The sequence below is a fragment of the Fictibacillus sp. UD genome, assembly GCF_043558025.1.
Taxonomy (GTDB): Bacteria; Bacillota; Bacilli; order Bacillales; family Fictibacillaceae; genus Fictibacillus.
In genome coordinates, this window is sequence record NZ_JARUHH010000001.1 from 57672 (window position 1) to 173014 (window position 115343).

General features: G+C 38.7%; 115 protein-coding genes, 1 pseudogene and 1 other annotated feature (2 of these 117 cut by a window edge). Of the genes and pseudogenes, 85 read left to right on the forward strand and 31 right to left on the reverse strand.

Annotation, left to right across the window (positions count from 1 at the left end):
* From P8610_RS00310 to P8610_RS00320, 3 genes are all read left to right on the forward strand, one after another.
* Window positions 1–1291 carry the 3' portion of a putative bifunctional diguanylate cyclase/phosphodiesterase gene (locus P8610_RS00310; protein WP_394602689.1) on the forward strand. The gene continues 629 nt to the left of window position 1, outside the view, so the window shows 1291 of its 1920 coding nt (coding positions 630–1920); its start codon lies beyond the left edge, outside the window; the stop codon is at window positions 1289–1291.
* Window positions 1292–1531: 240 nt separating this feature from the next.
* Window positions 1532–2167, forward strand: a complete 636-nt coding sequence (locus tag P8610_RS00315; protein ID WP_394602690.1) for an SDR family oxidoreductase — start codon at window positions 1532–1534, stop codon at window positions 2165–2167.
* Between the two features lie 89 nt (window positions 2168–2256).
* Window positions 2257–2445: a sporulation protein Cse60 gene (locus tag P8610_RS00320; protein ID WP_289494770.1), complete on the forward strand. Its 189-nt coding sequence runs from the start codon at window positions 2257–2259 to the stop codon at window positions 2443–2445.
* On the opposite strand, the gene P8610_RS00325 is transcribed toward P8610_RS00320, so the two are convergent.
* Window positions 2433–2606, reverse strand: coding sequence for a hypothetical protein (locus tag P8610_RS00325; RefSeq protein ID WP_394602691.1), 174 nt, complete (start codon window positions 2604–2606; stop codon window positions 2433–2435). The genes P8610_RS00320 and P8610_RS00325 overlap by 13 nt on opposite strands.
* Window positions 2607–2840: 234 nt before the next feature.
* Complete coding sequence (locus P8610_RS00330; RefSeq protein WP_394602692.1) at window positions 2841–4106, reverse strand: NAD(P)/FAD-dependent oxidoreductase; 1266 nt, start codon at window positions 4104–4106, stop codon at window positions 2841–2843.
* Between the two features lie 261 nt (window positions 4107–4367).
* Between P8610_RS00330 and P8610_RS00335 the strand changes: the two genes are divergently transcribed.
* The gene (locus tag P8610_RS00335) at window positions 4368–5972 is read left to right on the forward strand and encodes a putative polysaccharide biosynthesis protein (protein ID WP_394602693.1); all 1605 of its coding nucleotides are present in this window, start codon (window positions 4368–4370) and stop codon (window positions 5970–5972) included.
* Between the two features lie 53 nt (window positions 5973–6025).
* On the opposite strand, the gene P8610_RS00340 is transcribed toward P8610_RS00335, so the two are convergent.
* Window positions 6026–6460 (reverse strand): DUF6884 domain-containing protein, encoded by a 435-nt coding sequence (locus tag P8610_RS00340; RefSeq protein ID WP_289494774.1) that lies wholly within the window; start codon window positions 6458–6460, stop codon window positions 6026–6028.
* Between the two features lie 103 nt (window positions 6461–6563).
* On the opposite strand from P8610_RS00340, the gene P8610_RS00345 reads away from it, so the two are divergent.
* On the forward strand, window positions 6564–7292 hold the full coding sequence (locus P8610_RS00345) for a pseudouridine synthase (RefSeq protein WP_289494775.1): 729 nt from the start codon (window positions 6564–6566) through the stop codon (window positions 7290–7292).
* A gap of 41 nt (window positions 7293–7333) precedes the next feature.
* Window positions 7334–7972: a PRC-barrel domain-containing protein gene (locus P8610_RS00350; RefSeq protein ID WP_289494776.1), complete on the forward strand. Its 639-nt coding sequence runs from the start codon at window positions 7334–7336 to the stop codon at window positions 7970–7972.
* A 111-nt stretch (window positions 7973–8083) separates the two neighbouring features.
* Here P8610_RS00350 and P8610_RS00355 read toward each other — a convergent pair whose 3' ends face one another.
* On the reverse strand, window positions 8084–8302 hold the full coding sequence (locus P8610_RS00355; RefSeq protein WP_066243921.1) for a DeoR family transcriptional regulator: 219 nt from the start codon (window positions 8300–8302) through the stop codon (window positions 8084–8086).
* A 458-nt stretch (window positions 8303–8760) separates the two neighbouring features.
* Here P8610_RS00355 and P8610_RS00360 point away from each other — a divergent pair, with 458 nt between their 5' ends.
* Genes P8610_RS00360 through P8610_RS00370 form a run of 3 tightly spaced genes read left to right on the forward strand, consistent with a single transcriptional unit; the run spans window position 8761 to window position 12401 of the window.
* Window positions 8761–9768 (forward strand): potassium channel family protein, encoded by a 1008-nt coding sequence (locus P8610_RS00360; protein WP_394602694.1) that lies wholly within the window; start codon window positions 8761–8763, stop codon window positions 9766–9768.
* A gap of 24 nt (window positions 9769–9792) precedes the next feature.
* On the forward strand, window positions 9793–11199 hold the full coding sequence (gene pepV / locus P8610_RS00365) for a dipeptidase PepV (RefSeq protein ID WP_394602695.1): 1407 nt from the start codon (window positions 9793–9795) through the stop codon (window positions 11197–11199).
* Window positions 11200–11219: 20 nt separating this feature from the next.
* Window positions 11220–12401 carry an MFS transporter gene (locus tag P8610_RS00370; protein ID WP_394602696.1) on the forward strand — a complete coding sequence of 394 codons (1182 nt, stop codon included), beginning with the start codon at window positions 11220–11222 and terminating at the stop codon, window positions 12399–12401.
* 40 nt (window positions 12402–12441) lie between these two features.
* On the opposite strand, the gene cysK is transcribed toward P8610_RS00370, so the two are convergent.
* Window positions 12442–13374, reverse strand: a complete 933-nt coding sequence (cysK, locus tag P8610_RS00375; RefSeq protein ID WP_394602697.1) for a cysteine synthase A — start codon at window positions 13372–13374, stop codon at window positions 12442–12444.
* Window positions 13375–13486: 112 nt separating this feature from the next.
* On the opposite strand from cysK, the gene thpR reads away from it, so the two are divergent.
* Genes thpR through P8610_RS00390 form a run of 3 tightly spaced genes read left to right on the forward strand, consistent with a single transcriptional unit; the run spans window position 13487 to window position 15831 of the window.
* Window positions 13487–14047: an RNA 2',3'-cyclic phosphodiesterase gene (gene thpR, locus P8610_RS00380; protein ID WP_394602698.1), complete on the forward strand. Its 561-nt coding sequence runs from the start codon at window positions 13487–13489 to the stop codon at window positions 14045–14047.
* Window positions 14048–14067: 20 nt separating this feature from the next.
* Window positions 14068–14859 (forward strand): hypothetical protein, encoded by a 792-nt coding sequence (locus tag P8610_RS00385; RefSeq protein ID WP_394602699.1) that lies wholly within the window; start codon window positions 14068–14070, stop codon window positions 14857–14859.
* Between the two features lie 48 nt (window positions 14860–14907).
* Entirely contained in the window at window positions 14908–15831 is a 924-nt protein-coding gene (locus P8610_RS00390) for a diacylglycerol/lipid kinase family protein (protein ID WP_394602700.1), read from the forward strand.
* Window positions 15832–15838: 7 nt separating this feature from the next.
* Here the strand turns inward: P8610_RS00390 and P8610_RS00395 are convergent, their stop codons facing one another.
* A complete protein-coding gene (locus P8610_RS00395; protein WP_394602701.1) occupies window positions 15839–15976 on the reverse strand; it encodes a hypothetical protein in 138 nt (45 codons plus the stop codon).
* A 94-nt stretch (window positions 15977–16070) separates the two neighbouring features.
* On the opposite strand from P8610_RS00395, the gene P8610_RS00400 reads away from it, so the two are divergent.
* From P8610_RS00400 to P8610_RS00410, 3 genes are all read left to right on the forward strand, one after another.
* The gene (locus P8610_RS00400; RefSeq protein WP_394602702.1) at window positions 16071–16274 is read left to right on the forward strand and encodes a hypothetical protein; all 204 of its coding nucleotides are present in this window, start codon (window positions 16071–16073) and stop codon (window positions 16272–16274) included.
* A gap of 96 nt (window positions 16275–16370) precedes the next feature.
* Window positions 16371–18509 carry a type I pullulanase gene (pulA, locus tag P8610_RS00405; RefSeq protein WP_394602703.1) on the forward strand — a complete coding sequence of 713 codons (2139 nt, stop codon included), beginning with the start codon at window positions 16371–16373 and terminating at the stop codon, window positions 18507–18509.
* A 153-nt stretch (window positions 18510–18662) separates the two neighbouring features.
* Window positions 18663–19445, forward strand: a complete 783-nt coding sequence (locus P8610_RS00410; RefSeq protein WP_394602704.1) for a phosphotransferase — start codon at window positions 18663–18665, stop codon at window positions 19443–19445.
* Window positions 19446–19496: 51 nt separating this feature from the next.
* Here P8610_RS00410 and P8610_RS00415 read toward each other — a convergent pair whose 3' ends face one another.
* Complete coding sequence (locus P8610_RS00415) at window positions 19497–19781, reverse strand: YtzH-like family protein (protein WP_394602705.1); 285 nt, start codon at window positions 19779–19781, stop codon at window positions 19497–19499.
* 129 nt (window positions 19782–19910) lie between these two features.
* On the opposite strand from P8610_RS00415, the gene trmB reads away from it, so the two are divergent.
* The 3 genes from trmB (at window position 19911) to P8610_RS00430 (ending at window position 22156) form a co-directional block, all read left to right on the forward strand.
* The gene (trmB, locus tag P8610_RS00420; protein WP_289494789.1) at window positions 19911–20552 is read left to right on the forward strand and encodes a tRNA (guanosine(46)-N7)-methyltransferase TrmB; all 642 of its coding nucleotides are present in this window, start codon (window positions 19911–19913) and stop codon (window positions 20550–20552) included.
* A 95-nt stretch (window positions 20553–20647) separates the two neighbouring features.
* The gene (locus P8610_RS00425) at window positions 20648–21490 is read left to right on the forward strand and encodes a YtnP family quorum-quenching lactonase (protein ID WP_394602706.1); all 843 of its coding nucleotides are present in this window, start codon (window positions 20648–20650) and stop codon (window positions 21488–21490) included.
* A gap of 129 nt (window positions 21491–21619) precedes the next feature.
* On the forward strand, window positions 21620–22156 hold the full coding sequence (locus P8610_RS00430) for a hypothetical protein (RefSeq protein WP_394602707.1): 537 nt from the start codon (window positions 21620–21622) through the stop codon (window positions 22154–22156).
* Window positions 22157–22194: 38 nt separating this feature from the next.
* Here the strand turns inward: P8610_RS00430 and P8610_RS00435 are convergent, their stop codons facing one another.
* Window positions 22195–22503 (reverse strand): PepSY domain-containing protein, encoded by a 309-nt coding sequence (locus P8610_RS00435; RefSeq protein ID WP_289494792.1) that lies wholly within the window; start codon window positions 22501–22503, stop codon window positions 22195–22197.
* 230 nt (window positions 22504–22733) lie between these two features.
* Between P8610_RS00435 and queD the strand changes: the two genes are divergently transcribed.
* The 5 genes from queD (at window position 22734) to P8610_RS00460 (ending at window position 26285) form a co-directional block, all read left to right on the forward strand.
* On the forward strand, window positions 22734–23216 hold the full coding sequence (gene queD, locus P8610_RS00440; protein ID WP_289494793.1) for a 6-carboxytetrahydropterin synthase QueD: 483 nt from the start codon (window positions 22734–22736) through the stop codon (window positions 23214–23216).
* On the forward strand, window positions 23203–23931 hold the full coding sequence (locus tag P8610_RS00445; protein WP_394602708.1) for a 7-carboxy-7-deazaguanine synthase QueE: 729 nt from the start codon (window positions 23203–23205) through the stop codon (window positions 23929–23931). Before queD ends, P8610_RS00445 begins: the two co-directional genes overlap by 14 nt.
* A gap of 2 nt (window positions 23932–23933) precedes the next feature.
* Window positions 23934–24605: a 7-cyano-7-deazaguanine synthase QueC gene (gene queC / locus P8610_RS00450; RefSeq protein WP_394602709.1), complete on the forward strand. Its 672-nt coding sequence runs from the start codon at window positions 23934–23936 to the stop codon at window positions 24603–24605.
* Window positions 24606–24688: 83 nt separating this feature from the next.
* Window positions 24689–25759, forward strand: coding sequence for a M42 family metallopeptidase (locus P8610_RS00455; RefSeq protein WP_394602710.1), 1071 nt, complete (start codon window positions 24689–24691; stop codon window positions 25757–25759).
* A gap of 13 nt (window positions 25760–25772) precedes the next feature.
* Window positions 25773–26285, forward strand: a complete 513-nt coding sequence (locus tag P8610_RS00460; RefSeq protein WP_394602711.1) for a DUF84 family protein — start codon at window positions 25773–25775, stop codon at window positions 26283–26285.
* On the opposite strand, the gene P8610_RS00465 is transcribed toward P8610_RS00460, so the two are convergent.
* Entirely contained in the window at window positions 26275–26430 is a 156-nt protein-coding gene (locus P8610_RS00465) for a hypothetical protein (RefSeq protein WP_394602712.1), read from the reverse strand. The genes P8610_RS00460 and P8610_RS00465 overlap by 11 nt on opposite strands.
* Before the next feature lie 185 nt (window positions 26431–26615).
* On the opposite strand from P8610_RS00465, the gene P8610_RS00470 reads away from it, so the two are divergent.
* Both P8610_RS00470 and mltG read left to right on the forward strand, forming a co-directional pair.
* Complete coding sequence (locus P8610_RS00470; RefSeq protein WP_394602713.1) at window positions 26616–26882, forward strand: hypothetical protein; 267 nt, start codon at window positions 26616–26618, stop codon at window positions 26880–26882.
* 10 nt (window positions 26883–26892) lie between these two features.
* On the forward strand, window positions 26893–27639 hold the full coding sequence (gene mltG, locus P8610_RS00475) for an endolytic transglycosylase MltG (RefSeq protein WP_394603085.1): 747 nt from the start codon (window positions 26893–26895) through the stop codon (window positions 27637–27639).
* A gap of 35 nt (window positions 27640–27674) precedes the next feature.
* Here mltG and P8610_RS00480 read toward each other — a convergent pair whose 3' ends face one another.
* Window positions 27675–29843 (reverse strand): methyl-accepting chemotaxis protein, encoded by a 2169-nt coding sequence (locus tag P8610_RS00480; protein WP_394603086.1) that lies wholly within the window; start codon window positions 29841–29843, stop codon window positions 27675–27677.
* A 178-nt stretch (window positions 29844–30021) separates the two neighbouring features.
* Between P8610_RS00480 and P8610_RS00485 the strand changes: the two genes are divergently transcribed.
* The 7 genes from P8610_RS00485 to murC all read left to right on the forward strand — a co-directional run bounded on the left by P8610_RS00485 (window position 30022) and on the right by murC (window position 38744).
* Window positions 30022–31029 (forward strand): PTS transporter subunit IIC, encoded by a 1008-nt coding sequence (locus tag P8610_RS00485; RefSeq protein ID WP_394602714.1) that lies wholly within the window; start codon window positions 30022–30024, stop codon window positions 31027–31029.
* 13 nt (window positions 31030–31042) lie between these two features.
* A complete protein-coding gene (locus P8610_RS00490) occupies window positions 31043–31369 on the forward strand; it encodes a thioredoxin family protein (RefSeq protein WP_394602715.1) in 327 nt (108 codons plus the stop codon).
* A 323-nt stretch (window positions 31370–31692) separates the two neighbouring features.
* Complete coding sequence (gene queF / locus P8610_RS00495; protein ID WP_066243842.1) at window positions 31693–32118, forward strand: preQ(1) synthase; 426 nt, start codon at window positions 31693–31695, stop codon at window positions 32116–32118.
* Window positions 32119–32191: 73 nt separating this feature from the next.
* Window positions 32192–33004 (forward strand): DUF1444 family protein, encoded by an 813-nt coding sequence (locus P8610_RS00500; RefSeq protein WP_394602716.1) that lies wholly within the window; start codon window positions 32192–32194, stop codon window positions 33002–33004.
* A gap of 143 nt (window positions 33005–33147) precedes the next feature.
* Window positions 33148–35865, forward strand: a complete 2718-nt coding sequence (locus P8610_RS00505; RefSeq protein ID WP_394602717.1) for a DNA translocase FtsK — start codon at window positions 33148–33150, stop codon at window positions 35863–35865.
* Window positions 35866–36104: 239 nt separating this feature from the next.
* A complete protein-coding gene (locus P8610_RS00510) occupies window positions 36105–37202 on the forward strand; it encodes a nicotinate phosphoribosyltransferase (RefSeq protein ID WP_394602718.1) in 1098 nt (365 codons plus the stop codon).
* Window positions 37203–37436: 234 nt separating this feature from the next.
* Window positions 37437–38744 carry a UDP-N-acetylmuramate--L-alanine ligase gene (gene murC / locus P8610_RS00515; protein WP_289494806.1) on the forward strand — a complete coding sequence of 436 codons (1308 nt, stop codon included), beginning with the start codon at window positions 37437–37439 and terminating at the stop codon, window positions 38742–38744.
* Between the two features lie 363 nt (window positions 38745–39107).
* On the opposite strand, the gene P8610_RS00520 is transcribed toward murC, so the two are convergent.
* Window positions 39108–40220, reverse strand: coding sequence for an aminopeptidase (locus P8610_RS00520; RefSeq protein WP_394602719.1), 1113 nt, complete (start codon window positions 40218–40220; stop codon window positions 39108–39110).
* A gap of 177 nt (window positions 40221–40397) precedes the next feature.
* Here P8610_RS00520 and P8610_RS00525 point away from each other — a divergent pair, with 177 nt between their 5' ends.
* From P8610_RS00525 to ytxJ, 3 genes are all read left to right on the forward strand, one after another.
* Complete coding sequence (locus P8610_RS00525) at window positions 40398–40853, forward strand: DUF948 domain-containing protein (RefSeq protein WP_066243823.1); 456 nt, start codon at window positions 40398–40400, stop codon at window positions 40851–40853.
* Window positions 40854–41270 carry a YtxH domain-containing protein gene (locus P8610_RS00530; RefSeq protein WP_394602720.1) on the forward strand — a complete coding sequence of 139 codons (417 nt, stop codon included), beginning with the start codon at window positions 40854–40856 and terminating at the stop codon, window positions 41268–41270.
* A gap of 82 nt (window positions 41271–41352) precedes the next feature.
* Window positions 41353–41691 carry a bacillithiol system redox-active protein YtxJ gene (gene ytxJ, locus P8610_RS00535; RefSeq protein ID WP_289494809.1) on the forward strand — a complete coding sequence of 113 codons (339 nt, stop codon included), beginning with the start codon at window positions 41353–41355 and terminating at the stop codon, window positions 41689–41691.
* A 46-nt stretch (window positions 41692–41737) separates the two neighbouring features.
* On the opposite strand, the gene P8610_RS00540 is transcribed toward ytxJ, so the two are convergent.
* Window positions 41738–43894, reverse strand: a complete 2157-nt coding sequence (locus P8610_RS00540; RefSeq protein WP_394602721.1) for a cell division protein FtsA — start codon at window positions 43892–43894, stop codon at window positions 41738–41740.
* 125 nt (window positions 43895–44019) lie between these two features.
* Between P8610_RS00540 and P8610_RS00545 the strand changes: the two genes are divergently transcribed.
* The 4 genes from P8610_RS00545 to P8610_RS00560 all read left to right on the forward strand — a co-directional run bounded on the left by P8610_RS00545 (window position 44020) and on the right by P8610_RS00560 (window position 47328).
* The gene (locus P8610_RS00545; RefSeq protein WP_394602722.1) at window positions 44020–45108 is read left to right on the forward strand and encodes a bifunctional 3-deoxy-7-phosphoheptulonate synthase/chorismate mutase; all 1089 of its coding nucleotides are present in this window, start codon (window positions 44020–44022) and stop codon (window positions 45106–45108) included.
* An 88-nt stretch (window positions 45109–45196) separates the two neighbouring features.
* Window positions 45197–45319: a hypothetical protein gene (locus P8610_RS00550; protein ID WP_394602723.1), complete on the forward strand. Its 123-nt coding sequence runs from the start codon at window positions 45197–45199 to the stop codon at window positions 45317–45319.
* A 284-nt stretch (window positions 45320–45603) separates the two neighbouring features.
* A complete protein-coding gene (ccpA, locus tag P8610_RS00555; RefSeq protein WP_289494813.1) occupies window positions 45604–46605 on the forward strand; it encodes a catabolite control protein A in 1002 nt (333 codons plus the stop codon).
* 21 nt (window positions 46606–46626) lie between these two features.
* Window positions 46627–47328 (forward strand): 5'-methylthioadenosine/adenosylhomocysteine nucleosidase, encoded by a 702-nt coding sequence (locus P8610_RS00560; protein WP_394602724.1) that lies wholly within the window; start codon window positions 46627–46629, stop codon window positions 47326–47328.
* A gap of 245 nt (window positions 47329–47573) precedes the next feature.
* On the opposite strand, the gene P8610_RS00565 is transcribed toward P8610_RS00560, so the two are convergent.
* Genes P8610_RS00565 through P8610_RS00575 form a run of 3 tightly spaced genes read right to left on the reverse strand, consistent with a single transcriptional unit; the run spans window position 47574 to window position 50037 of the window.
* Window positions 47574–48728 (reverse strand): acetoin utilization protein AcuC, encoded by a 1155-nt coding sequence (locus tag P8610_RS00565; RefSeq protein ID WP_394602725.1) that lies wholly within the window; start codon window positions 48726–48728, stop codon window positions 47574–47576.
* Complete coding sequence (locus tag P8610_RS00570; RefSeq protein WP_394602726.1) at window positions 48718–49371, reverse strand: acetoin utilization AcuB family protein; 654 nt, start codon at window positions 49369–49371, stop codon at window positions 48718–48720. Before P8610_RS00570 ends, P8610_RS00565 begins: the two co-directional genes overlap by 11 nt.
* Window positions 49372–49404: 33 nt before the next feature.
* Complete coding sequence (locus P8610_RS00575) at window positions 49405–50037, reverse strand: GNAT family N-acetyltransferase (protein WP_394602727.1); 633 nt, start codon at window positions 50035–50037, stop codon at window positions 49405–49407.
* Between the two features lie 159 nt (window positions 50038–50196).
* Here P8610_RS00575 and acsA point away from each other — a divergent pair, with 159 nt between their 5' ends.
* Window positions 50197–51912 carry an acetate--CoA ligase gene (gene acsA, locus P8610_RS00580; RefSeq protein ID WP_394602728.1) on the forward strand — a complete coding sequence of 572 codons (1716 nt, stop codon included), beginning with the start codon at window positions 50197–50199 and terminating at the stop codon, window positions 51910–51912.
* 28 nt (window positions 51913–51940) lie between these two features.
* Here acsA and P8610_RS00585 read toward each other — a convergent pair whose 3' ends face one another.
* Window positions 51941–54790: a transglycosylase domain-containing protein gene (locus tag P8610_RS00585; protein ID WP_394603087.1), complete on the reverse strand. Its 2850-nt coding sequence runs from the start codon at window positions 54788–54790 to the stop codon at window positions 51941–51943.
* A gap of 126 nt (window positions 54791–54916) precedes the next feature.
* Window positions 54917–55135 (forward strand) — a binding site (T-box leader).
* Window positions 55136–55415: 280 nt separating this feature from the next.
* Between P8610_RS00585 and tyrS the strand changes: the two genes are divergently transcribed.
* From tyrS to P8610_RS00600, 3 genes are all read left to right on the forward strand, one after another.
* The gene (gene tyrS, locus P8610_RS00590) at window positions 55416–56675 is read left to right on the forward strand and encodes a tyrosine--tRNA ligase (protein ID WP_394602729.1); all 1260 of its coding nucleotides are present in this window, start codon (window positions 55416–55418) and stop codon (window positions 56673–56675) included.
* Window positions 56676–56740: 65 nt separating this feature from the next.
* Window positions 56741–57643 carry an aldo/keto reductase gene (locus tag P8610_RS00595; protein WP_394602730.1) on the forward strand — a complete coding sequence of 301 codons (903 nt, stop codon included), beginning with the start codon at window positions 56741–56743 and terminating at the stop codon, window positions 57641–57643.
* A gap of 404 nt (window positions 57644–58047) precedes the next feature.
* The gene (locus tag P8610_RS00600) at window positions 58048–58977 is read left to right on the forward strand and encodes a methyl-accepting chemotaxis protein (RefSeq protein WP_394602731.1); all 930 of its coding nucleotides are present in this window, start codon (window positions 58048–58050) and stop codon (window positions 58975–58977) included.
* A gap of 302 nt (window positions 58978–59279) precedes the next feature.
* Here the strand turns inward: P8610_RS00600 and P8610_RS00610 are convergent, their stop codons facing one another.
* The 4 genes from P8610_RS00610 to P8610_RS00625 all read right to left on the reverse strand — a co-directional run bounded on the left by P8610_RS00610 (window position 59280) and on the right by P8610_RS00625 (window position 61448).
* On the reverse strand, window positions 59280–59594 hold the full coding sequence (locus P8610_RS00610) for a hypothetical protein (RefSeq protein ID WP_394602733.1): 315 nt from the start codon (window positions 59592–59594) through the stop codon (window positions 59280–59282).
* 25 nt (window positions 59595–59619) lie between these two features.
* On the reverse strand, window positions 59620–60414 hold the full coding sequence (locus P8610_RS00615) for a hypothetical protein (protein WP_394602734.1): 795 nt from the start codon (window positions 60412–60414) through the stop codon (window positions 59620–59622).
* A 389-nt stretch (window positions 60415–60803) separates the two neighbouring features.
* On the reverse strand, window positions 60804–61043 hold the full coding sequence (locus tag P8610_RS00620; RefSeq protein ID WP_394602735.1) for a hypothetical protein: 240 nt from the start codon (window positions 61041–61043) through the stop codon (window positions 60804–60806).
* A gap of 147 nt (window positions 61044–61190) precedes the next feature.
* The gene (locus tag P8610_RS00625; protein WP_394602736.1) at window positions 61191–61448 is read right to left on the reverse strand and encodes a hypothetical protein; all 258 of its coding nucleotides are present in this window, start codon (window positions 61446–61448) and stop codon (window positions 61191–61193) included.
* A 621-nt stretch (window positions 61449–62069) separates the two neighbouring features.
* Between P8610_RS00625 and P8610_RS00630 the strand changes: the two genes are divergently transcribed.
* Complete coding sequence (locus P8610_RS00630) at window positions 62070–62582, forward strand: hypothetical protein (RefSeq protein WP_394602737.1); 513 nt, start codon at window positions 62070–62072, stop codon at window positions 62580–62582.
* A gap of 267 nt (window positions 62583–62849) precedes the next feature.
* Here P8610_RS00630 and rpsD read toward each other — a convergent pair whose 3' ends face one another.
* Window positions 62850–63452: a 30S ribosomal protein S4 gene (rpsD, locus tag P8610_RS00635; protein ID WP_394602738.1), complete on the reverse strand. Its 603-nt coding sequence runs from the start codon at window positions 63450–63452 to the stop codon at window positions 62850–62852.
* Between the two features lie 343 nt (window positions 63453–63795).
* On the opposite strand from rpsD, the gene megL reads away from it, so the two are divergent.
* Window positions 63796–64974 carry a methionine gamma-lyase gene (gene megL / locus P8610_RS00640; RefSeq protein ID WP_394602739.1) on the forward strand — a complete coding sequence of 393 codons (1179 nt, stop codon included), beginning with the start codon at window positions 63796–63798 and terminating at the stop codon, window positions 64972–64974.
* A gap of 53 nt (window positions 64975–65027) precedes the next feature.
* Here megL and P8610_RS00645 read toward each other — a convergent pair whose 3' ends face one another.
* On the reverse strand, window positions 65028–65513 hold the full coding sequence (locus tag P8610_RS00645; RefSeq protein ID WP_394602740.1) for a GAF domain-containing protein: 486 nt from the start codon (window positions 65511–65513) through the stop codon (window positions 65028–65030).
* Window positions 65514–65667: 154 nt separating this feature from the next.
* Between P8610_RS00645 and refZ the strand changes: the two genes are divergently transcribed.
* Window positions 65668–66354: a forespore capture DNA-binding protein RefZ gene (refZ, locus tag P8610_RS00650; RefSeq protein ID WP_394602741.1), complete on the forward strand. Its 687-nt coding sequence runs from the start codon at window positions 65668–65670 to the stop codon at window positions 66352–66354.
* On the opposite strand, the gene hisJ is transcribed toward refZ, so the two are convergent.
* Window positions 66319–67152 carry a histidinol-phosphatase HisJ gene (gene hisJ / locus P8610_RS00655; protein WP_394602742.1) on the reverse strand — a complete coding sequence of 278 codons (834 nt, stop codon included), beginning with the start codon at window positions 67150–67152 and terminating at the stop codon, window positions 66319–66321. The genes refZ and hisJ overlap by 36 nt on opposite strands.
* A 223-nt stretch (window positions 67153–67375) precedes the next feature.
* Between hisJ and ezrA the strand changes: the two genes are divergently transcribed.
* From ezrA to P8610_RS00685, 6 genes are all read left to right on the forward strand, one after another.
* The gene (gene ezrA, locus P8610_RS00660; RefSeq protein ID WP_394602743.1) at window positions 67376–69067 is read left to right on the forward strand and encodes a septation ring formation regulator EzrA; all 1692 of its coding nucleotides are present in this window, start codon (window positions 67376–67378) and stop codon (window positions 69065–69067) included.
* A 172-nt stretch (window positions 69068–69239) separates the two neighbouring features.
* Entirely contained in the window at window positions 69240–70382 is a 1143-nt protein-coding gene (locus tag P8610_RS00665) for a cysteine desulfurase family protein (protein WP_394602744.1), read from the forward strand.
* 5 nt (window positions 70383–70387) lie between these two features.
* Window positions 70388–71599 (forward strand): tRNA uracil 4-sulfurtransferase ThiI, encoded by a 1212-nt coding sequence (gene thiI, locus P8610_RS00670; RefSeq protein ID WP_394602745.1) that lies wholly within the window; start codon window positions 70388–70390, stop codon window positions 71597–71599.
* 646 nt (window positions 71600–72245) lie between these two features.
* Entirely contained in the window at window positions 72246–72431 is a 186-nt protein-coding gene (locus tag P8610_RS00675; protein WP_066243771.1) for an alpha/beta-type small acid-soluble spore protein, read from the forward strand.
* A gap of 136 nt (window positions 72432–72567) precedes the next feature.
* A complete protein-coding gene (gene mbcS / locus P8610_RS00680) occupies window positions 72568–74142 on the forward strand; it encodes an acyl-CoA synthetase MbcS (RefSeq protein WP_394602746.1) in 1575 nt (524 codons plus the stop codon).
* Between the two features lie 96 nt (window positions 74143–74238).
* Window positions 74239–75828 carry an amidohydrolase gene (locus P8610_RS00685; protein ID WP_394602747.1) on the forward strand — a complete coding sequence of 530 codons (1590 nt, stop codon included), beginning with the start codon at window positions 74239–74241 and terminating at the stop codon, window positions 75826–75828.
* Window positions 75829–76310: 482 nt separating this feature from the next.
* Here the strand turns inward: P8610_RS00685 and P8610_RS00690 are convergent, their stop codons facing one another.
* On the reverse strand, window positions 76311–77108 hold the full coding sequence (locus P8610_RS00690) for an NAD kinase (protein ID WP_394602748.1): 798 nt from the start codon (window positions 77106–77108) through the stop codon (window positions 76311–76313).
* Window positions 77109–77252: 144 nt separating this feature from the next.
* Between P8610_RS00690 and P8610_RS00695 the strand changes: the two genes are divergently transcribed.
* From P8610_RS00695 to P8610_RS00730, 8 genes are all read left to right on the forward strand, one after another.
* Window positions 77253–77924, forward strand: a complete 672-nt coding sequence (locus tag P8610_RS00695) for a DUF2953 domain-containing protein (protein ID WP_289494838.1) — start codon at window positions 77253–77255, stop codon at window positions 77922–77924.
* Window positions 77925–77926: 2 nt separating this feature from the next.
* Entirely contained in the window at window positions 77927–78379 is a 453-nt protein-coding gene (gene ytfJ, locus P8610_RS00700) for a GerW family sporulation protein (protein ID WP_289494840.1), read from the forward strand.
* 90 nt (window positions 78380–78469) lie between these two features.
* The gene (tpx, locus tag P8610_RS00705) at window positions 78470–78970 is read left to right on the forward strand and encodes a thiol peroxidase (protein ID WP_394603088.1); all 501 of its coding nucleotides are present in this window, start codon (window positions 78470–78472) and stop codon (window positions 78968–78970) included.
* Between the two features lie 195 nt (window positions 78971–79165).
* Window positions 79166–80164: a class I SAM-dependent methyltransferase gene (locus P8610_RS00710; RefSeq protein WP_394602749.1), complete on the forward strand. Its 999-nt coding sequence runs from the start codon at window positions 79166–79168 to the stop codon at window positions 80162–80164.
* A gap of 206 nt (window positions 80165–80370) precedes the next feature.
* A complete protein-coding gene (locus tag P8610_RS00715) occupies window positions 80371–81558 on the forward strand; it encodes an acetate kinase (RefSeq protein ID WP_394602750.1) in 1188 nt (395 codons plus the stop codon).
* Between the two features lie 147 nt (window positions 81559–81705).
* The gene (locus tag P8610_RS00720) at window positions 81706–82371 is read left to right on the forward strand and encodes a GNAT family N-acetyltransferase (protein WP_394602751.1); all 666 of its coding nucleotides are present in this window, start codon (window positions 81706–81708) and stop codon (window positions 82369–82371) included.
* A 73-nt stretch (window positions 82372–82444) separates the two neighbouring features.
* Window positions 82445–83275: an EcsC family protein gene (locus P8610_RS00725; RefSeq protein WP_394602752.1), complete on the forward strand. Its 831-nt coding sequence runs from the start codon at window positions 82445–82447 to the stop codon at window positions 83273–83275.
* Between the two features lie 18 nt (window positions 83276–83293).
* Complete coding sequence (locus P8610_RS00730; protein WP_394602753.1) at window positions 83294–83800, forward strand: MogA/MoaB family molybdenum cofactor biosynthesis protein; 507 nt, start codon at window positions 83294–83296, stop codon at window positions 83798–83800.
* A 25-nt stretch (window positions 83801–83825) separates the two neighbouring features.
* Here P8610_RS00730 and P8610_RS00735 read toward each other — a convergent pair whose 3' ends face one another.
* Complete coding sequence (locus tag P8610_RS00735; RefSeq protein ID WP_394602754.1) at window positions 83826–84140, reverse strand: hypothetical protein; 315 nt, start codon at window positions 84138–84140, stop codon at window positions 83826–83828.
* Window positions 84141–84353: 213 nt separating this feature from the next.
* Here P8610_RS00735 and P8610_RS00740 point away from each other — a divergent pair, with 213 nt between their 5' ends.
* The 7 genes from P8610_RS00740 to P8610_RS00770 all read left to right on the forward strand — a co-directional run bounded on the left by P8610_RS00740 (window position 84354) and on the right by P8610_RS00770 (window position 91400).
* The gene (locus tag P8610_RS00740) at window positions 84354–85556 is read left to right on the forward strand and encodes an argininosuccinate synthase (protein ID WP_289494849.1); all 1203 of its coding nucleotides are present in this window, start codon (window positions 84354–84356) and stop codon (window positions 85554–85556) included.
* Window positions 85553–86938, forward strand: a complete 1386-nt coding sequence (gene argH / locus P8610_RS00745; protein ID WP_289494850.1) for an argininosuccinate lyase — start codon at window positions 85553–85555, stop codon at window positions 86936–86938. The genes P8610_RS00740 and argH overlap by 4 nt, the downstream gene beginning before the upstream one ends.
* Window positions 86939–87006: 68 nt before the next feature.
* Window positions 87007–87168 carry a hypothetical protein gene (locus P8610_RS00750; RefSeq protein ID WP_289494851.1) on the forward strand — a complete coding sequence of 54 codons (162 nt, stop codon included), beginning with the start codon at window positions 87007–87009 and terminating at the stop codon, window positions 87166–87168.
* 605 nt (window positions 87169–87773) lie between these two features.
* Window positions 87774–88895 (forward strand): alanine dehydrogenase, encoded by a 1122-nt coding sequence (gene ald, locus P8610_RS00755; protein WP_394602755.1) that lies wholly within the window; start codon window positions 87774–87776, stop codon window positions 88893–88895.
* Window positions 88896–89020: 125 nt separating this feature from the next.
* Window positions 89021–89701: a metal-dependent hydrolase gene (locus P8610_RS00760; protein ID WP_394602756.1), complete on the forward strand. Its 681-nt coding sequence runs from the start codon at window positions 89021–89023 to the stop codon at window positions 89699–89701.
* Window positions 89702–89758: 57 nt separating this feature from the next.
* Window positions 89759–90001: a hypothetical protein gene (locus tag P8610_RS00765; RefSeq protein ID WP_394602757.1), complete on the forward strand. Its 243-nt coding sequence runs from the start codon at window positions 89759–89761 to the stop codon at window positions 89999–90001.
* Between the two features lie 82 nt (window positions 90002–90083).
* Window positions 90084–91400 (forward strand): DRTGG domain-containing protein, encoded by a 1317-nt coding sequence (locus tag P8610_RS00770; protein WP_394602758.1) that lies wholly within the window; start codon window positions 90084–90086, stop codon window positions 91398–91400.
* 266 nt (window positions 91401–91666) lie between these two features.
* Here the strand turns inward: P8610_RS00770 and P8610_RS00775 are convergent, their stop codons facing one another.
* Window positions 91667–91963, reverse strand: a complete 297-nt coding sequence (locus P8610_RS00775; protein ID WP_066243718.1) for a YtpI family protein — start codon at window positions 91961–91963, stop codon at window positions 91667–91669.
* Window positions 91964–92049: 86 nt separating this feature from the next.
* Here P8610_RS00775 and P8610_RS00780 point away from each other — a divergent pair, with 86 nt between their 5' ends.
* Window positions 92050–92997, forward strand: a complete 948-nt coding sequence (locus P8610_RS00780) for a DHH family phosphoesterase (RefSeq protein ID WP_394602759.1) — start codon at window positions 92050–92052, stop codon at window positions 92995–92997.
* 43 nt (window positions 92998–93040) lie between these two features.
* Here P8610_RS00780 and P8610_RS00785 read toward each other — a convergent pair whose 3' ends face one another.
* From P8610_RS00785 to P8610_RS00795, 3 genes are all read right to left on the reverse strand, one after another.
* Complete coding sequence (locus P8610_RS00785) at window positions 93041–93226, reverse strand: hypothetical protein (protein ID WP_066396796.1); 186 nt, start codon at window positions 93224–93226, stop codon at window positions 93041–93043.
* Between the two features lie 120 nt (window positions 93227–93346).
* Entirely contained in the window at window positions 93347–93859 is a 513-nt protein-coding gene (gene ytrI, locus P8610_RS00790; protein ID WP_289494858.1) for a sporulation membrane protein YtrI, read from the reverse strand.
* Window positions 93859–94407 (reverse strand): YtrH family sporulation protein, encoded by a 549-nt coding sequence (locus P8610_RS00795; RefSeq protein WP_394602760.1) that lies wholly within the window; start codon window positions 94405–94407, stop codon window positions 93859–93861. Before P8610_RS00795 ends, ytrI begins: the two co-directional genes overlap by 1 nt.
* Before the next feature lie 202 nt (window positions 94408–94609).
* On the opposite strand from P8610_RS00795, the gene dnaE reads away from it, so the two are divergent.
* The 9 genes and pseudogenes from dnaE (at window position 94610) to P8610_RS00840 (ending at window position 105735) form a co-directional block, all read left to right on the forward strand.
* Complete coding sequence (dnaE, locus tag P8610_RS00800; protein ID WP_394602761.1) at window positions 94610–97993, forward strand: DNA polymerase III subunit alpha; 3384 nt, start codon at window positions 94610–94612, stop codon at window positions 97991–97993.
* Between the two features lie 115 nt (window positions 97994–98108).
* The gene (locus P8610_RS00805) at window positions 98109–99350 is read left to right on the forward strand and encodes an NAD(P)-dependent malic enzyme (protein ID WP_289494862.1); all 1242 of its coding nucleotides are present in this window, start codon (window positions 98109–98111) and stop codon (window positions 99348–99350) included.
* A 20-nt stretch (window positions 99351–99370) separates the two neighbouring features.
* On the forward strand, window positions 99371–100021 hold the full coding sequence (locus tag P8610_RS00810; protein ID WP_394602762.1) for a FadR/GntR family transcriptional regulator: 651 nt from the start codon (window positions 99371–99373) through the stop codon (window positions 100019–100021).
* A gap of 16 nt (window positions 100022–100037) precedes the next feature.
* Window positions 100038–100911, forward strand: a pseudogene (gene accD, locus P8610_RS00815) (acetyl-CoA carboxylase, carboxyltransferase subunit beta).
* Window positions 100896–101873, forward strand: a complete 978-nt coding sequence (accA, locus tag P8610_RS00820; protein ID WP_394602763.1) for an acetyl-CoA carboxylase carboxyl transferase subunit alpha — start codon at window positions 100896–100898, stop codon at window positions 101871–101873. The pseudogene accD and the gene accA overlap by 16 nt, the downstream one beginning before the upstream one ends.
* 118 nt (window positions 101874–101991) lie before the next feature.
* Window positions 101992–102951, forward strand: coding sequence for a 6-phosphofructokinase (gene pfkA, locus P8610_RS00825; RefSeq protein WP_289494866.1), 960 nt, complete (start codon window positions 101992–101994; stop codon window positions 102949–102951).
* Between the two features lie 92 nt (window positions 102952–103043).
* The gene (pyk, locus tag P8610_RS00830; RefSeq protein ID WP_289497589.1) at window positions 103044–104798 is read left to right on the forward strand and encodes a pyruvate kinase; all 1755 of its coding nucleotides are present in this window, start codon (window positions 103044–103046) and stop codon (window positions 104796–104798) included.
* Between the two features lie 106 nt (window positions 104799–104904).
* Window positions 104905–105300 (forward strand): FxsA family protein, encoded by a 396-nt coding sequence (locus P8610_RS00835; protein WP_394602764.1) that lies wholly within the window; start codon window positions 104905–104907, stop codon window positions 105298–105300.
* 303 nt (window positions 105301–105603) lie between these two features.
* On the forward strand, window positions 105604–105735 hold the full coding sequence (locus P8610_RS00840) for a hypothetical protein (protein WP_394602765.1): 132 nt from the start codon (window positions 105604–105606) through the stop codon (window positions 105733–105735).
* Here P8610_RS00840 and ytvI read toward each other — a convergent pair.
* Complete coding sequence (gene ytvI, locus P8610_RS00845; RefSeq protein WP_394602766.1) at window positions 105722–106840, reverse strand: sporulation integral membrane protein YtvI; 1119 nt, start codon at window positions 106838–106840, stop codon at window positions 105722–105724. The genes P8610_RS00840 and ytvI overlap by 14 nt on opposite strands.
* A gap of 52 nt (window positions 106841–106892) precedes the next feature.
* On the opposite strand from ytvI, the gene P8610_RS00850 reads away from it, so the two are divergent.
* The 7 genes from P8610_RS00850 (at window position 106893) to pnpS (ending at window position 114589) form a co-directional block, all read left to right on the forward strand.
* The gene (locus P8610_RS00850) at window positions 106893–107354 is read left to right on the forward strand and encodes a DUF441 domain-containing protein (protein ID WP_394602767.1); all 462 of its coding nucleotides are present in this window, start codon (window positions 106893–106895) and stop codon (window positions 107352–107354) included.
* A gap of 249 nt (window positions 107355–107603) precedes the next feature.
* Window positions 107604–108719, forward strand: coding sequence for a citrate synthase (citZ, locus tag P8610_RS00855; protein ID WP_289494870.1), 1116 nt, complete (start codon window positions 107604–107606; stop codon window positions 108717–108719).
* Between the two features lie 114 nt (window positions 108720–108833).
* Complete coding sequence (gene icd / locus P8610_RS00860) at window positions 108834–110102, forward strand: NADP-dependent isocitrate dehydrogenase (protein WP_066396762.1); 1269 nt, start codon at window positions 108834–108836, stop codon at window positions 110100–110102.
* Window positions 110103–110174: 72 nt separating this feature from the next.
* Window positions 110175–111113, forward strand: coding sequence for a malate dehydrogenase (gene mdh, locus P8610_RS00865; RefSeq protein WP_394602768.1), 939 nt, complete (start codon window positions 110175–110177; stop codon window positions 111111–111113).
* 89 nt (window positions 111114–111202) lie between these two features.
* The gene (locus P8610_RS00870) at window positions 111203–111679 is read left to right on the forward strand and encodes a MaoC family dehydratase (protein WP_394602769.1); all 477 of its coding nucleotides are present in this window, start codon (window positions 111203–111205) and stop codon (window positions 111677–111679) included.
* Between the two features lie 469 nt (window positions 111680–112148).
* Window positions 112149–112859, forward strand: a complete 711-nt coding sequence (locus tag P8610_RS00875) for a winged helix-turn-helix domain-containing protein (protein WP_394602770.1) — start codon at window positions 112149–112151, stop codon at window positions 112857–112859.
* Window positions 112859–114589 (forward strand): two-component system histidine kinase PnpS, encoded by a 1731-nt coding sequence (gene pnpS, locus P8610_RS00880; RefSeq protein WP_394602771.1) that lies wholly within the window; start codon window positions 112859–112861, stop codon window positions 114587–114589. The genes P8610_RS00875 and pnpS overlap by 1 nt, the downstream gene beginning before the upstream one ends.
* Before the next feature lie 151 nt (window positions 114590–114740).
* Here the strand turns inward: pnpS and P8610_RS00885 are convergent, their stop codons facing one another.
* Window positions 114741–114863, reverse strand: a complete 123-nt coding sequence (locus P8610_RS00885) for a hypothetical protein (protein ID WP_394602772.1) — start codon at window positions 114861–114863, stop codon at window positions 114741–114743.
* Window positions 114864–115080: 217 nt separating this feature from the next.
* Here P8610_RS00885 and polA point away from each other — a divergent pair, with 217 nt between their 5' ends.
* A protein-coding gene (gene polA / locus P8610_RS00890) for a DNA polymerase I (protein WP_394602773.1) crosses the window boundary here: on the forward strand, window positions 115081–115343 show its start. 2380 nt of this gene lie beyond the right edge of the window; 263 of the gene's 2643 nt are visible here — the first part of the coding sequence; its start codon is at window positions 115081–115083; its stop codon lies beyond the right edge, outside the window.

Here is a 115343-nt window from a genome sequence, read left to right on the forward strand (position 1 = left end):
GGCCTATTATGATGAGTTAACCGGTCTTCCGAATCGCAATGGATTTATGCAAACCATTGAAGAACAAATGAAAGAAGCGGATTTGAAAAAAAACAACCTTGCTCTTTTATATTTAGATCTTGATCGTTTTAATGTTTTGAATGATACACTCGGACACAGCTTTGGCGATCTTTTGCTGCAAAAAGTGGCAGAGCTTCTAAAAACTACTGTGAATTCTAAAGGAAAAGTGTTTAGAAGAAGCGGAGACGAGTTTCTGATTCTAATCGAATTTAATGATGAATCTGAAATTAAAACGATAGCAGAAGAAATCATTCAAGCTTTTACAAAACCTTTTATGTTGAGTGGACAAGAGGTATTTACAACACCTAGTATCGGGATCAGCACATATCCTGGCAATGGTTCTGATAGTGATACACTCTTAAAACGAGCGGATTCGGCTCTTTACCAAGCAAAAGAACGCGGTCGTAACACGTATCAATTCTTTACCGAACAGCGTGACGAGAAGATGGAAAGAAGATTAAATCTTGAGCATGGCTTAAGAAAAGCATTAACCAATGACGAATTCTTTCTTGTGTATCAGCCTTTAGTGCAGATCGATACAAAAAAGATAGTAGGAGTAGAAGCATTGCTGCGCTGGAAAAAAGAAGATGAAGGCATTATTTCCCCTGCAGAATTTATCCCAATTACTGAAGAAACGGGAATGATCATACCGATTGGAGAATGGGTTTTAAAGAATGCTTGCCTGCAAGGCGTAAAGTGGCATCAGAATGGTTTTCAGGACCTCTTAATCTCAGTAAACATTTCAGTCAGGCAGCTGCTTGAGGAAACTTTTATAGAAAGAGTAGAGAGCATTCTTTCTGAAACAAGTTTTCCAGCGGCTTCGTTAGAACTAGAGATTACAGAAAGCACCACCATGCAAAACATGAACGAAGCTCTTCCTGTTCTAACCCGTTTAAGAGCAAAAGGGATTCGTATTTCAGTCGATGACTTTGGAACAGGGTATTCATCATTAACGTACTTAAGACAATTGCCTGTTGATACGTTAAAGATAGATAAGCTGTTTGTTGATGATATTTTGACAGATTTAAAGGCAGGCGCAATAGTTAAAACAATTATTGATATGGGGCATAACCTCGATTTTTGCGTCATTGCTGAAGGCATTGAGAGCTGTAAGCAGATTGAGTTCCTTTTAGAGCTTGGTTGTCTTTATGGCCAAGGGTATCACTTGTATAAGCCGCTTCATGCGAATGATTTAGAGATACATTTACAAAAAAATATGGTAATAAATTAAGATGAGGCTTAAAAAGCCGCGATGTCAGCGGTTTTTTAAGTTTTTTGTATTTGCAGTCAAATAGGGTTCTGTTGACGAAAAATTTTAGATAAAAACAAATCAGGCTAAACGGAGAATAAAAGTAGCCTCAGGAGTCAAAGGTAAGCATACATTTTACACTTACATCCACAACAAAATGTTTTACATTTCCTGTTTCGTGAAACACTACATAAGTAAACAAATAGAAGGAGTGGATAGGTCGTGAATGTTCTCGTAATTGGAGCAAACGGAAATATCGGTAAATTAACGTGCAATATACTTGCGGATCAAGGACACTCCGTGAAAGCGATGGTTAGAAAAGAAGAACAGCAAGAACATTTTAAGCATTCAAATATCGAGGCTGTCTTAGGGAACTTAGAGCAGGACTTCGACCATGTGTTTAAAGACATTGATGCTGTCATTTTCACAGCTGGATCCGGGGGGCATACAGGTCCTGAAAAAACGGACGCTGTAGACTATGAGGGTGCTGTAAAATCCATTAAACTTGCACAAAAACATCATGTGAACCAATTTATTATGGTAAGTTCAATTGGTGCAGATACTCCAGAAAAAGGTCCAGAAGGCTTGCAGCATTATTTAGAAGCTAAAAGAAAAGCAGATAACGTGCTTTTGGAAAGCTCATTAAATTATACGATCCTTCGTCCAGGCGCACTAACGGACGAAGATGGAATGGGCTTGATTCAAGCAAAGAAGAAGTTAGATGAGCGTGGTTCCATCCCACGTGCTGACGTTGCAAGGACTCTTGCTGCATGTCTCGGTAATGAAAAGGTTAGCCATCAAGTATTTGAATTGATTGAAGGCGAAATGCCCATTCAGACAGCGCTCGAAAATCTGTAAGACAAAACTAGTCAAATCACAACAAAGGAAAAGCATCCGCCAAAGCCGAAAGAAAGAACAAATCTCTAGGCTAAAGGGGGATGCTTTTTATGATTCAAGTGAAGATTTTTGATGAAGACCATGAGGATGATCTAGAGGAAAGTGTAAACGAGTTCTTGAGTGTGATTCCTACTGAAAACATAGTTGATATTAAGTATCAAATTGCGGTTTGTGATAACGTTCATTCCGAGGATGAGACCATGTTTTCGTTTTCTGCGATGATTATTTATAAAAAATAGCAAGTTGTTTTATAAAGCTGTTTTGGCGAGCTCTGGTGATTTTGTAAGTGGTTGATTTCCGTTTCAGATGCTCGCTTTCCGCGGGGCAGGCGGTGAGCCACATTCGGACGTCCCACTCTTAAGTGTCTCACCTGCCCGCCTGTCCCGCAGGAGTCTCGCATCTTACACTCCAATCAACTATTCAGTGAAGCTTTTTTAGGAAAGTTAGGCAAAGCAACAATTTTTTTAAAGTCAGCCATTTATTTAGTACGGAAACATTTGTAGCTCTGTGCTCTAGGATGTCATCAACTTCTTCACATCAAACTCACTTAACGTTGCCTTTGATTGCCTTATTTGCAAATTAAAAGAACGTAACCTCAAAATGGATCACGTCCTCTGTTTCATCAAAAAAACGATTATTTAGCTAATGCATGATAAGCTGCATTTGTTCCAGCTATGTTTCCGGTCACAAAGGCAACCGTGATATTGTAGCCGCCTGTGTAGCCATGCAGATCTAGTATTTCTCCGCAAAAGAATAGACCTTCTTGTTTCTTGGATGCCATCGTCTGGGGAGCAATTTCTTTTACAGAAACACCGCCGCCTGTAACGAAAGCTTTTTCGATCGATAATGTTCCGTTAACAGAAAAAGAAAAACTTTTCATTTGAGCAGCCAACTGCCGCAGTGCTTGCTTAGGAACTTGATCGGCTGTAGAGTCACCGTCAATCTCAGCTCGCTCAATTAAAAAATGAAGAAACTTTTCTGGGAGTAACCCTTTAAGCACGTTTTTAAAGGCCTTTTTCGGTTCTGCATCAATCTTTTGCTGTAAAACGGATAGAAGCGCTTCTTCATTTTCTTCAGGAAAAGAATCAATTCTCATCTCAATAGATGGAACATTAAACTTTTTTAGCGCTTTTACTACGTACTGGCTGCATCTTAATGCGGCGGGCCCTGAAACACCAAAATGGGTAAAAATCATATCCATTTGATGAGCTTTAATCAGCTTTCCTTTTGGGTTCCAAACAGAAAGGGCAACGTTTCGCAAGGAAATTCCCTGCAATGTTTTCTGCTTAATAAACGTTTCATTTGAAGTAATAGGTACTTCGGTTGGATATAGCTCAGTAATCGTATGCCCTGCTTTCTTTGCCCAAGCGTACCCGTCTCCAGTAGAGCCTGTATGCGGAACAGATTTACCACCAACCGCGATAACGATAGACTTTGTTTGGAGTGACTCACCGCTTTGAAGAATGATCTCATGAAGATCATCTCCATAATGTACTGTTTTTACAGGTGTGTTTGTCCGAATCTGAACACCAAGCTGTTTAATCCTTTGTAAAAGAGCAGCAACTACATCTGTAGCTTTGTTCGAGACAGGGAACATTCGGCCGTGATCTTCTTCTTTCAGCTGGATGCCAAGTCCCTCAAAAAAATCGATAATATCTTCATTATTAAAAACAGAAAATGCACTATATAAAAAACGGCCGTTCCCCGGTATGTGTTTAATGATTTCTTCAACAGGCAGGCGGTTCGTTACATTACAGCGTCCGCCACCTGAAATCGCCAGCTTGCGTCCCAGCTTTTCTCCCTTATCAATAAGAAGGACAGAAGCCCCATTTGAAGCGGCACCAACACTAGCCATAAGGCCTGAGGGACCTCCTCCGATCACAATACAATCATAAATCATACAATCCCAACTTTCTTAAACGTTCAAGTCTAAAATATTTTCTACAATAGCATAGCTTAATGAAAAAGACTATGCTTTTCATAATCCTTACTTTTTTGCAAAAAGTTAAATGAGGTTACATCCGCTTTTAATGTGATACAATATCAATAATGTTTTTGGCGATTTAAGTCAAAAAGAATTACAAGACTAGGTTTAAGCCTGACGGAAACATATAGAGTCAGGTCAATTTTATTTAGGATGATTAGTAGGAGCTGAAAATAGTTGTCTCGATTACTTCGTGGAACATTGATTTTATCCGCTGCAACCTTTTTTTCTAAATTCATCGGATTAATCTTTGTCATTCCATTTACAAATCTAGTAGGTGAACAAGGCATGGCTCTTTACGGCTATGCTTATATTCCATATACCATATTACTTAGTATTTCCACAATGGGAGTTCCGCTTGCTGTTTCTAAGTTCGTGTCTAAATATAATGCTTTAGGAGACTACGCAACAGGCAGAAAACTGTTGAAATCCGGTCTGCTCGTTATGACCTTAACCGGAACTCTGGCATTTATCATCCTGTACATGTTAGCACCTGTTCTAGCTCAACAGATTATTAGTGAAAAAGGCGGACAAGGAAATAGCATAGATGACATTACGCTCGTTATCCGGATGGTAAGTACAGCTTTAATTATTGTACCATCGATGAGTTTGATCCGCGGATACTTTCAAGGTTTTCAGTCGATGGGACCTACAGCTGTTTCACAAGTTGTAGAGCAGATCGTACGAATTGTGTTTATCCTTGTTGCTAGTTTTGTTGTGATGAATTTATTAGACGGTGATTTAACTACTGCAGTAGCACTATCTACCTTTGCTGCAACCCTTGGTGCTGTTGCAGGTCTGATCGTTCTGATCTGGTACTGGATAAAGCGAAAACCTCATCTGCAAAAGATGTATGACCAAAGCAAACCAGTTGCTGATATTTCTTTATCAGATATTTATAAAGAGACAATCAAATACGCCATCCCATTTGTAGCGGTCGGCCTGGCGATTCCTCTCTATCAGATGATTGACCAGTTCACGATCGTAAAAACGCTGAAAGGTATGGATTATTCTCAAGAGAAAGCTGAATCCGTATTTGCGATCATTACGCAGATTGCACATAAACTCGTTATGATCCCTGTTTCTCTAGCAACAGCTTTAGCGCTGACACTGATTCCAGTTATTACAAAATCATTTACACAAAATAACGATGATGTACTTCATAAACAGATCACACAGACCTTCCAAATGGTGTTGTTTCTGACCGCACCTGCGGCGATCGGTTTAACGGTTCTTGCTTATCCGGCATACGGAGCACTTTTTGGAATGTCTTCCATGGAAACAGGCGGTTATTATCTTCAATGGTACGCGCCGACTGCATTATGGTTTGCGATGTTTACTGTAACAGCAGCAATCCTGCAAGGGCTAAACCAGCAGCGGTATGCATTTATAAGTTTATCTGTTGGTTTTCTTGCAAAACTTCTTCTTAACAAGCCTTTGTTATTGCTGTTTGGCGGAACGGGTTCAGTAATTGCAACAGATATTGGTTATACTCTTTCTATCTTGTTTAACCTGTATATAATAAAAAAATACAGTGGCTTTTCATTTAAATGGGTCTATCGCAGAACAGTTCTGATTACTTTATTCTGCGCAGCAATGGCCGTAGCTGTTACGGTTGTATCTAATCTTTTAGGTGATTCAGAAACAAGACTTGATACTATAATTAAGCTGACCGCTGGTATTATTACAGGAGGAGCGGTCTATGGTTTCCTAAGCTACCGTTCAGGGTTATTAAATATTATTTTAGGAGACCGTATACCTTTCTTGAAACGCAGAAAATAGGGAAAAATAAAAAAGAAGGCTGATAGAAAGCCTTCTTTTTAATGTGGTGAGGGTTATTTTTTAACGTGATTTTGTTCGTCATACCATTTTAGCTGATTTCCAATGCTATAGCCTTCGAGTGGAACTTCAAATTGAAAACCTGCTCTTTCTAACTCTGGCTGCAAGAATTCACGATACACCCATCCGCCATGAATATAGATTTTACATTGAGAGGGCTTATTGTTTTTCTCTAGATCTTGAATAACTTTGTGAGCCCACTCCCGTTTTTTAGATGTAGAAAAATTTTTGATAGAAACATTATACGGTTCAATGTATTGGTCTTTCGTTAAAAGTCCTTCTTTTGCGCTAAAGAAGTAAAAATCATCATAATGTTGCTGTGCGTATTGAACAGACTTAACGAATAGAGGACTTATGTATAAATCTATTGCTGCCGAAGGGTTTGAAGCTTTTTTTCGTGCAGTTGCTAAAAGACCTATTTTCCTTTTCATTCCAATTCCTCCTATAGTACTAAATTACCCCGTTTTTTCAAAAATCAATCAATTTTTTACAATAATATAGGAAAAATAGATCATTAGTGGAGGTTGTTTATTTATGAGAATTGATAAATGGTTATCGAATACAGGCTATGGAAGCAGAAAAGAAGTTAAGCAATTATTAAAGTCTGGCGCAGTGAAGTTGAATGGTGACGTAATAAAAGATCCTAAAACACAAGCAGATCCTGAAAAAGACCATGTATTGGTTCACGGAGAAGAGGCAGTTTATAAAGAATTCATCTACTTGATGATGAATAAGCCTCAGGGGGTCATTTCTGCCACTGAAGATTCTAGGCATGAAACGGTTATAGACCTGCTTTACATGGAAGACCAAAACTTCGAACCATTTCCTGTAGGCAGGTTAGACATAGATACAGAAGGGTTATTAATTTTGACCAATGATGGACAGTTGGCACATACTTTGCTTTCTCCTAAAAAACATGTACCCAAAACATATTTTGCAAAAATAAACGGTTCTATTCCTGATGATACGTTAGAAATCTTTAAAGAGGGTGTCATTTTAGAGGATGGATATAAAACAAAGCCAGCTTATTTGAAAGTGCTTCAGAATAACATGGATGAATCAGAGATCGAACTTACGATTACAGAAGGTAAGTTTCACCAAGTAAAAAGAATGTTTGAAGCGATCGGAAGAAAAGTAGTATACCTGCAAAGAATTCAGATGGGTCAACTAAAACTGGATGAATCACTGGAACTAGGAACATATCGCGAATTGTCTGAAGAGGAACTTAACTTACTATCTTTAAAAGAGGATGTTTTTGAATAATTTATTAGGGGTATCTTCCAATAAAAAGGAGATGTCGCTCAATGAAATTATCTGTGGAAAAATTAATGGGTGCAAAAGCTGAGAACGATACAGCTGATGTAAATGAACAGACTGAACATAAAATAAACGATATCCTATTTAACATGTATGATCATCGTCTATGTTATTTCACGTATACAGTCGATCATTACAGCAATCAACGAGAAGAAATGCCGGCTGATAAGCATATGGAAACAGTGGTTGCTGCCACGTCAGGTATCGGTACACAGAACACCCCAATGACAGGGAGTGCTTATCCTGAAACCAACGAGAGCTACACAAAAGATACGTTCTTTATTCCATGGCACCAGGTAAAAGAATTTAATGAAGATAAGCTAGTGTTTGCTGGGATCGAACAGCAAAGAGACGAGCCTAAAGAATGCTATTCCTATAGGGCTATAAAAGATTGGTCGGTCATCGATCAAGATGGTGAAAAGGTCGGAAAGATCAAAGACCTTATAGTTGATGCAGATCGTCAGCAAGTAATAGGATTCTCTCTGTCAGAGGGATTCTGGAAAAACTTATTTGGCAACGACGATAAATTTATGCCTGTGTCTGGGAAACCAGATTGGAAAAACCAAGAATGGAAAATCGAAAGAACACCGGACTTGCTCTTAAAAAACAGTCCTGAAGAGATTTAACATTACAAAGAGTGGGCAATCTCCTTCCAAGAATACTGATCATAAAAAAATCCCCGCTATTTATAGCGGGGTTATTATTTATGCTTATCCGTATTATTTTACATATCTTTCTTAAGAAACTTTAACTTTCTTTCCTGTTGTTTCCCACATACCTCGGGCAGGACTTGTTACTAAATTGTTGTAAGAGAGCACATTCAGATCTCTTTGGATGGTTCGCTGTGTAGTTCCAAATTCTTCAACTAGTTCTCGTGTTGTTACAGTACCTTTCTTGCGAATAAACAAATACAGGGCTTTCACACGATTCAACATTCTGTCAGTTGAAGGACTCAAAAAACCACTCCTTGTTATTTAGATAGTTGTTAACACACTATATGATACCAGTCTAAAGTTAATGAAATATGAATGATGTATTACAATCCTTTTAATATTGTTTTAATAATTTTTTAATTAATTTCTAATTATTTTCATAAGACCCACCCTTTTTGTAAACAAAAAAGCGAAGAAGCCATATTGGTCCTCCGCTGCGTAAGCCATTAGATGTTCAAAACGTTCAAAAGATGTCTGTGCGGCTATGCAGCAAAAACTCATAACGAACATATGATCCCAAGACAAAGGAAAATTGTCAGTTAAGCAACACCACACCTCCCATTTACGCACCATTATACACGAAAGTCAATGCTTGTCAACACCTAATATATCCCAACTATTTGAAACTGTCTCACCATTTCTATAGGGAATAAGGTACAATATAAGGGTTAAAAAATTCATAAAAAGTTAGGAGCGATAAGGTGTACATTTTGCAAAAGGTTATGAATCGCCTGATCGTATTAAACAAACTTGGGATTTTCTCCTTTACTTTTTTTATCGTCATTTTTTCTTCAATTGTAATGCATGAATTAGAACCTAAAACATTTCCAAGGTGGTTTGACGCCCTATGGTATGTGATGACAACTGTAACCACAGTAGGGTATGGAGATTTTTATCCAGTTTCCGTTGCAGGCAGAATCTACGCGATATTTATTTTTTTAGTTGGAATTGGTATTGCAGGTCTAGCGATTGGAAAACTTGTTGAAGCACTGGGAGCTCATCGAAAACATAAGGAGGAAGGAAGGTTGAATTTTAGAGGGAAAAATCATTTCGTAATTATTGGCTGGTCTGAAAAAGCAAAATATGCTGTAAATGAGATCATTGAAACTCACCCTGAACTTGAAATCGTACTTATCGATCAACTAACCGTAACACCTATGACTCATCACAATCTTCATTATGTTCAAGGTGATCCTTCAATGGAAGCCACTTTAAACCAAGCAAATTTGAAAGAAGCAAAATCAGTGCTAGTCTTTTCGGATGACTCTATTCGCGACTCTGCATTAGCTGATGGTAAAACGCTCTTAATCGTAACTTCAGTAGAAAGATTATCTCCGCATATACATAGCACCGTTGAGATAAAAAAAGAAGAGCATATTAAAAACTTTAGGCATGCTAAAGTAGATGAGTTTGTTTTGAGCCATGAAACGGTATCACGTATGGCGGTGCGTTCAGCATTTTCGAAAGGAATTACAGACATATACACTCAGCTTCTTTCACATAAAGAAGGAGAGAATTTGTTTGAAGTACGGAAAAAGGCAGAATGGAAAACGTATAAAGATGCTTTTGACGGCTTACTTAGAGAAGGAGCAACATTAATCGCAGATGGAAATGACCTTGCCATAAACAAAAAATTAGACGATAGAATACGTGATGATGCACGGCTATATATCATTTGCAGCAAAGACGTTTACGAATCGTTGAAATAAATCGTATAGAAAGGATGCTTTACTATGGATCAAATAAATTGGAAAGAAGAAGTTGAAGTTCGAAAAGAAAAATTGATGGAGGATACAAAAGGTCTTTTGCGCATTCCAAGTGTTCTTGATGAGGAAAATGCTGAAGAAAGTGCGCCTTTTGGACCGGAAATTGAACGTGCATTAACATATATGCTAGACCTAGGTAAAGAAAGCGGTATGACCATTAAGAATGTGGATGGGTATGCAGGACACATTGAAATCGGAAGCGGAGAAGATATCGTAGGTGTTCTTTGTCATGTTGATGTTGTGCCTGCTGGTGAAGGCTGGTCAGTAGATCCTTTTGGGGCAGAAGTTAAGGATGGGAAAATCTTTGCAAGAGGTGCGATCGATGATAAAGGTCCGACTATGGCAGCCTTCTATGGAATGAAGATCATTCAGGAACTAAAACTGCCTTTAACGAAGAGAGTCAGAATGATCATCGGCTGTGATGAAGAAAGCAACTGGCAATGTGTAAGACATTACTTTACGAAAGAAGAAATGCCATCAATCGGATTTGCTCCTGATGCTGATTTTCCAATCATCTCCGCTGAAAAAGGAATATTCGATGTGGAATTTAGTATAAAAGGGAGTGACACAGCAGGAAGTGTAGGATTGCAGTTAACAACTTTCAAATCTGGTGAGCGTTTAAATATGGTACCAGATCAAGCAGAAGCTAAAATCCAAGGTATAGGATTAGAGGAACTGCAGCAAGCGTTCGAAAGCTTCGGAAAGACAAGGGGAATAGAATGTCACGCTTTAATAGAAAACGATGCACTCATCCTAAAGGTTAAAGGTAAATCAGCGCATGGAAGTACTCCCGAAATAGGAATGAATGCGGGTCTTTTACTTGGTGAATTTTTAAAGAACAGCCCTTTTACGGGACAAGCTAAGACGTTTCTAAACTTGCTGGAAGATGTGACTGGTGAACATACAGGAAATAAACTAGGTATCTCGGCAGAAGATGAAGCGAGCGGCAAATTAACGGTAAATGTAGGGGTCATGGCTTTTAACGAAGCAGAAGGCGGAAAAGTAGGGATGAATGTTCGCTATCCTGTTACACACGATAGTGATGTTATTGAGAGTTCATTAAAAGAACGAGCACAATCAGGTGATTGGTCAATGAGAATTATTGAAAACAATCCGCCTAACTATGTGGAAGAGAACCATCCATTAATTAAAACACTGCAAAAAGTGTATGAAGAACAAACAGGTAAAAAGGGTGAATTAATGGCAATTGGCGGAGGTACTTATGCACGTTCATTAGAAACGGGTGTCGCTTTCGGAGCATTGTTCCCTGGTAGGGAAGATGTTGCTCATCAGAAGGATGAGCATATGTTTGTAGAAGATTTGCTTCTTGCTGCAGCGATTTATGCACAAGCCATTTATGAACTGGCAAAATAGCTTGTAAGAGAGGGTACATCATGAAGAAAACGTTTGACCAAACCTCTATCAGTCTAAAAGGTTTTTATCTACTGAGTTTTTTTGGTCTAGGGAGCTTATTCCCGTTATTAGGTGTTTATTTTAAAGAAGAAGTGGGACTTAGCGGGACTGAAATTGGTACGTTAATGTCTATAAGTCCAGTTGTTATGATCTTTGCTCAGCCTTTATGGGGCATAGCAACGGATTATACGAGACGTCCACGATCAGTACTGGTTCTATCCCTATTGTTAACAGCTGTATTAGGTTATAGCATCTTTCTTTTGGAATCATATGTATGGCTTATTGCTCTACTCGTCGTGTTTTCCTTTATGCAAAGTGCCTTAGTGCCTGTGTCAGACAGCATCCTTTTAAATTACGTCCAAAAAGAAAACAAACAATATGGAAACTATAGACTGTTCGGTGCGGTTGGATTTGCAATAGCTGTTTATCTGGCTGGGAGACTCGCTGAAGTCTTTGGCATACACGTTATTTTCTATATGTTTACAACTGTTCTTATCATCTGTGTTTTATTTGTTGTAAGGATGCCGAAAGAAAGTCAATCGCTTAAGACAGACCTTAGAAAGGGAATTGATCAACTGGTTAAAATGCCTTCCTATCTCGTTTTTCTTTCGGCCACTTTTCTAGTGTTTGGCCCAATCTTTGCAAACAACTTTTATTTCGGTTTTTATATTCAGGAAACAGGCGGAACACTTGCAGGAGTGGGATTAGCCTTCTTAATTGCAGCTGGAAGCGAAGCGCCGTTTATGAAGTTTGCTGGACTGACGATTAAAAGGTGGGGCATGATGAACATTATGATATTTGCTGCGACCGTTTCTGCTGTCCGCTGGACGTTTTATTTTTTTGAACCGTCATATTCAGTAGTACTGATAACAACTGTTGTACAAGGATTTTCGGTAGGTTTGTTTATTCCTGCCGCGATGGAATATGTACGGACCTACACACCCATAGAGGTGAGAGCTACAGCAGTATCGTTATACTCAGCTGTCGGCAATGGATTAGGTTCCTGGTTTTGTACGTTTGTAGGCGGTGTTATTTTTGATAAGTTCAACATCTTCTACACGTATTTATTCTTTGGCGTACTGTCTTTTGCCGGGCTATTTATGGTTTTTATTCTCTCCAGAATGGAAGTGCAAGGACGCATACTACTTCACAGGTCCATATAAAAATAAGGCATCCCGCGTTGATGATTGGGATGCCTTGTTTTTATTCAAACTGAAATAAATCGCTTGATAAATAGCGTTCTCCAGAGTCACATGTAATACAGATGACAACGTCGCCTTTTTTTCGCTTTTCCGCAATTTTTAAAGCGGCATAAACGGCAGCCCCTGATGATGGACCGACTAATATTCCTTCTTCTGAAGCTAGTCGTCTTGTAATCGTATAAGCATCTTCATCATTGACCTGTACGATTTCGTCATAGACTTTTTGGTTTAAGATCGGTGGTATAAATCCAGGGCTTGTCCCGACAAGTTTATGCTTTCCTGGCTTTCCGCCTGACAAAACAGGTGATCCTTTTGGTTCCACCACATGAACAGTCAGATCGGGAAAGAATGACTTCAGCGTTTCGCCAGTGCCTGTAATCGTACCGCCAGTTCCTGCAGGTGCGATAAAAGCAGTAAAGTGCTGATTCAGTTCTTCGATTGCTTCTTTAATTTCTACGGCAGTACTGCCACGGTGGGCATCTGGGTTTGAAGGGTTCTCAAATTGCATCGGCATATAGCTGTTTGGAATTTCATCAGCAAGTTCCCGTGCTTTTTTTATTGCACCGGGCATTTTTTCATCACCAGGTGTGAGAACCACTTTTGCACCATAAGCTTTTAATAAATTAATTCTTTCTTCTGTCATCGTATCAGGCATAACAATAATGGACTTATATCCTCTAGCGGCTGCATTCATAGCTAGGCCGATTCCAGTGTTACCTGAAGTAGGTTCGATAATCGTAGATCCTTCTTTAAGGAAGCCCTTTTTTTCTGCTTCAACAATCATGTTAAAAGCAGCTCGGTCTTTAAGACTTCGGCTAGGGTTGTAATATTCTAATTTAACATATACATCGGCTCCATCTTTATGAGGAAGACGATTTAACTTCACAATAGGTGTATCTCCAATTAAATCAGCGATGTTTGAAACGACTCTCATCATTTGCACTCCTTTTCGTTGCTTTTACAAGTATAACAAATAAGTGTTGTGGTAAAAAAGCAGATAGACACATTAATAAATTTGATAAAATAAAACAAGGTGGTGTGATTTTATGCAAAGGCATTATTTTATAGCTGTGAAGCTTCCTGCAGAAGTGAAAACAAAACTTGCGGAATTCTGCAAGCATATCAAAAAAGATCATCATTTTAAAACATGGGTACATTTAGAAGATCTTCATATTACGTTAGCCTTTTTAGGATCTGCATCAACTCGGCAGCTGGAAACACTTCATTCGTTATTAAAAGAAGAAGTAACAAATCATGATGAGTTCTCCTTAAAGGTTGACCATTTTGGATTTTTCGGAAACAAACAAAACCCTCGAATTTTTTGGGCAGGTATAAAAAAGCAACACAGTTTATATCGTCTGCAAAAACAAGTGTCTTATGTATGTGCGAAAGCTGGCTTTACATTAGAGAACAGACCATATGCTCCTCATATTACACTTGCACGGAAACATATTGATTCTGAAGACCGTTCAATAAACGCCGCGGATTGGTGGAAACAATATGGTGAGGAAATACCGTTCAATGTTGAGAAAATCGTGATTTACGAAACGCATACAGAAAAGCAGCCTAAATATGAAATTGTACAATCCTTTTCATTACAAAATTAAAAGGAGAGGAGAAGAGAAGAATGTCACAGCTTGTAAAATTACAAGATTATGTTTCACGTTATGAAAATAACCTGTACCATTATCAGTCGTTATTTACGAGAATTAAAGAGAATCGCCGGAAAGCTTTCAAGCAAAACAAAGTAAATCAAAATCAAAATCAAAATGCAATGCATAAAGAATTCCGAAATAAATTATTTACTCATCAAATGAACTGGGCTACATCTACGGTGAAAGAAATTTCAAATTGTGACAAGCGGTTTGTTCAGGATAGAACGCTGCAATTTTTGATTCAAGAAATCCCTGATAATTATTTATTGTTTTATGAACCTGTGCTGCAAGTGAAAAATGCTGGAGTTGAATTAGATGTTATTTTAGCAGGACCGACAGACGTCTGGCTGATCGTGTGGATGAACGGTGAAGGGATATGGCAAGAAGCACAAGATAACAAGCGATTTTGGAAGAATGTTCATTCAGATCAAAAAGAAACGGTTTTAAGTCCAATCATCCGTCTCGAACGAATGAATTCGTTGGTAAGAGAATTTTGGGAGCCTTATGAGAATCAGCTATCCATAAAACCGTGCATTGTTGCTCCCCATGCTTTTATTGACTTCTCAAATGATTGGAGAAAGATTTCATATATAGACAAGCGGAACTTTCAAGAGTGGCACACGCAGCTGCAGCAGAATCCAGCACCTATTAAAAGTCAGCAATTAAAATTTGTATCTGACTTGCTAAGGATAGGTGTAACAAACTCTCTTTTCAGAAAAGATCCATTGTCCAATGAGTCTGAGTTTCATTTTGAAGGTATTTAAAGAATTTTGTCGAAAGTCTTTAAAAACCGTAAATCGAGGGCTCGCTGAATGAAAAAGTACTTTTTTATTATTAACTCAAACAATGCAAAAGCTGTAAAAACATTTAAATCTTTAAAAAAGGCGATGGATCAGGAAGGAATTCCCTATCGAACGTTTTATACAGAACATAGTGGTCATGCCGTTGAAATTGCTAAAAAGATTACATACATGAACAAAGATTTAATAAAGGCCGTTATAGCTGTAGGCGGTGATGGTACGATCCATGAAGTATTTAATGGGATTAAAGATCATGAAAGTATTCCGCTAGGATTCATTTCTGGTGGCTCAGGGAACGATATCGTTCGTGTGCTTACTAAAGAAGTAAGAGGTGTTAAAAGGCAAATCTCTTATCTAAAGCGTAATCGGATGATTAAAACCGACTCAGGGAAAATGCAATTAACAGGAAGAAGCAAGAAACGCCAAGCATTCATTAGTGCCATCGGTATTGGTCTAGACGGAGAAGTAGCAAAGTACACAAATGAGGCAATATACAAAAAGTACTTACATAAGTTAAAATTAGGAACGCTTGCATATGTAGTCACATTGTTTAAAGTCCTGAGGTTCTATAGGCCAGGTACAATGGAAATAAAATTAGATGGAAGAGAGTATGTTTTTCACAACGTCTGGCTTGTAGCTGTTGGAAACATGCCCTATTATGGAGGGGGCATGAAAATTTGTCCCGAAGCGAAATACAACGACGGAATTTTAGATGTTTGTGTTGTACATAATCTATCAATCCTTAAGCTTTTGCTGCTTTTTATATCGGTATTTTGGGGCGGACATGTGAAAGTGCAAGGTGTTTCTCAATTGAAAGGGAAAGAAATTGCAGTTGCCACGAAACATCCAGTGGCTATTCATGCTGATGGTGAATACAAGGGAACAACACCGATTGAAGTTGTTATCCAACCCGCATCGGTTTCTGTGAAAATATAAGTCTCTTTTAGTGACTTTTGATGCCCTTGAAAGAGTTGATTTCCGTTCCAGGTGCTCGCTTTCCGCGGGGCAGGCGGTGAGCCACATTTGTTCGTTTCACTCTTAAGTGTCTCACCTGCCCGCCTGTCCCGCAGGAGTCTCCCACCTTGCACTCCAATCAACTGTCACAGAAGAAAATAGAAACAAGGCTGGAAAGCATAAACATCCAAAACATATAAAATAATGAGTGGGGAATAAAAATGAAATGGACAGATCTATTTAATATCGCACTTTTTGCAGTTCTCTGGGTTGCATTGATTCAAAAGAAATCCGGAATTAAAGAATGGCTATTAAATATTACGAATGACCAGCTGTTGATCGGGATTATTGTTCCAGTGATCATTTATGCTGCCCTTGTTATCACAGGCAGAATCGTAAAGAACAAATATTTAAACGCTGATTGAGAGGGAGGATTCCCTCTCTCTTTTTTTCATGTAAAGGAATAACAAAATCAAATTAAGTTCAATATGATGTAATAGCGATTTAAAGGGGTGTGACTGATGAGTATAGATAGTATTTCGTTGGTGGCTTATATAGATGATTTTTCAATGATAACAATTGTAGCGAATAAGCCCTTTTCGATCATCCCTTCACTTTCACTGGTAGATGACAAAGGGACCGCTCAGCCATTAACTATTGATAAGCAAGAACATTATCATGAACAGATTATATATAAATGCAAAACATCAACACCATTCGATTTGTTTAAGGAATATTGGATTACCTATAACGACAGAAGAATCCCCTTGATGGTAGGAAGTATCGTTAGAACAGAAAAGTTTGATACCCTTTTTTACGATGATAGCGTCCTTGGCGCGACTTTCACACCTGAGTTCACTACGTTTAAGGTGTGGTCACCAGTTGCTTATGAGATCAGACTCAAGTACAAACCAGCTCATTCAAACTCTTATTTTGAGCAAAAGATGGATCGAAATGAAAAAGGATTGTGGCAAACTACCTTAGAAGGTAATCATCATTTAACAGAGTATACTTATTTGGCAAAAGTGAATCATGAATGGGTTGAAACGACTGATCCATATTCACGGTCAGTTACAATAAACGGTGAAAAATCAGTTGTTGTTCATCTTCCTGAAACAGATCCTGCAGACTGGAATCGGTCTGAAAAAAAGATAAACCTCCGTTCAAAAACAAACAGCGTTATTTATGAAGTTCATGTGCGGGATTTTACGATTCATTCTGACAGCGGTATCAAAAATAAAGGCAAGTATTTAGGATTAACTGAATTGCAAACGACAACATCAAAAGGCTATCCTACGGGATTGGATTATCTTAAGAGTCTAGGTATTAGTCATGTGCAGTTAATGCCTGTCGCTGACTTTGGAAGTGTTGATGAAACGAATCCGGAAAAAGAGTATAACTGGGGATATGATCCTGTCCACTTTTTGGCACCTGAAGGATCATACTCTACGAATCCACACGACCCTGTATGCAGAATTACAGAACTTAAGATGCTGATTCAAAGCCTTCAAAATAATGGATTTTCTGTGATTCTAGATGTGGTTTTTAACCATGTGTATAAACTGGAAGAGTCATCATTTGAAAAGCTCGTTCCTGGATATTATTTTCGTTATGATGATGGCGGTAAGCCTGTGAACGGAACAGGGGTTGGAAATGACACAGCTTCAGAAAGAAAAATGATGCGAAAGTTTATACTAGATGCTCTCACTTACTGGATGAACGAATATAAAGTTGATGGATTTCGCTTCGATCTTATGGGAATACACGATGTAGAAACAATGAATATAGCTGCGAAAAAGTTAAAATCGTTGAATCCAGGAGTATTTTTGTTAGGAGAAGGCTGGGACTTAAATACTTATTTAGAACCTGAGAAAAAAGCCTCCCTCTCATCAGCGAAAAAGATGCCTGACTACTCTTTCTTTAATGATGCATTTCGTGATCATGTTAAAGGAAGTATCTTTGTAGAAGGTCACAGAGGTTTTATAAATGGAAATCAAGAGGATCGAATTAAACACCAAATGGCACATGTTATGAGAGGGTATGCTGGAAATCACGATAAATTTTTAAACGCTGAACAAAGCATTAACTATACAGAATGTCATGATAATCATACATTATACGACCTGCTGGCTATTCGGCATCCACACGAAAGTGAGAGCATCCGAAGAAAACGTCAGCAGCTTGCGTTAGCTTTCACGATCTTTGCACGCGGTGTCCCTTTTATACATGCCGGGCAAGAGTTTTTCAGAACGAAACACGGAGCAGAAAACAGCTACAATCTTCCTGATAAGATTAATGCAATCAATTGGAACAGATGTGAGTTATATCATAATGACGTTGCTTACTTTAGACAACTAATTAAAATTAGAAAAGAGCAAGCTGTTTTTAGTGATAACAGAAGTGAACTCATTGAATGGAAACTTCCAGATGGCGCAATAGGATTTAAATTACAACTTCCTTTGACCGATAAAATAAGTAAGGATTCTCATTGGAATAAAGTAGTACTGCTTTTTAATCAAACATTACAGCCAATAAGTATCCCTCTTAATCAAGATAGCTGGAGCGTAGTGATTGAAGATGAAGTGCACAATGAAAGAGTATTAAGCTCTAATTGGTACACATTACATCCATTGTCTTTTTCGATGTTATATAGTATATAGGTTTGTAAAGTATGAAGAATCGAGTGCTTTTCTTGTTTTTTTGTGTTAAAATAATGACTTCGCAGTAATTTATTTAGATACGGAAATGGTATACTTTGTTGAATGAACATTTAATAAAAACGGATTCTTTAACTAGACAAGAAGGTGAACAATTTGGAACAGATTTTGGGAGAAGATTGGCAGGTTTCCCCTGCTGGTGGAGCAACAGGAGAAGCATATATAGCTGAATATGGGAACCAAAAACTGTTTTTAAAGCGCAATTCCTCTCCGTTTTTAGCTGTTCTTTCAGCTGAGGGAATCGTCCCTAAACTTTTATGGACGAAAAGACTTGGCAATGGGGATGTAATCACAGCTCAACAATGGCTGAACGGGCGGGAATTGAAAGCAGCCGATATGAAAAGTGAAAATGTAGCTAAACTTTTAGCGAAAATTCATCGATCGCAGGAGCTTCTGGGTATGATGAATCGACTTGAAAAGAAAAGATTAACACCGGTTGATCTTTTAAATGATATTCAATTACAAATGCGCAAAGAAAAAGACTATCTTGAAATCATCAATGATTCGTTTGCCTATCTTATGGAAACCGCATCTGAAGTCGAAGTTGATGATTTAGTCGTGTGTCATTGTGATGTAAACCATAATAATTGGCTGCTAAGTGATTCTAACGAACTGTTCCTAATTGATTGGGACGGCGCGATGATAGCTGATCCTGCACTTGATTTAGGGATGCTGCTGTACAGCTACATCCCTTATGAAAATTGGGAAGAATGGCTTGGCATCTATGGTCAGACATTAGATGATCATTTAGAGAGAAGAATGCATTGGTATGTTTTGGCACAAACGATAAGCTCTTTTTTCTGGTATAAAGAAAAAGGACAGTCAAAAGAGACTGCCCAATTTGCAGAAAATATTAAAAAACTTGCAGGTTCGATTTAAAAGCTGACAATATAGAAGTTAATCTGACACTATTTCCTAGGGAATAGTGTCTTAATATGGGTGATGTGTCTGAATTGTATTAATCCATGTTTCTAAGTGTGGGCGATGGCTTGTTATATGCTCTTCCAAATGCTGATGAGTAAAGCCTGTATGACTATATTCGTTAATGTTGGTCAAAATGTTCCTTACTTCTTCATGGACTTCACCATTCTGCATTAAATGTGCAGCAAGACGTTCTAGCTGTGCACATTCTGATGGTGAACCAGCACAATCGGTATAATGGTCTTGAAGAAGATCTCTGATGATATGCAATTGATCATTATGATTTAATGGCATTTTGCTGCACATCCTTTCATTGCATAGCTTATGGATTTCAGAAAAAAATATCCTTAAAAGCAAGATGATTTACGGGATGAAAATTAATTCGTAATAAGATTATTTTAGTTAGTAAAGTGGGGAGAAAATATGCGTCAAAGATTTAAGCCATGGGCGAAAGATAAATTGATGGACAATCCAGAGTTTGTTTCCATTGAACCTGAATCCATGAAGGGAAAATGGCATTCCTTTTTCGGTAATGATAACCCGATTCATATTGAAGTCGGAACAGGTAAAGGGCAATTTATAAACGGAATGGGGAAGCAGAATCCTTCGATTAACTATTTAGGGATGGAGCTTTATGATAGCATTATAATCACTGCTCTCGATCGTATTCTCGAGGATAAAAAGCCGAATGTTAAACTGATTCGAGCAGATGCAACACATTTACTCGATTATTTCGAGCCAGGAGAAATTGATCGTGTTTATTTAAACTTCTCAGATCCTTGGCCAAAGAAAAAGCACGCTAAAAGAAGACTGACTCATGAAAGTTTCCTTAAACGATACGAAACAGTATTAAAGAAACCTGGGGAAATTCATTTTAAGACTGATAACCAAGGTTTATTTGAATACTCGCTTCACAGTATGTCAACGTACGGAATGTTTTTTAATGACGTAAGTCTTGATCTCCATAAAAGTCATATGGAAGATAACGTCATGACAGAGTATGAAGAAAAATTCTCTGAAAAAGGGGACCGTATTTACAGAATGGAAGCACAATTTCGTTCCTAAAACTCAAGCCTCTGCTTGAGTTTTTTCTTTTCTTTTCTTCATTGTTTCTTATGATACACTTGTAGGGAATAAAAAAGGTGAAGGGAGAAGGAGCTATGGATCAGTGGAAAGTCGGAACTAAAACGCTTACATGGTTAGATGGTGGGGTAACACATATGGATGGCGGGGCTATGTTTGGAGTCGTTCCTAAACCATTGTGGGAAACAAAATACCCCGTTAACGAAAGAAATCAGATCGAGTTAAGAACGGAACCTATTCTCGTTCAAGGATTTGAAGGGAAAAACATTTTGATTGAATCAGGTATAGGTGCCGGGAAATTAACAGAAAAACAAAGAAGGAACTATGGAGTCACCGAGGAATCTCAAATTGAAAAAAGTCTTGAAAAAGAGGGATTAACGACTGCTGATATTGATATCGTACTTATGACTCATATGCATTTTGATCATGCCTGCGGACTTTCTCGATGGAAAGATGACAAGCTGGTTCCTGTTTTTGAAAACGCTATTATTTACACTTCAGAAACAGAGTGGAACGAACTGCAAAATCCGAATATTAGGTCGCAAAATACATATTGGAAAGAAAATTGGGAGCCCATTCAAAACCAAGTAAAAACGTTCAAAGAAGAAATTGAAATTTTAAATGGGATTAGGATGGTTCATACAGGTGGGCATAGTGATGGTCATTCACTTATTGAACTCACGTTAGAAGACGGTGAAAAAGTATATCACATCGGTGATATTATGCCGACACACGCTCATCATAACCCGCTTTGGGTACTTGCTTATGATGATTATCCGATGACTTCAATCTTTCAAAAACAAAAATGGATACAACCTGATACATGGTATTTTTTCTATCATGACTGTATCTATCGTGCCGTTAAGTGGGATAAAAACGGTGTGTTGACAGAGAGAGTTCCGCGATCTCCAAAAATGTGAAAAAATCGTCACATATTTTCCATTTTCAAGTGAATGTTTGAAACGACAGGATATGTTAAAATATGAGAGGCATGAATTTATCAATTTTTATTTATATCTTAAGAGGTAAAATGAGAGGGGATTAAAAATATGAAAAAACAGTTAGTAGCCATTTTTACCGTTCTAGCACTGTTTTTATCAATGGGGACATTTGTGTCTGCTGAAACTGCCACAGATGAAATGAAAAAGACGATTGAAAAAGGTATTGAAAGTAAACATAAGGATCTAAAAAAAGGTTCCTTAACTTTATCTGACATTGAGACATATCCGAATGAAGACTCAGAATTAGAAGCTTCTGAAGTTACAGTAGCAATCGCTAATTATGATACGGTTAGAGATAACATTTTTTATTTTGATCACACAGAAGTTGTTTTTTATGACGCTGACAAGAACGAACTTTTAGCAGAAGCAGCTGTTGCCAAAGCAAACCCAAAAATTAAAGACTATAAAAAAGCACATGAATCAGAACTTGGAACACATATGGATTGGATTGTAGTAACAGCATTGTTGTTCATGTTAATTATTATTCCATTGTTCATTTTGACAGTTTGGGAAAAACGTCAATACCTTACTACCAAATTCAAGATCGATAATAATCTTTATAATCAAACAAAATTATATCGATAATCTAAAAAGCCCTTAGGATTTCTCCTAAGGGCTTTTTATCACTTTTGAGCAAGTTGTAACAGCGTTCCTGTTTCAGCATCGATTAGAAACTCGAAATGTACGGCTTCACTTCCAGGAATGGAGTGAGAAAAGCCGCCTTTATATACAGAGTACGAAAGACCATGTACGTTTGCATCTTCGGGCTTAACGATGATCCAAGCTCCTGTAATGCTATAATGCTCACTTGCTTTTTCTTTCAATAGCTTTAAGGCTTTCTCTGGTGTGATGGATTCTGTTTGCTTTTTTGTAACCACATACCCTATTGCAGCGCCTGTCAGGCCTGCTAAGATCAGGTTTCTCCAATTCATGCGTTTTCCCACCTTATGTAAGTTCATTTTCATTTTCTACTTTTAGTATAACAAAGAAAAGCCTTCTTTTTCTTGTCTGTTTTTGATAAGATACTCATGATAATGATGGAGGGTTCGAAATTCCCACCCCTCTTAAAACAAAACTAGGGAGCGTGAAGAATGATTTTTTACACTCTCTGCGTTAGCAGAGTTTTTTTGTTTTCGTGCTCCACTCGAAAGGATGAACAGGAATGACATATAAAATTCCAACAGATGTTCAAGTACTGGATCGCGATATTAAACGCGAGCAGTTGAAGTATCATAATAAACGTGTTGCTGTGTGCAAAGAATTTACGTTTGATGCAGCTCATCATCTGCATTGTTATGAAGGAAAATGCAAAAACCTTCATGGACATACGTACAAGCTTGTTATTACAATGAGCGGTTTTGTAAATGAAATAGGAATAGCGGTAGATTTTGGAGAGATAAAAGAAATATTCAAAACGGCTATAGACAGCAAGCTCGATCACAGATATTTAAATGAGGTTCTTCCTCCAATGAATACAACTGCAGAAAATATGGTTGTTTGGATATGGGAACAAATCGATATTGAGTTGCAAATACGAGGCTTATCGAAGCAAGGACACAGATTGGAAGAATTAAAATTGTTTGAAACACCTACAAGCTTTGCCATTATGAAAAGAGAGTGGATGGTGGAAAATGAAAACATTTAATCTTCCGTCAAAAGATGTATGGAAACATTGGACAGTACCAATGGTTGAAATCTTTGAAACCGTTGAAGGAGAAGGTCTACAGGCAGGATATCCCACTGTTTTTGTTCGCGTTTTTCATTGTAACTTACGATGCACTTGGTGTGATACTACCTACAGCTATGCTCCTGCCAAGCCTGAGTTTGAAGCGTCTATAGAAGAAATTGTGAGTACAATTAAGTCGTTTCGATCACAGCGTATCTGTTTTACTGGTGGTGAGCCTCTTATCCACCGCGAAAAATCAGCTGCATTGCTCATGGCGATGGCAGATTTGGACCACATAGTAGATATTCATATTGAAACAAATGGTGCTATTGATTTACAGCCGTTTGAAAATATGCGTAACTCTCATCCTGATCTGCAAAAAAAGATGAGATTTGTGATGGATTATAAGCTCCCTGCTTCAGGTGAGATGGATAAAATGAACCTGGAAAACTTTAAAGAGCTCCAAAATCAAGATGAAATAAAATTTGTTGTAGGGTCAGAGGAAGATTTCGAAATCACAAAGCAGGTGGTCTCTGAACATTACCGAAATGGACAGATTTGTGTAAGTCCTGTTTGGGAAAGCATGCCACCCAGACGCCTTGTTGAACTTTTATTAGAAACTCCACTTCCTAATGCGAAGCTAAGTCTTCAGCTTCATAAGGTAATCTGGCATCCAGAGGAGAGAGGGGTTTAGCGATGAGTAAAAAAGCTGTTATTGTTTTAAGCGGTGGCCTTGATAGCACAACATGTATGGGAATTGCAAAAGCAGAGGGATACGATCTCTACCCGATAACGTTTCATTATGGACAGCGCCATAATCGAGAAGTGGAACAAGCGATTGAAGTTGGTAAGTTTTATAATGTGGAAGATCATAGAATTGTAGATCTTACGTTTTTAAAAGACATTGGAGGAAGTGCTCTTACCGATGAGAAAGTAGATGTTCCAACTGAGGCTGAAGAAGGCATTCCAGTTACCTATGTTCCTGCTAGAAATATGATATTCCTTTCACTTGCCAGTGCATATGCTGAAGTAATCGGAGCAACTGCTGTGTACACAGGAGTTTCTGCTGTAGATTTTAGCGGTTATCCGGATTGCCGGCCTGAATTCATTAAGAGCATGGAAGAAACGATTAACTTAGCAACAAAAGCAGGCGTAACAGGTAAGAACATTTCAGTGGAAACACCACTTATTCACTTGTCTAAAAAAGAAACGATTGAAAAAGGGTTGTCTCTCGATGTTCCATATGAACTAACAACATCTTGTTATAATGGAAAAGAGACGGCGTGCGGAAAATGTGACAGCTGTGTTCTGCGGTTAAAAGGATTTAAAGAAGCAGGTTCAGCTGATCCGATTCCATACGAAGTCTAGAACACTCATAAACCTAGAAAACCCCTTCTGATTAGGTGTACAATGAAAATGTATACGTGACCAATTAGAAGGGGTTGTTTTATATGAATGAAGAAACACTGAATTTGTTTAAGACGTTGACAGAACTTCCTGGTGCACCAGGTTTTGAGCGGGACATTCGTAAATTTGTTCGTAAGGAAATAGAGCCAGTATCAGATGAAGTCATTCAAGACGGACTGGGCAGTATTTTTGGTGTTAAAAAAGGCAGCGGCCCTAAAATCATGGTGGCAGGACACATGGACGAAGTAGGTTTCATGATAACGAAGGTTACAAGAAATGGAATGCTGAAGTTTCAAGAATTAGGCGGCTGGTGGAGCCAAGTATTATTAGCGCAGCGTGTTAATATCTACACAGATAAGGGAGATGTGATAACAGGAATTATTGGATCTACACCTCCACACCTGCTATCCGAAGATCAGCGCAACAGACCGATGGGGATTAAGAATATGTACATAGATATCGGAGCAGATGATGATCAGGATGCCTATAGCATGGGGATAAGACCAGGGCAGCAAATCGTACCGATCTGTCCGTTTACACCTATGGCCAATCCGAAAAAAATCATGGCTAAAGCATGGGACAACCGTTATGGTGTGGGACTAGCTATTGAACTGCTGAAAGAATTAAAAAATGAGACATTACCAAATGAATTATACAGTGGAGCTACTGTTCAAGAAGAAGTAGGGCTGCGCGGGTCAAAAACAGCAGCTAACCTCATCCAGCCTGACCTGTTTTTCGCACTTGATGCAAGTCCAGCGAACGACATGATGGGCGATAAAAGCGAATTTGGCCAGTTGGGTAAAGGGGCACTATTACGAATTTTAGACAGAACAATGGTTACACATAGAGGTATGAAAGAGTACATTCTAGATACAGCTGAAACTCATAACATACCGTATCAATACTTCATTTCTCAAGGCGGAACGGATGCTGGCAGTGTTCATGTCTCTGGGAATGGTGTACCATCTGCTGTGATCGGTATCTGTTCTCGTTACATTCACACACATGCTTCTATGATCCATGTTGATGACTATGCTGCTGCAAAAGAACTGCTCGTAAAGCTTGTGAAAACAGCGGATGAATCCACATTGAAAACAATACTAGAAAACAGCTAAGGAAGAGCGGGATATGAGAATTGGAATCGGATCAGAAAATCCTGCGAAAATTGAAGCAGTCAGGCCTTTTATAATGTATTTTAAAGATGCGAAACTTGTTTCTTATTCTTCAGATTCTTTAGTTTCTGCTCAACCTTTTTCGGATGAAGAAACAAAGGAAGGTGCCATTAACCGCGCAAAAGATTGTGTGAAGCAAGGAGCGGAAATCGGCCTTGGACTTGAGGGCGGTGTTATGGAAATGGCAGACGGTATGTACTTATGTAACTGGGGAGCGGTTGCTGATTCTGAAGGGAATATCTTCTCAGCAGCTGGAGCGAGAATTTTGCTTCCGAATGATGTTGTTCAAGGTTTGAAGCAAGGGAAAGAACTTGGAACGCTAATGGGGGAACTAACAAACGACCCTGAAATTAGAAAAAAAGATGGAGCGATTGGTGTTTTCACGAGTGGCATGTTGTCTCGAAGTGAGATGTTTTTGCATATATCCACGATTCTATTAGGGCAGTATGTCTATAACCTTAATAAATAGCTGATTTTGTAGTCAGTGTCGTTATTGAATGTAATTGATTTCCGTTCCAGGTGCTCGCTTTCCGCGGGGTAAGCGGTGTGCCACATTCGTAACGGTTCACTCTTAAGTGTCTCACCTGCCCGCCTGTCCCGCAGGAGTCTCGCACCTTCTACTACAATCAATTGTTCAAAGATGATAATAAAAAGATTTAAAAGCAACAATGCTTTACTGCCAAATAAAAAATGTACAGGCTGACAGCTAAGGTACTAAACCTTTTCTGTCAGCCTCTTTGTATGAACAGAACTGATCTGGGAAGATTAGAAACAAAAAGGTAGTAAGGCGGATTTTCTTTTGAATACATCTGTGAAGATCATCTTAATCATATTTCTTACCATTTTTGTTATTTTTGCAGGATGGATTATCTATGCGGTTATGCCTGCAGAGGGTTCAGCTGAAAAGCCCTTTATCGTGAAAGAAAGCAGTGATTTTTCCTCATTATCTCGGCGGCTAAAGAAAGAAGGATTTGTAAAAAACCCATTTCTGTTTAACGTCTACAGCACAATAACCGGGAAAAAAGAAAAAATTACAACTGGTGAACATACCCTAGCAGGGGGCTAATTATAAAGAGATTCTTGCAGACCTCTCCACGTTAAGTAAAGAAACAGAGGCTGATGAAGTTGTAGTTCCAGAAGGCTTGACCGTTATTGAAATGGCAGATCGTCTTAGCCAAAAAGGGATTGTAGATCGAGAAGCATTTCTTAACAAAGCAAAAACGTGGAATACGCTGACTAAAGAACAGCGAGAACAACTAAAATTCAATGATGAAGAATTACATCAAAAAGTAAAGTATGCTGTGGAAGGACTGCTTTATCCTGACACCTATTTCTTTGAAAAGAAAATGGATGAAGGAGATGTGATTCGTCAGATGATTGACCGTATGATTGAAAAAACAGCAAATATCAGAATCACCACAGATCAGACACCTTATGAAATGATCAAACTGGCATCAATTATCGAAGAAGAAGCTTTGTTGAATAAAGAGAAGCGAACTATTGCTGGCGTTTTTATAAACAGGATACGTGATGGGAAGAAACTTCAATCTTGTTCAACAGTTCAGTATTTACTAGATAAACCAAAAGCTGCCCTCAGAAGAAAAGACTTGAAAATAAAAAGTCCTTACAACACATATTTGAATGAGGGGCTTCCACCAAGTCCTATTGCAAGCCCAGATCTCACTTCTTTAAAAGCTGCGGCAGATCCAGAAAAACATGATTATTATTATTTTGTAGCTAAACAAGATGGCACTTGGAGCCATTACTTTTCAAAGACTTATAAACAACATAGAAAGTACACGCAATTGAGTGGAAATTATTAAAACCCGGTGAAAAGACACCGGGTTTTGGTATTTCATTATCTTTTTGATTCTTTATCCATTAAGCTATTCTCATCTTCTTGAATATCTGCTTCTTGAACATGATCGTTTGATTCAGCTTCTTCAACAGTATGTTTCTGATCTTCATCATCCTCTGCATCATAAGTGATAAATGAACCTGTTTCACTCTCATCAGTTGCAGCTGCAACTTCTTGATAAGTGTCGATAAACACTAAGTTCTCTTCTGAAACAGAAGCGGCTACTTCACCTAGTGAGAACTGATCCACCTCTTCTTGAAGTGAAAGGGCAATTTCTTGTAATTCAGTTGCTGCCAAATTCACTTGATGAATCGCTTCTTTTTGGTGAATGCTCGATGCACTTACCTGTTCACTTGTTGCTACGGACTCTTCAGAAATTGCACTAACTTCGAATAGTTTTTCAGATAAGTTTTCATTAGCTGATTCAACTCTGTTAATCGCACTCTTCACTTGAGTTATTCTTCCGTTGATCTGTGATACATTTTGAATGATGCTGCTGAACGCTTTTTCTGTCTGTTGAACGGACTCCATTTGGTCAATTCGATATTGCTCAAAGCGCACGGTCTCTTTTGATAACAATTCCATTTGATTCGTCATCGATTTAACGAGCTGCTGAATTCTAAGTGCTTCGTTTTTAGAACGTTCAGCAAGTTTTCTTACTTCGCTTGCAACTACTGAGAAGCCTCTTCCAGCTTCACCTGCTCGTGCAGATTCAATCGCTGCATTTAAGGCAAGAAGGTCAGTGCTTCCTGCGATTTCTTGGATAGTCTCGACAATTGAATTAATCTGTTTGGATTGTTGGCTTGCATCTTGAATTTCTGAAATAAGGCTTTGCGCTAATTCTAAAAAGTTTTCTGAATGTGTGTTTAGTTGATGAACGATGTTAGAGCCAGCTTTCCCATCGTTTTCCGCTTTTTGAGCATCGATTGAGATCTCGTCACTGATGTTTGCGGTCTCTTTTATGGATTCCGTCACTCCTGATAATAAAAGGGTGCATTCTTGCAGGTGATCTGCCTGACTTTGAGCACCTGTTGCAACTTGAGAGATTGCTTCGGTTACTTCATCACTTTGGGCAGTTGTTTCCTCGGATACTGCTGCTAAGTTTTGAGAAGAACTCGTTAATTTTTCAGCAGCATATTTTACTTCGGTCATTGATTTTTGCATTTTTTCTGCCATTCTATTAAAGGTTTGTGCCAGTTCATCCATCTCATCCTTAGAATGAGTTTCCACACGATACGAAAGATCACCCTCACCAATAACGGCTGCTCCTTCTTTTAGAGAGGAGATAGAAGATTGGATAGAACGCATTAGCCAAACGCCCATTACACTTAGAATAGAAAGAATCAAGATGCTTAAACCGATTAAGCTGATCGTAAGCCAAAACTTAACGGATTTTTGTTTATTCGTTAGTTCTGTGTTCTCTTTTTGCAAGCTTTTTTTTGCATCTGCAGTGGACTGATCCACAACACCTGCAATCTGCTCAAAAGTCTTCACATCATCATCGATCTTTTTAGTAATCGTTTGAATGGTATCTGCAGAAGTTGTATACTTTAATAATTTTGATTTAAAAGCTGATAATTGCTCCTCGGGCAGATTTTTTTCATCTAACATCCGATCAAAGACTACGGCACTTTCTTTGAAGTTTTCGACAGATGCGCCGTCATATTTGATGTGAATTTCTTTTTCATATGTTTGCATCTGCAAAAGATTGATTAATAAAACTTGGTCATTCATGCCTTTAACTGTTTCATAAAATTCGTTAGAAGTATCAGTCATCATCTGTTTTAAAGAATTGAGCTGGGTAGTCAAACCTGTTGCAGAATCAAACGATGTCTGATAAGCGGATAAGTCTTTCTCAATACCTTTTAAAGACGGATTGTTTGTTTCTTTAACGACTTTGCCTGTATCCTTTTGCAAGCTGCTGAGTAAAGACAATACATGTTGTTTAGATTCAGGGCTAGGTTTTCTTAAGTATTCTTGTTCGTGTTTACGTACTTCATTAAACGAACTTCGGACATCATTGCTAGACAGCAATGAAAGCTGAAGATTTTCTCTTTCCTTCTCCATTTGGGTGTTCTGCCATAAAAATAACCCAATAAATGCAAGTAATAGTATCATTCCGGCTAAACTGATAAGAAGCATCAGTTGTACTCTTTTACGAATCGACATCTTCAAATGTATCCCTCCCTGCCATTTTATCGGCTTTTTTTCAAATAAGTTTACGTTTGAAAGTAAAAAGAGAGAGGAAGTACGCTCTTCGTATTGACAGGTGTCTTTACACAAGAGTAAAACAAGATATAATGTTTTAGGGACATGTATGATCAGAAATGTAAAAGGAGTAAATAACATGAGGGATTTTCTGCAGAAAAAAGGAGTAAGTCTTTCTCCTAAAATATATTTCATCACAGGTTTTCAATATTTTGCACTTGGTCTGATGGCCTCTCTTATCGTAGGATTGATTTTAAAAACAATTGGCGAAGAGCTTTCTATACCTTTTTTTACTGAAATGGGACAGCTAGCGATGACGCTTATGGGTCCTGTCATTGGTACCGCAATAGCATTCGGATTAAAAGCACCTCCGCTTGTTATGTTCTCAGCAGGTATTGCGGGGGCAGCAGGAGCTGAATTAGGCAGTGTTGCAGGATGTTACGTAGCAGCGCTTATCGCGGTTGAAATTGGTAAGCTTGTATCTGGAGAAACCAAATTTGATATTCTTGTAACGCCTGCTGTAACCATTCTTACTGGGTATACGGTGGCAACTTTCATCGGACCAGGAATTGATTCGTTTATGAAGGGGTTTGGTCAGCTAGTCATGTGGTCCACTGATCAAAGACCTTTAATCATGGGTATTTTAGTAGCTATTTTATTAGGCTTTGCACTAACAGGTCCCATTTCCTCAGCTGCAATTGCGATGATGCTGGGGCTTGAAGGTCTTGCTGCAGGAGCGGCAACAATAGGATGTGCAGCGCAAATGATCGGGTTTGCTACCAGTTCTTTTAGGGAAAATGGATTTGGCGGCTGGTTGACACAAGGAATAGGTACGTCAAAACTTCAATTTCCAAACGTGGTGAAAAATCCGTTCATATTAATTCCTCCAACCGTTGCTGGAATCCTGTTAGCACCGATCGGAACGCTTTACTTTAAGATGGAAAACATTCCAGCAGGAGCGGGAATGGGTACAAGTGGACTTGTAGGGCAGATTATGACGCTCAGGACAATGGGCTTTACCTTTGAAACATTTCTTGCTATATTTATTTTGCATTTTGCTGGACCCATTATCATAAGTCTTGTGATTTCAGAGTGGTTAAGAAAAAAGGGTTATATAAAATTTGGCGATATGAAGCTGAATCAATAGGGAGTAATGTAATATGGAAAACATAAAATCAATTGAGCAATTTCAAGATACTATTAAAACCGGTGTAACAGTAGCTGTATTTTCTGCAGACTGGTGCCCGGATTGTGTTGTGATCAAGCCTATCCTGCCTGAGATTGAGGAAGAATTTTCTAGCTACCAATTTGTTTATGTGGATCGAGATGAGTTGATTGAGCTTTGCCAAGAGCTAGATATCTTTGGCATTCCAAGTTTCGTTGCTTTTAAAGAGGGCAAAGAAATTGGGCGTTATGTGAATAAAGAAAGAAAGACAAAAGAGCAGATTGTTGCCTTTTTAGAAGAGCTTAATATTCCTTCAAAATAGGTTAAAAGAGTATGTTATAATAACAAAAAATGATTTTTTAAATGGCTGTTCTTTATAATCCTTGTTGCTTTTGATAGTAGTTGATCTCCATTTCAGGTACTCGCTTTCCGCGGGGCAGGGAAGTTAGCTTTCTTGCTCCTGCGTCTAAAAGTAAAGCTATAGAAGTGTATTCCTCGTCGCATGCCTTGCGAGAAGATTTTCAAGTTGCAGGCACGCACCATACACTCCAATCAACTTGCAAATGGAGAGAAGTTAAATTAAATGATTTCAGAAGCAACAATAAATTGGAAAAAAGGGCCGTAAAATGAAGGGAAGTTTATTAAATGGCTAAAGTAGAAGTAAACCACAGCAAATATGAAGGAATACGTTTTGATATTCAAGATGAGAATGTAATCCTTGTTGATATATTAGAAACAATTCCTTACGAGTATGTAGGAAAGGATACACTAGTTACTATTCCAACAACAGAATTCACATCTGTATGTCCTTGGTCAGGTCTTCCGGATTTTGCTGATATTATCATCAGCTATATTCCAAACGAAGATTTAGTAGAAATGAAATCATTAAAATATTATTTAACATCATACCGTAACGTTGGAATTTACCAAGAGCATGCAACGAACCGCATTATGGAAGATCTTGCTAAACTCTTAAAACCAAAATACTTAAAGGTTACTGGAAACTGGAACGCTCGTGGCGGACTAGGAACAGAAGTAGTAGTAGAATATAAAGAAGATAGCAGCAAGTAATTGAAAAACCTCCATTCGGAGGTTTTTCACGTTAAATAGCGATGTGGTGTGGCATACAGAAAGGAGGAAAAAAATGAGCAGTTCAATTAAACTTAAAAAGACTTTAGAAGAAAGATTATCTGGTACTGATCGTGAATTTGCGTACGATAGAGAAGATGATACACTTCGAATAACAGACAAGAAAACAGGAAAAGGGGTTTCTCTTTCACTTGGAGGACTTAGCGCACGCTGGTCAAAGGAAAAAGACGTGCTTCTTGATAAGCTCGTTTATTACGTTGAAGAAGGATTGAAAGCTGCACATCAAAAAGCAGATAACAATCCTTTGTCCAATATTTTTCCTGTCATACGCTCGGCATCTTTTCCTTTAGAAACCCCTGAAGGAGAAATACTTTTTTATCAAGAACATACAGCTGAAACAAGAATATATTATGCTTTAGACCTAGGCAAAACCTATAAACTTTTAACGAATGATAAGATGAAGGGGTTAAAAGTGGATGAGTCTCAAGTTCTTGATGCAGCAAGATTTAATCTAAAACGCTTGGCAACAGACTTTAAAGAGGACCAGGTTGCAGGTAATACGTTCTACTTTCTAAATCATAATGATGGATATGATGCGAGCAGAATTCTAAATACAAATTTCTTAGAAGATATGAAGAAAAAGATTAATGGTGAAATGGCAGTGGCTGTACCGCATCAGGATGTACTGATCATTGCAGACATTAGGAATAAACAAGGCTATGATATTTTAGCTCAGATGGCGATGCAATTCTTTATGAATGGCCGTGTTCCGGTTACAGCATTACCTTTTTTGTACGAAAACAAAGAGCTTGAACCGATCTTTATACTAGCAAAGAATAAACCAGTAGAAGATGAAACAACTGATTGATATACAATAAAAAGCCGCTAGAGCCTCTAGTGGTTTTTATTCTTATCTTTTTCACGTGCATGTGCTATAGAAAATATTTAGACTATTGTTTCTCTTCTATTTTCGCTACAATAAAGAAACAACCAACAGAAATAGGTGAGAAAATGAGTTGGATAAAAAAATTAATGAATACATTTTTTGATGATGAAAATGAGGACGACTCCTTTTATGAGAAAGAGCATGATCAGCAGCAGCCTGTAAAAAAACAGCGGGCGACTGAGGAAGTGAATGTTTCTCCAAAGAACAAGCCTGCTCCTTTCGCAAATAATGGAAGAAGACCGTCACAATCGAATACACAGCATCCTGCAAAAATGCTGCATAAATATCCTGAAAACGCACCGTTCCGTTTTCCTGTTATTCCTGATGAAAAAACAGTGAAACCATCCATTCAACGCCATACATATCAGCCGAAAGAAACGAATGTTTACAAGGAAACGGTTCGAGAAGAAAAATCGTATCGAGAAGAACGACCAATTCGAGAACAGAGGCAACAAAAAAATGAACAGGGAAGATACCCATCCCATTCAGGGAAAATGAGTCAGGAGCCAAAACGACAACCGTTTAAAGCAACTCATGTTCCTTCTCCTGTATACGGTTTTGAAAGACGCAACAAAAATGCTGCACAAGATACTCCTGTTACGAAGGATGCACAACCTGAAGTGAAATCAAGGTTTACACCTACTGACGTTCCTTCTCCTGTGTACGGATACGGTAAGAGAAAACCTGAAGGTATTTTGTTCATAGGAAGAGACATACCATCCAAAGAATCGGTTGCTGAAGAACTATTAAAATCAGTTCAAGATACAATTCCTGCAGCAACAAAAGAAAACTTGATTGTTTCACAAGAGACTGTTCATGAGAACGTGCAGAATGATGTTATCGGTGAAAACGAACAACACAAGCAGGTTGAAAAAGAAACGCCTTCTCTATCAATAAATCAAATTGAGGCAGATAAACATAACACCTTTGACTCAATAGAAATCCGCACAGAGCCTGAAGCAGTGTATGAAACGGAAGAAGAGCATAATAGTGTTTCAGAAACAGAAAGTGTTACAGAATCAGTACATTTTAGAAATCAATACAGCGAGAGGTTTGAGCCTGAAGTATCAAATGATCAAGATCACGAGAAACATTCTATTGTGGAAGAACCAACATTCGCTGAAGAGGTAATCCCTTCTGAAAAGAAAGTTGTTTCAGAAATAGTAGAGCAAAGGGCAGAGTCTCAGCCGAAACGCGAGGCACCAAAAAGTGGCGGGCAATATGTTCCTTTTAATGTACTCATGCTTAAAAAGGATCGAAAAACTCATCCAAACAAAGGTCAAGCTCAACCTCTGCCTCAAAACAGACAGACTGTAAACACAGAAAGAAGGGTACCAGTCAGCGATGTAAATAGCGGAAATCAGCTTTTTGTACCACTTTCATTCTTAAATAAAGCAAAGATGTCACTTGAAGATGATGATCTATGGCTAAACGACCAAAAACAAACCTTGCAGTCCACACTAGATAATTTTAATGTGAACGCAAAAGTAGTACACATGACAAAAGGTCCTGCAGTTACAAGGTTTGAAGTTCAGCCTGCTCCTGGTGTTAAAGTAAATAAGATCACAAACTTAACAGATGATATTAAACTTAGTTTGGCTGCTCGTGACATACGAATTGAGGCGCCGATACCAGGGAAGAATGCAATCGGTATAGAAGTTCCAAACCAGCATAGCAGAGCCGTGTTTCTGCGTGAGATCATAGAGCATGATGTGTTCAAGGATTCTGCTTCTTCCTTAACCGTTGCGCTTGGATTAGATATTTCAGGGGCACCTGTTGTAACTGATCTTCAAAAAATGCCGCATGGATTAATCGCAGGAGCTACTGGATCAGGCAAGAGTGTTTGTATTAATTCTATTCTAGTAAGCTTGCTGTATAAATCAAAACCGGAAGATGTAAGATTGTTGCTTGTTGACCCTAAGATGGTTGAGCTTGCTCCTTACAATCATATCCCGCATCTAGTAACACCTGTTATAACGGATGCAAAAGAAGCTACTGCTGCATTAAAATGGGCGGTTGAAGAAATGGAACGCCGATACGAGGAGTTTGCAAAAACCGGTGTTCGCGAAATCAAACGTTACAATCAGAAGATGGAAGAAGAACAGCATTATAAAAACAAGATGCCTTATATTGTTGTGGTGATTGATGAGCTAGCAGATCTGATGATGGTTTCGCCTCAAGAAGTTGAAGAAGCGATCTGCCGAATTGCGCAAAAAGCAAGAGCCTGCGGTATTCACTTACTATTGGCTACACAGCGTCCATCTGTTGATGTAATCACTGGCCTTATAAAAGCAAACGTACCGACACGAACTGCATTTGCCGTATCATCTGCAATTGATTCGCGTACCATACTTGATATGAGTGGTGCAGAGCGATTATTAGGACGAGGCGATATGCTATTTATGGAAAATGGATCAAATAAGGCGGTCCGTATTCAAGGAACTTTCGTGTCAGACGAAGAGATTGAAGAAGTGACTCGTTATGTTAAAGAGGAATATCAAACAGATTATCTGTTTACTCGTGAAGAGCTGATCCAGCATCAGCAGACAACTGAAGTAGAAGATGAACTTTTTGAGGAAGCTTGTTACTACGTAATCGAAGTTGGGGCAGCATCATCTTCCAGTCTGCAGCGCAGATTTAGAATCGGCTACAACCGTGCAGCAAGATTAGTAGATATGATGGAAGGCTTCGGATTAGTATCTGAAGCGATGGGAAGTAAACCAAGACATGTTCTTTTAACACAAGAAGAACTAGAGAGTCGATTATATAGCGGAGTTGAATAATATGTAGAGCTGGTTGTGGGTGATGCCCAATACCAGCTCTTTCATTTTTGAGGGAGCGACTTCTTCAACATATTGAATGCAGTTACATCAAAACTCTTCACTGCACTATGCAGTCTAGTATCCTTAGTTCTAGTCTAAATAAATGATTTTCTTGAGTTATTGCGCCTTGTTCGCTATTATAGTGTGGGGAATAGTTCCCTTCTTTTTATACGATGTAAAAAGTCATGAGGAGTAAATAGATGAAAGAAATAGAATTAAAGCTGCAAGGTAAAATCAAGCGGCTTACGAATAAAACCTTTAAATTTGATGAACGAATCAGAGAAGGCTGGTTCTCTGCCGTTTATTTTCTTAAAACATGTGAGATTGTAGAATCTTTTAAGCCTGATAATATCGTTACGATGCAGTTTTTTCAAAAAAGCGATGCGGTCTTATGCGGTTCTGACGAAGCGATTGCTCTTATCAAAACGTTTGCTAAGAGCCCTGAATCTTTAGAGATTCACTCGCTAAAAGATGGTGATAAAATATCTCCATTCGAAACGGTTTTAACAATTAAGGGACCTTATCAAAATTTTGGTTTCTTAGAGGGAATGATTGATGGAATTCTAGCCAGAAGAACATCAGTTGCAACGAATGTTTATAATGTCGTTAAAGCTGCAAGTAAATCTGGCGTTCAGAAGCCTGTCATCTTCATGGGCGATCGAGATGATCATTTTGCACAGCAAGCAGGAGATGGCTATGCTTCTTACATCGGAGGATCAACTGCACAGGCTACACATGCGATGAATGAATGGTGGGGCAAAAAAGGAATGGGTACGATGCCTCATGCGCTGATTCAAATTTTTAACGGAGATATTGTGGAAGCTACCAAAGCGTATCACACGAAATATCCTGAAGATGACCTTATCTCCCTCGTTGATTATAACAACGATGTGATTACAGACGCTCTGAAAGTTGCGAGAGAGTTTGGGGAAACGCTAAAAGGGGTAAGGGTTGATACTTCAAGAACTATGGTTGATCAATACTTCTTTAGAAATCCAGACGTATTAGGTTCTTTTGATCCTAGAGGTGTTAATCCTGAACTAATATTTGCACTTCGCAAAGCACTGGATGAAGAAGGATTTCATCATGTGAAAATAGTGGTAAGCGGAGGATTTAAGAAAGAACGAATTGAACAGTTTGAAGAGCAAAAAGTTCCTGTAGATATTTATGGAGTCGGAAGCAATCTATTAAAGATCAACATAGGATTTACAGGGGACAATGTAATGATGAATGAGCAGCATCAAGCAAAAGCAGGAAGAATCTATCGCCATAATCCGAGGCTTGAGCTTGTAGAATAGGCGATATCGAAATCATTATTTTGGAGAAGTTGGGTAAAAATAGGTAAGTATAGGTTTTACAGTCTATTAGTTTTTTATCATTTGTCTATCATGGTGATGAGACAACAACTTTGCTATAATGGTTCAAGTATTCGGAATCAAGCCTGAATGTGCATAAATAACCAATCCATACATCAGGCATATAATAATACAAATAGGCCTTTTAGAAGGTGTTCTTTTTGTGGAGGGCTATACATGACAAAATACCATTTTATTGGAATTAAAGGGACGGGAATGAGCCCGCTGGCACAAATCCTTCATGACATTGGTCATGACGTACAAGGATCTGATATTGATCAATATATCTTTACACAGGCAGCACTTGAAGAGAAAAACATTCCGGTTCTACCGTTTGACAAAAACAACATTGAAGAAGGTCAAATCATTATCGCGGGTAACGCATTCGGTGAGCAGCATGAGGAGATTCAAGCTGCGAATGAAAAGAATATTCCTATTCACAGATATCACCATTTCCTAGGTGAGTTTCTATCTAACTTCACTTCTATCGCTGTAACAGGTTCTCACGGGAAAACTTCTACAACAGGATTATTAGCTCATGTTGTAGGCGCTGCAAAACCTACATCGTATTTAATAGGAGATGGAACTGGAAAAGGAAGCAAAGGAAGCGAATATTTTGTGTTCGAATCATGTGAATATCGCAGACACTTCCTTTCATATCACCCAGATTATGCGATCATCACAAACATTGATTTTGATCATCCTGATTATTTTACTGATTTAAAAGATGTTATCAGCGCTTTTCAATCGATGGCGATGCAAGTGAAGAAGGCTATTATCGCATGTGGTGATGATGCTAATCTTCAAGAAATTCATGCGCAGGTTCCAGTTGTGTTCTACGGCTTTGGCGACCACAATGATTTTCAAGCTAAAAATGTTAATCGTGGTGATGAAGGTACTACTTTCGATGTATTTGTGCGCAACACATTCTACGGAACTTTCCAGATTCCTGGGTATGGAACGCATAACGTATTGAATGCATTAGCTGTAATTGCAATCTGTCATTACGAAACACTTCCGATGGATATTATTAAAGAGCAGCTGAAGACCTTTACGGGCGTTAAAAGACGTTTTTCTGAAAAATCTGTTGGTGATCAAATCTTAATCGATGACTATGCACACCATCCAACAGAAATTAAAGTAACAATTGAAGCGACAAAATATAAATATAAGAATCGTGAAGTCGTCGCAATCTTCCAGCCGCATACCTTCACAAGAACAAAAACGTTCTTAGATGAATTTGCAGCAAGCTTAAGTGAAGCAGATCATGTGTATCTGTGCGATATCTTTGGTTCTGCTAGAGAAAATGCAGGAAATCTTTCAATTGAGAACTTGAAAGAAAAGATTCCAAACGCTAAACTGATCTCTGAAGAAAACGTGGATGTATTAAAAGAATATAACGATGGAGTTTTGTTGTTCATGGGAGCTGGAGATATCCAGAAATTCCAAAGAGCATACGAAGAAACGCTTACTGCAACTCCATAAAAAAAAAGACTTGCCAATTTCGGCAAGTCTTTTTTTCACTTGGAAGTAGTTAATTTCCGTTCCAGGTGCTCGCTTTCCGCGGGGCAGGCGGTGAGCTACATTTGTACGTTTCACTCTTAAGTGTCTCACCTGTCTAGTTGCAGTGGCTAGCCCCTCGAGGTCAAAAGCTAAATGATCCAGAAGGCAAATTGCGCCTTCCTAGCTCATTCACCTTTTGCTTGTCGGGGCTGAACGAGCCACTTCCACTTTTCGGACTGCCCACCTCAGGAGTCTCACACCTTGCACTCCAATCAACTTGTCAAAGAAGCAAATTATCAAAAAGAGTGTATAGTAACATTCTTTTACAATAAGTAAGCTCTTGGATTACCTTAAGTTCTCAGGGTTTAATTGCTCTAGCTCAGGCAGAACGAATACGCCATCTTTACGAATCAATACATCGTCAAAGTAGATCTCTCCGCCGCCGTAATCAGGACGCTGAATCATAACCATATCCCAGTGGATGTTAGATTCATTTCCATTATACGCTTCTTCGTACGCTTGACCAGGAGTGAAGTGGAAGCTTCCATCGATCTTCTCATCGAATAAAATATCCTTCATTGGATGTTTGATGAATGGATTGACCCCGATTGCAAATTCCCCAACATAACGAGAACCTTCGTCTGTGTCAAAGATCTTGTTAATCCGCTCAGAGTCGTTTGCGGTAGCTTTTACAATTTTTCCATTTTCAAACGTTAGCTGTACATTTTCAAAAGTAAAGCCGTTGTATGGTGATGGTGTGTTATAAGAGATCGTTCCGTTAACTGAGTCTTTAACAGGAGCTGTAAATACTTCACCATCTGGAATGTTGTTTTGGCCAGAGCATTTGATGGATGGAATATCTTTGATTGAGAATGAAAGGTCAGTTCCTGGTCCAGTAATTCGAACTTTATCCGTCTTATCCATCAAATCTTTTAAAGCTGTCATCGCATCGTCCATTTTTCCGTAATCCAAGTTGCACACGTTAAAATAGAAGTCTTCAAAAGCTTCTGTACTCATGCTCGCTGATTGGGCCATAGAGGCGTTCGGATAACGAAGTACACACCATTTCGTTTTTTTGATACGAATCTTGCGGTGCATCGCAAAAATTGTCTTTTCATAAAGCGCCATCTTTTCAGATGGTACATCTGACATTTCATTAATGTTATCGCCTGACCGAAGACCGATGTAAGCGTCCATTTGGCTCATTAGGTCACCTTCATGTTTAGCGATCATTTCCATTTGTTCTTCAGAAGCTTGTGTGTATTGCGCACGCATAACAGAGTGATCTTTTAATAATACGAAAGGATATCCTCCAGCAGCATATGCCTCTTGAACAAGTGCGTTTACTAACTCTTTTTGAAGGCCGAAGTTTTCAATTAAGACTTTTTCGCCTTTTTGCAGATTTACTGAGTATGTAATTAAATTTTTCGCGAGTTGTTGTATTCTTGGATCTCTCATTCTTGATAAAGCCCCCTAATGTATTTAATATCTTCTTTATTTTAACTCAATTTAAACAATTTGTAATGTTCTAGAAAAGGATTTTGACGAATCAGAAAGAATACTTAATAAAACACGTTTCCTTTGATAAAAACTCGGGAAAAAGCAATAATATACTTTCAGGAGGTGTCTCGTTTAATGGAAATTATTATTTCAATCAGTGTAGCTCTAATCGCAGTTGCATTTGTCGTACTCGTTTATTTTTTATCAAGGGCTTTGAAATCTTTACAAACCACCCTCGATCATGTCGCGGTAACGCTAGAAAGTCTAGAAAAACAATTAGATGGCGTAACGCGCGAGACAACCGATTTGTTACATAAGACAAACCAGTTAGCCGAGGATGTTCAAAAGAAATCAGATTCTCTTAACCATGTTTTTTCCGCAGTACAAGATTTCGGTCAATCTGTTCAAAAGGTGAACCAATCTGTCCGCAAAGTAACTGACCAAATAACGGTTGAAACAGAGCGGCAGTCTAAGCAAATATCGCAAGCGGTTCAATGGGGTAACGCAGCATTGAATTTATGGGAGAAATACAAACTCAAAAAATCCAATGTTGAAACAACACAAAGACAATATTCTAGAGGAGGAGTGTAAATGAGCAACAACAACAATCAAAACATTGACAGCAAGGATTTTATTATCGGTGCTCTTGTTGGTGGTATGTTAGGGGCTGCAGCAGCGTTATTATTAGCGCCAAAAGCAGGTAAGGAATTACGCAGCGACCTGAACGAACAGGCGGTATATCTAAAGGATAAAAGTAACGAGTTCTCTCATTTGGCTCGTGAAAAATCCTCCAATATTGTTCGTACAGTTTCTGAGCAATCAAACCAAGTTGCAACAAAAGTGAAAGATTTAACTTCTAATCTTCGCAAAGACATTGATAAGTGGCGTTTAAAAGAAGAAGAAAACGCGTCCGAGTTATATGGTGAGATTACAGACGATATCCAGGACGAAGGACAATTAGATTACGATCCTGCAAATGAACAAGAACTAGTAGAGCAAAAATATTGATAAGTAAAGTGTAAATATGAAAAGATAAGAAAAAGAACTTGTTTCTTTTTCTTTTCTTTTTATTATGGAGGTAGAATTCGATATGTCACTTATTCAATTACACAACGAACAAGATTGGAATTTAGTAAAAGAGCAAAGAAACCGTATCATTATCATGAAAAACAGCACGACATGCCCTGTCAGTCATGAAGCGTTTAAGGAATTCCAAAAGTTTGCAGCTGATCATGAAAGCGAAACGCTATATTACTTGAACGTACAAGATTCAAGACCTCTTTCCAATTTAATTGCAGAACAAACAGGTGTGAAGCATGAATCACCACAAGTATTAATCTTTGAAGGTAACACAGTGGTTTGGCATGATTCTCACTGGAACATTACGAATAAAAAACTTGCTCAAGCAAATGAAAAAACAAAAGCGTAGCAGAATTCTGCTGCGCTTTTTTCTTTGGATTGAAGTGGAAAATCAATTAAACGAGTACTTCAAATTTAAGAATCAAGTGATCACCTGTTTGTATTTCTGTTTGGAAACCTGCTTTTTCATTATTTTTTAAGATAACAAGACTTTCACCAGGTTGTGGCTGGATCGCTAATTCTACCTGTGTAAATACATCTTGGAAAATAAAAGGGTGATGATCCCTCTTTTTCATCATTAGTTCATCATTAGGCATCAGAATGGATTCGGCATGCAATTCTTCTCCATCTCGATAGAATGTGTAGAGAGGCCGGATTAACGTTATTTCTTCGCCATTAAAAGTAATGGTACATGACTGAATCAAGTTAACGTCTAGAACTTCAGTTGCCTTTTTTAAAGTTATTTGCTGGTCTCTTATGCTTTCATATGTTAGGTGATCTCCGTCGCTCCACACATCTTGATCTGTTAAAACTTGACCATTCAAACATAGTGTATGTTGAGAAGTATGGGATAGTTTTACGGGCTTACCATCAATCAAAATTGAAAAGCTAGAATCCCCCGAGTTTATTACCCATCCTTTTAAATCAAGAATATCGGTTATCGTTGAAGGAAAAAGACTTAAACAGTCATCTCTGTCTTTTAATGTAGCGTCTGGGCTAACGAGTTGCTGGTTTACATAATAGCTAGTTTCAATTTTTTCTAGTACTCCGTTAATATATAAGGTTCTAACAGTATGATTTTGAAAAGCGTCTTTAACAGAGATAACAGCATCATCCCCATTTTTTCCTTCTTCGTAAGTGATTTCAGCACCTTCAACAATTTCATCTGTAATGGTGCTAGTTGTACCATTCATACTGATTACAGGAGGTGACCCTATTTCCCCTTTGAACGTCTTCATTTTTTGGTTTAAACGTACCATTAATCCCATTCCAGGTTTTCCGTAAAGTTTAGAAAGATTGGCACCTGCTGCAATCAGTGCATCTCCAACCGTCAGCTTTTTAACTTGAAACAAACGGATCATTTTTCCGTTAACCGTCACCGTCACATATTTTACTGGATTCTCTTTAGCTGCAATTCCGATACCTACGGGAGTCACTAGTTCAGGACCCTCATCCTTGAGAGTCGGTATTAATGACTGTATAGCATTAATACCGCGAATGGCTACACGTTCTATGGGAAGGTTTAGTTTTTTCGCTATTTTTTCACGCAAAGTGGGTGTTAAGCTGCCGCCTCCTACAAGCATTACAGCCTGGGGTGCTTTTGCGTTTAGCTGGATAATCTCACGTGTAATACCATCGGCCAAGTTTTCTATGGCGTTTTCTATCACAGAAATTACTTCATCTTTACTTTTTTTAGATGGAAAACCAAGTATATCTGTATACTCGACATATTCATCATTCTCGATAAGAGAACGCTTCATTTGTTCAGCGATCGGAAAATCCAACAGAAACTCAGAACTTACGGCTTCTGTTATTTCATCACCTGCTATCGGTACCATTCCATAGGCGACGACCGTTCCTTGTGCCGTTATGGCAATATCTGATGTTCCTGCCCCGATATCTACTAGTGCAACATTCAACTTCCTCATTGAAGAAGGAATGAGCACATTGATCGCTGCAATCGGCTCTAAGGTTAGTGCTTCCATTTCGAGGTCAGCTTCTTGTAATGCCTTCATTAAAGAATCAACAACCACTCTTGGCAAGAAAGTAGCAATTACTTCCACACTGGCTATATTTCCTTGTTGTCCGATAAAACTTCCGATCTCATGGTCATCCAGGTAATAGTGTAGCACCGAATATCCTACGCAATCGTAGAGCAGGTTTGACTTTTCATCTAATAGGCTTGCTAGCTGATACTGCGCTTGTTGAACAGCTGCAAGCTCCATATGTATAACTTCTTGTTGTAAAGAAACCGCGTTTAGTGAGATATCTTTTTCAGAACGGCCTTTTACCGTTTTTAGCGCCCTTCCTGCTGCAGCCACACAAACTTTATTAAGTGGCCCCACTTCGAGTTCCAGCTGGTTCTTTATGTTTTTAATTACTTTTGCAACGGCAGGTATATGATGAATCTGACCATCGAGCATGGATCTTTCATCGTGCTCTATTGTTTTCATATGCAAAACTTCATACTTTCCGTTTGTGTGCTGCCTTAAAATCATACCGACAACCGAACGTGTGCCGATATCTAGTGCAAATAAAAGATTTTTGTCCACGAAGGCACCTCTTTTTGATACGATAGACGTAATGGTAGTAGTCGAATGCAGAGTTATAGCAAACGTCCCAATTATTAGAAATGTATCATATTTCTTACAATATATAAATACTGAGGTGCACATATATGAATCATCTAGAATTGAACGCATTACGGACAGAACTTGATGATGTGAATAAAGAGCTATTGGCCTTAATCAATAAACGAGGTGAGCTTGTTCAGAGAATCGGCAAGATTAAATCAGCACAAGGGATGAAGAAGTATGACCCTGTAAGAGAGAGACATATGCTGAATCTTATATCATCAGATAATGAAGGACCATTTGAAACGAGCACACTTCAGCATCTATTTAAAGAAATCTTTAAAGCAGGTCTTGAACTGCAAGAGGATGATCATAAAAAAGAACTTCTTGTTTCTAGAAAACAAAGGCCCGAGGATACGATTGTATCGGTTAAGGAAACGCATGTCGGAAACGGAAACCCTATTTTAATTGCAGGTCCTTGTGCGGTTGAAAGCTATGAACAAACCGCGGCAGTTGCAGAGGCGATTACGAAAAATGGTCTTAAAATCTTGCGTGGAGGTGCCTTTAAACCACGTACTTCGCCATATGATTTTCAAGGTTTAGGAGTGGAAGGCCTTCAAATTTTAAAACGAGTTGCAGATGAATACAACTGTGCAGTGATCAGTGAGATCGTTCACCCGCAAGACCTTGAGGAGGCATGTGAATATCTAGATATCATTCAGATCGGCGCTAGAAACATGCAGAACTATGAGCTATTAAAAGAAGCAGGTAAGCTTAATAAGCCGATTCTATTAAAAAGAGGACTAGCAGCAACGATCGAAGAGTTTATTAACTCAGCAGAGTACATCATGTCTCAAGGAAACGGACAAATCATTCTTTGTGAAAGAGGAATTCGGACGTATGAAAGAGCAACCCGAAACACGTTAGATATAACAGCAGTTCCGATCTTAAAACAAGAAACGCACCTTCCTGTCTTCGTAGATGTCACGCATTCAACAGGCAGAAAAGACTTGCTTCTTCCCGCAGCAAAAGCTGCTTTAGCAATTGGAGCAGATGGAGTAATGGCAGAAGTCCATCCAGACCCAGCGGTTGCTTTATCCGATGCAGCTCAGCAAATGAACATAAAAGAATTCGAGCAATTTGTAGAGAAGCTTGTTTCATCAGGTTTTCTAAAGATGAACCAGCTGGTTTGATTTAAATCAAAAGGTCTTGTCTTTTATTAAAGATTTTTGCTTAAGGGTTATCTTGGAAGATTCTTCATGAAGTTGATTGTAGTGCAAGGTGCGAGACTCCTGCGGGACAGGTGGGCAGGTGAGACACTTAAGAGTGAAACGTCCGAATGTGGCTCACCGCCTGCCCCGCGGAAAGCGAGCACCTGGAACGGAAATCAACCACTTTCAATAACAACTAAGTTTGCGACAACAGCCCAAAGAAACAATGTAACCGGTCAGCATCACCAGATGAAAGCTGCCGGTTTTTTTAGTGTGTAAAGAAGCTGTCTAAAAAGAGTATGATTCTTCCTGTTTTCGCCAAAAATAAGCAAAACAGGAGTCTCATATTTATTTCTTTTATAAATGTATGAATATATCGTGAAACATGTCCCTATTCGTTGCCTACTTTACTACTTTATCGTATGATAATAGCATTACATAAGCTGTCGGATATGCAGTATATAAGGAGGATTTTTTTTGAATACAACAATTTATGATGTGGCTCGCGAGGCAGGTGTCTCAATGGCAACGGTTTCACGTGTAGTTAACGGAAACCCTAACGTTAAGCCATCAACGAGAAAGAAAGTACTAGAAGCCATAGAGAGACTAGGCTATCGTCCAAACGCGGTTGCAAGAGGACTGGCGAGTAAGAAAACAACAACTGTAGGTGTTATCATTCCGGATATCTCCAGCATCTTTTTTGCGGAATTAGCACGTGGAATAGAAGATATCGCAACTATGTATAAATACAACATTATTCTGTGTAACTCGGATCAGAATAAGGAAAAAGAAATTCATCTATTAAATACTTTGCTCGGTAAACAAGTAGATGGAATCGTATTTATGGGCGGTAAGATCACAGAAGAACATGTAGAAGAATTCAAGCGTGCAGCTGTTCCCATCGTAATGGCAGCAACAGTAGACATGAACGAAGAAGTTCCATCTGTAAACATTAACTATCAAGATGCCGTATATGAAGCGGTATCCCACTTACTTGAAAAAGGGCATTCTTCTGTAGCGATGGTTACGGGACCACTTGAAGATCCAATCAACGGATATTACAAGTTTAACGGGTACCGAAAAGCTTTAGAAGAACACGGTAAGAAAGTAGATGAAAGCCAAGTTTTCGTTGGAGAATACACATACGATTCAGGTATCGAAGCTGTTGAAAGCTTCTTGGACAGTGGCAATAAGCCATCAGCAGTCTTTGTAGGTACGGATGAAATGGCTTTAGGTGTTATTCATGGTGCTCAAGACAGAGGTCTTAAGGTACCTGAAGATATCGAAGTAATTGGATTTGACAACACAAGACTTGCAACCATGGTTCGTCCTACTTTATCCACGGTTGTTCAGCCGATGTACGATATCGGAGCAGTTGCAATGCGATTGCTGACTAAACTAATGAACAAGGAAACGGTAGAAGAACATACGGTTGTATTGCCTCACCGTATTCAGTTCAGAGATTCTACAAAACAATAATGAAGTGTTGAGGTGGGAGAAGTGAAGATTGGCATCATCGGTGCGATGGACGAGGAAATCGTTTATATGAAAGAAGCACTTGATATATATGGGGAAAGTGTTTTTGCACAAAATAAATTTTATGAAGGCACACATCACAACAAAGAAGTCGTGTTGTGTAAGTCTGGTGTCGGAAAAGTAAATGCAGCGATAACCACTCAAATCTTAATCGATAGATTTCAAGTTACTCATGTACTTTTTACTGGTGTAGCTGGTGCACTTGATCCTGAACTCGAAGTAGGAGACATCGTGATATCATCGAGTGCGATGCAGCACGATATTGATGCTTCCGCTCTAAGTCCAGACTTTCCAAAAGGAACGATTCCTATGTTTGCTTTTGATTCTGAATTTAAAGCAGATGCACAACTCGTTAAATTAGCAGAGAATGCTGCTGAACGACTATATGGTCCTAAAGTTAAAGTCGGAAAAGTGTTAAGCGGTGATCAATTCATAGCTGACCGTGAGCTGGTAGAAACATATTCGGCCCTTTTTAATGGAACGTGTATTGAGATGGAAGGCTCTGCAGTTGCTCAAGCTTCATTCCTTAACGAAGTACCGTTTGTCATTATCCGTTCGATCTCAGATAAAGCAAATGGAGAAGCTCCGGCTAGCTTTGCTGAGTTTACAGCACTAGCAGCACGACGTTCTTCTGATATGGTAGAGAGCATTATAGAAGCATTATAGAATAGGATTCAATAACTGACTCATCATTTGAGGGGTCAGTTTTTTTGTTGAGCTCTAAGTAATGTCGAAAATCGGATAAAAATTTTTATGCGCGGAATTAATTTTAATTACCGTGGAATTAATTAAATTTACCGTGGATATATTTCCTATTACCTTGGAATTAATATGAAAATGCGCAACGAAATCACTCTCAAACAACTTTTCAAACACAAAAAGAGGACTAAAAACGCTTAGTCCTCTTTTCTTTATGAACTTTTTCGAATGGAATATAGACTTTTTTCTAATGTTGCTCTGTTTTTTGATGTGATTTCGTCTTTTCTTGGTATGGGCTTATAGATCCCAGACTCATCTTCCCACGTACGAGGAAGCGGGTGCTTCGATTCATTTGTCCATCGCTCTAGCCAGTTCTCAGCGATTTGTCCTGAAGGAGCTTGTCCATTCATCACACACCATAAATAAGACCAAGCCCTTGGTACTACACGCCAAATATCATAGCCGCCTCCGCCTGTAGCAATCCAGCGGCCGCCGCAATACTTTTCAGCTACTTCTTTTGCGATTCTAGGGATTTCCGTATACGTCTTCATCGTAACAGACAGATGGGTTAATGGATCATAATAATGAGCATCCACCCCATTTTGCGTAATGATAACATCGGGCTTAAAAAATTCAGCAACTTCCCACAGACTCTTTTCATAGCATTCTAAGAACGATTCATCTTCTGTAAAAGCATCCACAGGTACATTAAATGAGAAGCCATATCCTTTTCCTGCACCTTTTTCATGGATTGATCCTGTTCCAGGAAACAAATACCTTCCCGTTTCATGAATGGATAATGTACATACGTCAGGATCGTCATAAAATGCCCATTGAACACCATCTCCATGATGGGCATCAGTGTCCACATACAATACACGTGCATTGTATTTTTGCTTCATGTATTCAATTGCGATTGAGCTATCATTATAAATGCAAAAACCAGATGCTTTTCCTCTGAATCCATGATGAAGTCCGCCGCTTAAACTTAAAGCATGTTTCGCTTTTCCTTCCATCACCCAATCTACGGCAGTTAACGTGGCTCCTACAATCCAGCTGCTTGCGTCATGCATGTTAGGGAATATCGGTGTATCTTCTGTACCAAGCCCATAATTTAAAGCAATTTCCTGGTTAAGCTGTCCTTCTCCCGCTTTTTTAACCGCTTCTACATACCCTTTATCATGAATGAGCATGATCTCCTCATCCGTTGCTTTTCTCGGAGTGACGATCTGATCGTCATCCAGACACCCTGTATCTTTTAACAACTCATATGCGAGCTGCACTCTGAGCTGATTAAAAGGGTGAGTTTCACTAAACTTATATCCTAAAAGATCTTGTGAATAGACAAAAACGGACTCATTTTTCATGGTGTTTACCCGGAACAGGTGGCCATTTCACTTCATAGCCGTTATCGATCAAGTGTTCAATGACAGGGAGGGGATTCATCGTTCCAACCCGAAAAACAATGATCTTTTCCTTTTCATTATGAGAAGGATAGACGAGAACAGAGCTGATATTCAAGTGAAAGTCTTTCAACACACTCGCAACCCTAGCCAGCTGACCTGCTTCGTTCGGGACTGCAACCTCGAGATGAGATCCAGGCTGATGAGTGCCCGTCAATTGTATAAACGCATGCAGCATTTCACGCTCTGTAACAAGGCCAACAAGCTTTTTCTCTTCAAGTACAGGAATGCAGCTGATGTTATGTTCATAAAAAATAGTCGATAGTTCTTCTGCTATATCAAACGGATGTGCTGTAAACGTTGCGCGTTTCATGATGCTGGACACAGGCTTCTCAAAATCTTCCGGATGCTCATTTTGGTGAAAGATAGAAGGGCTGGCATCTTTTACTTCTCGGTCTGTAACGAGTCCTAATAAACTGCCATTCTCATCAAGAACAGGCAGGTTTCGAACATCACTCTCTAGCATTAGTTTTAAAGCTGTACCGATCGTTTCGTTTTCATGAATCGTTACAACATTTTTTTGCATCATATTTTGAACGATCATCATGTACCACTCCCACTTTGTTTTCTCTATAAAGTTCTAATACATAAAACGATTCTTAAATCGCAGACGGTCAAATTGCTGGACTGTATCTAAGTCAATTCTCTTTCCGATTCGAACCATCAAGCAATTTGCCGGATGTGAACTAATCTCAGGATCATCTGTAGCCATATATTCCAGACCACCTGCGTTCATCATCTTTTCCATAACTTTGCGGTAATCCCAGACTGATAGTTTTGTACCTTTTAAATCCCAGTGCCAATAATACTCAGTTGTGATAATAATATAGTCTTCCATCGCATCATCCATGATGGAAACTTTTAAAAGTGTTTTACCAACTTTGAAATTGCGATAATCCGGAATTACTTCAATAGCACCCAACTCTAGTAAACGTTCCATGTTGCCTTCAGACCAGCGCTCAAGCGGGTCAGGATAGACGTATGTAACATAACCGATAACGGTATCTTTATTTCTTGCGATAATGATTCTTCCTTCATCAAGTCTCGCTATTTCAGTCACCGCTTTTTTTTGTTCATGAGCTGGTCTGAATGCTTTTAAATCTTCGTGAAAGGTGAGACTCTCTAAGGTTTCTGCTGAAACCGGACCTTCAACGGTAATTGTTCCGTGACTCGTTTTCAGAGCTACACAGTTATAAGTTTTAATATGTTTCATTTTCACACCACCTAGGTTTGTTTCCAACTTCTATTATACATGATAAAAGACAATTGTAAGGGTTTACATATGGTTTTTATAGATAGTTCTAATAAGTTAAAAAATTTAGATAATATGATATACTTGAATAGATATTCAATAGGGAAGGGAGATTTAGCAATGAAACTGGAAGCGCTTCCGATAATTAAAGGTGATTTTAATTTGCAAGATTACGAGGCAGCATACGGAGCATTTGATTGGAAGGACATTGAGAAAGAATTCTCCTGGCACAAAACAGGGCGAGTGAATATGGCGTATGAAGCCATTGACCGTCATGCAGCATCCCATCGTAAAAACAAAGTAGCTCTTTACTTTTCCGATCAAAAAAGAGATGAAAAGTATACATTTAAAGACATGAAAGAAATGTCAAACAAAGCGGGTAATATGCTGCGTCAAGTTGGTGTTGAAAAAGGGGACCGCGTCTTCATTTTTATGCCGCGTTCACCGGAACTATATTTTACTTTCCTTGGTGCAATCAAACTTGGAGCAATCGTAGGACCACTGTTTGAAGCGTTTATGGAAGGTGCGGTACGCGACAGACTTGAAGACAGTGAGGCTAAAGTGCTTGTAACTACCCCTTCACTTCTAGAGCGTGTGCCTGTTGATGAGCTGCCAAAATTGAAGAATGTAATTTTGGTAGATGAGGATGCAAAAGAAGAAGGACCATATGTAAATTATTATGATCGTATGAAAAAAGCGTCAAAGGACCTTGATATTGAATGGGTGGATCGTGAAGATGGGTTAATTCTTCACTACACATCAGGTTCCACTGGAAAACCAAAAGGGGTGCTGCATGTTCATAACGCGATGCTTCAGCACTATCAAACTTCTAAGTGGGTACTAGATTTAAAAGAAGACGATGTGTATTGGTGTACAGCAGATCCAGGCTGGGTAACAGGAACATCTTATGGAATATTCGGTCCATGGTTAAACGGAGCATCAAGCGTTATCCGCGGGGGGCGTTTTTCTCCAGAAGATTGGTATGGAACGATTGAAAATTATGGTGTTACAGTCTGGTATAGCGCACCAACTGCTTTCCGTATGCTTATGGGTGCGGGAGATGAAGTGGTTAAGAAGTTTAATATGTCGTCGCTGCGTCATATTTTAAGTGTAGGTGAGCCTCTTAACCCTGAAGTTGTAAGATGGGGTATGAAGGTGTTCAATCTCCGTATCCATGACAATTGGTGGATGACAGAAACAGGCGGACAGCTGATCAGCAACTATCCTGCCATGGAAATCAAACCAGGATCGATGGGTAAACCGTTCCCTGGTGTTGAAGCGGCAATCATTGATGATCAGGACAACATCTTACCGCCTTATCGAATGGGTAATTTAGCTATTAAAAAAGGGTGGCCATCTATGATGCGTGCCATCTGGAATAATCCTGAAAAATATGATTCCTACTTTACTCCTGGAGGCTGGTATGTTTCTGGGGATTCTGCTTATATGGATGAAGATGGCTACTTCTGGTTCCAGGGAAGAATTGATGATGTAATCATGACCTCTGGTGAGCGAGTTGGACCATTTGAGGTGGAGAGCAAGCTAGTTGAACATCCGGCTGTAGCAGAAGCTGGTGTTATCGGTAAGCCAGACCCTGTTCGCGGCGAAATTATCAAGGCATTTATTGCGCTTCGTTCTGGTTATGAAGCAAGTGATGAACTGATTGAAGAAATTCGCAGTTTTGTAAAATCAGGTTTAGCAGCACATGCAGCTCCGCGTGAAATTGAATTCCGTGATAAGCTTCCAAAAACTAGGAGCGGTAAGATTATGCGTCGCGTTCTAAAAGCGTGGGAACTGGATCTTCCAACAGGTGATCTGTCTACGATGGAAGACTAAAATCATACACAAGAAAAAAACCTCGAAATCAATTCGAGGTTTTTTTGTCTTTCTTTTTATCCTGTGTAGTTGCTGGAGGCGGATCGCCATTACCAGGCTCTGCTGGTGGCGGTGGCGGATCTTGTGGTTCTCCAGGCTTATCTCCACCTGTTGGCGGTGGAGGAGTTGCTGGTTCCGCTGGTTTCTTTTCACCAACCTGAACTTTCGTTTGGGCAGGAGATTCTTTACCAGCAATATCAACGGCTGTTACGTAAACAACCCCGTTTGGTACTTTTGCAGACGTTTTATCAGCCGTAACAGAACCGATCTTTTTAAACGAACTGCCGTCAGCAGAGTGATAGATTCGATAACCAATTACATCACTCTCTCCATGAGAAGACCATGATAGGACACCATCAGACATTTTTGTTCCAGCGACAGGAGATGGAACTTTACCATTCTCTTTTAATTCTTTCTCTGGAACGATGTTATCTAAAAGATTCGTTGTTTTTGTTAATTTATTTAATGCTTCTAAGCCCAGTTCTTTTAAGAACTCTTCTTTGATCAAAACACCATCTTTTGTGAACTCTTGTGGTGTAGAAGGAAGTGCTTTATATTTCGCATCTCCAACAAGAACGTAACGTCCTTTTGTAAGTGTGTCGTCCACTTCTTTTGGTGTGAATTTCGCATTAAACAAATCAGTCGTAACTAAACCAGCACTTCGGCAAAGGTCAGAAGGCAGTTTACCAGAGATACCGCAGATTTCACGGCGTACAATTCCTGAAGGCATCGCAAATCTTTGCTCAGGATCCATTAGCTGCGGTGAATGTTTGTAGGCTGCGTTAGCGAGCAGTGCCCATATACGCTGATTTCGTTTTCCTGTTCCGCCATCACCTTTAACGAGTGAGTCAGGTGTATCATAACCAAGCCATACCCCTAAGGATACGTTCGGATTTGAACCGACGAACCAAGAATCATAATCATCATTTGTCGTACCTGATTTTCCTGCCCAATCTGAATTAAAAGCAAGATAACGATTTATGTGGTTTCCTGTCCCACCGTTTACAACATCACGCATCATATCAACCAGTAAATAGGATGTTTGCGGAGAATAAACTTGGACAGGCTCTGATTTATGTTGATAGATTAAATCACCATCATTGGACTCTATCTTTTCAATCATGTACGCATCTAAGAAGTTACCTCCATTTGCAAAAGTTGCAAAGGCATTCGTGTTTTCTTCAACGGTAACACCGTTCGTCATACCACCGATAGCTAGACCTGGTGCTCCTCTGTCTCTCGGACTTAAAGAAGTAACACCCATCCGTGCTAGCCTATCTAGAGCTTCATCTGTATTCACGCGCATATAGCTTCTAATGGCTGGCGTGTTTCTCGACCATTTTAAGGAATGCCTTACCGAAACAAGCCCATCATATTTTCCATCCCAGTTACCAACAGAATGGTCACCAAATTGAATTGGAGTATCAGGCACAATCGATCCTGGCTGAACTTTACCCGTTTCAAGTGCAAGAGAGTAGGCGAGTAATGGCTTCATAGTAGAACCGTTCTGTCTTTTCATGACTGTGGCATGGTTCGTTTGTTCGCGATTAAAATCTCTTCCGGCTACGAAACTGATAATCTTACCCGTTTTATTGTCAATGAGGGTAGCGCCGACTTCCTCTGGCTCAGGTTTTTCTAATTTTTTATTTCCAACAAATTCATTTGCTGGTCCAAACAGATTACCGTTAGCGATAACTGCCTGCATCTCATCATATATTTTTTGGTTGATCGTCGTATGAATCTTTATGCCTTTTTGTCTCACTTGAACTCGGGCATTATCCTCATATTCCTTTAGTTCTTCAGGAGTTAAGTCTTTGAATTTTTTACCATCTTTTTCGGCTTGAATTTTTGTTAATATTTCAATGGTACGCTGCTGAACTTCAACTGTTAAAGCTGGGTATTTTTCAAAAGAGGATTGCTGCTTCTTCGTTAGGTTCTTTTGAATATCATAGTTCATTGCTTCATCATATTCAGCTTGTGTGATAGATCCCGCTGATAACATACGGCTGAGTACGGTCTTCATACGTTTGATACCAGCTGACATGTCCTCTTTCTGTTCACCACCCTTACTGAACGGTGTGTAAACGAAAGGGTTCTTTGGCAGACCTGCAAGATATGCAGATTGTGCGAGATTCAATTTTGAAGCAGGCACTCCAAATATTCCTTCTGATGCTGCTTGTATTCCAGCGACGTTTCTGCCTGATGAATTACGTCCATAAGGGACGATGTTTAAGTAAGCTTCGAGAATATCGTCTTTTTTCAAAACTTTCTCAAGACGCATCGCTAGAAGAATTTCTTTTGCCTTTCGGTCAAAAGATACTTCATTTGTTAATATTTGATTCTTTATGAGCTGCTGTGTTAGCGTACTGCCGCCGGTAACGATTGGGGCACCAGAAAATTCTTCATACATAGCTCGGAAAATGGCTTTTGGCACGACACCATCATGCTCATAAAAATATTGATCTTCTGTAGAAATGACAGCTTTAATGACGTAAGGAGAAACGTCTTTTAATTTTACTTCCTGTCTGTCTAAATCTGATTGAAGTTTGCCCATGTATTGATTGTTATCAAAAAATACCGTGCTCGTTTCTTCATAGTTGTAAATGTCTTCTTTCATAGAAGAGTAGGCGCGGACAGGTTCGTCTTTTACAAGTGAAGCGAAGAAGCCTGCTCCAACTCCTGCTGCGAAAACACCACCAAGAATGAATAGTACAGTGAAAATCAAAAACATGTTCCATGTGACGTTATATGTAATTCGTGCTGTTCGAATAATTCTTTTTTCTTTCAAAAAGTGGACAAATTTCTCCCATTTTTGCTTAAGTCCATCAAAATGAGACATCATTTGGTAATCCCTCCCCCTTGTGTATTATAACATAAGGTCGAATTATGATAGAATACAGTTTTTGAATTGAGAAGATTGACATGAAATTCATCTCTATGGTAAAAATAAATGAAGATTAATATGGCGAAAGCGAAGATAGGAATCAGTAGCAGGTGTCTCCCTGTATCAGAAAGCTGGTGGTTGATGCGAACCAGTGCAAAGGCATGCTGTGAATTACCTCCTGGAGCTGTCTCTGTGAACATAAGTAGCAGAGAACGGATAAAACCGTTACGGAATGAAGTGAAAAGCTATTATTAGCTTTTAATTAGGGTGGTACCGCGAGATTGTCATCACGTCCCTTTCCAACTGGAAAGGGACTTTTTTTATTGGTTTTAAGGGCTCTTTTCTAAGATTTATTGCTTTCTGGCTCAGTGTTATTCTCTTCATTGCCAAGTTGGTTGTAGTGGAAGATGCGAGACTCCTGCGGGATGAGTGGGGCAGGAGAGACTCCTAACAGCGCAAAGCGCTAGGAGGCTCACCGCACGCCCCGCGGAAAGCGAGCATCTGTAACGGAAATCAACTTCTTTCAAATGCAACATTGTATACGAGCACAATCTTATAAAAAAAAGAAAGGAAAGAAAACATGAACATTCTACAGGATTTAGAATTTAGAGGTCTGCTAAATCAGATCACAGACCAAGAAGGACTTCAAAAAGAACTGGAAAGCGGGATCGTAAAGCTATACTGCGGCTTTGACCCTACAGCAGACAGTCTCCATATTGGAAACTTATTGCCGATTCTTACTTTAAGAAGATTTCAGGAAGCTGGCCATCAGCCTTTTGCTCTTGTTGGCGGAGGTACAGGATTGATTGGAGATCCAAGCGGAAGACAAACAGAGAGAACGTTGAACGAAGCTGAGATTGTTGTTCAATGGACAGAAAAAATTAAAAATCAGCTTTCAAGACTTCTTGATTTTGAAAGAGAAGCTAATCCGGCAAAAACAGTGAATAACTATGAGTGGTTAAGCCAGCTTACAATGATAGAATTTTTGCGTGATGTCGGTAAAAACTTTTCGATTAATTACATGCTTGCGAAAGACTCTGTTGATTCCCGTTTAGAAGCAGGTATTTCTTTCACTGAGTTCTCTTATATGATTTTACAGTCATATGATTTTCTTAATCTTTTCCAAAAAGAGAACGTAAAGCTTCAAATCGGTGGAAGTGACCAGTGGGGTAATATAACGGCTGGTATGGAATTAATCAGACGTTCTGGTGAAGAAGAAAAAGCTTTTGGTTTAACAATCCCGTTAATCACAAAAGCAGATGGTACAAAGTTTGGGAAAACAGCTTCAGGCACGATTTGGCTAGATGCTGAAAAAACGACTCCATATGAGTTTTACCAGTTCTGGGTAAACGCTGCAGATGCGGATGTAATCAATTGGCTTAAATACTTCACTTTCTTATCAAAAGAAGAAATTGAAGTTCTTGAAGCATCCCTAGCTGAAGCACCAGAAAAACGTGAAGCTCAAAAAGCTTTAGGAAGGGAAGTAACAACACTTGTTCACGGTGAAGAAGCCTACAAGCAAGCTATAAAGATTACTGAAGCACTTTTCAGTGGAATTCTTTCTGAACTGACTGCTGCTGAAATCAAACAAGGCTTTAAGGATGTTCCTTCTTTCACGGTAGAAAACAATGAGGAATTGAACATTGTAGATCTGCTTGTTGAGGCGAAAATTTCTCCTTCTAAACGCCAAGCTAGAGAAGATGTAACAAATGGAGCTGTTTCTATTAACGGTGAAAAGGTCCAAGATACAACTTATATGATTGGTGAAAAAGATCGTATCGAAAATAAGTTTGTTATTGTACGACGCGGAAAGAAAAAGTACACGCTGATCAGATACTAAATAAAAACGATAGGAACCCTAGAAAATAGGGTTCCTATCTAATTTGAATAAAGGATGTGTTAGTTGTGAAAAAAATTCAATTAGCTGAAGACCTTCAATTCTCACAGATCGTTCACGGACATTGGCGATTAGCAGAATGGAACCTCTCACCTGAAGAGCTTCTTTCTTTAATGGAAAAATGTATTGAGGCAGGTATTACAACGTTTGACCACGCTGATATTTATGGAAACTACATGTGTGAGGAACTTTTCGGACAAGCACTGACACTTAAGCCTTCTTTACGTCAAGATATTCAAATCGTGACAAAGTGCGGTATCAAACTAATCTCTGAAAATCGTCCAAATCACACAATCAAATCCTACGATACGAGCAAAGAGCACATTATCGCATCTGCAGAAAATTCATTGCAAAAAATGAATACGGATTATGTAGATGTGCTATTGATCCACCGTCCAGATCCATTTATGGACCCAGCTGAAACAGCAGATGCTTTTCACACACTGAGAAAAGAAGGAAAGGTTAGACACTTTGGTGTTTCTAACTTTACTCCTGCTCAAATGGAAATGCTGCAGCGTGAATTTGATGGTCAGCTTGTAACGAACCAAATTGAGTTGTCCGTTCTTCACGAAAATCCTTTCTTTGACGGTACGATCAATCATCTTCAAAAAGAAAAAGTTCGACCTATGGCTTGGTCTCCATTAGCTGGTGGAAGATTATTTAAAGGGGAAGATGAAAAAGGTCTGCGAGTGAAAAAGGCTCTTGAAAAAGTTGCAGGTGAAACAGAAGCATCTTCCATTGATGAAGTAGCGTATGCATGGCTGTTAAACCACCCTGCACAAATCATGCCGATTGTTGGAAGCGGAAAAATGGAGCGTATCCAATCTGCAGTAAATGCAGCAAACATTCCTTTAACACGTGAGCAATGGTTCTACATCCTTCAAGAAAGTATGGGTAAAGAAGTAGATTGATTTTATTTGACACATCGCACGGAGAAAATTTGATGTTCAATTTTCGAGGAGTCACTTAAATCAACATTCTTAGAAGACAAAATTTGAAAGCAACAATTTTTAGAAAAGAGCGTTACTTATAGTTATAAAAAGCCTGCACAGAATTCTTATATTCGGTGCAGGCTTATTTAATTGTGGAAATGAAATTCAGGACTTTGTGTGCTGAGTGGGTTGTTAGGATGAGAATCGGACTTTTTTTGAGGGAAATCTTGACTATTGCACTGAAACGCTGCCTCGTAAAAGTAGGACCATTTTCGATATATCAAAAAAGTGTTAAATTATTTTTAAAATTGAAACATTTGATTAGCAATTAGTACCTTAGTAGTATAAAATTAGAAAAAACATAAGAAATTGGGGCTATGTATATGTCATTAATCATTGAGAAAAGATCTGAGAAAAGCTCACAAGTTTTAAATGAAAGTGCTGTTCTTGCAGCCATTGATCGGTCTGTAGCAATGATTGAATTTAATACTCAAGGAAAAGTCCTATGGGCAAACGAAAACTTTGCAAAAACAATGGAATATCACGTGGATGAAATGCCATTGATGTTACATAAGCAGTTTTGTACAGATGAATTCATCAGAAGCAGAGAATATGAGCTGTTTTGGAGAAGCCTTAGAGAAGGAAAGACGTTTCAGGAAAAAATTCAGCGTGTTACTAAAACAAAGCGTTTGATCTGGTTAGAAGCAACTTATACTCCTGTTCGTGATGAAAACAATCAAGTAGTAGCTGTTGTTAAAATTGCAACGGATATAACAGAGAGAGAAGAAAACACGCTTAAAGTCGCTTTACAGTTACAACAAATGTCTTCTGAGCTTCTTTATAGAGCTGAAGAAGGATTAAAGAAAAGCGATGAAATATCTTCTTCAACCAAAAATTTGGTATTGGAATCCAAACAAAATTTATCAATTCTGGAATCTCTTAAAAAACAAGCTTCTTCAATTGAAGACATTGTTAAAACAATTAGGGAGATCGCGGCACAAACAAACTTGTTAGCGCTTAATGCAGCGATTGAAGCTGCGCGTGCTGGAGACCATGGAAGAGGGTTTAACGTCGTAGCAGTTGAAGTAAGAAAATTAGCCAACCGTGTTCAAGATTCAATACAAGAGGTGAACTCGCATATCGCAGGTATCGCTGGAGAGATAAACAAGATCAGTGACGTGACACATCGTTCTCAAATTGGGATTTCAAGTAACCAGCAATTGATCGAACAAGCAATGCAAGAGTTTATGGGGATCGAGACTGCGGCTCGACAGCTTGAATCACAAGCAAGCAGGTTTAAGGATCTTTTATAATTCATTACTCTTATTAACGAGAATTCAATAGTTTCAAAAAACCTAGTCTTCATGGGGTTTGAAAGGTTTAATAATAAAACCTCCCCCAAAATTTTCCCAGTTACATGTTTAGTGCATGTTCGAAGTCTTGTACAGATTTTTCTTCAAGATACCGTTAATTCCTTAAGTAGACCATATGGTAGTACTGTTCAACAGATTAAAGATTGGAACAGTCTTGATGATAATTACACCATTTATGTGGGACAAGTTTTGCGAGTCAAATAACAAAACAGCCCACCTAATAGGTGGGCTGTTTTGTGTACTCATTTGATTCTAATATAGTCAAAATATCTCCCTGAAGAATGTACCTTCTTTCGACCGGATGATTTAGAATTAAATAGCTTTCCAACATTAACTGCATCAGTCTTGGAAGTCTTTACATCAATAAGTTTACCTTGACTATTATGCTTTACTATATGGGACTTTGCATTTTCAAATTTTCGGGCATTCAATTTTTTTTCTGCAACTTCTTTTTGATTAAGTTCCTGTATGATTTGTTTGTATTCTCCTAAAGATATTTGACCATGTGCAAACGCGTTTCGCGCAGCGACTTTTCCAAAAGCTAGTTTATGATTCATTTTAATCACTCCTTTAAGTGATACACTATACTCCTGATGCTGCTGCCTCATCTTCTGGAGCATTAGATTCTACATGTCTGGCTATTGAATTAGTATATTCGTTTATTATACCCTCAATAATTTTTCCGTATAATTGACCTATAATTATTACTTCTTCTCTCATAGGAGACAAAGCATCAATTGTTAAAACTCCCCATGCACCCGTGGGGATACATATTAAAGCACTATACTTGCTAGTTGAATTAGGGTTCTTTTCCCAATCTTCGTCGTCTAAAACATTGTCTCTCTTAATAATTTCTTTCTTTCTAAAACATTTTCCTGCAACTGAACGATTAGTATCCAATCTTCTGTTTTCAATATATGATTGTGAAAAACCTGAACTTCCACATAGGATAAATAATTCCCCTTCTTCCTCAAACCATAGTGCACAACGGTGCCGTTCTCCTGGATCGAATTTCACATCTGAAACAAGACTATCTATGACTCTTTCTACAAAATGATGAGTTGATTTTATAATTTCTTCATCGGTATTAGATCTGAATTCATTTAATGAATAGATATGTGCTTGAACATTTTCCAAGCAAACTTTTAATTGTGAAGATAAACCCAGACTAATTTTACTTTTTTCCTTTTCCTTAGCAATTTCATCTTGTAATGTAATTACTCGGTTCTCTCTAACCAAAGCGTCAGAATATCTTTTTGCACCAATAAAAATCCACCAAGCTACAAAACCTAAGCACATGAGTATAATAATTGCGGCGAGAGGATAAAACCAGTCAGGCATTTCTTTTAATATTTCTGTTATAGCCTTATCTAACATATGATTCTTCCTTTCATTCAGGAACAATTTGTTAATTAATTTTACAATTTATCTTAGGTCTACACAAGCTTCAAAAAACAACTGAACCTACAATTTATCTTTGCCTGTATAATCCCAATACCCTGTCTTAACCCTTTCCAATTTACTCCTCTAAATTTTTTTTAGATCGTTTTCCATCTCATTTCCTCTAATGAAAAGGTAATCATTCGAGCTTTTTGAAAATCCATCACAGTAACATTTCTTCCTTTGGTAGGGCACTTAACAGAAAACATAATATCGTACCTCAAATGAAACACTCCTTTTAGGATAATTACATATGAACATTTGTTCTTATTGAAGATAAATGAAAAAGCAACCCATAGGCTGGCTTTATTCTATTGGAGCCGTTTTTAACTTTTGTTGCCGATATTTTTTATATGTTTATTAATGTCTTTATCCTTAATATGAGCTCGGAACTTTTCTTTAATTTCACCTATAAACAAAGCTTCTGCCTCAGAATCGTTTTTAGGCGGTAATAATAATCCATCGGAGTTTTTATAGCGTGATAATAACTTAACATTGTTATGCTTGTACATCATCTTTATATAACCCATAATTAAATCTCTCGGTCTTTGGTAATTAGTGCTCATCTTTGCCAATCTTCTCTACCAAAATTTATTTCTTGTTTAAACATTAAAATCAAAAGGCTCAAGAGTATCTGGTTTTTTCTTTACTTATATGATCATTAAGTTCAAAACACTTGGGCTTAATTCCTCTCCAAATCTACTCACTTTCCTCTAAGTAGTTGAAGACAAAAGGTATTTAAAAAGCTGATCATGAGTAATTTTTGACCATGGTACTGTAATACCTATAAAATCGAAGTACCCTTGTTTATCTTTGGTTGTCTGAATATTGTCAAAGTCAACTTTAGCCATTTGCCCAGAATTATCAGTTTTGTGCTCGAAACCAAACTGAAATCCACACATTGTAAATGAATATTTTGTTTTTCCAGATTCAATTGTCTCTAAGAGTTTAGAAGCTAAAACTTTATACAACATTTATATCCTCTTCCCCTAAGGAATTATATGGTAGAATTATAACTGAAAATGGAAACTAATGCTAATTAATAAATGGAGAGTGTTTAGAAGTGAGCTTTAATCCCGGTTTATCGGTAGGGAAAGGTTCTAGTACTTATTACATTCAAGAATTGTTTAAACACAATTGTTATAATGGGATGAGATATTTACTTACTACTAATACCATAGTTCTTATTAGGGATTATTTTAGTTCCCATATGAAGATGAATGGAAGAACGGATTTCTTCATTACACAGGGAGTGGCTTGATTGGGGATTCAGAAGCTAACACGAGAAAATAAAAATCAGTTGAAGCGGAAGATAAAAACACTGAGGTGTTTCTTTTCGAGATTTTTGATGATTCAGCAGAAAATTATATTTAGCATTATGTCCAAACTGTCATAGATTAATGAATGACTTAGACAAAAAGGAAGACAAAATAAAATAAAAAGTTATAGCTAGAGTTTCGATTGAAAGACAGTTACATTCAACTGTTCTTTAACATTTTTAAGATTCTAATTAGAGAGAAAAGCTAAATTTTCATTCGTTTATAGCTAAGATTTTCCATTTTTATTTTAGTCATTTATTAGGAGGGAAAAATATGTGGTTAACATCAAATGATTTAATTACTATGAAACAGTATTCTCCAATAGTCGGACGCTTATTGTTGCTAAGTCAAAAATATGAATTTACCTGCAAAGAAATGGTTAAATGGCTAGAACTTGTTTCTAAATTAGAGGAAGAGAAACTAGACTTTATGACTGAGGAATATCTATCATATGTTGATAAACTAAATGGTTTACTCTTAGGTGAATCTCTAAAAACATTAAAAGGGGCCCAAAAACTCTTTAAAATTTCTAACAATAATATAAGTATATTACATAATGGAAGAATATCTCGTAATTGGATTGCTCATCAAATAGGTGAAAATATAATTTTTAACAGTCAATTTTCAAAAGAAGATATTGAAAAATGTGAATCCCACGTAATAAATTTGGCAAAAGCTGATTTTATGGTTTCAAAATGGAGTTATGAATTTCACGAAAAAGAACCCTATAATTATATAGGAGAAGAAAATTACATAAAAATGATCTTTAAATGGGTCTTTGAATGAATATAACTAAAATATACGGATTATACTTTCACTCTCAAACATTTAAGATTGCTAATTAACACCTTCATTTTTCAGAAAATATTCTAAACACTTTTCATAAATATTAGGCGCCTGTCCAATAATGTAAATGCTCCCTAGAGTTCTTCCCCAAATGACTATGGGAGAATACTAAATTTATACAAAGCACAGAAAAAAGAAAAACCCTAAATCCCTTGATACATAAGGGATTTTAGGGTTTTTGTAACTACTCTTTAAGAAGCGTGTCGCTTAACGAGAGTAGAATTCAACGATAAGCTGTTCAGTGATCTCAGCTGGAAGTTCAGAACGCTCTGGTAAGCGAGTGAAAGTACCTTCCATTTTGTTTTCATCAAACGTTAAGAAGTCAGGTACGAAGTTGTTTACTTCGATAGCTTCTTTAATAGCTGAAGAGTTACGAGATTTTTCACGAACACCAACTACATCGCCAGCAGATAGACGGTAAGAAGCGATGTCAACACGCTTTCCGTTAACTGTGATGTGGCCGTGGTTTACTAATTGACGAGCAGCACGACGAGTACGAGCAAGACCAAGACGGTAAACTACGTTGTCTAAACGAGATTCTAAAAGAACCATGAAGTTTTCACCGTGGATACCAGTCATTTTTCCAGCATCATCAAAAATGCGGCGGAATTGACGCTCGTTTACACCGTACATGTAACGAAGCTTTTGCTTCTCTTGTAACTGTAAACCGTATTCAGAGATTTTTTTACGTTGTGTAGGACCGTGTTGTCCTGGAGCGTAAGGACGCTTTGATAATTCTTTTCCTGTTCCGCTTAGAGAAATTCCAAGACGACGGGAAACTTTCCATGTTGAACCTGTATATCGAGCCATAATTGACTCCTCCTTCACGTGTTTGTTTTGTGTTAAAACAATAACAGTGACTATGACCTTTTCATAAGCCTATTTTGTATAAAAAACAACTTCACTTCAGCAGCCATGAAGCTACACGATGTTCCCAGATTACAAAAATCAGGGTACAAAATAAAACAAATGATGGACACAGTGCCGCTTATTTTACACAAAGAACAGTATAAACTTTTTTCTCTAGCTATGTCAACTATATCACAAATACATAGAACATTTTTCGGGACAAATTGTAAATTGTCTTCAAATTCTATATGATAGTATTAAGAAAGCGCTTACATTTTAAAACGCCCTAAAAGGAGAAGTAAAAATGGACACAAAACGCTTTGAAACAGAAGTGATTCACAAGGGATACAATGCTGATCAGCATAGCGGAAGCCTGTCACCTCCGATTTTTCAGACATCTACGTTTGTCTTTGATCGTGCTGAAACAGGTGCTGCACGGTTTGCTGGAGAGCAGGAAGGTTATATATATTCTAGACTGAGCAATCCGACAGTTGCGATGTTAGAAGAACGGATTGCGGCTATGGAAAATGGAGAAAAAGGACTTGCATTTGGTTCAGGAATGGCTGCAGTATCTGCCATTTTACTTGGTTTGACCAAAACGGGGGATCATATTCTTTGTTCTGAAGGAGTGTATGGATGTACGTTTGGACTTCTGAAGCTTATGGAGGAAAAGTATCACATTACACATAACTTTCATCCGATGAACGATGAAGAGTCCATCCGATCAGCGATTACCGATCATACAACAGTCATTTATATTGAATCACCCATTAATCCAACAATGAAGCTTGTTGATTTAAAAATGGTAGCTGCTATTGCTAAAGAACATGGAATACCTGTTGTAGTTGATAATACATTTTCTTCTCCCTATCTTCAGCGTCCGCTTGAATTAGGTTGCGATGTGGTAATACACAGTGCTACTAAATATTTATGTGGGCATGGTGATGTGATAGGTGGTCTTGCGGTAGGTAAAAAAGAGCTGATGAGTCATCTAGCCATGACAACACAAAAAGATATTGGCGGCGTCATGTCACCGTTTGATGCTTGGCTGCTTCTTCGTGGAATAAAAACACTTCCAGTTCGAATGGATCGTCATTGCGATAATGCAAAGAAGCTGGCGAATTTATTAAAAGAACACCATGCTGTAAGTAAAGTATTATTCCCGGGTGATTCAGATTTCCCGCAATATGAGCTTGCGAACAGACAGATGTCAAATGCAGGCGGATTGATAAGCTTTGAGGTAAAAGGTAACAAGGCAACGGCTCAGAAGTTTATGAATTACTTAAAACTAATTAAGATTGCTGTAAGCCTTGGTGACGCTGAAACACTTATTCAGCATCCTGCTACGATGACACATGCTGTCGTTCCAGAGGTAAACAGAGTACAGATGGGGATCAGTGATCAACTGCTACGCTTGTCTGTAGGTCTTGAAGCATGGGAAGATATTTGGGCTGATTTAGAACATGGATTGAATCAATTGTAATCAAAAAAGCACTGTGCTATTGACTGCACAGTGCTTTTACTTTAGCTACGGAATTAAATATACTGAAGCAAAATTTCACAAAATTTCTCTAGATTCTCACGATCAACCTCATCAAACCGTGCTTTTTCAGGACTGTCAATATCTAGAACTCCTAAAAGGTTTCCGTCTTTTACAAGAGGTACGACAATTTCGGATTGAGAAGCAGCATCACATGCAATGTGACCAGGGAATTCGTGAACATCCTTTACAACTAGTGTTTCCTGATTTTGAGCTGACGTTCCGCACACACCTCTGCCAAGAGGAATTCTGACACATGCAGGCAGTCCTTGGAACGGGCCTAATACTAATTGATTAGAACTTTCTTCAAAGGTATAAAATCCTACCCAGTTTACTCTGTCTAGAAATTGGTTTAATAGTGCTGAAGCGTTCGCAAGATTTGCAGTTGGATTTGTCTCACCTTCTAACAATGCAGAGAGCTGTTTAAATAAGAGAGAGTACGCTTCATTTCTGTTTGTACTATATTGTTTAACGGAAAACATCAAGATTCCTCCAAACCTGATAAATTGTTTATTCAATCCTATCAAATAATGTTGAACTATACACCCAAAAGCCCTTATTTGTCGAGCGATTATTAAAGGTTTATGTCTGCCGCCCAAGAATTTTATACATGAGAGGGAAGGACGGTGGAAGAAAATGAAGGCAGATCCGATGGAAACGAAACTGAAAATAGCGGAAGCAGCGATTGCTCTGTTTACAAGCCAAGGTTTCAAAGGAACGACTGTTAGGCAAATAGCGAAAAAAGCAGGAGTGAACCTTGCATTGATCTCGTACCATTTTGGAGGGAAGAAAGGGCTTCTCGAAGAATTGATCACTTCATTTTTCGAAGGATATATTAGAAGAATTGAAATCATTTATCATACATCGAGCTCTCCAACGGTTAAAGGAAGTTTTATCGAAGTGGTTGAAGCCTTATTGATCTATCAACAAAGAAATCTTCCTCTAGCCCGATTTGTCTACCGTGAAATGACACTTGATTCCACTTTAGTTCGAGAACTCATGTCTACGTATTTAGTTAAGGAAAAATATTTTCTGCAAACACTGTTTGAAAGAGGCATGAAGAAAAAGGAATTCAGAAGACAGCCTGTGGACTTTTTAACCATTCAGTTTAAGGACATGATGATGCTTCCTTTTCTTCACCCTTTATATTTGGCAGAAGTGTATCAAATATCTGCAGAGACGGAAACATTTATCCAGCCTTATAAAAAATGGATGGTGAACTGGTTTGATAAGTGTGTTTGCCAGCCTGAAAGAAAAAATCCCCTGCTATCTGCTGTTCAGAAGCCTTTATTCGGCTCTATTCAGGAGAAGTGGGGAAGTTAATGCTGCAGATGGAACTAGCTGATGAAATCCTTGACCGAGTCCCTTAGCGCTATGGGCATCCGACCCGTAAACGAGAGGGATTTTTCTTTTTTGAGCTTCCTTTACGATCCAGTTAGATGGATAAGGTTCTAGGCAGTATGGTTTGACCGCACCTGCACCGTTATAATCAAGGGTCAAGCTGCGTTCAGACACGGCCGTTAAAACCTCATCTATCTCCTTTTCAATGCTGAATTCAGCTGGAAAGAGTGTCTGGAATTTTTTCGCAAGTGTTATATGACCTATTCTTTTTGGCTGAAACTTCCCAAATGAATGTACAATGGATTTTTTTACTGTTTCAAAATATAAGGAATAGAGAGCAGATAGGGTTCCCGTTTTATTGATCATTTCTTTAAAGACATTCTCGTCATAATCCATGCAATAGTAGTTTTCTTGAATCTGCAAAAAATGAACGGAAAGAATGGCATCGTCAAGCTCAGGCCAAACTTCTTTAAGTAACTGTCCGGTCTCATCTTCATAGCCATCTATAAAATCCACTTCTAACCCTGTATATATTTCAATTTCTTTTTCATAGAATTTTTTTAATTCTTTAATTTGTTCAAAGTAACTCCCTAACTGATCGTAAAGCATGGCACTGTCTTTAGTTGGAGCAGGATCTGTGAATGTTTTAGGTAATGGGGCATGTTCTGTGAACGTAATGCCCTTTATGCCAAGAGAAATAGCTCTTTCGATATACATTTCTAATGTGTCTTTTGATCCGTGTGGACAAAAGGGGGTATGGACATGACCATCATAATACATCCTTTTTTCTACTCCTTTCGACAATTTCTTCATTAATTTGGAAAAAAAATATCAGATTATGCAATTTTTTTGCGTCAAATGTTTGTTTACATGTTATCATAAAAGCATTAAACTGCAATTTTACAGATGTATAATTTAAAAGTGATTGTTAAAAAGAAATTACATACTTAATACATAATACAATTGATTGAGAAATTTTGAACAGATAGAAAGGGTGCCTCTGATGATATACATAGTCATTGCCATAGTTACATTCCTAGCATTGATCCTTTACGGTACCATGTCACGCCGGAGAATTTATAAAGAAATTGACCGACTGGAAGCATGGAAAATGCAAATTATGAATCGCCCATTAACAGAAGAGATATCAAAAGTGAAGGGTATGGCGATGATTGGTGAAACGGAAGAGAAATTCGAAATGTGGCGTCAAGAATGGGACGAGATGGTAACAACACACCTTCCGAATTTAGAAGAAAATTTATTTGATGCTGAAGAGTATACAGATAAATACCGTTTTAAAAAAGCTCGTACTATTCTATTGGGCGTTAACCAATCTTTAGAAAGAATGGATACGAGAATCAAAGAGATAACTTCTGAAATTAATGAGTTAGTGACGAGTGAAGAATTGAATCGAGAAGAAATCGTCGAAGCAAAAGAGAAGCTTCAGGAAACGAAAAAGTATTATTTAACTCACATCCGAGCTCTCGGTCAGACAGCACCAATTTTTGATAAGGAACTTGATGAAATCAAATCTTTATTTGAAACATTTGAATCTCTGACAGTTCAAGGGAGCCACCTTGAAGCAAGACAAAGACTTGTAGAAAGCTTGAACAGAATTTCTGTATGTAAAACAAAGATGCAAGGTGTACCAGAGCTGCTTGTAATCCTGCAATCAGATATTCCCAATTCCCTTAAAGAACTAAGCGCTGGTTTTACTGAGATGGAGCAGCAAGGCTATGTTCTTCATCATATCGGAATCGAGAAAGAAATCAGTTCATTAAAAGAACTAAACGAACAAGCCTTAAACAAAGTGTATGAGCTTGAATTAGATTCTGCTCAGAAAGACTTGGACGAAACCGTTCAAAAGATGGATCAATTATATGAAATGCTAGAGAATGAGGTTCATTCTAAACAATATGTTCTGAAAGAAAGAGAAGTCTTTTTCTCAAATATTGAAGACCTTCATGACCGAATTGAAAACCTTAAGCATGAAACTCAAATCGTTTCTTCTACCTATCTAATTGAACAAAATGAAGCTGACATGCAAAAGAAAATAGAAAAACTTTTCCATAAGCTGCAAAGCCGATTCATCATCATTGAAGAGTCGATCGATGAAAAAAGAGAATCCTTTTCAGTCATCCGTGAGATGATGGAAGAGATGCAGAAACAGATGGAAGAACTTCAACGTTCTCAAAAGGTCTATGAAGAGATGCTTCATAATCTTAGAAAAGATGAGTTAGATACGAAACAAAACTTGAAAGAATTAAGAAAAAAGCTTTTAGAAGCAAGAAGAATGGTTCAAAAAAGCAACTTGCCCGGACTTCCGGAACACTATTTGATCACGATTGGAAAAGCAGAAGAATATATCATTGAAGTTTCAAAAAAACTTGATGAAAAACCACTTGAAATGTCTGATGTTTCGTATGTGCTAAATAAAGCACATGAAGCTGTAAACGAAGGCTATGAAGAAACGTCTCAGATGATTGAAAACGCATATCTAGCGGAGAGACTGATTCAATATGGAAACAGATTCAGAAGCTCTTATCAATCCGTATCCATTCGATTGATTGAAGCTGAAATCGCTTTTCGAAATTACCAGTATGAAGATGCACTTCAAATCGCAGCATCCGCAATAGAAAGTATACAGCCAGGAATTCTAAAAGAGATGGAAATTAACTTAAAGTCACACGTATAAAAAACTGTCAGGTACTATTCCTGCAGTTTTTTTGCTGTTCAAAAAGATTGAATCTTTAAGGGTTAACAAAAACTATATAAAATGTGAAGATGCGCACCATATCTAAATTATGGTATGATAATGAAATGTGTGTTTAGATACGGTATGGAATGGATAATTGGAGGATTCAAAAATGATTTATTTGGATAATAGTGCAACAACAAAGCCTTATAAGGACGTTCTTGATACTTTTGTCACGGTGTCTGAAAAATATTTTGCTAATCCATCTTCTCTGCATTCTAAGGGAGGAGAAGCTGAGAAATTGCTTGGACAAGCAAGAAAGTCAATTGCTCAGTTACTGGAAGTTGCGCCATCAGAAGTTATTTTTACTTCTGGAGGAACAGAAGGCAACAATATCGCAATCAAAGGGATTGCTTTTCAGCATCAAAATCGAGGCAAACACCTTATTACCACTTCTGTTGAGCATGCATCTTCATTTGAGTCCTTTCAATATTTAGAATCAAAGGGTTTTGAAGTAACTTACCTGCCCGTCAATCATGAGGGCTTAATTTCTATAGAAGATCTTGAACGTGCGATACGACCTGATACGATACTTGTATCTATTATTCATGTGAATAATGAAACAGGAACGATACAGCCTATAGAGCAGATAGGCAAGATGTTGAAGCAACACCGAAAGATCTTTTTTCATGTGGATAATGTGCAGGGTGTTGGCAAGATCGACCTTCCACTAAAGGAATGGGGAATAGATTTATGCACGATATCCGCACATAAAATTCACGGCCTAAAAGGGAATGGTGTTCTTTTCGTGAAAAATGGCGTGTCTTTATCTTCTTTATTTACAGGTGGAGAGCAAGAATTAAAGAAAAGAGCAGGAACAGAAAACGTTGCTGGGATTGTAGCCATGGCGAAAGCATTAAGACTAATCCTTCAGGAGATGCAAGATAAGAAAAAGGATTTGCTCACAATTAAACAATTTATGCTTGAAGAATTGAAGAAGATAGAGAGTGTTGAAGTTAATACACCAGAGCATCACTCAGCACCTCATATTATCAATTTTTCTGTTCAAGGCATTAAACCAGAAGTACTTATTCATTCTCTTGATAAAAGGGACGTTTATGTGTCTACGCGTTCTGCTTGCTCATCGAAACAAGGCGGAGCCAGCCGCATCCTCATTGAGATGGGATTAGGTGAACAACGGGCATCCACTGCTATCCGGATGAGCACTTCATATGAAAACACAATGGCAGAGGCAAAACGTGCGCTTGAGATATTGAAAGAAGAAATAATAAATTTTAAAAAGGTAATGAGGTAATGAAGATGATTTATGATCATTTAGTAGTGCGATATGGAGAATTATCACTAAAAGGGAAAAATAGAAGACATTTTGAATCACAGCTTTTTGAGACAGTTAAAAGAAAGATGCGGCCATATGGCGATTTGAAAATGGCTAAACTTTTTGATCGGATTGTTATTGAATTAAATGGGCACGCGTATGAACCTATTGTTAAATCGCTTCAGGATATTTTTGGTATCCATTCGATTAGTTTAGCTGTAAGAGCTGAAAACGATCTAGAAGAAATACAGAAAGCTGCACTAGTGGCACTTAATGAAGCAATTGAAGGTAAAAAAACGTTTAAAGTAACAGGAAAACGATCTTTAAAGTCATTTCCTGTAAACTCGATGCAACTCAACCAAGAAGTAGGAGGATACCTTTTAAGAAACACAGAAGGTATAACGGTTGATGTTCATAATCCAGAGGTAAATGTAAAAGTAGAAGTGAAAGATACAGGGACTTACATCAGCTCTAAATCTTTTGAAGGAGCTGGAGGTCTGCCAATAGGTGTCGGAGGTAAGGCGATGCTGATGTTATCAGGCGGTATCGACAGCCCTGTTGCTGGATATTTAACAATGAAGCGCGGTGTTCGTATTGAAGGTGTACATTTTCACAGTCCTCCTTTTACAAGTGAGCGCGCAAAGCAAAAGGTAGTTGACCTAACGCAAGAACTTACTCGCTATAGCGGAGGAAAGATCAAGCTTCATGTTGTTCCTTTTACTAAAATTCAGCAAACGATAAAAGATAAGATTCCTTCCAGCTACAGCATGACAATCATGAGACGTGTCATGCTTAGAATTACGGAACGATTAGCAGAAAATAACCATGCGATGGCTATTGCAAACGGAGAGAACCTTGGTCAAGTAGCGAGTCAGACGATGCACAGCATGTATGCGATTAATGAAGTAACGAACTTACCTATTCTGCGCCCGGTTATTACGATGGACAAACTTGAGATCATGAATATCTCGCACAAGATCGGAACCTATGAGATCTCAATTCGTCCATATGAAGATTGTTGTACCATTTTCTTGCCATCAGCTCCGAAAACAAAACCGAAGCGAGAAAAAGCGATTCAATTCGAGAAAAATATTGAAAACCTTGAAGAATTGATCGAGGAAGCAGTTAACACTGTTGAAACGATGATTCTTGAAGAAGGAAAATCAACTGACGAAACGTTTGATGATTTGCTTTAAAAAATGAAAATTATCTTCATTGGTGTTGTTTTAGTAAAAGCAATGGTGTTCTTGAAAGCAGTTGATCTCCGTTCCAGGTTGCTCGCTTTCCGCGGGGCAGGCGGTGAGCCCCTTGCCGCTTTGCGGCCTTAAGGGTCTCACCTGACCGCTTGTCCCGCAGGAGTCTCGCACCTTACACTCCAATCAACTTGTTATTGAAGAAGTAACAGATTAGAAAGAAACACCTTGATGAAGAAATTCATAAACACCTAATAACATGTAGCGCGTGGATTCTGGCACGCTTCAACTCTGAAAAAATTTCAGCAACAAGATACTAACCAGGTGAAAAAGTCTGCACATTGTGCGGGCTTTTTTTTATTTAAGAGCTGTTGCTTTTGCATTGGATGGTATCTTCTTTGTAAGTTGATTGGAGCGTAAGGTTGCCGACTCCTATGGGACGAGCGGTCAGGTGGAGACTCCTAATGGCGCAAAGCGGCAGGAGGCTCACCGTTCGCCCCATGGAAAGCGAGCAACCTGGAGCAGAAATCAACTACTTTCATAAGTCTTCTTCTTAACTAATATCCTAAATGGCAATGCACACAACAATTTCCAAGAATTGAATCGGCCATTTAGACACACATTATTAGTACAAAGGAGGTGAAACAACATGGCAAACCAAAACCAATTAGTAGTACCAGGTGCACAACAAGCTGTAGACCAAATGAAGTATGAAATCGCTTCTGAATTCGGTGTGAACCTAGGACCAGACAGCACTTCTCGTGCTAACGGATCTGTAGGTGGAGAAATCACTAAGCGTCTAGTAGCTCAAGCTCTAGGTGGATACTCAAAATAAATAGTAAATGGCTAACGGAGCGGGTTGTCCCCGCTCCTTTTTATTTTGGCTTATAATGACTTAATTTTATAAATTTTCTAAAATATATTATAATGGAGTTGATCAACACGAATATATATCGAAAGGGTGACGTGACATGAATTTAATTGCTCCGAATGTTTATAACTTAACGGAAGAAATGGAAAAATACGCTTTAAACCCTGATAAAAAAGCTTTAATCTGGATGGATGAAGAAAATGCAACCGAGGAGATCACTTACAAAAACCTTTTAGATAGAGCTAATCAAATTGCAAATTCATTAGAAGAGTTAGGGCTCACAAAAGGTGACCGTGTACTCATCATCATGCCTCGATTAATTGAAACGTATGCCGTTTATATTGGCTGCTTAAAAGCAGGCATTTCTGTTATACCTTGTTCTGAAATGCTAAGAGCGAAAGATTTAAGTTATCGGGTGCAGCATAGTGGAGCAAAGGCAATCATTGCAGATTATCGTTTTACAGAGCAAGTGAATGATATCAAAGACGACCTGCCAACTCTTACATATAAAATTAGCGCTAACGGAGAAACGGATAACTGGCTAAGCCTTCAAGCCATAACGAATAATGTAAGCGTTTCCTACAAAGCGCCTGAAACCTCTAAAGATGATATGGCTTTCTTATCTTACACATCAGGTACTACTGGGCAGCCTAAAGGTGTTGTTCATACACATGGCTGGGCATATGCTCACATACGTACAGCTGCTAAAAGCTGGCTCAACATTTCAGAGAATGACAAAGTTTGGGCAACAGCAGGCCCAGGCTGGCAAAAATGGATTTGGAGTCCTTTCTTATCAACTTTAGGTACTGGATCAACAGGATTTGTATACCAAGGAAAGTTTGATCCGCAAAAATATTTAACGCTTTTGCAAGACCAGCAAATATCTGTTTTATGCTGTACACCTACAGAGTATCGATTAATGGCTAAAGTGGATAACTTAGATCAATATCGTTTGCCGCATTTAAGAAGTGCCGTATCTGCAGGCGAACCGCTAAATAGAGAAGTTATCGATACGTTCGAAAAGTATTTCCATATCAATGTACGTGATGGATATGGACAAACTGAAAATACATTGTTAGTCGGAACAATGGAAGGCATGGAAATCAAACCTGGATCTATGGGCAGACCAACACCGGGGAATGATGTAGAAATCATTGATGAGAATGGAAATCCTGTAGGTGCAGGAGAGGTTGGAGATATCGCTGTTCATAAAAATTGCCCGGCTCTTTTTAAAGAGTATTACAAAGACCAGGATCGAACAATGATGGCTTTTAGAGGAGACTATTATGTAACAGGGGATAAAGCGAAAAAAGATGCTGACGGCTACTTTTGGTTTGAAGGAAGAGGTGATGATATCATCATTTCATCTGGATATACAATTGGTCCATTTGAAGTAGAGGATGCCCTCGTAAAGCATTCAGCTGTTAAAGAGTGCGCTGTAGTTGCAAGCCCTGATGAAATAAGAGGACATATTGTTAAGGCCTTTGTTGTACTTCGCGACGAATCAGCTAACAAGGATATCTTAACAAAAGAACTGCAAGAACACGTAAAGCAGCTTACTGCACCATATAAATATCCAAGGTCGATTGAATATGTAAGCGATCTTCCGAAAACAACGTCTGGAAAGATTCGGCGTATTGAACTTCGTCAGATAGAAGCTTCTAAAACAAGATGATTTCTTTTGAAAAGCAGATATTCATCTGCTTTTTTGCTTTGATAAAAGTTATACTTATTTTTAGAAAAAGTGTTTAGTTAAAGGTGGTAATTTAACGTGGGAACTTTGTTTCATAATGGGAAGATTTGCACGATGCTTACTGAAGGTGAATTCTGTGAAGCTGTATTTGTGGAGAACGGTATAATCACCGAAACCGGGACTGAAAAAGAATTAACAGACAAGTATTTTGAACGCATCATCAGGAAGATTGATTTACAGGAAAATGTCATGTACCCAGGCTTTGTAGATAGTCATTTGCATTTGATTGGTCATGGTGAGAAATTAATCAGATTAGACCTCTCTGAAATGAAGTCTGCTGAAGAGATGGAAAGAGCACTTCGAAAGAAAGTAAAAACACTTGAAACGGATGAGTGGCTGATCGGTGAAGGCTGGAATGAGAATAATTTTATCGACCGTAAAATTTTTCACAAAAATGAGCTGGATGCGATATCAGAAGGTCGACCCGTTTTATTATCGAGAGTTTGCCGTCATGCTTTTTTAGCCAACTCTAAGGCACTTGATTTAGCAGGGATTACAAAAAAAACACTTGATCCTGCAGGTGGAATTATCGTAAGGGACAGCAATGGTGAACCAACCGGTTTGTTACATGATGCTGCCGCAGAGCTTGTTAAGAAAGTGGTTCCAGAAGTAACTCAAGAGTATTTAAATCGAGCACTGAAAACTTCTGTTCAGCATCTTCATTCATTAGGTATTACGGGAGGGCATTCGGAAGACTTAAGTTATTATGGTTATGTTGAAAGACCGTTGAAAGCTTATAAGTCTGTAATAGATGAGGAACGTTTAAAGTTTCGTGCTCATCTTTTAGTCCATCATGAAGCGTTGAACGACTTTAAAGAAATTAAACAAGACTACCAAATACCTTTTGTAGAATATGGTGCTTTGAAAATTTTTGCAGATGGAGCTTTCGGTGGCCGCACAGCTTGGTTGTCTCAGCCATACAATGATGCTCCTGAGACATCGGGAGTATCCATACATGAAGATGAGGGATTACTACAACTTGTTCAAATTGCTCGAGAAAATAGCATGAATATTGCCGTACATACTATTGGGGATATGGCTCTTAAGCAAACGATTGCTGTTATAAAAAAGTGTCCGCCCAAAAAGGGAAGAGATCGTCTGATACATGTTGGACTCGTTGATGAGGAATTGATTAAAGATATGAAGCAGCTTTCAGTCATTTTGGATATACAGCCTGGTTTTGTTGCTTCAGATTTTCCTTGGCTGATTGAAAGGCTTGGAACAGACAGAATTCCGTATGCTTTTCCATTTAGAACATTGATTGATGAAGGGTTAATTTGTGCAGGTGGCTCAGATGCTCCAATCGAACCTGTTAATCCTCTTCTTGGAATCTTTGCTGCTGTAGCACGAAGGAAGCCAGGAGAGAATCACGAAGGATATGTACCACAGCAGAAATTAACGATGTACGAAGCAATTGGCATATATACATCCGGCAGTGCTGCTGCAATTATGCAAGAGCACCATAGAGGTTTGATTAAAGAAGGATATATCGCTGATTTTACTGTTTTAGATCGAGATTTATTTCAAACGCCTGAAGACGGAATTCTTGATGTTAATGTTGTATATACGATTGTAGACGGTGACATTGTTTACGAGAAAACAACGTAAATTCAGTCAATCAATCACTTCCAATATTTTAAAAAACTAATCAAAAAAGAGCTTGCGGTGTGAACTGCAGGCTCTTATTGTTTATAAGACTTATGGAGAGAAGTGGAATTATGAAATTGTTTAAACCTCATTTGAATTTGCGCAGTTGAGGGAAGCTGCGCGAACCTTTAATAGGCACTTTTCTAAAGATCGTTGATTGGAGTGGAAGATGCGAGACTCCTGCGGGACAGGCGGGCAGTTCGAAAATTGGAAGTGGCTCGTTCAGCCCCGACAAGCAAAAGGTGAATGGGCAAGCAAGGCGCACTTTGCCTTTTTGACCGTTTAACTTTTGACCTCGAGGGGCTAGCCACTGCAACTAGACAGGTGAGACACTTATACGTGGAACGTACGAATGTGGCTCACCGCCTGCCCCGCGGAAAGCGAGCATCTGGAACGGAAATCAATCACTTACAAAAGCAACAAAGTTTGCAAAAAATGTTTTATTAGAGAAAGCTTCTTCTTACTTTATGCCAAAACGAATTGTCTTTTAATTTTACCGTCTTGATCCGTTTATCTGTTAGTTCAAAACTTAGTTTTTCACAGTGTTTAATGCTCATCGCCTCATTATCCATTCCAATGATCGGATAATGGCTATTGTCATGTTTAATCATAAGTGTCATTTTGCGGTTATCACTTAACAAGAATGAGGAGCCGAGGGTACGGTAGTGATTATTATTTAAAGAAGCAAGTTCACTGATCTGATAACAAGCGAGCATAGGGTCTACAACCGCACCGTTTACAGACTTATTGTATGCCGTACTGCCTGTTGGCGTTGAAATGATCAATCCATCACCGCGGAACGTTTCAAAATACAAGTCATCAATAAACACATCAATCTCAAGAGTTCGAATAATAGAAGAACGAAGAGAACACTCATTTAAGCAATAGAAGGATCCTTGTCCATCAATATTTACCGATAAAGCGGGATACTTCCTAACTTCGATCTGCTCATTTTTCATCGCTTCTATCATACCTGCTTGATCGTCAATGTGAAAGTCGCAATAGAATTCAGATTCTAATGTGCTTACTCCTACGTATAGACAATCATCTCTGAAACCAGTTTTGCGTACAGCTTGTAAAAAAGAGCCATCGCCACCTATGCTTGCAATAATATTCGCTTCTTTTTCATTCTCAACTACTTCGAATCCTTCAGATATCGCCAGTGATTTTAAACGCTCAGTCTTCTCTAGAATCGAATCTTCCTTTTTGTAAAAAAAGAAAATCTTATTGCGCACAGTCATACCGTATTCCTCCTTAAATCCTTCTGCTTCATTATTGTGTTCTGAATTTTACATTGAAATTCCTGTTTCTATTGTAACAGACATCAGGAGAGTTTAGATTAAATAACCTCTGCCCATAATGAAAGAATAGAAGGGAAGAGTCGTATGAACTGGATTTTGCTTATTATCGGTATTCTGGTTTTTCTATTGGTCTTATTATGTGTATCAACCATTCATATCTCGGTGTATTTTGTTCACCGTAATGACAATAGTGATATTACCGTTACATTGAGAATGTATCGTTTTATCAAGTACAAAATGAACGTGCCTCTTATTAGTATAGATGCACAGGACCACTCGATTAAAATTAGAGAAGAAAAACAAGGGACGATGGGACAGAAAAAAGAAAAAAAGAAAAAAGTGTCCTTTCGGCAATTGAAAAATCAATATGTAAGTTTTAAAAAAATGCTTAGTCATATTCATCACTTTTATAAAATTCTTGCTGCTTTTTTGAAAAAAATAAAAGTAAAGAAGGTGGAATGGCATAGTGCGGTTGGACTTGGAGAAGCTTCCTCTTCTGCTATCGCTGCAGGTACAGTATGGGGATTTAAAGGAATTGCTCTTCAAGTAATGCATACTTTCTTTAAGCTGGAAGGAAATCCGAACATATCTGTCGTTCCGGTTTTTCAAGGCATGCACAGTGAAACGCGGTTCTCTTGTATGTTTTCATTTAAAATCGGGCATGCTATTGTCGTTATGTTAAAAATCTTAAAGTCCTGGCGAATGTCAAGTCGTTCAGCTAAGGTGAATTCTGAATATATGACTGGAGGCATGTAAAAATGAGTGAACATCCAATCCAGGGTTTAATGAAAACCGCGATGGAAAATTTAAAAGAAATGATCGATGTAAATACGATTATCGGTGATCCGGTAGAAACCCCTGACGGCAGTGTGATTTTAACTGTATCAAAGGTAGGGTTTGGGTTTGCTGCAGGCGGAAGTGAGTTTGGGAATCAAGAAGAATCATCACGTGCATCAACTCAGCAAGGGACTTCAAGTCAATCGAAAGAGATGCCGTTTGGCGGAGGAAGCGGGGGAGGAGTTTCAATCACTCCAATCGCATTCCTTGTCGTAAGCAACACAGGGATTAAAACGATTCACTTAGATAATAGCACACATTTATATGAGAGAATTTTAGATCTAGCTCCTGGTGTAATTGATAAACTGCAGCATATTATGAATAAAAATAAAAACAATCAAGGACCATCAAGTACACAAAATCATGAGTTTTAAAAAAGCTAACATCTCGTTAGCTTTTTCTTCTGCATTGCTTTAAGATGAAAGGGAAAGTACATATTATTATTTCTTTGAGGAGGAGTATGAATCATGAGCGTAACATTTAAAGAAAAACCAGTTACATTACTAGGAAACGAAGTAAAAGTAGGGGACCAAGCTCCCGATTTTAAAGTGTTGGCAAACGATATGTCAGAAGTAACTCTAGCTGACTCAAAAGGAAGCGTACGTTTAATTGCCGCTGTACCTTCTGTTGATACAGGTGTTTGTGATGCTGAAGTTCGTCGTTTCAATGAAGAGGCATCAAAGCTCGATAACGTAAAAGTGTTAACCGTTTCAGTGGACTTGCCTTTCGCACAAAAAAGATGGTGTGCTGCAGCTGGCATTGAAAATGTTCAAACTCTTTCTGATCACCGTGATCTTTCATTTGGTAAGGCTTACGGAGTTGCGATCGAAGAACTTCGCCTTCTTGCAAGATCTGTTTTTGTTATCGATAGCTCAGACATGGTTACTTATGTTGAATATGTTAGTGAAGTAACGAGTCACCCTAACTACGAAGCAGCAATCGAAGCGGCTAAAGCTGCAAAATAAGCAATCAGACATCTCCGGTAGAGCCAATACATACCGGAGATTTTTATTTGTATCTGTTAACAATTCAGTTGTTACACGAAATCAATCATTTATAAAAACAAAAGTATAATAAATAACCTGAAAAACGTTAACCATTGTATTTTTTAGCTTGGATTTGCTAAAATGTTTCCTGTGTAAACTTAGGAGGAAGCGGATATGAGTTCTTTTAAAGATGTAGAAAAATTGTTTGTAACGATGGATAATACAGCAACGGCAATCAAGGATAAACTTGACCTGCCTTATTTAGATGCACTTGTCGAAACGGGAGAGAACCTGTTTTTTCAGGAGATTCCAAAAGAGTACCCTAAAGAATTAACGAATGTTTTAACGGATGAATACAAGAAGATTAACTTAACTGAATTCGGCAAAGAAGAAACACGTAAAGCGTTTCAGCTCGCAGTATTAAAAGGGATGAAAGAAGCTGTTCAGCCTCATCATGCCATGACGCCAGATGCTGTTGCTTTATTTGCAGGTTACCTTGTTCAAAAGTTTGCTAATAAATCCGAAACCCTAACCCTTTTAGACCCTGTAGTGGGCTCAGGGAATTTGATAACAGCTGTCATGAACCAGCTTAAAGATAAAGAAACAGTTGCTTTTGGAGTAGAAGTGGATGAAACACTTTTACGATTAGCTTGGGTAAATGCTAATATACAAAAACATAAAGTAGAGCTTTTTCATCAAGACGTGATCAAGCCGCTTTATGCTGATCCGGTTGATGTGGTGATTGCAGATCTACCTGTTGGCTATTATCCTGATGATGAAGGTTCCAAAGCATTTAAGGTCCATGAAAAAGAAGGTCATACATTTGCGCATCATCTAATCATTGAACAAGCGATCCATCACTTGAAAGAAGCAGGTATAGGTCTATTTATTGTACCGAACAACATTTTTGAAAGTGAACAAGCTGAGCTGCTTAAAGCGTGGATGAAAGAAACAGTCACGGTATTAGGGCTTTTACAGCTTCCGGAATCATTATTCAAATCTGCTGTTCACGCCAAAAGCATTCTACTTCTGCAAAAGAATGGAGAAGGAGCTATCAAGCCTAAACAAGCGATGCTTGCTCAGCTGCCGTCCTTCTCGAACAAAAATGGATTAGGAAATGTCATGGAACAGATGAATGATTGGTTTAAAACAGAATGGGAACGTGAAAAATAACAGCGTGGGATAAAACCTATGCTGTTTTTTTATGTGTTTGCAAACGGATTCAAGTCTGAATTGCATGAATATAAGGTGTAAGCGTTTTACAACCTTGATATTAACAATGGGCAGTGTTTAAATAAGGAAGGATTATAGTATCAAATGAGACAGAAGTGTGCTGACTGCATCCTTCTTTTTCATTGAATATGAAGGAGATGGCTATTTTGGCTAAAATTATTGCAATTAATGCCGGAAGCTCGTCCTTAAAATTTCAGTTACTTCAAATGCCTGAAGAAGAAGTACTGACAAAAGGACTTGTAGAACGTATCGGATTAAACGACTCAGTTTTCACGATCGAAGTAAATGGTGAAAAAGTAAAAGAAATTAAAGATATTCAAGATCATTCAGAAGCAGTGTCTATGCTTTTAGATAAATTAGTTAAACATAACATTATTTCTTCCCTTGATGAGATCGAAGGAATTGGCCACCGTGTCGTTCATGGCGGAGAAAAGTTTAATGATTCTGTTCTTATCACAGATGAGATATTAAAAGAAATTGAAGAGATCTCATATCTTGCGCCATTGCACAATCCAGCCAATGTTGTTGGAATTAAAGCGTTCAAAACTGTATTGCCTAACGTACCTGCAGTTGCCGTTTTTGATACAGCTTTCCATCAGTCCATGCCTGAAAAATCATTTTTATACAGCCTTCCATACGAATATTACGAAGAATATGGTATTCGTAAATACGGATTCCACGGAACAAGTCATAAATATGTTTCTGAAAGAGCAGCAGAGCTTCTTGGACGTCCGGTTGAACAGCTTCGTCTTTTATCTTGCCATTTAGGAAACGGTGCAAGCATTGCAGCGATCGAAGGTGGAAAATCAATTGATACCTCTATGGGTTTCACACCTTTAGCGGGTGTTACAATGGGAACTCGTTCAGGTAACATTGATCCATCATTAATCCCTTATATCATGCAAAAGACAGGTCAAAGTGCTGAAGAAGTAATTAATGTATTGAACAATAAGAGTGGAATGCTAGGTGTTTCTGGATTCTCTTCTGACCTTCGTGACATCGAAAGTGAAGCTGAGAAAGGGAATGAACGTGCTGAACTTGCTTTAGAAGTTTTTGCTAGCCGTATCCATAAATATATCGGTTCTTATGCAGCAAGAATGGCAGGCATTGATGCAATTATCTTCACAGCTGGTATCGGTGAAAACAGTACGGCAGTTCGCGAGCGTGTACTTCGCGGATTAGAATTTATGGGTGTGTATTGGGACCCTGCTCTAAACCAAGTTCGCGGTAAAGAAGCATTTATCAGCTATCCTCACTCTCCAGTAAAAGTAATAGTCATTCCTACGAATGAAGAAGTTATGATTGCTCGAGATACGATGCGTATTGCGATGTAATCTTATAAACAGCCTTTTCATGCTCATGCATGTAAAGGCTGTTTTTTTGTTTGAAAATGCTCCGTAAAGAAGGAAAACAGATTGTTATAGCGTAAACCCTTTTATGTACTTAAAATAGTATGCACCTATATGAGGGAGTCCTGTCTGATGTACAAAAAGGAACAATATTTATATGCTAAAGATAAAAATGTAAAAGCAAAAGTGCGTAATTATGATAAAGAGGATTTTTCCGAGCTTATGAAAATCCAACGAGAAAGCTTTCCACCTCCTTTTCCTTCTGAACTATTGTGGAATGAGAAGCAGCTGCAAAATCACATCACGCTTTTTCAGGATGGAGCATTATGTGTGGAGATCGATGGAGTATTGGCAGGGTCAATAACAGGGCTGTTAGTGAATTTTGATCCTAGTCATCCTCGCCATACTTGGGAAGAGATAACGGACAGCGGATATATCTCAAATCATGATAACAATGGAAAAACGCTTTATGTTGTTGATATATGTGTCCGTCCTGCATACAGAAAATTGAACCTTGGCAAACTCTTGATGCAATCATTGTATGAAACCGTTGTTCATCTCAAATTAGAGCGTTTGTTAGGCGGAGGCAGAATGCCCGGGTATCGAGAGCATTCAAACAATCTTTCACCACAAGAATATGTTGAGAGAGTAGTGGAAGGAAGCATGTACGATCCAGTCATTTCGTTCTTGTTGAGATGTGGCAGAACGCCGTTAGAATTGGTTCCTAATTATCTAGAGGATGAGGAGTCATGCAATTATGCTCTACTCATGGAATGGAGAAATCCTTTTAACGGATAAGGAAAACCTGCTGTTTTTTTACTTCAAGGAAAGATTATAATACACTATAAAAAAGATCTTAAGGAGGAGAAGTATGCCGTTAACAGAGCGTGAAGAGCAAATTTGGGAAGAAATCAAAGCTTGGGAAGAAGATTTTTTTACATATGAACCAACAGATTTTGGACGTACTTATGAAAAATGGGCAACTCGACAAATGGATCTTCTGTCTGAAGAGATGCAGGAGACAATCGGAGAATATGTGGATTCTGTATTGTTCCATATTCATGCTCTTATACAAAACTCTCAATTCCAGTTAGATACTAAACAAAGAATCCTTTCTGAGGCAAGAGTATTTCGGGATGATATTCTTGAGATTGAAGATTTAAAGAAGTGCTCGATCGACCAATTATCTTATATGGCAGATCAACAGATCGCCCGAAACCGCCTTCTTTCCTTTTCTCAAGGCGGACTTGCCGGAACGGGTGGACTTCTCTTTTTAGGAACAGATCTACCAGCAATGGTGGCACTCGGAATTCGTTCAGTTCAATCGATCGCCATGCATTATGGATATGACATTCAAAGACCTGCTGAAATGATGAGATCGCTAAAAGTCTATCATGCAGCTACGATGCCAAAACGCTTTCAGCAAGAGAAATGGGACGAGCTAATGGCAGAGATTCGAGAAGAAGAAGATCCTATTTTTTATGCTGGGAAAGATGTTATTGCAGATATATCGTGGATGTCTCACCCTATTCAGCAAGCGGTTAAGATGATGGCCATTCTTCTTCTTAGAAAGAAGCTGACACAAGGATTGCCGATTTTCGGTATGGCTTTAGGGGCTGTCATGAACTATCAGCAATCTAGAAAAATTACAGAAATCGCACACAAGTTTTATCAAAAGAGATATCTTTATGAAAAATATTAAGAAACAGGTGTTACTAAAATGAGTGTTCAAGAACATAAAGCACGAGCACCGAAAATAGTGAATTGCATGATCGTAACGGTAAGTGATACACGAAATGAAGAGACGGATAAAAGCGGAAAGCTGATCCAGACATTTTTGAAATCCCAAAATCATGTGATCACAGAATATAGAATTGTTAGCGATGATAAACAATGGATTCAGGATGCCGCGCAGTTTGGAATTCAAAATGATAACATTGATGTTGTTCTTTTTAACGGTGGTACAGGAATAGCGGCCAGAGATGTAACGATTGAATCTCTCATCCCCTTATTTGATAAAGAAATCACCGGTTTCGGAGAACTGTTTCGTATGTTAAGCTACACTGAGGATATCGGATCGAGTGCCATGTTAAGCCGTGCTATTGCTGGTGTTAAAGATAGGACGGCAATATTTGCCCTGCCAGGTTCGTCTGGAGCTGTGAAATTAGGAATGGAAAAATTAATAATGCCAGAGCTGAATCATGTCGTACAACAGCTGAAAAAATAAAGAGGGTGCTTATGCATCCTCTTTTTTATCCGTGTATTTTTGATGTGATGTTTTGATTCAATCTATACCATAACCAAAGATCATTGATGACGGAGGCTAAACTGGCAATTTTGTAGTTCAGCTCACATGATATTTCAAAATTTTCTTCCGAAGATAACTGATCTTGGAATTCATTAATGTGTTTTTCAATTTGCCCGATTCGATCTGGAATCGTCCCTCTTATTTTCTCCCAATGCAACAGAATGGCTGCTTGCGAAGCTTTATCATACGTTCCCCAAGGCTTATTTAAATGCGGCACGGATATTCCGAGCCTGTCATCCCATACAAAGTTATTTTGCAAAATAAATCACCTCTATCCCTATTGTACAAAAGGGTGCATGCTGATGCGAGATAAATGTTAAAAGTTATTTTTATTCATTTTAAAGAATAACCTTGCAATTTTCATTGGAATTTTGTTATAGTATGAACTATCTTAAATGGTATTTTTATAAACGATAATGTATAAAAATAAACAATTATTCATTTTAATAATCAACAGGAGGAGAGATTTCATATGGGGAAAAAAGTTGTTTTAGCTTATTCTGGGGGATTAGATACATCGGTTGCTATACCGTGGTTAGCGGATAAAGGATATGAGGTAATTGCATTATGCTTGGATGTGGGTGAGGGGAAGGATCTTCCTTTTATACAATCAAAAGCACTATCAATCGGAGCATCTGAATCCATCGTATTGGATGTTCAAAAAGAATACGCTGAAGAATATGCATTAGTCGCTCTTCAGTCACATGCACTCTATGAAGGGAAATATCCATTGATCTCTGCTTTAAGCCGCCCGCTTATCGCTAAAAAGTTAGTTGAGACAGCTGAAAAATATGGTGCAACTGCTGTTGCTCATGGCTGTACAGGTAAAGGGAACGACCAAGTGCGTTTTGAAGTTTCTGTTGCAGCACTAGCACCAGAACTTGAGGTGCTCGCACCAGTCCGTGAATGGAGTTGGTCGCGTGAAGAGGAAATTCAATATGCAAAACAGCATGATATTCCGGTACCTATCAAAAAAGAAAATCCTTTTTCGATTGATCAAAATTTGTGGGGAAGAAGCAATGAATGCGGAATATTAGAAGATCCTTGGGCAGCTCCGCCTGAAGAAGCATACGAAATGACAGTATCACTTGAAAATACGCCAGATCAGCCACAAATTGTTGAAATCGGATTTGAACAAGGTGTTCCTGTATCCCTTAATGGTGAAAGTGTATCGCTCGATCACCTCATTCACCAGCTCAATGAATGGGGAGGCGCACATGGGGTTGGACGAATCGATCATGTGGAGAATAGACTCGTTGGGATTAAATCACGTGAAGTTTATGAATGTCCTGCAGCTACAACACTTATTAAAGCACATAAAGAATTAGAAGACTTAACATTAGTAAAAGAAGTCGCTCATTTTAAGCCGATCATAGAAAAGAAGATGACAGAATTAATCTATGAAGGTCTTTGGTTCTCACCACTGAACGCATCGTTAAAAGCCTTTTTGGATGAAACACAAAAACATGTAACAGGGACTGTCCGTGTTAAATTCTTTAAAGGCCATGCGATTGTAGAAGGAAGAAAATCACCTTACTCTCTATATGATGAAAAATTAGCTACTTACACATCAGACGATGCATTTGATCACACTGCTGCAAAAGGGTTTATCTCACTATGGGGGTTACCTACAAAAGTAAGCAGCATGGTTCAAAAAAATGAGGTGAAAGTGTGAAAAAGCTATGGGGAGGACGTTTCTCTAAACAACCTGAAGAATGGGTAGATGAGTTCGGAGCATCCATTTCGTTCGATCAGCAGCTGGCAAGTCAAGATCTAAAAGGAAGTCTTGCGCATGCTAAAATGCTGTATCAATGCAATATTATTGATGAAAGTGCTTATGAAAACATTAAGAATGGATTGCTTTCTCTTGTACAGGAAGAGAAAGCAGGCGAACTATCTTACTCTGTGAAGTATGAAGATATACACTTGAACCTTGAAAAACTGTTAACCGACAAAATCGGACCAGACGGAGGTAAACTTCATACAGCGAGAAGCCGAAATGATCAAGTTGCAACAGACTTCCATCTGTATGTAAAAGAAGAGACACTACTTATTATTGAGCATATTGAAGAATTGCAAAAATCCCTTTTGAATCTTGCTGAAGAACATGTGGAGACCATTATACCTGGTTATACCCATCTTCAGCGTGCCCAGCCAGTTTCCTTAGCGCATCATCTTTTAGCCTATTTTTGGATGCTTGATCGAGATAAGGGCAGATTGCAAGACAGTTTAAAAAGAACAGATGTAATGCCGCTTGGTGCAGGTGCACTAGCGGGAACAACTTTTGATATCGACAGAAACATTACAATGAACGAATTAGGATTCTCAAATAAATATCTTAACAGCTTGGATGCGGTAAGTGATCGAGATTTTGCAATCGAATGCTGCAGCAACGCTTCTATGATCATGATGCATTTGTCTCGTTTTTGTGAAGAATTGATTCTTTGGTCTTCAGAAGAATTCGGATTCATTGAAATCAGTGATAGCTTCACAACGGGCAGCAGCATGATGCCACAAAAGAAGAATCCAGATATGGCCGAATTAATTCGCGGCAAAAGCGGCAGAGTATATGGATCGTTAATGTCTTTACTCACATTGATGAAGGGACTTCCTCTTGCTTACAACAAAGATATGCAAGAAGACAAAGAACCTGTTTTTGACACGGTAAAAACAGTTAAAGGATGTCTCAGTATCATGACTGGAATGATGAATGAGGTTAAAATAAATGCTGAAAAGATGAACAAAGCCGTTCATCAAGATTTTTCGAATGCAACAGAACTCGCTGATTATTTAGCGAAAAAAGGGATTCCGTTTCGTGAAGCCCATGAATTAGTTGGTCAGATGGTACTTCAATGTATTCAAAAAGGGTGCTATCTTCTTGATATTAGTCTTGAGGAATATCAGGCATGGTGTCCACTTGTGGAAAACGATTTATTTGTTGCGCTATCACCAAAAACCGCTGTTGAAAGAAGAAATTCAGAAGGCGGTACAGGTTTTGATGCAGTGCACAAACAGATTGATGCAGCGAAATCAAAAATACTTGTTTCCAAAAATTAATACCGTTTAACTTTCTTCAGAGGACAAAAACTATGGTTAAGGTTTTAAATTTGAAGGAGGAAGTTACCATGGCAAAGGAAAAACGTCCAAATCAACAGTTAGAATACGATGCTGAAGGTGAAATGACCGTTCATCAGCAGATAACAGAAGCGTACCAAAGTGGAATTGTTGATAAAGTAGATCAAGGACAGCAAAGAACAAAGCTAGATGACGAAGAAAGTCTTTCATAAAAGTAGTTAATAAGGGATGGCTCACATAGTTGAGCTATCCTTTTTTGTTTGGAGTGCCATTAATTTAATTCTTGGGAAATGTACTTAGACTTTGTTTTGAGAAATGTGTGTTAAAAGGTTGAGGTACGTGAGATGTTTGTAGGGAGGAGGGGTATAGGGCTAGTAAACATATGACGATTTTTGTCAACTCGCCGATATATGATCAAAACTCGCTGGAATATAGTCAAATGTCGCCGGATTATCCCTGGAATTTCTAGAATTATTTCAAAATTTCTTGAATTAGAGGTATTTATACCCCAGCTGGTATAAGAGAGGGCCTGTTTAAAGCGGCCGATATGTATCTATTTGATCTATCTATAATGAGTTTTAAGTAAAAAATGTATAGGTAGTACAAAATGAGAAAAAATTATGCAACGTATAACTGCAGCTGCGGTATTTCATTCAGCACCCAAAGCCTGAATCACCTTCTCCTATTTAGGGAACCTTAATGCTGTCTTATCCGCAAAAAAATCATAATGATTTTCAACTTTTTATTTTGAATCTTAGATGGTATGGTAACTATAGATAATGAAATAATTTCCAATATTGATAGGGAGGGAAAACAGATGAAAATTGGTGTACCGACTGAAATAAAAAATAACGAAAATCGTGTAGCTATGACTCCTGCTGGTGTTTTAAATCTCGTGGCGTCTGGCCATGAAGTGTTTATTCAAAAAGGTGCTGGAATCGGCTCTGGTTTTTCGGATGAAGAATACGAAAGTGCTGGCGGCGTGATCGTTGAAACGCCTGTTCAGGCGTGGTCGATGGAAATGGTTATGAAAGTGAAAGAACCGCTGCCCGAGGAGTATTGTTTCTTTCGGGAAGGATTAATCCTGTTCACATATTTACATCTTGCACCTGAGCCTGAATTAACTAAAGCGCTGACAGATAACAAGGTTATCGGCATTGCATATGAGACTGTACAGCTGCCAAACGGAACATTACCGTTGCTTACACCGATGAGCGAAGTAGCGGGAAGGATGGCTGCTCAGATTGGTGCGCAATTTTTAGAAAAACCTAAAGGCGGCCTAGGAATTTTGTTAAGTGGAATTCCTGGAGTTCGACGCGGTAAAGTAACGGTAATCGGCGGTGGAGTGGTTGGAACAAACGCTGCTAAAATTGCTATGGGACTTGGAGCAGACGTTACGATCATAGATTTAAATCCAGAACGTCTTCGTCAGCTTGATGATATTTTTGGTGTAGAAATTAATACGCTCATATCTAATCCGCTTAATATTGCGCTTGCTGTTCAAGAGTCTGCATTGGTAATTGGTGCCGTTTTAATCCCAGGAGCAAGGGCGCCTAAGCTCGTTACCGAAGAGATGATAAAAGGGATGCAGCCGGGTTCAGTAATTGTAGACGTTGCAATTGATCAGGGCGGTATTTTTGAAACCGTCGATCGCATTACAACACATGATAATCCGACTTATGAAAAGTATGGAGTTCTGCACTATGCAGTTGCAAACATGCCAGGTGCTGTTCCAAGAACTTCAACGATCGGGCTGACAAATGTGACTGTTCCTTATGCACTTCAAATCGCAAACAAAGGGTACGCAAAAGCATGTTTAGATAATGAAGCTTTACTAAAAGGAATCAATACGTTGGATGGTTTTGTAACGTATAAAGCTGTTGCTGAAGCACATCAGCTGGATTATAAAGATGCGGTTTCCATATTGACTCAAAAATAATTGGGGTGACACAAAAGTCCAACGTTCCTTTTTACTGGAATGGGGCTTTTTTTCTGTTCTATAATAGGGTATGTAAGGAAATAGGATGAAATCTAGCATCCTAATTAGAGGAGGGAGTAAGTTATATGAAAGTGACGTATCACGGACATTCAGTACTTGAGATTCAAACCGGGGAACATTCCGTTTGGATAGACCCTTTTATTAATGGAAACGGACAAGCTAAAATTAAAGTTAACGATGTAAAAGCAGATGTTATTTTATTAACACACGGTCATAACGATCACGTTGGAGACACAGTTGAGATTGCAAAAGCAAACAACAGCTTAGTAGTAGCGCCTTTTGAACTTGCCAATTACATCAGTTCTCAAGGAGTGGAAGCACACCCTATGCACATTGGCGGAAGCCGTACGTTTGATTTTGGAAAAGTAAAGTTTACTCAAGCTTTCCATGGATCAAGTTATGAAGAAGAAGATGGCACTGTTGTGTATACGGGGATGCCAGCAGGAATTTTATTTTCACACGGTGGAAAAACCCTATACCATGCAGGTGATACTGCTCTATTCTCAGATATGAAATTGATTGGAGAATTTGAGAAACCTGACGCTGCCTTCTTACCCATAGGTGATAATTTTACAATGGGTCCTGAAGATGCACTTATTGCAGCAAAATGGATCGGTGCAGACATAACTGTTCCAATCCACTTCAACACATTTCCTGTAATCGAGCAAGATCCAGAGACTTCTTTTACATCTAAACTCGGGAATAAAGGAAAAGTGCTTCAAAGCGGTGAAAGCTTAAACGTATAATGATTCTAACCTCTCTTTCTATGCATACGAATGATAGTAAGGGAGGTTGTATTTTATATGAGCCAAGAAAAAATAGCAAAAGTCTTAATGTTGTGTGTGCTGCTTTATGTAGCGATTCCTGTTCTCTCTTTAGAGGGTCCTCTTTTGCAAAGTGTTTTTACGATTGCATGGAGCGGGTTTGCATGTATGCTGCTGATTGGCTTGCTGTTTAAAAAAGATACTCTAAAAAAACGAGCTGTCAGGAAACAAAGTATTTCTGCAAATCGGAAAATAAGGAAAAGAATGCACATGGAAAGTTGAGTTTCTGTTTGTATGCCTGTATAATCTGTATTAGTCAAATAAACAAAACAGATAGATACAGGTAAAAGGAACGGTGAATGTAATGCTTACCAAGCATGAACAAATATTGCAGCATATTTTGGACCTTGATGTCGGATCAAAAATCTCCGTTCGGCAAATTGCAAAAGATTTAACGGTCAGTGAAGGTACAGCTTATCGAGCGATTAAAGAAGCTGAGAACCAAGGAATCGTAAGTACCATTGAACGTGTTGGTACGATACGTATTGAAAGACAAGCGAAGAGCAATATTGAAAAGCTAACGTTCGCCGAAGTCGTAAATATTGTTGAAGGACAAGTACTTGGCGGGCGCGCAGGGCTTCACAAAACGCTTCATAAGTTTGTTATCGGTGCTATGAAACTAGAAGCGATGATGCGTTATGTTGATGCTGGAAGTCTTTTAATTGTTGGTAACCGTGTGAACGCGCATGAATTAGGACTTAAAGCTGGAAGTGCGATTTTAGTAACTGGGGGCTTCGATACGGAAGAAGAAGTGAAGAGACTTGCAGATGAACTTGAACTTCCTGTGATTTCAACAAGTTACGATACATTTACTGTAGCAACGATGATCAATAAGGCGATACATGACCGCTTAATCAAAAAGGATATCGTATTAGCCTCTGATATATTGATACCAATTGATGAAACGCATTACCTCTTTCAGCATGATAAAGTTTTGAAGTGGCATGAATTAAACCAAGAGACGATGCACAGCCGTTATCCTGTTGTGGATCAGGCTAATCGTGTAACGGGTGTAGTAACTTCTAAAGACATTATTGGAGTTCCTGTATCCATGCAAGTAGAAAAGGTCATGACTCGTGCTCCTTTAACGGTTACAGAAAAAACATCTGTAGCAGCATGTGCTCACATGATGATTTGGGAAGGAATTGAACTGCTGCCGGTTATCGGTTCTTCTCATAAACTCATTGGAATTTTAACAAGGCAAGATGTTTTGAAAGCGATGCAGATGATGCAGAAGCAGCCGCAAGTTGGAGCCACTTTCGATGACCTGATCACTACAGAGTTAAAAGAACAAAAGGTGGATAATGAAGTTACGTTTACTTGCAGGATCACACCTCAGATGACCAATCACCTCGGCACAGTCTCTTATGGTGTACTGATGACTTTAGTAACCGAGACAGCTCGTAAAGCGTTGAGAAGAATTAAAAAAGGTGACCTTGTTGTTGAGAACGTAACATTCTACTATATCAAGCCGGTTCAAATCGACAGTGACATTGAATTGATACCAAGAGTTCTGGAAGTGAGCCGGAAATTTGGGAAAGTAGATGTAGAAATTCATCATGAAGGAAAGATTGTTGGAAAAGCGATGATGATGGCTCAGCTTCTCGATCACCGGTCATAAAAAAGACTTTTTTCTTATCCTTTGTTGTTCTTGTGAGTAGTTGATTTCCGTTTCAGGTGGCTCGCTTTCCGCGGGGCAGGCGGTGAGCCCCTTGCCGCTTTGCGCCTTTAAGGGTCTCACCTGACCGCTTGTCCCGCAGGAGTCTCGCCACCTTACACTTCAATCAACTTGTCAGTGAAGGATTTAGAAAATCTGTTCCTAAAAGCCAAACTTTTTTAAAGAATACTAAAAAAGTCCCTATTAAAGGGACTTTTTATCCATACTTATTAATTTTTCTGTGCTTCTTCTCGTGCAAGTGTAAGAAAATGCTTGTACATTTTATAGTTCATGATTAATAGTACGATTCCATATGCTAAGAAGATCAGTGCGACCCAAAGCTGCACGCGGCCTTCTACAGCAGTCAGCTCGTTTAAACCGAATGATGCTAAGAACGCCCCAAGTGCCATTTTTGCTTTTGTTCCTGTCCAGCGCTTTAAGAAAGGTTCTTTTGCACGTACTTCTGAAACTTTATAAAACACATACAAACTAAAAGAAAGTATAATAAGAATAATAAAGATCGGCATTAAAAAACTCCCCCACATTTTTACTCCACTATATTGTAAACGTTTAAAACCATAATTGCCACAACGACATCTAAAAGGAGTCTGCTATGAAAGAAGAAATCTTACAGAAAATTGAACAGTATGAAAAAATCATCATTCATCGTCATGTTAGACCAGACCCAGATGCGCTCGGATCGCAAGGCGGACTTGCTTCTATTATTAAGGCGAGTTATCCCCATAAGGAAGTTTATGCAGTTGGAGAAGAAGAAGCAGGATTGGCGTTTCTGAACAGAATGGACGGTATTGAAGATGATGTATACCAAGGTGCTTTAGTTATTATTTGCGATACAGCCAATTCTCCGAGAATCAGTGATAACCGTTACTCGTTAGGCGATCTTGTAATTAAGATCGATCACCATCCGAATGAGGATCCTTACGGAGATTTAATCTGGGTAGATACAGAAGCAAGTTCTACTTCTGAGATGATTATGGATCTATACCTTTCAGGACATGAGCAGGGACTGAAATTAGATAAAAGCGCAGCAAGACTTTTATATGCAGGTATTATTGGAGATACCGGACGATTTTTGTTTGCGAACACGACTCAGAAAACCCACCGCTATACAGCAGCATTGTTAGAGACTGGATTTTCTCCATCAGAAATACATGAGAATTTATATAAGATTTCTGAGAAACTCGTAAGATTAAACGGACATGTTTTGCAGAACTTTTCAGTAGTAGATGATTGTGTAGGGTATATCCATTTAACGAAAGATACATTAAATGAGTTCAACATAAATGCCAGTGAAGCGTCACTGCTAGTAAACTCTTTTTCTCATGTTGAAGGGTTGCTGGCTTGGGTATTTTTTGTGGATGAGCCTGACCAGATTAGAGTAAGGTTGCGCTCAAAAGGGCCAGTGGTAAATAAGATTGCAGCTAAATTTAACGGTGGAGGTCATCCGAGGGCATCTGGTGCAACGGTGTATACAAAGGATGAAACGCTGTCTGTGCTTACGGAACTCAGAAACCTTTGTAAAGAATACCAAGCAAAATAAAAAAGGCCTCATCGGGGGGCCTTTTTATGCTTTAAATCGTAAATTAGTTAGCTTTTTCAGGGATAAACCAAGAGCCAACATCCGTTACATCTTCATGCACTTTCAAGTTTAATTTTGCAAGCTCTCTTTTGATCAGGTCTGCTACTTCTTTCGTTTCCGCAAAAGCAGAAAAACCATTCTGTAATTCCTTTACCTTTTCACGGGCAAGTTCTTTTCGATTGATAATCATGTAGTTCCCCCCCAATATTCACTTCTTTACTCATTATTTTATACAAATTAAGGAGGTATTGCTATTTCTTTGCCCAAAGATTCATAAAAACGTAATAATTCGACCATTATTTATGCATAATCATTCATTTATCTTTGCAGAAATATAGATTCGAAGCACTCCTGTATACAGATATAGGTGGTCAATCTTAACTCGGTAAGCTTGTTCATCATCATCGAGGCGATAGGGTTTATTTTCTATCGCTTGGAAAAGCAGTGTATTACTCTTAGCGATCGTTTCTGTATCTTCTCCTATAAGATGCTCTAAATCGTCTTCAACTGCTTTTATTAAATGCATTCTTGTCAGGTTTGATAATTTTTGAGAGTCTGAATTTGAAAACCTTACATTGATCTCATGAAGTTTAAATTTCTTTGCAAGTTCTTCATTTGCTCTTTTGTCATCAGAAGTTAGAATCTCGTTTTTTTTCTTATAATCATCTAACTCTAATTTCTGATCTTCTAATTTATGAATAAGCCTTTCATGAGCCAAGCCGCCTTGTATTAAAAAAAATGCCCAGCCGATAATAAATCCTATCGCCATTCCAGCAAAAAAACGCTGGTAGCCTTTTCGTTGATACAGCGGAGGAATCCTCATCAGTTGATGTTCTCCTGGCTAAGCCATTGAATTAACTGCATAGCCGTATTGGCTCCTGCAATCGCTACAAATATATAGGTTAATTGCTTAAAAATCTCTATAGTGGCGCCATTTTCAAAACTGCGCTCAAAGTTTGTGATCGTATCAAATGTTCCTCCAATAGCCGCGACGATGGCCCATATTTTAAGTCTCTTTGCCAGCTCCATCATTTCGTATATAGGAGCTTTACCTACCAGAAATGCTGCAAGGCCACCAATTAATGCACCGCCTAATAAAACGCCAAAAGCAATGGCAAAGTCTAAGATCATGTTTGAAAAAAAATCTCTTACCATGAGACATCCTCCTCTCCTACTAAATGTATGGACAACTTGAGAAGTGTATGCTCGTTTCATTTGGCTTTTTATTAAGCTGTTTTCGCTTTGTAGCTTTTGGAAGTGAATGATTTCCGTTCCAGGTGCTCGCTTTCCGCGGGGCAGGCGGTGAGCCACATTCGTACGTTCCACGTATAAGTGTCTCACCTGCCCGCCTGTCCCGCAGGAGTCTCGCACCTTGCACTCCAATCATCAATCATAGAAGACAACATTTGAAAGCAAAAATTTTTATTAAAAGAGAAGTTATTTTCTAAAACTTCCAATTTTTGAAAACATCTTAGAAATAATAAACTCCCTATAATGAAAACTGTTTCATTAACACATGCGAACTTCTGTACTATAATGAAGTTGCAAACAGGTGCGAAAGGAAGTGAAGAGTATGGGATTTGTCCCTTTGCATATACATAGTGAATATTCGCTTCTAGAAAGCTCTTGCCGAATTGAAGAGCTAGTTCAATGTGCAAAAGAATTGGGCTATAAGGCGCTTGCCATAACAGATAAATCAAATATGTACGGTGCTTTAAAGTTCTATACTGCATGCTTAAAAGCAGGAATCCAGCCTATAATCGGTCTAGAAGCCGAAATAGGAACACAGCACCAAAACACTAAGGAGAAAATACGCTCATCACATAAAATACTTTTATATGCCATAAACAATGAAGGCTATGAAAATTTATTAAAACTTACTACGCTTATGCAAACGAAACAAGAAGGGGAAGTGTTACCACTTACTCATACAGAGATCTCAAAACATGCTGCCGGCCTGATTGCTATTTCGTCTGGTTCAGAGGGCGAGATTCAGAAATACCTGGTTAATGAAAATCATGAAGACGGTAAACTGAATAGATTGCTTGAATTTTATAAGCATTGGTTCCCTGATCGTTTTTATCTTGGACTTGAAGATCATAATACGGGGCTTGAAAAAACGGTAAACATGCAATTGCAATCTCTCTCTAGAAAATTTCACATACCGTTAGTTTGTATGCATGAAACGTATTATGTGAAAAAGGAAGATGCTGACGCTCATGACATTCTGTTATGTATAAAGCAAGGAGAAAAGATTAATAATCGTGATCGATATAAACTTCCAACGAATGAGTTTTATTTGAAATCACAGCATGAGATGGAAGAATTATTCTCACATGTACCAGAAGCTTTATCCGAAACAGCTAAACTTGCAGAGAGATGCTCTTTAAAGCTTGAACTAGGCAATATAGCTCTCCCAAAATACCCAGTTCCGGCTAACCGAAACAGTTATGAATACTTAACTGAATTGTGTGAAGAGGGCCTTTTAAACAGATATGAAACAATAACACCAGAGATTAAAGATCGGCTTTCGTACGAGCTTACTATCATTAAGAATATGAATTTTGAAGACTATTTTCTGATCGTATGGGATTTCATGAAGTTTGCTCATGATGAAAAGATGATTACTGGCCCAGGAAGGGGTTCGGCAGCCGGTTCTTTAGTGGCTTATGTTCTTCATATAACAAACGTTGACCCAATCCATCATCAATTGATTTTTGAACGTTTTTTAAATCCAGAACGGGTGACGATGCCAGATATTGATATTGATTTTCCTGACAACCGCCGTGATGAAGTCTTAAGATATGTTGCGAACAAATTTGGGACAGATTATGTCGCGCAAATCATAACCTTTGGCACATTGGCTGCCAGAGCAGCGATTAGAGACGCAGGAAGAGTCATGGATTTTCCTCCATCGCTCATCGATTTGACAGCTAAAAATATTCCTGCTAGACCTGGAATCACTTTAGAAAACGCGTTAAAAGAATCCGCTGGTCTACAGCAAGCGTATACAACAGACGCGGATGTAAAAAAACTTGTAGAGATAGCTATGACACTTGAAGGGTTGCCTAGACATGCCTCTACTCATGCAGCAGGCGTCGTCTTATCAGGTTCACCGCTTGTTCAAAAAGTTCCTTTGCAGAGTGGACACGACGGAATTCCACTCACACAATACAGCATGGATTGGCTCGAAGCAGCTGGCCTATTGAAGATGGATTTTTTAGGATTGCGCAATTTATCACTCATTGAAAATATTTTGTTCGCGATTGAAAAGAACGAGAACGTAAAGATCAAGCTTAATGAAATTCCTTTTACAGACGCTAAAACGTTTGAGCTTCTTGCAAAAGGTGATACGACAGGCGTGTTTCAGCTCGAATCAGATGGAATGAGAAAAGTGCTGCAGCAGCTTAAACCAACAGAGTTTGAAGACATTGTTGCGGTCAATGCTCTTTACCGACCAGGTCCGATGCAAAACATCCCTGATTATATAGCCGGTAAACACGGTCTAAAGACGGTTGAATATATGCACCCAGACCTTGAGCCCATACTTAAATCAACATACGGTGTTATCGTCTATCAAGAACAGATCATGCAGATTGCAACAAAAGCTGCTGGATTTACTCTTGGAGAAGCAGATTTGTTAAGAAGAGCAGTTGGTAAAAAGAAACGAGATATTTTGCTTCGTGAGCGTCAGCATTTTGTTGCGGGCTGTTTAGAACAAGGCTATGATGAAAAGTCTGCTGATGCTTTATATGATCTGATCGTTCGTTTTGCAGACTATGGTTTCCCAAGGAGCCATGCAGTTGCATACAGTGTAATCGCCTATCAACTGGCTTACTTAAAAGCAAATTACCCATCATATTTTATGGCTGCATTACTTTCAAGCGTTATTGGCAATCATGATAAAGTGTATCAATATATAAAAGAGTCTGAGCAAAAAGGAGTTCCTATCCTGCCTCCTTCTATAAATAAGAGCTCAGCTGTTTTTACATCTCAAGGATCAGCTATTGCATTCGGTCTTTTAGCTATAAAAAATGTAGGACTTCAAGCAGTTAGAAGCCTTATGGAAGAAAACGATAAAGAACCTTTTCAAGATCTGTTTGATATTTGTGCACGTTGTCCCCAGAAAACTGTAAATAAACGAACGCTTGAATCGCTAATTTTTGCAGGCGCGCTGGATGATCTTGGAGAAGACAGAGCTGTACTGTTAGCTTCTCTTGAAACAGCGATTGAATACGGAGAAGAGTTTCAGGAGATCTCACGAAAAAATCAAATGTATCTATTTGATGATGACATTAATCTTCCCAAGCCTTCTTATGTATCTGTCCAGCCCTTTCAAGGAAGTGAGAAACTTAAGTTTGAAAAAGAAGCGCTTGGCTTTTTCTTTTCCTCTCACCCGTTAGAACGATATCGTGCTATTCTTAGCAGCTGGAGAGCAGCTGATATTAGGGATCTGAACGAAAAAAGATCTTCAGTCCTTCTCGGTGTTTTAGTGGACAAAGTTCGTGTGATTAAAACCAAAAAAGGAGAGCTGATGGCTTTTCTGACAATCAGTGATGAGAGCGGGGAGATTGAAGCGGTTGCTTTTCCGAAAGTGTACGAGGCACATCACAGTATTCTGCAAAAAGGTGAACAATTATTTTTAGAAGGAAGTGTTGAAAAGCGCAACGAAACCTTACAGATACTGATTAATAAATGCAAGCTGCTGCATGAATTAAAACCCAATGAACAACCAGCAGTATTTATAAAGATTGATAAAAAACATCAGTCACCTGAACATTTAAATGCAGTGAAGACCATTTTGGAGCAATCTAATGGCAGCGTACCTGTTGTACTCATCTATGAGGAAAGCAGACAGAAGGTACAGATTTCACAAAAAATAAATGCTACGAAGAATTTATTGTCAGAGTTGCAATCTGTTGTTGGTGAGGGTAATGTCGTTTTAAGAAGAAATTAAAAAACTTTACAGCTTGTTTACTTTTGTTATAATGAATGAGTCAATAACAGTGGTCTGACCACCTCCTAATTTGACTCATCGACCATAAATTTTAAAACCATTAGGAGATGAAGAGATGTCTACATTACGAGAAGAAGCACTACACATGCACCGCACCCATCAAGGAAAATTAGAATCAAAATCAAAGGTACCTGTTCGCAATGCAAAGGATTTAAGCCTTGCCTATTCTCCAGGTGTCGCTGAGCCTTGCAAGGATATTTATGACGATAAATCTAAAGTCTATGATTATACGATGAAAGGCAATACTGTAGCTGTTGTTTCTGACGGAACAGCGGTTTTAGGTCTAGGTAATATTGGACCTGAAGCTGCACTTCCGGTTATGGAAGGAAAAGCCGTTCTTTTTAAGAGTTTTGCTGGAGTTGATGCATTTCCGATCTGTTTGAATACAACAGACGTGGACAAGATTGTTGAAACAGTAAAACTTCTCGAGCCGACTTTTGGTGGAGTGAATTTAGAAGATATTGCTGCACCGAATTGTTTCGTAGTTGAAGAGCGATTAAAAAAAGAAACAAATATTCCGATCTTCCATGATGATCAGCATGGAACTGCAATTGTTACTCTAGCGGGCCTAGTAAATGCACTTAAATTAACTGGACGTGAAATGTCTAAAATTAAAGTTGTCGTAAATGGTGCCGGTGCTGCTGGTATCGCAATTATTAAATTGCTAGATCGTTTCGGCGTAAAAGACATTATTATGTGTGATACAAAAGGTGCGATCTACGAAGGCCGTCCATTCGGAATGAATAGTGTAAAGAAAGAAGTAGCAAGGTTTACAAACCGAACAAAACAAGAAGGTACACTAGCTGATGTCATTAGCGGTACTGATGTTTTTGTTGGTGTTTCTGTAGAAGGTGCTCTTACTAAAGCAATGGTAGAATCGATGAACCCTGAACCGATTATTTTTGCGATGGCAAACCCTAACCCAGAAATTATGCCTCATGAAGCTCGTGAAGCAGGAGCGATGGTAATTGGTACTGGACGATCTGATTTCCCGAACCAAGTTAACAACGTACTTGCATTCCCTGGTATCTTCCGAGGTGCTCTTGATGTAAGAGCGACTCATATCAATGAGGAAATGAAGATTGCAGCAGTACATGCCATTGCAAACTTAGTAAATCCTGTTGAACTAAGTGCAGAATACGTTATTCCAGCGCCGTTTGATCCCCGTGTAGCTCCTGCAGTTGCAGCAGCTGTTGCGACTGCTGCTATGGAAACAGGTGTTGCAAGAATTCGTATGAGTCCAGAAGACATCGCTGAAAAGACAAAGAGACTTGCAATTATCGGAAAAGATGAATGAAACCGGTAAAGGAGAGAGGAATGTCTGTCCAGCCTACCGAAAAAGTATATATTGAAATTTTAAAGCAGATTAAATCTATTATTGTAGAAGACGGTCTTCAAGCGGGTGACAAGCTTCCATCTGAAAGGGAGCTAAGCGAACGCTTAAAAGCCGGAAGGTCTTCTGTTCGTGAAGCGTTAAGGGCTCTTGAACTGCTCGGTTTAATAGAAACCAGAAGAGGAGAAGGGACTTTTATACGTGAAGCAACAGGCCATCGTCTTGTAGAAGTGCTCGCGTCTTTCATTTTAAACGACAAAAAAGCAAGACAAGATCTTCAGGAAACAAGACATATCGTAATCAAGGATTGTGCAGAGCTTGCTGTTCTTAGATGTGATTCATCTACGATCAGCATCCTGAAGGGATTCATTCAACAGATGGATAAAGAAGGAAATGGGAAAACAAATGAAGTCTGTAAACAATTTGAAAAAACTGTGATTCAATCATGCGGCAATCATCTTCTTTATCGTTTATATGTGGAGCTTACGGGTTATGGATCATCATTGCAACAAGCAAAATCCTTTTGGCCACCGGCTCTTTGTAAAGAAGTTCTAGAACTTCTTGAACAAAAGAACGCCGAAAAGCTAACGAATTTGTTATCAAAACAAAACGATGCCCTAAACGCAATCGAATAGGTGGTGTTATTCATTCATGATTAAAGGTTTGTTTGTTAAAAAGAAAAAATATGCCACGATACCAACTGGTAAAGTAAAACAAGATGTACCTGAAGGCATTATGAGTAAATGTCCTGAGTGCAAGCACATCATGGTAACCAAAGAGTTAAGAAAAAATCTGCTTGTCTGTCAAGGCTGTCAGTATCATTATCCGATGTCATCCCAAGAACGAATAGCTTCTCTTATTGATGAAGGAACCTTTACGGAATATGATGCTGATATGATTTCAGGAAACCCTCTAGAATTCCCTGATTATGTGGAAAAGCTTGAGGGGGACCGAAAGAAAACAAAGATCAACGAAGCAGTTGTTACGGGTGCAGGTCAGATGAATGGACTTGATGTAACACTGGCTGTAATGGATTCCCGGTTTAGAATGGGCAGCATGGGTTCTGTTGTCGGGGAAAAAATTACACGTGCGATTGAACACGCCGTCGTTAATGAAACTCCATTTATTATTTTCACGGCATCAGGCGGTGCTCGTATGCAAGAAGGTGTTCTAAGTCTGATGCAAATGGCCAAAACGAGTGTTGCTCTTAGAAGACTAAGTGACAAAGGTTTGTTGTTTATTTCTGTTATGACACACCCAACGACTGGGGGAGTATCTGCTAGTTTTGCTTCTGTTGGAGATTATAACTTCGCAGAGCCAAAAGCTTTAATCGGATTTGCTGGAAGAAGAATCATTGAACAAACGATTCGTCAAGAATTGCCAGAAGATTTCCAGACTGCTGAGTTTTTGTTAAAACATGGCCAGCTCGACAGAGTTATTCATCGAAGTGATATGAAAAAGACATTGAGTACATTGTTAAAGATGCATACAGAAGGGAGGCGTTAAAGCATGGCGGCAGAACTAGAATTTGAAAGACCCATACACGAACTTGAAAAAAAGATAGCAGAGTTGAAATCTTTTATGGATGAAAAGGGTATTGACTTAACAGATGAGATCAATAGGTTGGAAGAAAAATTGTCCAACCTTGAGAATAGTACGTATTCAGAAATGAAACCTTGGGATCGTGTTCAAATTGCCCGACATGCTGAACGACCGACCACCCTTGACTATATTCGCTATCTTTTTACCGATTTCATTGAATTACATGGAGACCGCCTTTTTGGTGACGACGAAGCGATTGTTGGTGGAGTAGCCTTTTATAAGGAACTTCCTGTTACGGTAATCGGTCATCAAAGAGGAAAAGATACGAAGGAAAATCTTCGCCGTAACTTTGGTATGCCTCATCCAGAGGGGTATCGTAAAGCACTCCGTTTGATGAAGCAGGCAGAGAAGTTTAATAGGCCGATTATTTGTTTTATCGATACGAAAGGAGCTTATCCTGGGAAAGCAGCAGAAGAAAGAGGACAAAGTGAAGCCATTGCACGAAATCTTGTTGAGATGGCTGGCTTAACGGTTCCTGTTATTTGTGTTGTGATCGGTGAAGGTGGAAGCGGCGGTGCTCTTGCACTGGGTGTTGGTAATTATGTACACATGCTGGAGAACTCAACTTATTCCGTTATTTCACCAGAAGGTGCTGCTGCGATTCTTTGGAAAGACGCTTCATTAGCTAAAAAAGCTGCAGAGTCTATGAGAATCACAGCTCCAGACTTGAAAGAAATGGGAATTATTGATGAAATCATAGAAGAAGTTAAGGGCGGGGCGCATAAAGATGCAAAGCACCAAGCTGAATTAATCGACCAGATTTTGGAGGATTCCTTAAATAACTTGTTATCAATGTCTGAAGAAGAGCTCATAAATCGGCGTTATGAAAAATATAAAAAAATCGGACAATTTGGGTTTGTAAACGATTCCATTGTTGTTAAATAGGGAATGTGCCTTTCTGCTTAAGGAAAGGCGCATTTTTTTGTCTATTGTTGTCTATTGTGTTCAACATTTGAACATGATATTTTAATAAGACGAGAGAACTAGAGAGGTGAAATGTTTCATGAAACGGATAGGAGTTCTTACGAGTGGTGGAGATTCACCCGGCATGAATGCTGCAATTCGAGCGGTTGTTCGAAAAGGAATCTATCACGACTTAGAAGTTTATGGGATATACAATGGTTATGCAGGACTAATTTCAGGGAATATAAAGAAACTAGAATTAGGTTCTGTTGGAGATATTATACATCGTGGTGGAACAATGCTTCATTCAGCACGTTGTTTAGAGTTTAAAACACCAGAAGGTCAGCAAAAAGGGATCGAGCAGCTAAAGAAATTTGGTATCGAAGGCCTAGTCGTCATCGGTGGTGACGGATCTTTCCAGGGAGCGAAGAAGTTATCTGAACAAGGATATCCTACGATTGGAGTTCCTGGAACGATCGATAACGATATTCCTGGAACAGATTTCACAATTGGATTTGATACAGCTTTAAATACGATTATAGATGCTATTGATAAGATTCGTGATACAGCTACTTCTCATGAACGTACGTACATCATCGAAGTTATGGGACGAGATGCAGGTGACCTTGCATTATGGGCAGGATTAGCTGATGGAGCAGAAACCATTCTTATACCAGAAGAAGATCACAAGATGGAACAAGTGGTTCAAAAACTTAAAAGAGGACATGAGCGCGGAAAGAAACACAGTATTATCATTGTTGCTGAAGGCTGTGGAAGCGGTGTTGATGTTGCAAAAGAAATTGAAACACTTACAGGGTTTGAAACAAGGGTTACGGTTTTAGGACATATCCAGCGTGGCGGATCCCCTACTGCTTTTGACCGTGTATTAGCAAGCCGACTAGGTGCGCAAGCGGTTGAACTGCTATTAGAAGGTAAAGCTGGACGTACAGTAGGTATTGAAAATAACAAACTTGTTGATTATGACATTACAGAGGTTTTATCAAGAAAACATAACATTGATAAACAAATGTATCGATTATCTCAGGAATTATCCATATAACCAGCAAAATAGCATCGTACGGCTGCAGAAATCTGTATTTAGTCCGTACGATGCCTTCTTGCGAAAAAAGAACTCAGGAGGCCATTTACATGATGCGTAAAACTAAAATCGTTTGTACGATAGGTCCTGCAAGCGAAAGCATTGATAAATTAAAAGATTTGATGAATGCGGGGATGAACGTTTCCCGCCTAAATTTCTCACATGGTGACTTTGAAGAACATGGTCAACGAATCATAAATATCCGTGAAGCTTCTAAAGAGCTTGGTAAAACGGTTGCCATTCTTTTAGACACAAAAGGTCCTGAAATCCGTACTCAAACACTTGAGGGTGGAGTAGCTGAACTTGTAGCGGGAAATGAACTGATCGTTTCTATGGAAGAAGTTATCGGAAACGATAAGAAGATCTCTGTAACATACCCTGGTCTTGTTGAAGATGTTGAAGTGGGTTCAAGAATCCTGCTTGATGATGGATTGATCGAGCTTGAAGTAACTGCAATCGGTCAGAATGAACTTACTACAAAAATCTTAAACTCAGGAACATTAAAAAACAAAAAAGGTGTTAATGTACCGAACGTAAGCGTAAAGCTTCCTGGTATTACAGACAAAGATGCAAAAGATATTGAGTTTGGTATTGAACAAGGTGTTGATTTTATTGCTGCATCTTTCGTACGACGTGCAACTGATGTGCTAGAAATCCGAGAAATTTTGGACAAACACAATGCAAATCATATTCAAATTATCCCTAAGATTGAGAACCAAGAAGGTGTAGATAATATTGATGAGATTCTTGCTGTATCAGACGGATTAATGGTAGCTCGTGGTGACCTTGGTGTCGAGATCCCTGCTGAAGAAGTTCCTCTAGTTCAGAAGATGCTTATCAAAAAGTGTAACGAGCTCGGAAAACCAGTTATTACGGCAACACAAATGTTAGATTCTATGCAGCGTAATCCGCGTCCTACACGTGCTGAAGCGAGTGACGTAGCTAACGCTATATTCGACGGTACAGACGCTATCATGCTATCAGGAGAAACGGCTGCTGGTAACTATCCTGTTGAAGCAGTTCTAACGATGCACAAAATTGCCAGCCGTGCTGAGAGCTCATTAAACTACAAGACACTTTTATCTTCTAAAAGCAAAGAAAGCAAAACAACAATCACAGATGCTATTTCCCAATCGGTTTCCTTTACTGCGCTTAACTTAGATGCAGATGCAGTAATCACGGCAACAGAAAAAGGGCAAACAGCTCGAATGATTTCGAAGTATCGTCCTAAAGCGCCAATCATCGCTGTAACAAGCAATGAAGATGTTTGCCGCAAGCTTGCTCTTGTTTGGGGTGTAACACCTGTTAAAGGAGAAAAAGCAGGAACTACGGATGAAATGTTCCAAATAGCAATTGACTCTGCATTAAAAGCAGAGGCTGTTCAACACGGTAACTTAGTTGTAATTACTGCTGGTGTTCCTGTTGGTGAATCAGGGTCTACGAACTTGATGAAAGTACACATTATTGGTGATGTGCTTGCAAAAGCTCAAGGAATTGGACAATCATCCGCTTCAGGTAAAGTAGTTGTAGCAAAAACAGCTCAAGAAGCGATGGAGAAGATGACAGAAGGAGCGATTCTTGTAACGGTCGGCACAGATCGTGATATGATGCCTGCATTTGAAAAAGCTGCAGCTGTTATTACAGAAGAAGGCGGCTTAACTAGCCATGCGGCTGTCTGTGGAGTTTCTCTAAGCATCCCAGTTATTGTTGGACTTCAAAATGCAACAGATATCTTTAAAGATGGTCAAGAGATTACAATTGATGCTTCTGTTGGTTATATATACGATGGAAGAAAGAGTGTTATCTAAAGGATGAAAAGAGAAGGATGAAACCTTCTCTTTTTTGCTGCGTAAAACTCCATATATCCTAGAAATGGGCAGGATATTATTTTTCTATTGAAAGTGGTGGTTTAATTTGTTCCGAGTATTATTGCCAATTTTTATCATAGTGCCAACAATAGAAGTAATTCTGTTTATTTTAGCAGGGCAATATATAGGTATTCCTGCTACAATCGCATGCATACTTTTCACCGGCATATTAGGAGCTTATTTAGCAAAAAAAGAAGGAACAGAAACGCTGCAGCGTGTAAAGAGACAGCTCGAAAGCGGACAGATGCCAGGTGATGCTGTTTTAGACGGAGCGTGTATACTAGTTGGAGGAGCTCTTCTGTTAACTCCAGGATTTCTAACGGACTTTTTAGGTTTTTCTTTACTCTTTTCCCCGTTAAGAAAGCCAGTAAAATTTTGGCTAAAAGCAAAAATCTTTCAAAAGATGAAGTCAGGTCAATTTTATTTTATAAAAAGAAAATAGTGTGAATCCGGAAGTATTCCATTTCTAAAAGTCTTCTCTAGGACTAATAGCTGGTTTGTGTTCTCTTATAAATGGCTTTCTATAAACGATTCTTGGACAAGCTGATTGGAATTATCATGAAAATGTTAATCGACAAGTTCACTAAAAAAACGCTGCTTGAATAATTAAGCAGACGTTTTTTTATTTGGTTTTTTTAGCTACTTTTCTAAAGGGATTGTTGTTTTTTAATCTTTTAATTCACTCGCTTCTTTGACAAGTTGATTGGAGTGCAAGGTGTGAGACTCCTGCGGGACAGGCGGGCAGGTGAGACACTTATACATGGAATGTACGAATGTGGCTCACCGCCTGCCCCGCGGAAAGCGAAGCACCTGGAACGAAAATCAACCTGCTAAAAGCATCATAGAATACGAAAACAGCTTTTTTACTTTTGTATAGGCTTCATAACAAACTGATAGATTTCGTGGAAAAACTTCGCTTCATAAAGTGCTCGCATGATAACGAGAATCACGGGACCTATGATCAGACCTACAAAACCGAATAGCTGGAACCCTGCAAACAGAGCAACTAGTGTTGCGAGAGGATCCAGTCCGATGGTTGTGGATAAAAGTTTAGGCTCCATGACCTGACGTTGAACAACAACAATACCATAAAGGATTGAGAGCCCTATTGTAAGTGTATAGTTTCCAGTTAAGAAACAATAAGCGATCCAGGGTAAAAAGACTGCGCCTGTACCAAGGTATGGAAGCAAATCAATGGCTCCAATTAACACAGAAATTGTTACCGCATAATCGATCTGTAAAATAAGTAAGCCCACTAATACGATACATGCCGTTATAGAGATCAAAGTTAATTGTGCTTTTATAAATCCGAATAAAGCTTTTCTCAATTCAATATAAACAGTATGAACGGTCAAAGTTAACTTTTTAGGAAAGGTAGAAGTGAGAAAACCCGTCAGTCTGTACCAGTCTTTGCTAATAAAGAAGGCAGCTAATAATGAAAAAATGAAAACCGTTAAAAAAGTAGGAAGACTTACAATCATTAAAGAGACGCTGTTAATAATGGTTTGAGTAATACTTGTAGCTGTCGTAGTAATTCCTGTTCCGATCTTCTCGATATTATCCATCACTGTTTCTTGCTGGTCAGTTCCTAACTGGCTATAAATAGAGAGCATATCTTGATATAACGGCAGGATATTTGTTTTAAAAGATTTTTCAAAATAAAACACAAGCTCTTGAATGTAAGCAGGCAACTCATGGGCAATATAGGCAAATCCGGTCATCATTTCTTGAATAAGCAATGTTAATAATAAGACAAGAACACCAAGAAGAGCTAATATGGAAAGAATGACAGCAAGTGCTCTATTCATTTTAAATCTGGCAGTTAAAAAATCTACAAATGGATTGATGAGCAGAGCAATAATTGCCCCTGCAATAAATGGATACAAAATGCCTGAAACATAATAACTGGTGAAAATAAGAACTGATGCAAAAAATAGAATAGAGATTAAGCGAATTAATCGATGTGTCAATTCGGTATACACTTTTTTCACCCGCCTTTTCATACATATCATTTAATCAGAAAGGATTTTACTTATGGAACCTATTCTTTTTCTAATAGGATTATTAGTCATTGGTGTAATCGCAAAGAACCAATCTTTAATAATCGCAGTGGCGTTTTTATTAGCGTTAAAATTTACCGGATTAGGTGAAAAGTGGTTCTCTCTCATTCAACAAAAGGGAATAAATTGGGGAGTGACAATTATTACGATTGCCGTTTTAGTACCCATAGCCTCCGGTGAAATCGGCTTTAGACAACTATCAGAAGCACTTCGCTCATCTTATGCTTGGATTGCCTTATTATCAGGGGTTTTTGTTGCTATTATTGCAAGCAGAGGACTTCACTTACTGCAAAATGACCCTCATATAACAGCAGCTTTAGTGTTTGGTACGATTCTTGCTGTCGCTCTATTTAAAGGAGTAGCAGTCGGACCATTAATCGGTGCAGGGATCGCCTACATGGCAATGAAGATAGTCGGGATGTTTACGGGTTCATGAGGCCTATCACATACGAATTAAGTGATATCCGTTCACAAATATCAGATTATTGTTTATAATTGATGTGTATGTCCCATTTCCTTTAAATAGTCTTTCATTTTTCAAGTCTCAGTTTTGAGATTAAAAAGCCGGAAATGCAAGAGGCAATCCGCCTTTTTTATAAGAGAAAAATGTAAGCTCTTTCTATTTTTTAAAAAGTGAAATAATTAAAGGAGAAGAGAGAATAACAGAAAAAAAGGAGAGATAGCCATGACAGCTACAAGAGGATTAGAAGGAATTGTTGCAACAACATCTTCTGTCAGCTCTATCATTGACGATGTTTTAACCTATAGAGGATATAGCATTGATGACTTAGCTGAACATGCAACTTTTGAGGAAGTTGTATACTTGCTTTGGAATGGTAAACTGCCTAACCAATCTGAATTAGATCAATTTAAATCAGAACTAGCTGAGGCAAGTGAGCTGCCTGCAGAATTGTTGGAACAAATGAAATCGCTTCCTTTGAAGAATGCACATTCTATGACTGTATTACGTACAATCGTCTCAACACTTGCGATGTATGATGCAGATGCAGAGGATATGTCTACGGAAGGAAACTATAAAAAGGCCATCCGTCTTCAGGCACAGATGTCTTCCCTTGTGACGGCATTTGCACGTATTAGAGAAGGAAAAGATCCGATCGCTCCTAAAAAAGAACTTAGCTATGCGGCTAACTTCCTATATATGCTAACAGGCAAAGAGCCTGATGAAATTTCTGAAACAGCCTTTAATAAAGCATTAGTGTTGCATGCAGACCATGAGTTGAATGCTTCTACATTTACTGCGCGTGTTTGTGTGGCTACACTTTCTGATATCTATTCAGGAATCACAGCGGCAATCGGTGCACTAAAAGGACCGCTTCACGGTGGAGCTAATGAACAAGTAATGAAGATGCTTTCTGAAATTGGTGAAGAAGCAAATGTTGAATCTTACTTGGAGAATGCAATCGAGAACAAACAAAAGATCATGGGCTTTGGTCACCGTGTGTACAAAAATGGTGATCCACGCGCGAAGCATTTGCGTGAAATGTCCAAACAGCTTACAGCCATAACTGGGGAAGAGAAATGGTACACAATGAGCGTGAAGATTGAAGACACGTTAAAGCAGAAAAAAGGATTGCTTCCAAACGTAGATTTCTATTCTGCGAGTGTTTACCACAGCTTAGGAATCGATCATGACTTATTCACACCAATCTTTGCAATCAGCCGTGTTTCCGGATGGATTGCTCACATTTTAGAACAATACGAAAACAACCGCTTAATCCGTCCGCGTGCTGAATATATCGGACCTGATATGCAGCATTATGTAGCTTTAGAGCAAAGATAAATTTAAATCAATATGACATAACGTAAAAAGAGAAGGGATTCTTCTTCTCTTTTACCTATGTTTTTTAGTAGACTAGTAAAGTACATGCAATTGAAGAATTAGGAGGAATTTAGAATGTCTAACGGAGAACGTATTACAGTCGACAATGGTGTATTAAACGTACCAAATCAACCGGTTATCCCTTTTATCGAAGGTGACGGTACTGGACCTGATATTTGGGCTGCTGCTTCACGTGTATTAGAAGCTGCTGTTGAAAAAGCATATAACGGTGAGAAGAAGATCGTATGGAAAGAAGTTCTTGCTGGAGAAAAAGCGTTTAACCAAACAGGTGAATGGCTGCCTGCAGAAACACTTGATGTGATTCGCGATTACATAATTGCGATTAAAGGACCTTTAACAACTCCAGTAGGAGGAGGAATCCGTTCTTTAAACGTAGCATTAAGACAAGAGTTGGACCTTTTTACTTGCTTGCGTCCCGTTCAATACTTTAAAGGTGTTCCTTCACCAGTAAAACGCCCTGAAGATACAAACATGGTTATTTTCCGTGAAAACACAGAAGACATCTATGCTGGTATCGAGTATGCAAGCGGTTCTGATGAAGTGAAAAAACTGATCCAATTCCTGCAAGATGAGATGGGCGCAAACAAAATCCGTTTCCCTGAAACTTCAGGAATCGGAATCAAACCGGTTTCTTCAGAAGGAACTCAGCGTCTAGTACGTGCTGCGATCCAATACGCGATCAACGAAGGCCGTAAGAGTGTAACGCTTGTTCACAAAGGAAACATCATGAAATATACAGAAGGTGCTTTCAAGAACTGGGGTTATGAGCTAGCTGAAGCTGAATTCGGCGACAAAGTATTTACATGGGCTCAATACGACCGCATCGTTGAAGAGAGCGGAAAAGACGCAGCTAACAAAGCTCAAGCTGACGCTGAAGCTGCTGGGAAGATCATCGTGAAAGATTCAATCGCTGATATCTTCTTACAGCAAATTTTGACTCGTCCAGCTGAATTTGATGTAGTTGCAACAATGAACTTGAACGGTGACTACATTTCTGATGCACTTGCTGCACAAGTTGGTGGAATCGGTATTGCTCCAGGAGCAAACATCAACTACGAAACAGGACATGCAATCTTTGAAGCAACTCATGGTACTGCTCCAAAATACGCAGGTCTTGATAAAGTAAACCCATCATCCGTTATCCTTTCAGGAGTATTAATGCTTGAGCATTTAGGTTGGGGAGAAGCTGCTAAGCTTGTTCTTTCTTCAATGGAAAATACAATTGCTAGTAAAGTTGTAACATATGACTTTGCTCGTCTTATGGACGGTGCAACTGAAGTTAAGTGTTCAGAGTTTGCAGACGAACTAATCAAAAATATGTAATCTTTGTTGGCCCCTTTCGCGAGGGGTCTTTTCAAAAGACGAAGAAATTATAAAGTTTCTGGAGGGAAAGACATGGCTAACAAACGTAAAAAGATTTCAGTTATTGGCGGCGGATTTACCGGAGCAACGACGGCATTCATCTTAGGGCAAAAAGAAGTTGGAAACGTAGTATTAGTTGATATTCCCCAAATGGAAAACCCAACAAAGGGGAAAGCGCTAGATATGATGGAAGCGAGCCCTGTTCAAGGGTTTGACGCTTCGATTACTGGAACGAGTGATTATGCAGATACATCGGGTTCTGATGTAGTCGTTATTACTGCTGGTATTGCTCGTAAGCCTGGAATGAGCCGTGATGACTTAGTGAATACGAACGCGGGGATCATGAAAAGCGTAACGAAAGAGATCGTAAAACATTCTCCTGAATGTACGATCATCGTTTTAACGAACCCAGTTGATGCTATGACTTATACGGTTCTAAAAGAGTCAGGTTTTCCTAAGAGCCGTGTAATCGGACAATCTGGAATTCTAGATACAGCTCGTTTCCGCACATTTGTTGCTATGGAGTTAAACCTTTCTGTAAAAGACGTTACTGGCTTTGTTCTTGGCGGACACGGAGACGATATGGTTCCGTTAGTACGCTATTCCTATGCAGGAGGAATACCACTAGAAAAATTAATTTCTAAAGATCGTCTTGATGCTATTGTTGAGCGTACACGTAAAGGCGGCGGTGAAATCGTTAATCTATTAGGTAACGGTTCCGCATATTATGCGCCAGCTGCTTCATTAGTTGAGATGGTTGAAGCGATCGTTAAAGACCAACGAAGAGTGCTTCCTTCAATCGCTTATTTAGAAGGTGAATACGGTTACGAAGGTATCTGTCTTGGTGTTCCGACTATCCTTGGAGGAAACGGTCTGGAAGAAATTATTGAACTAGAACTTACAGCTGAAGAGAAAGCAGCTCTTGATCAATCCGCGGAGTCTGTAAAGTCAGTAATGAAAGTATTAGCATAAGCATGTGAAAGGAAGAAAGATTCGGGCGTACCCCGAATCTTTTCTCCTATAAACAATGAAAGCGCTACCATGGAAAAGGAGGTCTTAAAATGCTGATTGGAAAAAAACGAAAGCTCGGAAGAAAGATAGGCGAAATCCAAGCAGGCGAAAAGCTAGAGATGCAGGAAACAATAGAAGATAAAGATCTTCTTCTGTATTTAGGATTAACAAATGATAATAACCCATTGTTCATACAGCATGATTATGCAACACTTACACCTTTTAAAAAGCCGGTCGTACCTCAAATCATGCTCATGGGAATGGTAACTTCTGCTGTGTCCAAATATTTACCGGGTCCAGGAAGCTCTATCGTAGAATCTCAATTTTCTTTTGTTAAACCGGTCTTTCATTATTCGAAACTAACTTTTCTATTTGAAATCACAGAGGTAGACCGTGATAATCATCTTGTACGTATGAAAGTTACAGCGAAAAATGAAGATGGCATTGAAGTGCTGAAGAGCAGTTTACAAGTATGTCCGCCATATCCACCAAAGTCTATCACATCCAATACAATGGAGAATTTTTAAACCTTTCATCTGAAAGGTTTATTTTTTTGCTCTTTTTTAAAGGGTGTTTGGTATTCTATGATGACCTTGGAAGTGGTTGATTTCCGTTACAGGTGCTCGCTTTCCGCGGGGCAGGCGGTGAGCCACATTCTTAACGTTTCACTTTTAAGTGTCTCACCTGCCGGCCTGTCCCGCAGGAGTCTCGCCCTTCCACTTCAATCAACTTGTCTAAGAAGAAAGTTCAAAATTAAATAATCTTTCAGAATGGATGTTTTGTATGAGCAGTGTAACATTCAAGTAGTTGATTGCCGTCATTCATCAAGTGCTTATCTTTGCCATAAATCATGACAAAGTAGTAATAATAGGTCAACAATGTAAAGGAAATGTTAAGGGTATGTAAAGTCGGTATGAAAATTTTGCGATTTTTGTACACACTAATAAAAAAATAGTATGATAAATTTGTACAAGTCGTAAAAAGGTGGGAATGTGAATGAGCCAAAAGTTACTCGTTGTAGAAGATGAAATATCCATCTCAACATTGTTGCAATTTAACTTAGAACAAGCAGGATTTCAAGTAGTAACGGCAATGGATGGCAAGAGCGGATTAGAGAAGGCAGAAAGCGAAGGGCCCAATCTGATCATACTAGATCTCATGCTGCCAGAAATGGACGGGATAGAAGTTTGTAAAGAGCTCCGTCTTAGGAAATTAAATATTCCTATTCTCATGCTAACGGCTAAAGATGACGAGTTTGATAAAGTTTTAGGCCTTGAGCTAGGTGCTGATGATTATATGACTAAACCATTCAGTCCAAGAGAAGTAGTAGCTAGAGTGAAAGCCATTCTCCGCAGGACTGCATCAGTGAATACTGATTCTGAAAAACCAAAAGAAGAAGTTGAGCATCTCAGAATTGGTGAAGTGGATATTTATCCTGAGAATTATGAAGCTTATTTTAAAGAAAAGGCACTAGAACTAACACCAAAAGAATTTGAACTGCTCGTTTATTTAGCTCGGCACAAGAGCCGTGTTCTTTCGAGAGAGCAGCTTCTATCTGCGGTTTGGAATTATGATTTTGTAGGAGATACGAGAATTGTTGATGTGCATATTAGTCATCTTCGTGAAAAGATCGAAAGCAATACGCGTAAGCCTGTTTATATCAAAACCATTAGAGGGTTAGGTTATAAATTAGAGGAGCCTCAATAATGCATGACTTTAAAAACCGGGTACTTACCTTTTTTTTGCTCGGTATTTTACTTGTTTTTATTCTTTTAGCATTAATTATGGGAAACATCGTTCATCACAGTGTTAAAGAGAAACGAATGGAATTCTATACGGGAGAATTAAGCCTGATTGAAGAAGTCCTAAAGACAGAGGAACGAAAATTAATCATAACTAACATATTGAGAACAGCCTCAAAATCCTTAAAAGGTGAAATCTATGTACTGGATTCGGACTGGAATGTAAAGTATACATCTGACGGGGACAGTCCAAGAAACATGGCATCCTATTATCCAGGTGATGCAAAACAATCGAATCAGAGTCTCGTGCAAAAGAACGAGAATGGCAAATTGTATTATACATTAAAAAAGAAAGATGAATCAGGGTATATACAATTTGCAATTCCAGAAGGTTCTGCGGAATCAGATGAGAGATCAATATGGATCATGATGTCAGTCGGTTTTTTAGTATGCTTTATTATCATTCTTTATGTATCCATTAAAGTGATTCATAAGATTGTTCGGCCTGTTGAAGAGGCGACACAAACCGCTAAAGAACTTGCAAAAGGAAACTTTAAAGCAAGAACATATGAGTACTTTGGAGAGGATATTGGTGAGTTAAACTTTTCATTGAACGTATTAGCTAGAAATCTGGAAAAAATGACAAAATCACAGGAATCACAGCATGACCGCTTAATAACGTTAATCGAAAATATGGGTAGCGGACTAATTCTAATTGATGCAAACGGCTATATCAATTTAGTGAATAAAGCATTTAAAGAACTATTCAAGGAGCATGCTGATTATTGGACGGGCCATCTGTTTTACGAAGTATTTCCACATGCTTCTATTAAAGATATCGTTAAAGAAACGTATCTAACTGAAAAAAATGTAAGGAAAAACACAGTCATTCCGATTCATATTGAAAGAAAGCATTTTGATGTTTATAGCGCACCCGTATTAAATGCTAAAGGCAAATTGAAAGGAATAGTACTCGTTTTTCACGATATAACGGAGTTGAAAAAACTAGAGCAGGTAAGAAAAGATTTCGTAGCCAATGTGTCTCATGAACTCAAAACACCAATTACCTCTTTAAAAGGATTTGCAGAAACACTTTTAGATGGTGCTGGAGAAAATGCAGAGTTCCGAAATAAGTTCTTAACTATAATTTTGAATGAAAGTGACAGACTGCAAGCGCTGATACAAGACTTACTTGATTTATCAAAAAGTGAGCAAAGCTTTCAGATAGATGTACAACAGACTAATTTAGAATCATTAGTTAACGAAACGGTAGAGATTTTACTTCCAAAGGCTGAAAAAAAAGAGATTTCACTTTCAGTCGAGGTTATAGGCAATACAATGATGGATGGAGATCCTCCGCGGCTGAAACAGATTATCATCAACCTTGTATCAAACAGCTTAACGTATACGCCTGTCGGTGGCAGTGTATCTGTAATTGTCGAAGAACTTGAAGAGCATGTTAAGCTAGTCGTTAAAGATACAGGAATCGGTATTAAAGAAAGTGAGATTCCTCGTATTTTCGAGCGATTCTATCGTGTAGATAAAGCACGAAGCAGGAATTCAGGTGGAACTGGACTGGGGCTTGCTATTGTTAAACATCTTGTAGAAGCTCATCATGGGACCATCTACGTTCAAAGTAAGCCTGGTGAAGGGTCACTTTTTACAATATTATTTCCAAAAAAGATAGAGTCTTAAGATTTACAAATCCTTTACACCCTTGTTTTCTTTAATTAATAGTCAGACTTTATTATAAAAGTATCCTTTTTCAGTACCCCCTTAGCGAGAATCCTTTGGATTCTCGCCTTTTTTTTGTTGCAACAATAGGCTGTTTTCTTAAACTTTGATGTTATTGGAAGAGGTTGATTTCCGTTCCAGGTACTCGCTTTCCGCGGGGCAGGCGGTGAGCCACATTCGTACGTTTCACGTATAAGTGTCTCACCTGCCCGCCTGTCCCGCAGGAGTCTCCCACCTTCCACTCCATTCAACTGTATAGGGGTTGAAAGCAACAATCTTTAGAATAGAGTTCTGATAAAAGCGAAACCTTTGGGTGCTAATCATCAGCACCTTTGATACCCGAAACCGCATCTTTTGGTCTGCGGTGAGCGAAACACATTCCTTCTTTTTTGTTTCTGTTAGCGGTCATGATACAATAGATTGTAGAGAATTGTCCTCAGGAGGTTACGGACTTGGGAAAAACAAATAAATTAGTGCTGATTGACGGAAATAGTATTGCTTATCGAGCTTTTTTTGCTCTGCCCCTTTTAAACAACGACAAAGGCGTTTATACAAACGCTGTTTATGGGTTTACGCAAATGCTATTAAAGATTTTAGAAGATGAAAAGCCAACTCACATCCTTGTTGCTTTTGATGCTGGGAAAACGACTTTCCGCCATAAGACGTTTGGTGAATACAAAGGCGGCCGTCAAAAAACGCCACCTGAACTATCTGA

What these genes read in the sequence shown, in the direction of transcription:
- P8610_RS00320 (WP_289494770.1), top strand. Translation starts at nt 2,257, where the DNA reads ATGATTCAAGTGAAGATTTTTGATGAAGACCATGAGGATGATCTAGAG.
- P8610_RS00325 (WP_394602691.1), bottom strand. Translation starts at nt 2,606, where the DNA reads ATGCGAGACTCCTGCGGGACAGGCGGGCAGGTGAGACACTTAAGAGTG.
- P8610_RS00330 (WP_394602692.1), bottom strand. Translation starts at nt 4,106, where the DNA reads ATGATTTATGATTGTATTGTGATCGGAGGAGGTCCCTCAGGCCTTATG.
- P8610_RS00340 (WP_289494774.1), bottom strand. Translation starts at nt 6,460, where the DNA reads ATGAAAAGGAAAATAGGTCTTTTAGCAACTGCACGAAAAAAAGCTTCA.
- P8610_RS00345 (WP_289494775.1), top strand. Translation starts at nt 6,564, where the DNA reads ATGAGAATTGATAAATGGTTATCGAATACAGGCTATGGAAGCAGAAAA.
- P8610_RS00350 (WP_289494776.1), top strand. Translation starts at nt 7,334, where the DNA reads ATGAAATTATCTGTGGAAAAATTAATGGGTGCAAAAGCTGAGAACGAT.
- pepV (WP_394602695.1), top strand. Translation starts at nt 9,793, where the DNA reads ATGGATCAAATAAATTGGAAAGAAGAAGTTGAAGTTCGAAAAGAAAAA.
- P8610_RS00370 (WP_394602696.1), top strand. Translation starts at nt 11,220, where the DNA reads ATGAAGAAAACGTTTGACCAAACCTCTATCAGTCTAAAAGGTTTTTAT.
- cysK (WP_394602697.1), bottom strand. Translation starts at nt 13,374, where the DNA reads ATGAGAGTCGTTTCAAACATCGCTGATTTAATTGGAGATACACCTATT.
- thpR (WP_394602698.1), top strand. Translation starts at nt 13,487, where the DNA reads ATGCAAAGGCATTATTTTATAGCTGTGAAGCTTCCTGCAGAAGTGAAA.
- P8610_RS00385 (WP_394602699.1), top strand. Translation starts at nt 14,068, where the DNA reads ATGTCACAGCTTGTAAAATTACAAGATTATGTTTCACGTTATGAAAAT.
- P8610_RS00390 (WP_394602700.1), top strand. Translation starts at nt 14,908, where the DNA reads ATGAAAAAGTACTTTTTTATTATTAACTCAAACAATGCAAAAGCTGTA.
- P8610_RS00400 (WP_394602702.1), top strand. Translation starts at nt 16,071, where the DNA reads ATGAAATGGACAGATCTATTTAATATCGCACTTTTTGCAGTTCTCTGG.
- pulA (WP_394602703.1), top strand. Translation starts at nt 16,371, where the DNA reads ATGAGTATAGATAGTATTTCGTTGGTGGCTTATATAGATGATTTTTCA.
- P8610_RS00415 (WP_394602705.1), bottom strand. Translation starts at nt 19,781, where the DNA reads ATGCCATTAAATCATAATGATCAATTGCATATCATCAGAGATCTTCTT.
- trmB (WP_289494789.1), top strand. Translation starts at nt 19,911, where the DNA reads ATGCGTCAAAGATTTAAGCCATGGGCGAAAGATAAATTGATGGACAAT.
- P8610_RS00425 (WP_394602706.1), top strand. Translation starts at nt 20,648, where the DNA reads ATGGATCAGTGGAAAGTCGGAACTAAAACGCTTACATGGTTAGATGGT.
- P8610_RS00430 (WP_394602707.1), top strand. Translation starts at nt 21,620, where the DNA reads ATGAAAAAACAGTTAGTAGCCATTTTTACCGTTCTAGCACTGTTTTTA.
- P8610_RS00435 (WP_289494792.1), bottom strand. Translation starts at nt 22,503, where the DNA reads ATGAATTGGAGAAACCTGATCTTAGCAGGCCTGACAGGCGCTGCAATA.
- queD (WP_289494793.1), top strand. Translation starts at nt 22,734, where the DNA reads ATGACATATAAAATTCCAACAGATGTTCAAGTACTGGATCGCGATATT.
- P8610_RS00445 (WP_394602708.1), top strand. Translation starts at nt 23,203, where the DNA reads ATGAAAACATTTAATCTTCCGTCAAAAGATGTATGGAAACATTGGACA.
- queC (WP_394602709.1), top strand. Translation starts at nt 23,934, where the DNA reads ATGAGTAAAAAAGCTGTTATTGTTTTAAGCGGTGGCCTTGATAGCACA.
- P8610_RS00455 (WP_394602710.1), top strand. Translation starts at nt 24,689, where the DNA reads ATGAATGAAGAAACACTGAATTTGTTTAAGACGTTGACAGAACTTCCT.
- P8610_RS00460 (WP_394602711.1), top strand. Translation starts at nt 25,773, where the DNA reads ATGAGAATTGGAATCGGATCAGAAAATCCTGCGAAAATTGAAGCAGTC.
- P8610_RS00480 (WP_394603086.1), bottom strand. Translation starts at nt 29,843, where the DNA reads ATGTCGATTCGTAAAAGAGTACAACTGATGCTTCTTATCAGTTTAGCC.
- P8610_RS00485 (WP_394602714.1), top strand. Translation starts at nt 30,022, where the DNA reads ATGAGGGATTTTCTGCAGAAAAAAGGAGTAAGTCTTTCTCCTAAAATA.
- P8610_RS00490 (WP_394602715.1), top strand. Translation starts at nt 31,043, where the DNA reads ATGGAAAACATAAAATCAATTGAGCAATTTCAAGATACTATTAAAACC.
- queF (WP_066243842.1), top strand. Translation starts at nt 31,693, where the DNA reads ATGGCTAAAGTAGAAGTAAACCACAGCAAATATGAAGGAATACGTTTT.
- P8610_RS00500 (WP_394602716.1), top strand. Translation starts at nt 32,192, where the DNA reads ATGAGCAGTTCAATTAAACTTAAAAAGACTTTAGAAGAAAGATTATCT.
- P8610_RS00505 (WP_394602717.1), top strand. Translation starts at nt 33,148, where the DNA reads ATGAGTTGGATAAAAAAATTAATGAATACATTTTTTGATGATGAAAAT.
- P8610_RS00510 (WP_394602718.1), top strand. Translation starts at nt 36,105, where the DNA reads ATGAAAGAAATAGAATTAAAGCTGCAAGGTAAAATCAAGCGGCTTACG.
- murC (WP_289494806.1), top strand. Translation starts at nt 37,437, where the DNA reads ATGACAAAATACCATTTTATTGGAATTAAAGGGACGGGAATGAGCCCG.
- P8610_RS00520 (WP_394602719.1), bottom strand. Translation starts at nt 40,220, where the DNA reads ATGAGAGATCCAAGAATACAACAACTCGCGAAAAATTTAATTACATAC.
- P8610_RS00525 (WP_066243823.1), top strand. Translation starts at nt 40,398, where the DNA reads ATGGAAATTATTATTTCAATCAGTGTAGCTCTAATCGCAGTTGCATTT.
- P8610_RS00530 (WP_394602720.1), top strand. Translation starts at nt 40,854, where the DNA reads ATGAGCAACAACAACAATCAAAACATTGACAGCAAGGATTTTATTATC.
- ytxJ (WP_289494809.1), top strand. Translation starts at nt 41,353, where the DNA reads ATGTCACTTATTCAATTACACAACGAACAAGATTGGAATTTAGTAAAA.
- P8610_RS00545 (WP_394602722.1), top strand. Translation starts at nt 44,020, where the DNA reads ATGAATCATCTAGAATTGAACGCATTACGGACAGAACTTGATGATGTG.
- P8610_RS00565 (WP_394602725.1), bottom strand. Translation starts at nt 48,728, where the DNA reads ATGAAAAATGAGTCCGTTTTTGTCTATTCACAAGATCTTTTAGGATAT.
- P8610_RS00570 (WP_394602726.1), bottom strand. Translation starts at nt 49,371, where the DNA reads ATGATGATCGTTCAAAATATGATGCAAAAAAATGTTGTAACGATTCAT.
- P8610_RS00575 (WP_394602727.1), bottom strand. Translation starts at nt 50,037, where the DNA reads ATGAAACATATTAAAACTTATAACTGTGTAGCTCTGAAAACGAGTCAC.
- acsA (WP_394602728.1), top strand. Translation starts at nt 50,197, where the DNA reads ATGAAACTGGAAGCGCTTCCGATAATTAAAGGTGATTTTAATTTGCAA.
- P8610_RS00585 (WP_394603087.1), bottom strand. Translation starts at nt 54,790, where the DNA reads ATGTCTCATTTTGATGGACTTAAGCAAAAATGGGAGAAATTTGTCCAC.
- tyrS (WP_394602729.1), top strand. Translation starts at nt 55,416, where the DNA reads ATGAACATTCTACAGGATTTAGAATTTAGAGGTCTGCTAAATCAGATC.
- P8610_RS00600 (WP_394602731.1), top strand. Translation starts at nt 58,048, where the DNA reads ATGTCATTAATCATTGAGAAAAGATCTGAGAAAAGCTCACAAGTTTTA.
- P8610_RS00610 (WP_394602733.1), bottom strand. Translation starts at nt 59,594, where the DNA reads ATGAATCATAAACTAGCTTTTGGAAAAGTCGCTGCGCGAAACGCGTTT.
- P8610_RS00615 (WP_394602734.1), bottom strand. Translation starts at nt 60,414, where the DNA reads ATGTTAGATAAGGCTATAACAGAAATATTAAAAGAAATGCCTGACTGG.
- P8610_RS00620 (WP_394602735.1), bottom strand. Translation starts at nt 61,043, where the DNA reads ATGAGCACTAATTACCAAAGACCGAGAGATTTAATTATGGGTTATATA.
- P8610_RS00630 (WP_394602737.1), top strand. Translation starts at nt 62,070, where the DNA reads ATGTGGTTAACATCAAATGATTTAATTACTATGAAACAGTATTCTCCA.
- rpsD (WP_394602738.1), bottom strand. Translation starts at nt 63,452, where the DNA reads ATGGCTCGATATACAGGTTCAACATGGAAAGTTTCCCGTCGTCTTGGA.
- megL (WP_394602739.1), top strand. Translation starts at nt 63,796, where the DNA reads ATGGACACAAAACGCTTTGAAACAGAAGTGATTCACAAGGGATACAAT.
- P8610_RS00645 (WP_394602740.1), bottom strand. Translation starts at nt 65,513, where the DNA reads ATGTTTTCCGTTAAACAATATAGTACAAACAGAAATGAAGCGTACTCT.
- refZ (WP_394602741.1), top strand. Translation starts at nt 65,668, where the DNA reads ATGAAGGCAGATCCGATGGAAACGAAACTGAAAATAGCGGAAGCAGCG.
- hisJ (WP_394602742.1), bottom strand. Translation starts at nt 67,152, where the DNA reads ATGTATTATGATGGTCATGTCCATACCCCCTTTTGTCCACACGGATCA.
- ezrA (WP_394602743.1), top strand. Translation starts at nt 67,376, where the DNA reads ATGATATACATAGTCATTGCCATAGTTACATTCCTAGCATTGATCCTT.
- P8610_RS00665 (WP_394602744.1), top strand. Translation starts at nt 69,240, where the DNA reads ATGATTTATTTGGATAATAGTGCAACAACAAAGCCTTATAAGGACGTT.
- thiI (WP_394602745.1), top strand. Translation starts at nt 70,388, where the DNA reads ATGATTTATGATCATTTAGTAGTGCGATATGGAGAATTATCACTAAAA.
- P8610_RS00675 (WP_066243771.1), top strand. Translation starts at nt 72,246, where the DNA reads ATGGCAAACCAAAACCAATTAGTAGTACCAGGTGCACAACAAGCTGTA.
- mbcS (WP_394602746.1), top strand. Translation starts at nt 72,568, where the DNA reads ATGAATTTAATTGCTCCGAATGTTTATAACTTAACGGAAGAAATGGAA.
- P8610_RS00690 (WP_394602748.1), bottom strand. Translation starts at nt 77,108, where the DNA reads ATGACTGTGCGCAATAAGATTTTCTTTTTTTACAAAAAGGAAGATTCG.
- P8610_RS00695 (WP_289494838.1), top strand. Translation starts at nt 77,253, where the DNA reads ATGAACTGGATTTTGCTTATTATCGGTATTCTGGTTTTTCTATTGGTC.
- ytfJ (WP_289494840.1), top strand. Translation starts at nt 77,927, where the DNA reads ATGAGTGAACATCCAATCCAGGGTTTAATGAAAACCGCGATGGAAAAT.
- P8610_RS00710 (WP_394602749.1), top strand. Translation starts at nt 79,166, where the DNA reads ATGAGTTCTTTTAAAGATGTAGAAAAATTGTTTGTAACGATGGATAAT.
- P8610_RS00720 (WP_394602751.1), top strand. Translation starts at nt 81,706, where the DNA reads ATGTACAAAAAGGAACAATATTTATATGCTAAAGATAAAAATGTAAAA.
- P8610_RS00725 (WP_394602752.1), top strand. Translation starts at nt 82,445, where the DNA reads ATGCCGTTAACAGAGCGTGAAGAGCAAATTTGGGAAGAAATCAAAGCT.
- P8610_RS00730 (WP_394602753.1), top strand. Translation starts at nt 83,294, where the DNA reads ATGAGTGTTCAAGAACATAAAGCACGAGCACCGAAAATAGTGAATTGC.
- P8610_RS00740 (WP_289494849.1), top strand. Translation starts at nt 84,354, where the DNA reads ATGGGGAAAAAAGTTGTTTTAGCTTATTCTGGGGGATTAGATACATCG.
- P8610_RS00750 (WP_289494851.1), top strand. Translation starts at nt 87,007, where the DNA reads ATGGCAAAGGAAAAACGTCCAAATCAACAGTTAGAATACGATGCTGAA.
- ald (WP_394602755.1), top strand. Translation starts at nt 87,774, where the DNA reads ATGAAAATTGGTGTACCGACTGAAATAAAAAATAACGAAAATCGTGTA.
- P8610_RS00760 (WP_394602756.1), top strand. Translation starts at nt 89,021, where the DNA reads ATGAAAGTGACGTATCACGGACATTCAGTACTTGAGATTCAAACCGGG.
- P8610_RS00765 (WP_394602757.1), top strand. Translation starts at nt 89,759, where the DNA reads ATGAGCCAAGAAAAAATAGCAAAAGTCTTAATGTTGTGTGTGCTGCTT.
- P8610_RS00770 (WP_394602758.1), top strand. Translation starts at nt 90,084, where the DNA reads ATGCTTACCAAGCATGAACAAATATTGCAGCATATTTTGGACCTTGAT.
- P8610_RS00775 (WP_066243718.1), bottom strand. Translation starts at nt 91,963, where the DNA reads ATGCCGATCTTTATTATTCTTATTATACTTTCTTTTAGTTTGTATGTG.
- P8610_RS00780 (WP_394602759.1), top strand. Translation starts at nt 92,050, where the DNA reads ATGAAAGAAGAAATCTTACAGAAAATTGAACAGTATGAAAAAATCATC.
- P8610_RS00785 (WP_066396796.1), bottom strand. Translation starts at nt 93,226, where the DNA reads ATGATTATCAATCGAAAAGAACTTGCCCGTGAAAAGGTAAAGGAATTA.
- ytrI (WP_289494858.1), bottom strand. Translation starts at nt 93,859, where the DNA reads ATGAGGATTCCTCCGCTGTATCAACGAAAAGGCTACCAGCGTTTTTTT.
- dnaE (WP_394602761.1), top strand. Translation starts at nt 94,610, where the DNA reads ATGGGATTTGTCCCTTTGCATATACATAGTGAATATTCGCTTCTAGAA.
- P8610_RS00805 (WP_289494862.1), top strand. Translation starts at nt 98,109, where the DNA reads ATGTCTACATTACGAGAAGAAGCACTACACATGCACCGCACCCATCAA.
- P8610_RS00810 (WP_394602762.1), top strand. Translation starts at nt 99,371, where the DNA reads ATGTCTGTCCAGCCTACCGAAAAAGTATATATTGAAATTTTAAAGCAG.
- accA (WP_394602763.1), top strand. Translation starts at nt 100,896, where the DNA reads ATGGCGGCAGAACTAGAATTTGAAAGACCCATACACGAACTTGAAAAA.
- pfkA (WP_289494866.1), top strand. Translation starts at nt 101,992, where the DNA reads ATGAAACGGATAGGAGTTCTTACGAGTGGTGGAGATTCACCCGGCATG.
- pyk (WP_289497589.1), top strand. Translation starts at nt 103,044, where the DNA reads ATGCGTAAAACTAAAATCGTTTGTACGATAGGTCCTGCAAGCGAAAGC.
- P8610_RS00850 (WP_394602767.1), top strand. Translation starts at nt 106,893, where the DNA reads ATGGAACCTATTCTTTTTCTAATAGGATTATTAGTCATTGGTGTAATC.
- citZ (WP_289494870.1), top strand. Translation starts at nt 107,604, where the DNA reads ATGACAGCTACAAGAGGATTAGAAGGAATTGTTGCAACAACATCTTCT.
- icd (WP_066396762.1), top strand. Translation starts at nt 108,834, where the DNA reads ATGTCTAACGGAGAACGTATTACAGTCGACAATGGTGTATTAAACGTA.
- mdh (WP_394602768.1), top strand. Translation starts at nt 110,175, where the DNA reads ATGGCTAACAAACGTAAAAAGATTTCAGTTATTGGCGGCGGATTTACC.
- P8610_RS00870 (WP_394602769.1), top strand. Translation starts at nt 111,203, where the DNA reads ATGCTGATTGGAAAAAAACGAAAGCTCGGAAGAAAGATAGGCGAAATC.
- P8610_RS00875 (WP_394602770.1), top strand. Translation starts at nt 112,149, where the DNA reads ATGAGCCAAAAGTTACTCGTTGTAGAAGATGAAATATCCATCTCAACA.
- pnpS (WP_394602771.1), top strand. Translation starts at nt 112,859, where the DNA reads ATGCATGACTTTAAAAACCGGGTACTTACCTTTTTTTTGCTCGGTATT.